This window comes from Mesorhizobium sp. M0870, from assembly GCF_040319775.1.
In the GTDB taxonomy this organism is placed as follows: domain Bacteria; phylum Pseudomonadota; class Alphaproteobacteria; order Rhizobiales; family Rhizobiaceae; genus Mesorhizobium.
This window is the reverse complement of record NZ_JAMYOI010000017.1, coordinates 10,001-122,787: the sequence shown is the minus strand read 5'-3', so window position 1 is coordinate 122,787 and position 112,787 is coordinate 10,001. Positions and strand designations below refer to the sequence as shown.

Annotated in this window: 107 protein-coding genes, 1 tRNA gene, 5 pseudogenes and 1 riboswitch (2 of these 114 running past the window's edge); of the genes and pseudogenes, 57 read left to right on the top strand and 56 right to left on the bottom strand. The window is 63.0% G+C overall.

Annotation, left to right across the window (positions count from 1 at the left end):
* The 3 genes in view from cobS to NKH97_RS21020 are tightly spaced (at most 11 nt apart) and all read left to right on the top strand, a layout consistent with a single transcriptional unit that may run on beyond the window.
* Positions 1 to 468 carry the 3' portion of a cobaltochelatase subunit CobS gene (cobS, locus tag NKH97_RS21030; protein WP_023811073.1) on the top strand. It extends 519 nt beyond the left edge of the window, so the window shows 468 of its 987 coding nt (coding positions 520-987); its start codon lies beyond the left edge, outside the window; its stop codon occupies positions 466 to 468.
* An 11-nt stretch (positions 469 to 479) separates the two neighbouring features.
* Positions 480 to 2,381: a cobaltochelatase subunit CobT gene (gene cobT, locus NKH97_RS21025; protein WP_352441752.1), complete on the top strand. Its 1,902-nt coding sequence runs from the start codon at positions 480 to 482 to the stop codon at positions 2,379 to 2,381.
* Positions 2,378 to 3,439, top strand: coding sequence for an esterase-like activity of phytase family protein (locus NKH97_RS21020; RefSeq protein ID WP_352798708.1), 1,062 nt, complete (start codon positions 2,378 to 2,380; stop codon positions 3,437 to 3,439). Before cobT ends, NKH97_RS21020 begins: the two co-directional genes overlap by 4 nt.
* Here the strand turns inward: NKH97_RS21020 and NKH97_RS21015 are convergent.
* From NKH97_RS21015 to rpmB, 3 genes are all read right to left on the bottom strand, one after another.
* Positions 3,414 to 4,085 (bottom strand): spermidine synthase family protein, encoded by a 672-nt coding sequence (locus NKH97_RS21015; protein WP_352441750.1) that lies wholly within the window; start codon positions 4,083 to 4,085, stop codon positions 3,414 to 3,416. The two genes, NKH97_RS21020 and NKH97_RS21015, sit on opposite strands and share 26 nt — an antisense overlap.
* Positions 4,086 to 4,144: 59 nt before the next feature.
* Positions 4,145 to 4,825 (bottom strand): queuosine precursor transporter, encoded by a 681-nt coding sequence (locus NKH97_RS21010; RefSeq protein ID WP_352441749.1) that lies wholly within the window; start codon positions 4,823 to 4,825, stop codon positions 4,145 to 4,147.
* Between the two features lie 183 nt (positions 4,826 to 5,008).
* Positions 5,009 to 5,305 (bottom strand): 50S ribosomal protein L28, encoded by a 297-nt coding sequence (gene rpmB / locus NKH97_RS21005; RefSeq protein WP_013529373.1) that lies wholly within the window; start codon positions 5,303 to 5,305, stop codon positions 5,009 to 5,011.
* A 272-nt stretch (positions 5,306 to 5,577) separates the two neighbouring features.
* Here rpmB and NKH97_RS21000 point away from each other — a divergent pair, with 272 nt between their 5' ends.
* The 3 genes from NKH97_RS21000 to NKH97_RS20990 are packed head-to-tail and all read left to right on the top strand — an operon-like array spanning position 5,578 to position 8,049.
* Positions 5,578 to 6,366, top strand: coding sequence for a DUF3108 domain-containing protein (locus tag NKH97_RS21000; RefSeq protein WP_023811078.1), 789 nt, complete (start codon positions 5,578 to 5,580; stop codon positions 6,364 to 6,366).
* 34 nt (positions 6,367 to 6,400) lie between these two features.
* Positions 6,401 to 7,378 (top strand): aromatic amino acid exporter YddG, encoded by a 978-nt coding sequence (gene yddG / locus NKH97_RS20995; RefSeq protein WP_352798706.1) that lies wholly within the window; start codon positions 6,401 to 6,403, stop codon positions 7,376 to 7,378.
* On the top strand, positions 7,375 to 8,049 hold the full coding sequence (locus NKH97_RS20990; protein WP_128304673.1) for a lysoplasmalogenase family protein: 675 nt from the start codon (positions 7,375 to 7,377) through the stop codon (positions 8,047 to 8,049). Before yddG ends, NKH97_RS20990 begins: the two co-directional genes overlap by 4 nt.
* Before the next feature lie 13 nt (positions 8,050 to 8,062).
* Here NKH97_RS20990 and NKH97_RS20985 read toward each other — a convergent pair whose 3' ends face one another.
* Both NKH97_RS20985 and gloB read right to left on the bottom strand, forming a co-directional pair.
* Complete coding sequence (locus NKH97_RS20985; RefSeq protein ID WP_128304672.1) at positions 8,063 to 8,503, bottom strand: cupin domain-containing protein; 441 nt, start codon at positions 8,501 to 8,503, stop codon at positions 8,063 to 8,065.
* Between the two features lie 19 nt (positions 8,504 to 8,522).
* Complete coding sequence (gene gloB, locus NKH97_RS20980; RefSeq protein WP_128304700.1) at positions 8,523 to 9,290, bottom strand: hydroxyacylglutathione hydrolase; 768 nt, start codon at positions 9,288 to 9,290, stop codon at positions 8,523 to 8,525.
* Between the two features lie 195 nt (positions 9,291 to 9,485).
* Between gloB and NKH97_RS20975 the strand changes: the two genes are divergently transcribed.
* The 3 genes and pseudogenes from NKH97_RS20975 to NKH97_RS20965 all read left to right on the top strand — a co-directional run bounded on the left by NKH97_RS20975 (position 9,486) and on the right by NKH97_RS20965 (position 13,119).
* Positions 9,486 to 10,268: a class I SAM-dependent methyltransferase gene (locus tag NKH97_RS20975; protein WP_352441747.1), complete on the top strand. Its 783-nt coding sequence runs from the start codon at positions 9,486 to 9,488 to the stop codon at positions 10,266 to 10,268.
* Positions 10,269 to 10,400: 132 nt separating this feature from the next.
* Positions 10,401 to 12,229 (top strand): annotated as a pseudogene (locus NKH97_RS20970) (ABC transporter ATP-binding protein/permease).
* An 86-nt stretch (positions 12,230 to 12,315) separates the two neighbouring features.
* A complete protein-coding gene (locus NKH97_RS20965) occupies positions 12,316 to 13,119 on the top strand; it encodes a DUF1194 domain-containing protein (protein ID WP_352441745.1) in 804 nt (267 codons plus the stop codon).
* Between the two features lie 70 nt (positions 13,120 to 13,189).
* Here NKH97_RS20965 and NKH97_RS20960 read toward each other — a convergent pair whose 3' ends face one another.
* Positions 13,190 to 14,122 (bottom strand): glycosyltransferase family 2 protein, encoded by a 933-nt coding sequence (locus tag NKH97_RS20960; RefSeq protein ID WP_352441744.1) that lies wholly within the window; start codon positions 14,120 to 14,122, stop codon positions 13,190 to 13,192.
* A gap of 368 nt (positions 14,123 to 14,490) precedes the next feature.
* Here NKH97_RS20960 and NKH97_RS20955 point away from each other — a divergent pair.
* Positions 14,491 to 14,840 (top strand): annotated as a pseudogene (locus tag NKH97_RS20955) (DUF1330 domain-containing protein).
* A 30-nt stretch (positions 14,841 to 14,870) separates the two neighbouring features.
* Here NKH97_RS20955 and NKH97_RS20950 read toward each other — a convergent pair.
* The 4 genes from NKH97_RS20950 to metX form a co-directional block, all read right to left on the bottom strand.
* Complete coding sequence (locus NKH97_RS20950) at positions 14,871 to 15,878, bottom strand: glycosyltransferase family 2 protein (RefSeq protein WP_245273210.1); 1,008 nt, start codon at positions 15,876 to 15,878, stop codon at positions 14,871 to 14,873.
* 163 nt (positions 15,879 to 16,041) lie between these two features.
* A complete protein-coding gene (locus NKH97_RS20945) occupies positions 16,042 to 16,896 on the bottom strand; it encodes a Stf0 family sulfotransferase (RefSeq protein WP_352774798.1) in 855 nt (284 codons plus the stop codon).
* A complete protein-coding gene (gene metW / locus NKH97_RS20940) occupies positions 16,845 to 17,459 on the bottom strand; it encodes a methionine biosynthesis protein MetW (protein WP_023811089.1) in 615 nt (204 codons plus the stop codon). The genes NKH97_RS20945 and metW overlap by 52 nt, the downstream gene beginning before the upstream one ends.
* Positions 17,460 to 17,517: 58 nt before the next feature.
* Positions 17,518 to 18,687 (bottom strand): homoserine O-acetyltransferase MetX, encoded by a 1,170-nt coding sequence (gene metX, locus NKH97_RS20935; RefSeq protein ID WP_023811090.1) that lies wholly within the window; start codon positions 18,685 to 18,687, stop codon positions 17,518 to 17,520.
* Between the two features lie 114 nt (positions 18,688 to 18,801).
* Positions 18,802 to 18,879, bottom strand: a riboswitch (SAM riboswitch).
* Between the two features lie 136 nt (positions 18,880 to 19,015).
* Here metX and hisC point away from each other — a divergent pair.
* Both hisC and NKH97_RS20925 read left to right on the top strand, forming a co-directional pair.
* Positions 19,016 to 20,125 (top strand): histidinol-phosphate transaminase, encoded by a 1,110-nt coding sequence (gene hisC / locus NKH97_RS20930; protein WP_023811091.1) that lies wholly within the window; start codon positions 19,016 to 19,018, stop codon positions 20,123 to 20,125.
* 6 nt (positions 20,126 to 20,131) lie between these two features.
* On the top strand, positions 20,132 to 21,067 hold the full coding sequence (locus NKH97_RS20925) for a prephenate/arogenate dehydrogenase family protein (RefSeq protein WP_023811092.1): 936 nt from the start codon (positions 20,132 to 20,134) through the stop codon (positions 21,065 to 21,067).
* 7 nt (positions 21,068 to 21,074) lie between these two features.
* Here the strand turns inward: NKH97_RS20925 and NKH97_RS20920 are convergent, their stop codons facing one another.
* Positions 21,075 to 21,998, bottom strand: a complete 924-nt coding sequence (locus tag NKH97_RS20920; protein WP_023811093.1) for a sugar kinase — start codon at positions 21,996 to 21,998, stop codon at positions 21,075 to 21,077.
* Positions 21,999 to 22,005: 7 nt separating this feature from the next.
* Positions 22,006 to 23,004 (bottom strand): DUF2125 domain-containing protein, encoded by a 999-nt coding sequence (locus NKH97_RS20915; RefSeq protein WP_023811094.1) that lies wholly within the window; start codon positions 23,002 to 23,004, stop codon positions 22,006 to 22,008.
* Positions 23,005 to 23,145: 141 nt separating this feature from the next.
* Between NKH97_RS20915 and NKH97_RS20910 the strand changes: the two genes are divergently transcribed.
* The 3 genes from NKH97_RS20910 to NKH97_RS20900 all read left to right on the top strand — a co-directional run bounded on the left by NKH97_RS20910 (position 23,146) and on the right by NKH97_RS20900 (position 25,453).
* On the top strand, positions 23,146 to 23,667 hold the full coding sequence (locus tag NKH97_RS20910; RefSeq protein WP_127295979.1) for a gamma-glutamylcyclotransferase: 522 nt from the start codon (positions 23,146 to 23,148) through the stop codon (positions 23,665 to 23,667).
* A 121-nt stretch (positions 23,668 to 23,788) separates the two neighbouring features.
* Positions 23,789 to 24,736, top strand: coding sequence for an aldo/keto reductase (locus tag NKH97_RS20905; protein ID WP_352723186.1), 948 nt, complete (start codon positions 23,789 to 23,791; stop codon positions 24,734 to 24,736).
* 90 nt (positions 24,737 to 24,826) lie between these two features.
* Positions 24,827 to 25,453: a LysE family translocator gene (locus NKH97_RS20900; protein ID WP_128304661.1), complete on the top strand. Its 627-nt coding sequence runs from the start codon at positions 24,827 to 24,829 to the stop codon at positions 25,451 to 25,453.
* Between the two features lie 25 nt (positions 25,454 to 25,478).
* On the opposite strand, the gene NKH97_RS20895 is transcribed toward NKH97_RS20900, so the two are convergent.
* A complete protein-coding gene (locus NKH97_RS20895) occupies positions 25,479 to 26,279 on the bottom strand; it encodes a lysophospholipid acyltransferase family protein (RefSeq protein WP_023811098.1) in 801 nt (266 codons plus the stop codon).
* Between the two features lie 119 nt (positions 26,280 to 26,398).
* On the bottom strand, positions 26,399 to 27,301 hold the full coding sequence (locus NKH97_RS20890; protein ID WP_352723182.1) for a LysR family transcriptional regulator: 903 nt from the start codon (positions 27,299 to 27,301) through the stop codon (positions 26,399 to 26,401).
* A 116-nt stretch (positions 27,302 to 27,417) separates the two neighbouring features.
* On the opposite strand from NKH97_RS20890, the gene NKH97_RS20885 reads away from it, so the two are divergent.
* Together NKH97_RS20885 and NKH97_RS20880 are read left to right on the top strand one after the other, a co-directional pair.
* Positions 27,418 to 27,888 (top strand): nuclear transport factor 2 family protein, encoded by a 471-nt coding sequence (locus NKH97_RS20885; RefSeq protein WP_352631955.1) that lies wholly within the window; start codon positions 27,418 to 27,420, stop codon positions 27,886 to 27,888.
* Between the two features lie 21 nt (positions 27,889 to 27,909).
* Positions 27,910 to 28,541 (top strand): annotated as a pseudogene (locus NKH97_RS20880) (pyridoxamine 5'-phosphate oxidase family protein).
* Here NKH97_RS20880 and NKH97_RS20875 read toward each other — a convergent pair.
* The 3 genes from NKH97_RS20875 to ftsE form a co-directional block, all read right to left on the bottom strand.
* A complete protein-coding gene (locus NKH97_RS20875) occupies positions 28,542 to 29,267 on the bottom strand; it encodes a YdcF family protein (protein ID WP_352798697.1) in 726 nt (241 codons plus the stop codon).
* A 133-nt stretch (positions 29,268 to 29,400) separates the two neighbouring features.
* Positions 29,401 to 30,396: a cell division protein FtsX gene (locus NKH97_RS20870; protein WP_027038121.1), complete on the bottom strand. Its 996-nt coding sequence runs from the start codon at positions 30,394 to 30,396 to the stop codon at positions 29,401 to 29,403.
* On the bottom strand, positions 30,389 to 31,048 hold the full coding sequence (gene ftsE / locus NKH97_RS20865) for a cell division ATP-binding protein FtsE (RefSeq protein ID WP_010911739.1): 660 nt from the start codon (positions 31,046 to 31,048) through the stop codon (positions 30,389 to 30,391). The genes NKH97_RS20870 and ftsE overlap by 8 nt, the downstream gene beginning before the upstream one ends.
* A gap of 192 nt (positions 31,049 to 31,240) precedes the next feature.
* Between ftsE and NKH97_RS20860 the strand changes: the two genes are divergently transcribed.
* From NKH97_RS20860 to NKH97_RS20850, 3 genes are all read left to right on the top strand, one after another.
* Positions 31,241 to 31,885, top strand: a complete 645-nt coding sequence (locus tag NKH97_RS20860) for a hypothetical protein (protein ID WP_352612750.1) — start codon at positions 31,241 to 31,243, stop codon at positions 31,883 to 31,885.
* Positions 31,886 to 31,908: 23 nt separating this feature from the next.
* Positions 31,909 to 32,451 (top strand): hypoxanthine phosphoribosyltransferase, encoded by a 543-nt coding sequence (hpt, locus tag NKH97_RS20855; protein WP_352441732.1) that lies wholly within the window; start codon positions 31,909 to 31,911, stop codon positions 32,449 to 32,451.
* A gap of 198 nt (positions 32,452 to 32,649) precedes the next feature.
* Positions 32,650 to 33,021 (top strand): response regulator, encoded by a 372-nt coding sequence (locus NKH97_RS20850; protein ID WP_352441731.1) that lies wholly within the window; start codon positions 32,650 to 32,652, stop codon positions 33,019 to 33,021.
* On the opposite strand, the gene NKH97_RS20845 is transcribed toward NKH97_RS20850, so the two are convergent.
* Entirely contained in the window at positions 33,022 to 33,969 is a 948-nt protein-coding gene (locus NKH97_RS20845) for a DMT family transporter (protein ID WP_352441784.1), read from the bottom strand.
* Between the two features lie 222 nt (positions 33,970 to 34,191).
* On the opposite strand from NKH97_RS20845, the gene NKH97_RS20840 reads away from it, so the two are divergent.
* Positions 34,192 to 35,073, top strand: a complete 882-nt coding sequence (locus NKH97_RS20840; protein WP_023811107.1) for a LysR family transcriptional regulator — start codon at positions 34,192 to 34,194, stop codon at positions 35,071 to 35,073.
* Here the strand turns inward: NKH97_RS20840 and NKH97_RS20835 are convergent.
* The 6 genes from NKH97_RS20835 to argH all read right to left on the bottom strand — a co-directional run bounded on the left by NKH97_RS20835 (position 35,052) and on the right by argH (position 42,401).
* Positions 35,052 to 35,423, bottom strand: coding sequence for a glyoxalase superfamily protein (locus NKH97_RS20835; RefSeq protein WP_352441730.1), 372 nt, complete (start codon positions 35,421 to 35,423; stop codon positions 35,052 to 35,054). The two genes, NKH97_RS20840 and NKH97_RS20835, sit on opposite strands and share 22 nt — an antisense overlap.
* A gap of 109 nt (positions 35,424 to 35,532) precedes the next feature.
* Entirely contained in the window at positions 35,533 to 38,121 is a 2,589-nt protein-coding gene (locus NKH97_RS20830; RefSeq protein ID WP_352798692.1) for a TIGR02302 family protein, read from the bottom strand.
* A 240-nt stretch (positions 38,122 to 38,361) separates the two neighbouring features.
* Entirely contained in the window at positions 38,362 to 39,303 is a 942-nt protein-coding gene (locus NKH97_RS20825) for a threonine/serine dehydratase (protein WP_352441728.1), read from the bottom strand.
* A gap of 40 nt (positions 39,304 to 39,343) precedes the next feature.
* Complete coding sequence (lysA, locus tag NKH97_RS20820) at positions 39,344 to 40,612, bottom strand: diaminopimelate decarboxylase (RefSeq protein WP_352441727.1); 1,269 nt, start codon at positions 40,610 to 40,612, stop codon at positions 39,344 to 39,346.
* A gap of 63 nt (positions 40,613 to 40,675) precedes the next feature.
* A complete protein-coding gene (gene lptM / locus NKH97_RS20815; protein WP_023811112.1) occupies positions 40,676 to 40,882 on the bottom strand; it encodes an LPS translocon maturation chaperone LptM in 207 nt (68 codons plus the stop codon).
* Positions 40,883 to 41,000: 118 nt separating this feature from the next.
* Positions 41,001 to 42,401 (bottom strand): argininosuccinate lyase, encoded by a 1,401-nt coding sequence (gene argH / locus NKH97_RS20810; protein WP_352441726.1) that lies wholly within the window; start codon positions 42,399 to 42,401, stop codon positions 41,001 to 41,003.
* A 35-nt stretch (positions 42,402 to 42,436) separates the two neighbouring features.
* Between argH and tlpA the strand changes: the two genes are divergently transcribed.
* Positions 42,437 to 43,126, top strand: coding sequence for a thiol:disulfide interchange protein TlpA (tlpA, locus tag NKH97_RS20805; RefSeq protein ID WP_352441725.1), 690 nt, complete (start codon positions 42,437 to 42,439; stop codon positions 43,124 to 43,126).
* On the opposite strand, the gene NKH97_RS20800 is transcribed toward tlpA, so the two are convergent.
* Positions 43,123 to 45,555 carry an EAL domain-containing protein gene (locus NKH97_RS20800; RefSeq protein WP_352441724.1) on the bottom strand — a complete coding sequence of 811 codons (2,433 nt, stop codon included), beginning with the start codon at positions 45,553 to 45,555 and terminating at the stop codon, positions 43,123 to 43,125. The two genes, tlpA and NKH97_RS20800, sit on opposite strands and share 4 nt — an antisense overlap.
* Before the next feature lie 360 nt (positions 45,556 to 45,915).
* On the opposite strand from NKH97_RS20800, the gene ugpB reads away from it, so the two are divergent.
* From ugpB to NKH97_RS20780, 4 genes are all read left to right on the top strand, one after another.
* Positions 45,916 to 47,226, top strand: a complete 1,311-nt coding sequence (gene ugpB / locus NKH97_RS20795; protein ID WP_352798688.1) for a sn-glycerol-3-phosphate ABC transporter substrate-binding protein UgpB — start codon at positions 45,916 to 45,918, stop codon at positions 47,224 to 47,226.
* 194 nt (positions 47,227 to 47,420) lie between these two features.
* Positions 47,421 to 48,305, top strand: a complete 885-nt coding sequence (gene ugpA, locus NKH97_RS20790) for a sn-glycerol-3-phosphate ABC transporter permease UgpA (protein ID WP_352441723.1) — start codon at positions 47,421 to 47,423, stop codon at positions 48,303 to 48,305.
* A gap of 9 nt (positions 48,306 to 48,314) precedes the next feature.
* Positions 48,315 to 49,163 carry a sn-glycerol-3-phosphate ABC transporter permease UgpE gene (gene ugpE, locus NKH97_RS20785; protein ID WP_128304646.1) on the top strand — a complete coding sequence of 283 codons (849 nt, stop codon included), beginning with the start codon at positions 48,315 to 48,317 and terminating at the stop codon, positions 49,161 to 49,163.
* Positions 49,164 to 49,170: 7 nt separating this feature from the next.
* Positions 49,171 to 50,238, top strand: a complete 1,068-nt coding sequence (locus tag NKH97_RS20780) for a sn-glycerol-3-phosphate import ATP-binding protein UgpC (RefSeq protein ID WP_023811120.1) — start codon at positions 49,171 to 49,173, stop codon at positions 50,236 to 50,238.
* A 13-nt stretch (positions 50,239 to 50,251) separates the two neighbouring features.
* Here the strand turns inward: NKH97_RS20780 and NKH97_RS20775 are convergent, their stop codons facing one another.
* The 5 genes from NKH97_RS20775 to NKH97_RS20755 all read right to left on the bottom strand — a co-directional run bounded on the left by NKH97_RS20775 (position 50,252) and on the right by NKH97_RS20755 (position 56,128).
* Entirely contained in the window at positions 50,252 to 51,334 is a 1,083-nt protein-coding gene (locus NKH97_RS20775; protein WP_352441722.1) for an ABC transporter ATP-binding protein, read from the bottom strand.
* The gene (locus NKH97_RS20770; RefSeq protein WP_023811122.1) at positions 51,331 to 52,911 is read right to left on the bottom strand and encodes an ABC transporter permease; all 1,581 of its coding nucleotides are present in this window, start codon (positions 52,909 to 52,911) and stop codon (positions 51,331 to 51,333) included. Before NKH97_RS20770 ends, NKH97_RS20775 begins: the two co-directional genes overlap by 4 nt.
* A 174-nt stretch (positions 52,912 to 53,085) precedes the next feature.
* Positions 53,086 to 54,093 carry an iron ABC transporter substrate-binding protein gene (locus tag NKH97_RS20765; RefSeq protein WP_023811123.1) on the bottom strand — a complete coding sequence of 336 codons (1,008 nt, stop codon included), beginning with the start codon at positions 54,091 to 54,093 and terminating at the stop codon, positions 53,086 to 53,088.
* A 158-nt stretch (positions 54,094 to 54,251) separates the two neighbouring features.
* Positions 54,252 to 55,478, bottom strand: a complete 1,227-nt coding sequence (locus NKH97_RS20760; protein ID WP_352441721.1) for a cytochrome P450 — start codon at positions 55,476 to 55,478, stop codon at positions 54,252 to 54,254.
* Positions 55,475 to 56,128 (bottom strand): hypothetical protein, encoded by a 654-nt coding sequence (locus NKH97_RS20755; protein ID WP_352441720.1) that lies wholly within the window; start codon positions 56,126 to 56,128, stop codon positions 55,475 to 55,477. The genes NKH97_RS20760 and NKH97_RS20755 overlap by 4 nt, the downstream gene beginning before the upstream one ends.
* 90 nt (positions 56,129 to 56,218) lie before the next feature.
* On the opposite strand from NKH97_RS20755, the gene NKH97_RS20750 reads away from it, so the two are divergent.
* From NKH97_RS20750 to NKH97_RS20735, 4 genes are all read left to right on the top strand, one after another.
* A complete protein-coding gene (locus NKH97_RS20750; protein ID WP_352441719.1) occupies positions 56,219 to 57,238 on the top strand; it encodes a hypothetical protein in 1,020 nt (339 codons plus the stop codon).
* A 156-nt stretch (positions 57,239 to 57,394) separates the two neighbouring features.
* A complete protein-coding gene (locus NKH97_RS20745) occupies positions 57,395 to 57,946 on the top strand; it encodes a sigma-70 family RNA polymerase sigma factor (RefSeq protein WP_127379999.1) in 552 nt (183 codons plus the stop codon).
* 1 nt (position 57,947) lies between these two features.
* Positions 57,948 to 58,586 (top strand): NrsF family protein, encoded by a 639-nt coding sequence (locus tag NKH97_RS20740; RefSeq protein WP_352798682.1) that lies wholly within the window; start codon positions 57,948 to 57,950, stop codon positions 58,584 to 58,586.
* A gap of 210 nt (positions 58,587 to 58,796) precedes the next feature.
* Entirely contained in the window at positions 58,797 to 60,758 is a 1,962-nt protein-coding gene (locus NKH97_RS20735) for a PAS domain S-box protein (protein ID WP_352441717.1), read from the top strand.
* Positions 60,759 to 60,810: 52 nt separating this feature from the next.
* Here NKH97_RS20735 and NKH97_RS20730 read toward each other — a convergent pair whose 3' ends face one another.
* The 7 genes from NKH97_RS20730 to NKH97_RS20700 form a co-directional block, all read right to left on the bottom strand.
* On the bottom strand, positions 60,811 to 61,689 hold the full coding sequence (locus NKH97_RS20730) for a 3-hydroxybutyryl-CoA dehydrogenase (RefSeq protein ID WP_013529423.1): 879 nt from the start codon (positions 61,687 to 61,689) through the stop codon (positions 60,811 to 60,813).
* Between the two features lie 232 nt (positions 61,690 to 61,921).
* A complete protein-coding gene (locus NKH97_RS20725) occupies positions 61,922 to 62,851 on the bottom strand; it encodes an electron transfer flavoprotein subunit alpha/FixB family protein (protein ID WP_128304638.1) in 930 nt (309 codons plus the stop codon).
* A 24-nt stretch (positions 62,852 to 62,875) separates the two neighbouring features.
* Positions 62,876 to 63,625, bottom strand: a complete 750-nt coding sequence (locus NKH97_RS20720; protein ID WP_023811130.1) for an electron transfer flavoprotein subunit beta/FixA family protein — start codon at positions 63,623 to 63,625, stop codon at positions 62,876 to 62,878.
* 213 nt (positions 63,626 to 63,838) lie between these two features.
* A complete protein-coding gene (locus NKH97_RS20715) occupies positions 63,839 to 64,639 on the bottom strand; it encodes a rhomboid family intramembrane serine protease (protein WP_023811131.1) in 801 nt (266 codons plus the stop codon).
* Positions 64,640 to 64,668: 29 nt separating this feature from the next.
* Complete coding sequence (locus NKH97_RS20710) at positions 64,669 to 65,250, bottom strand: cob(I)yrinic acid a,c-diamide adenosyltransferase (protein WP_023811132.1); 582 nt, start codon at positions 65,248 to 65,250, stop codon at positions 64,669 to 64,671.
* A gap of 25 nt (positions 65,251 to 65,275) precedes the next feature.
* On the bottom strand, positions 65,276 to 65,467 hold the full coding sequence (locus NKH97_RS20705; protein WP_013529428.1) for a twin transmembrane helix small protein: 192 nt from the start codon (positions 65,465 to 65,467) through the stop codon (positions 65,276 to 65,278).
* Positions 65,468 to 65,491: 24 nt separating this feature from the next.
* Positions 65,492 to 66,358, bottom strand: a complete 867-nt coding sequence (locus tag NKH97_RS20700) for an SDR family oxidoreductase (RefSeq protein WP_081734841.1) — start codon at positions 66,356 to 66,358, stop codon at positions 65,492 to 65,494.
* Between the two features lie 55 nt (positions 66,359 to 66,413).
* Between NKH97_RS20700 and NKH97_RS20695 the strand changes: the two genes are divergently transcribed.
* Positions 66,414 to 67,265, top strand: a complete 852-nt coding sequence (locus NKH97_RS20695; protein WP_013529430.1) for a YihY/virulence factor BrkB family protein — start codon at positions 66,414 to 66,416, stop codon at positions 67,263 to 67,265.
* Positions 67,266 to 67,432: 167 nt separating this feature from the next.
* On the opposite strand, the gene NKH97_RS20690 is transcribed toward NKH97_RS20695, so the two are convergent.
* Together NKH97_RS20690 and gluQRS are read right to left on the bottom strand one after the other, a co-directional pair.
* A complete protein-coding gene (locus tag NKH97_RS20690; RefSeq protein ID WP_352798677.1) occupies positions 67,433 to 68,326 on the bottom strand; it encodes a DMT family transporter in 894 nt (297 codons plus the stop codon).
* Between the two features lie 149 nt (positions 68,327 to 68,475).
* Positions 68,476 to 69,351, bottom strand: a complete 876-nt coding sequence (gene gluQRS / locus NKH97_RS20685) for a tRNA glutamyl-Q(34) synthetase GluQRS (protein WP_352798675.1) — start codon at positions 69,349 to 69,351, stop codon at positions 68,476 to 68,478.
* A gap of 73 nt (positions 69,352 to 69,424) precedes the next feature.
* On the opposite strand from gluQRS, the gene NKH97_RS20680 reads away from it, so the two are divergent.
* Both NKH97_RS20680 and NKH97_RS20675 read left to right on the top strand, forming a co-directional pair.
* Positions 69,425 to 70,066 (top strand): DNA-3-methyladenine glycosylase family protein, encoded by a 642-nt coding sequence (locus tag NKH97_RS20680; protein WP_023811137.1) that lies wholly within the window; start codon positions 69,425 to 69,427, stop codon positions 70,064 to 70,066.
* 128 nt (positions 70,067 to 70,194) lie between these two features.
* Complete coding sequence (locus NKH97_RS20675; RefSeq protein WP_006328497.1) at positions 70,195 to 70,752, top strand: HNH endonuclease; 558 nt, start codon at positions 70,195 to 70,197, stop codon at positions 70,750 to 70,752.
* 162 nt (positions 70,753 to 70,914) lie between these two features.
* On the opposite strand, the gene NKH97_RS20670 is transcribed toward NKH97_RS20675, so the two are convergent.
* Together NKH97_RS20670 and NKH97_RS20665 are read right to left on the bottom strand one after the other, a co-directional pair.
* Positions 70,915 to 71,433 (bottom strand): disulfide bond formation protein B, encoded by a 519-nt coding sequence (locus NKH97_RS20670; RefSeq protein WP_063173147.1) that lies wholly within the window; start codon positions 71,431 to 71,433, stop codon positions 70,915 to 70,917.
* Between the two features lie 34 nt (positions 71,434 to 71,467).
* Positions 71,468 to 72,055, bottom strand: a complete 588-nt coding sequence (locus NKH97_RS20665) for a YqaA family protein (RefSeq protein ID WP_023811139.1) — start codon at positions 72,053 to 72,055, stop codon at positions 71,468 to 71,470.
* A 276-nt stretch (positions 72,056 to 72,331) separates the two neighbouring features.
* Between NKH97_RS20665 and NKH97_RS20660 the strand changes: the two genes are divergently transcribed.
* Positions 72,332 to 72,416, top strand: a tRNA-Leu gene (locus NKH97_RS20660).
* A 42-nt stretch (positions 72,417 to 72,458) separates the two neighbouring features.
* Here the strand turns inward: NKH97_RS20660 and NKH97_RS20655 are convergent.
* The 5 genes and pseudogenes from NKH97_RS20655 to NKH97_RS20635 form a co-directional block, all read right to left on the bottom strand.
* Positions 72,459 to 73,574: a coiled-coil domain-containing protein gene (locus NKH97_RS20655; RefSeq protein WP_352798672.1), complete on the bottom strand. Its 1,116-nt coding sequence runs from the start codon at positions 73,572 to 73,574 to the stop codon at positions 72,459 to 72,461.
* A 386-nt stretch (positions 73,575 to 73,960) separates the two neighbouring features.
* Complete coding sequence (locus NKH97_RS20650) at positions 73,961 to 75,241, bottom strand: GNAT family N-acetyltransferase (protein ID WP_023811141.1); 1,281 nt, start codon at positions 75,239 to 75,241, stop codon at positions 73,961 to 73,963.
* Positions 75,241 to 76,641, bottom strand: coding sequence for a lipopolysaccharide biosynthesis protein (locus tag NKH97_RS20645; protein ID WP_352798669.1), 1,401 nt, complete (start codon positions 76,639 to 76,641; stop codon positions 75,241 to 75,243). Before NKH97_RS20645 ends, NKH97_RS20650 begins: the two co-directional genes overlap by 1 nt.
* A 756-nt stretch (positions 76,642 to 77,397) precedes the next feature.
* Positions 77,398 to 78,246: a hypothetical protein gene (locus NKH97_RS20640; protein WP_352798667.1), complete on the bottom strand. Its 849-nt coding sequence runs from the start codon at positions 78,244 to 78,246 to the stop codon at positions 77,398 to 77,400.
* Between the two features lie 45 nt (positions 78,247 to 78,291).
* Positions 78,292 to 78,695, bottom strand: a pseudogene (locus tag NKH97_RS20635) (transposase); the annotation flags it as partial.
* Between NKH97_RS20635 and NKH97_RS33330 the strand changes: the two are divergent.
* The gene (locus tag NKH97_RS33330; RefSeq protein WP_502897085.1) at positions 78,669 to 78,791 is read left to right on the top strand and encodes a DUF6471 domain-containing protein; all 123 of its coding nucleotides are present in this window, start codon (positions 78,669 to 78,671) and stop codon (positions 78,789 to 78,791) included. The pseudogene NKH97_RS20635 and the gene NKH97_RS33330 sit on opposite strands and share 27 nt — an antisense overlap.
* A gap of 1,035 nt (positions 78,792 to 79,826) precedes the next feature.
* On the top strand, positions 79,827 to 80,111 hold the full coding sequence (locus NKH97_RS20625) for a hypothetical protein (protein WP_352798663.1): 285 nt from the start codon (positions 79,827 to 79,829) through the stop codon (positions 80,109 to 80,111).
* A 145-nt stretch (positions 80,112 to 80,256) separates the two neighbouring features.
* On the opposite strand, the gene secA is transcribed toward NKH97_RS20625, so the two are convergent.
* Positions 80,257 to 82,989, bottom strand: a complete 2,733-nt coding sequence (gene secA, locus NKH97_RS20620) for a preprotein translocase subunit SecA (RefSeq protein ID WP_352798661.1) — start codon at positions 82,987 to 82,989, stop codon at positions 80,257 to 80,259.
* Between the two features lie 268 nt (positions 82,990 to 83,257).
* On the opposite strand from secA, the gene NKH97_RS20615 reads away from it, so the two are divergent.
* On the top strand, positions 83,258 to 84,175 hold the full coding sequence (locus NKH97_RS20615) for a peptidylprolyl isomerase (protein ID WP_352798659.1): 918 nt from the start codon (positions 83,258 to 83,260) through the stop codon (positions 84,173 to 84,175).
* A 66-nt stretch (positions 84,176 to 84,241) separates the two neighbouring features.
* On the opposite strand, the gene NKH97_RS20610 is transcribed toward NKH97_RS20615, so the two are convergent.
* Positions 84,242 to 84,841: a TetR/AcrR family transcriptional regulator gene (locus NKH97_RS20610; RefSeq protein WP_352441706.1), complete on the bottom strand. Its 600-nt coding sequence runs from the start codon at positions 84,839 to 84,841 to the stop codon at positions 84,242 to 84,244.
* A gap of 303 nt (positions 84,842 to 85,144) precedes the next feature.
* Positions 85,145 to 86,374 carry a caspase family protein gene (locus NKH97_RS20605; RefSeq protein WP_023811148.1) on the bottom strand — a complete coding sequence of 410 codons (1,230 nt, stop codon included), beginning with the start codon at positions 86,372 to 86,374 and terminating at the stop codon, positions 85,145 to 85,147.
* Positions 86,375 to 86,543: 169 nt separating this feature from the next.
* Between NKH97_RS20605 and argJ the strand changes: the two genes are divergently transcribed.
* The 5 genes from argJ (at position 86,544) to NKH97_RS20580 (ending at position 89,720) form a co-directional block, all read left to right on the top strand.
* Positions 86,544 to 87,785, top strand: coding sequence for a bifunctional glutamate N-acetyltransferase/amino-acid acetyltransferase ArgJ (argJ, locus tag NKH97_RS20600; protein ID WP_352613265.1), 1,242 nt, complete (start codon positions 86,544 to 86,546; stop codon positions 87,783 to 87,785).
* Between the two features lie 29 nt (positions 87,786 to 87,814).
* A complete protein-coding gene (locus tag NKH97_RS20595; RefSeq protein ID WP_352613267.1) occupies positions 87,815 to 88,567 on the top strand; it encodes a GNAT family N-acetyltransferase in 753 nt (250 codons plus the stop codon).
* Positions 88,560 to 88,982 (top strand): (deoxy)nucleoside triphosphate pyrophosphohydrolase, encoded by a 423-nt coding sequence (locus NKH97_RS20590; RefSeq protein WP_023811151.1) that lies wholly within the window; start codon positions 88,560 to 88,562, stop codon positions 88,980 to 88,982. The genes NKH97_RS20595 and NKH97_RS20590 overlap by 8 nt, the downstream gene beginning before the upstream one ends.
* A 128-nt stretch (positions 88,983 to 89,110) precedes the next feature.
* Positions 89,111 to 89,425, top strand: a complete 315-nt coding sequence (locus tag NKH97_RS20585; RefSeq protein ID WP_352585067.1) for a hypothetical protein — start codon at positions 89,111 to 89,113, stop codon at positions 89,423 to 89,425.
* A 109-nt stretch (positions 89,426 to 89,534) separates the two neighbouring features.
* Positions 89,535 to 89,720, top strand: coding sequence for a Flp family type IVb pilin (locus NKH97_RS20580; protein WP_352441702.1), 186 nt, complete (start codon positions 89,535 to 89,537; stop codon positions 89,718 to 89,720).
* A 28-nt stretch (positions 89,721 to 89,748) separates the two neighbouring features.
* Here NKH97_RS20580 and NKH97_RS20575 read toward each other — a convergent pair whose 3' ends face one another.
* A complete protein-coding gene (locus NKH97_RS20575) occupies positions 89,749 to 90,624 on the bottom strand; it encodes a class I SAM-dependent methyltransferase (RefSeq protein WP_352585065.1) in 876 nt (291 codons plus the stop codon).
* 65 nt (positions 90,625 to 90,689) lie between these two features.
* Between NKH97_RS20575 and NKH97_RS20570 the strand changes: the two genes are divergently transcribed.
* Genes NKH97_RS20570 through NKH97_RS20555 form a run of 4 tightly spaced genes read left to right on the top strand, consistent with a single transcriptional unit; the run spans position 90,690 to position 93,086 of the window.
* Positions 90,690 to 91,490, top strand: a complete 801-nt coding sequence (locus NKH97_RS20570) for a ComF family protein (protein WP_023811155.1) — start codon at positions 90,690 to 90,692, stop codon at positions 91,488 to 91,490.
* Positions 91,491 to 91,517: 27 nt separating this feature from the next.
* A complete protein-coding gene (gene grxC / locus NKH97_RS20565) occupies positions 91,518 to 91,787 on the top strand; it encodes a glutaredoxin 3 (protein WP_023811156.1) in 270 nt (89 codons plus the stop codon).
* A gap of 10 nt (positions 91,788 to 91,797) precedes the next feature.
* Complete coding sequence (locus NKH97_RS20560; RefSeq protein WP_023811157.1) at positions 91,798 to 92,664, top strand: carbon-nitrogen hydrolase family protein; 867 nt, start codon at positions 91,798 to 91,800, stop codon at positions 92,662 to 92,664.
* On the top strand, positions 92,661 to 93,086 hold the full coding sequence (locus NKH97_RS20555; protein WP_023811158.1) for a DUF1178 family protein: 426 nt from the start codon (positions 92,661 to 92,663) through the stop codon (positions 93,084 to 93,086). Before NKH97_RS20560 ends, NKH97_RS20555 begins: the two co-directional genes overlap by 4 nt.
* A 4-nt stretch (positions 93,087 to 93,090) precedes the next feature.
* Here NKH97_RS20555 and NKH97_RS20550 read toward each other — a convergent pair whose 3' ends face one another.
* Positions 93,091 to 93,576, bottom strand: coding sequence for a MarR family winged helix-turn-helix transcriptional regulator (locus NKH97_RS20550; RefSeq protein WP_023811159.1), 486 nt, complete (start codon positions 93,574 to 93,576; stop codon positions 93,091 to 93,093).
* Positions 93,577 to 93,675: 99 nt separating this feature from the next.
* On the opposite strand from NKH97_RS20550, the gene NKH97_RS20545 reads away from it, so the two are divergent.
* Complete coding sequence (locus NKH97_RS20545; RefSeq protein ID WP_023811160.1) at positions 93,676 to 94,602, top strand: DMT family transporter; 927 nt, start codon at positions 93,676 to 93,678, stop codon at positions 94,600 to 94,602.
* Here the strand turns inward: NKH97_RS20545 and NKH97_RS20540 are convergent.
* Both NKH97_RS20540 and ubiG read right to left on the bottom strand, forming a co-directional pair.
* A pseudogene (locus NKH97_RS20540) lies at positions 94,599 to 94,939 on the bottom strand (MmcQ/YjbR family DNA-binding protein). The gene NKH97_RS20545 and the pseudogene NKH97_RS20540 sit on opposite strands and share 4 nt — an antisense overlap.
* 26 nt (positions 94,940 to 94,965) lie before the next feature.
* Positions 94,966 to 95,715: a bifunctional 2-polyprenyl-6-hydroxyphenol methylase/3-demethylubiquinol 3-O-methyltransferase UbiG gene (gene ubiG, locus NKH97_RS20535; protein WP_023811162.1), complete on the bottom strand. Its 750-nt coding sequence runs from the start codon at positions 95,713 to 95,715 to the stop codon at positions 94,966 to 94,968.
* 279 nt (positions 95,716 to 95,994) lie between these two features.
* Between ubiG and NKH97_RS20530 the strand changes: the two genes are divergently transcribed.
* Positions 95,995 to 96,567: a putative glycolipid-binding domain-containing protein gene (locus tag NKH97_RS20530; protein WP_348629846.1), complete on the top strand. Its 573-nt coding sequence runs from the start codon at positions 95,995 to 95,997 to the stop codon at positions 96,565 to 96,567.
* 11 nt (positions 96,568 to 96,578) lie between these two features.
* Here the strand turns inward: NKH97_RS20530 and NKH97_RS20525 are convergent, their stop codons facing one another.
* Positions 96,579 to 96,923 carry a response regulator gene (locus NKH97_RS20525; protein WP_352798651.1) on the bottom strand — a complete coding sequence of 115 codons (345 nt, stop codon included), beginning with the start codon at positions 96,921 to 96,923 and terminating at the stop codon, positions 96,579 to 96,581.
* Positions 96,920 to 98,434 carry a CHASE3 domain-containing protein gene (locus tag NKH97_RS20520; protein ID WP_352798649.1) on the bottom strand — a complete coding sequence of 505 codons (1,515 nt, stop codon included), beginning with the start codon at positions 98,432 to 98,434 and terminating at the stop codon, positions 96,920 to 96,922. The genes NKH97_RS20525 and NKH97_RS20520 overlap by 4 nt, the downstream gene beginning before the upstream one ends.
* 257 nt (positions 98,435 to 98,691) lie before the next feature.
* Between NKH97_RS20520 and NKH97_RS20515 the strand changes: the two genes are divergently transcribed.
* The 9 genes from NKH97_RS20515 (at position 98,692) to NKH97_RS20475 (ending at position 112,222) form a co-directional block, all read left to right on the top strand.
* Positions 98,692 to 99,945, top strand: coding sequence for an aspartate kinase (locus NKH97_RS20515; RefSeq protein ID WP_013529459.1), 1,254 nt, complete (start codon positions 98,692 to 98,694; stop codon positions 99,943 to 99,945).
* Positions 99,946 to 100,028: 83 nt separating this feature from the next.
* Positions 100,029 to 102,299, top strand: a complete 2,271-nt coding sequence (gene ptsP / locus NKH97_RS20510; RefSeq protein ID WP_013529460.1) for a phosphoenolpyruvate--protein phosphotransferase — start codon at positions 100,029 to 100,031, stop codon at positions 102,297 to 102,299.
* Positions 102,300 to 102,309: 10 nt separating this feature from the next.
* Positions 102,310 to 103,389 carry a peptide chain release factor 1 gene (gene prfA / locus NKH97_RS20505; RefSeq protein WP_352613274.1) on the top strand — a complete coding sequence of 360 codons (1,080 nt, stop codon included), beginning with the start codon at positions 102,310 to 102,312 and terminating at the stop codon, positions 103,387 to 103,389.
* Complete coding sequence (prmC, locus tag NKH97_RS20500; protein WP_352798646.1) at positions 103,382 to 104,254, top strand: peptide chain release factor N(5)-glutamine methyltransferase; 873 nt, start codon at positions 103,382 to 103,384, stop codon at positions 104,252 to 104,254. The genes prfA and prmC overlap by 8 nt, the downstream gene beginning before the upstream one ends.
* 303 nt (positions 104,255 to 104,557) lie before the next feature.
* Complete coding sequence (locus NKH97_RS20495; protein ID WP_352798644.1) at positions 104,558 to 105,481, top strand: DUF4167 domain-containing protein; 924 nt, start codon at positions 104,558 to 104,560, stop codon at positions 105,479 to 105,481.
* A 219-nt stretch (positions 105,482 to 105,700) separates the two neighbouring features.
* Complete coding sequence (clpB, locus tag NKH97_RS20490; protein WP_352798642.1) at positions 105,701 to 108,307, top strand: ATP-dependent chaperone ClpB; 2,607 nt, start codon at positions 105,701 to 105,703, stop codon at positions 108,305 to 108,307.
* A 114-nt stretch (positions 108,308 to 108,421) separates the two neighbouring features.
* Entirely contained in the window at positions 108,422 to 108,787 is a 366-nt protein-coding gene (locus NKH97_RS20485) for an MmcQ/YjbR family DNA-binding protein (protein WP_352798640.1), read from the top strand.
* Between the two features lie 148 nt (positions 108,788 to 108,935).
* A complete protein-coding gene (locus NKH97_RS20480; protein ID WP_352798716.1) occupies positions 108,936 to 110,441 on the top strand; it encodes a L,D-transpeptidase family protein in 1,506 nt (501 codons plus the stop codon).
* Positions 110,442 to 110,662: 221 nt separating this feature from the next.
* On the top strand, positions 110,663 to 112,222 hold the full coding sequence (locus tag NKH97_RS20475) for an MFS transporter (RefSeq protein ID WP_352774856.1): 1,560 nt from the start codon (positions 110,663 to 110,665) through the stop codon (positions 112,220 to 112,222).
* A gap of 6 nt (positions 112,223 to 112,228) precedes the next feature.
* On the opposite strand, the gene NKH97_RS20470 is transcribed toward NKH97_RS20475, so the two are convergent.
* Positions 112,229 to 112,787, bottom strand: partial view of a M23 family metallopeptidase gene (locus NKH97_RS20470; RefSeq protein ID WP_164892966.1) — the 3' portion only. 1,409 nt of this gene lie beyond the right edge of the window; 559 of the gene's 1,968 nt are visible here — the last part of the coding sequence; the start codon falls outside the window, past its right edge; the stop codon is at positions 112,229 to 112,231.

The following is a 112,787-nucleotide window of genomic DNA, read 5'->3' as shown; positions in this document are numbered from 1 at the left end:
CGCCCGCATCCGGCCTTCCGGTTGTTCTCGACCGCCAACACGGTCGGCCTCGGCGACACCACTGGCCTCTATCACGGCACCCAGCAGATCAACCAGGCGCAGATGGACCGCTGGTCGATCGTCACCACGCTGAACTATTTGCCGCACGACAACGAAGTCGCCATCGTGCTGGCCAAGGCCAAGCACTATCGCGACAGCAAGGGCAAGGACATCGTCAACAAGATGGTGCGCGTCGCCGACATGACGCGTTCGGCCTTCATCAACGGCGATCTGTCGACCGTGATGAGCCCGCGCACCGTGATCACCTGGGCCGAGAATGCCGAGATATTCGGCAATATCGGCATGGCGTTCCGGCTGACCTTCCTCAACAAGTGCGATGAACTGGAACGCTCGGTGGTGGCCGAGTTCTACCAGCGCGCCTTTGGCGAGGATCTGCCCGAGAGCGCCGCCAACGTGGTGCTGGGCTAAGCAGAGTCTCGATGGCGGGTCCGGGCGACAACACGCGCAACAAGTCGAAGACGGGTTCTGAAGCCGACAGCTTCAAGCGCGCCGTCACCGTCTGCATGCGCGCCATCGCCGGCGACAAGGAGCTGGAGGTCGGCTTCGCCAAGGACCGGCCGGCGCTCGCCGGCAGCCGTGCGCGTCTGCCAGAATTGCCGAAGAAGGCGTCGAAGACCGATATCGCGATCACCCGAGGCCTCGGCGATTCCATGGCGCTGAAGCGCGCCTGCCACGATGTGCGCATCCACACCAAGCTGGCGCCGGAAGGCAAGGCGGCCCGCGCCATCTATGACGCGGTCGAACAGGCTCGCGTCGAGGCGATAGGCTCACGCGCCATGCAGGGCGTCGCCGACAATATCGGCTCGATGCTGGAGGACAAATACGCCAAGGCCAACCTCGTCGACGTCAAGGACAAGGCCGACGCGCCGATCGAGGAAGCACTCGCCCTGATGGTGCGCGAGAAGCTCACCGGCCGTCCGATCCCGAAAAGCGGCGAGCGGCTGGTCGAACTCTGGCGCCCCTGGGTCGAGGAAAAGGCCAAGGCCGATCTCGACGGGTTGTCGGCCAAGCTCGGCGACCAGCAGGCGTTCGCCCGGGTCGTGCGCGAGATGCTCGCCTCCATGGAAATGGCCGAGGAGCTCGGCGACGACCAGGAGACGGAAGATTCCGAGGACAATGACGACAACCAGCCGCAAGGCGAGGAGCAGAGCGAGGAGGGCGGCGAAGAGGATTCCGGCTCCGAGCAGTCGCAGTCCGAGGACGCCGAAGCTTCGGCCGATGACGAACAGTCGGCCGAGACCGAAGCCTCCGACGCCACCGCGGACGACCTGTCCGACGACGACGACGCCGATGCCGAAACACCCGGCGAGGCGCGCCGCAACGACAATCCCTTCACCAATCTGCCGAAGGAGATCGACTACAAGGTCTTCACCACGGCTTTCGACGAGACGGTCGGCGCCGAGGAGCTGTGCGAAGAAGAAGAGCTCGACCGGCTGCGCGCCTTCCTCGACAAGCAGCTGGCCAATCTGTCCGGCGTCGTCGGGCGGTTGGCCAACCGGCTGCAGCGTCGCCTGATGGCACAACAGAACCGCTCCTGGGATTTCGACCTGGAAGAAGGTTACCTCGACCCGGCAAGGCTGGTGCGGGTCGTCATCGACCCGATGCAGCCGCTGTCGTTCAAGCAGGAGCGCGACACCAAATTCCGCGACACGGTGGTGACGCTGGTGCTCGACAATTCCGGCTCGATGCGCGGCCGGCCGATCACGGTCGCGGCAACCTGCGCCGACATATTGGCGCGCACGCTGGAGCGTTGCGGCGTCTCGGTCGAGATCCTCGGTTTCACCACGCGGGCCTGGAAGGGCGGGCAGGCGCGCGAGAAATGGCTGAAGGACGGCAAGCCGCCGAATCCTGGCCGGCTCAACGATCTGCGCCACATCATCTACAAGTCCGCCGACCATCCGTGGCGGCGGGCACGGCGCAATCTCGGCCTGATGATGCGCGAAGGCCTGCTCAAGGAAAATATCGACGGCGAGGCGCTGCTGTGGGCGCACAACCGGCTGATCGCCCGGCCCGAGCAGCGCAAGATCCTGATGATGATCTCGGACGGGGCGCCGGTCGACGATTCGACGCTGTCGGTCAATCCGGGCAATTATCTCGAGCGCCATCTGCGCGCCGTCATCGAGCTGATCGAGACGCGTTCGCCGGTGGAACTGCTGGCCATCGGCATCGGCCACGACGTCACGCGCTACTACCGCCGGGCTGTCACCATCGTCGATGCCGAGGAACTGGCCGGCGCCATGACCGAGCAGCTGGCTTCGCTGTTCGCCGAGGAAAGCGCGAAGGATACGCGACGCGGCGGTGGTATGCGGCGCGCCGGATGATTTTTTCGCGCGGCGTTCAACAGACGCTTTTCGCCGCGATCGCCCTGTTTTCCGGCGTGGCTTCGGCGGCAGCCGGTTCGGCTGATTCCACCTCGGTTGAACCGGTCGAGGTCTCGGCCCGCCCGATCACCGAATTCCATATTGGACATGCCGACAAGCAGTTCGGCCCGCTCGAATTCGTCGGCGGGCTGGAGATGACCTCGCCGACACGCGATTTCGGCGCGCTGTCGGCCTTCCGCTTCCTGAAAGCCGGCGGTGACTTCATCGGCGTTGCCGACACCGGCTTCTGGTTCTTCGGCACGGTGGTCCGCGACGCGGAAAAGCGACCCTCCGGCATCCAGAATTTCCGCATGCAGCAGATGGTCGACCAGACCGGCCGGCCGATCGACAGGAAATGGGAGGTCGATGCGGAAGGTCTCGCGGTCAAGGACGGCATCGCCACCGTCGGCTTCGAGCGCAGCCACCGCGTCGCCCAGTTCAAGATCGACTCCAACGACATGAAGGCACCCTTCAAGCCGCTGGATTTCGCCGTTCCGGCCCGCGAGCTGCGTCAGAATCGCGGCTTCGAGACCGTCACCCACGCCAATGCCAACGGCCAGCATGAGGGCGGCCTAGTCGTGGTCTCCGAGAAGAGCCTGGACAAGGCCGGCAACATCTATGCCGCCATCATCGAAGGACCGCACAAGGGCGTCTTTATCGTCAAGCGCAATGGCGATTTCGACATTACCGACGGGGCCTTCCTGCCGGATGGCGACCTATTGCTTCTGGAGCGCAGTTTCTCGATGGCCAGCGGCGTCAAGATGCGGCTGCGGCGCATCTATGGCGAAAGCGTCGAGAAGGGCGCGGTCGCCGACGGGCCGGTGCTGCTGGAGGCCGACATGGGCTACCAGATCGACAATATGGAAGGGCTCGACGTCTGGACCCGCGGCGACGGCGCGCTGATGGTGTCGCTGATCTCCGACGACAACCACTCGATCCTGCAGCGCAACCTCTATCTGGAATTCATTCTCCACCAGGATGAGCCCGCCGGCTTTACGTCCTGGTGGCGATCCAGATGACATGGCGGGCGCCACGCTTGCCGTTGGCGCGCGTACTGACCTCTTCGACCCCGAAGCCTGCCTGCTTCAGCCGCCGCGTGAAGCCGATGTCGGGGCCTTGCGACCACACTGCCAGCACGCCGCCGGGTTTCAGGGCGCTGCGTGCGGCTGCGAGGCCGTGCACGCTGTAAAGTGCGTCGTTGGATTTGTGGACGATGCCTTCCGGGCCGTTGTCGACATCGAGCAGAATGGCGTCCCAGGCCGCGGGCCGCGACCGGATCAACTGCCCGACATCGGTTTCCTGGATGGTGACGCGAGGATCGTCGAGACAGCCGTCAAAGATTTCGGCCATCGGGCCACGTGCCCAGGCGACGACGGCGGGCACCAGTTCGGCGACGACTATTCCGGCATCATTGGCCAATTCTGTGAGTGCGGCGCGCAAGGTAAAACCCATGCCAAGCCCACCGATCAGGATTGTGGGCCGGCTCTGGCCGGCAATCCGCTCGCAGGACAGTTTTGCCAGCGCTTCCTCGGAACCGCTGAGGCGGCTGTTCATCAGTTCGTTGGTGCCCAGCATGATCGAGAATTCGGTGCCGCGCCGCTTGAGGCGAAGTTCTTGTGCGCCATCCGGGATCTTGGCCGAATCGAGCTGGACCCACGGGATCATGATCTTTGTCCGACCATGATCTTTTCCGAAAACCGGGTCCCACTTTTCGGGATCATGGTTTAAGCCGCTACCGCCGGCTGGCTCCAACGGGCCGCGAGCAGACGGTAGGGGATCAACGCCACCACGGCGATGATCAGCTTCACGCTGAGGTCGCCCAGCGCCCAGGAGATCCAACGCATCGCGTCGACATGGAAGATGCCCATCAAGGGTGCGTTTTCCAACGCAAAGCCGTCGTTGGGACCAGCGAAGGCGAAGGCGGCCGAGAACGCGACGGTGAAAAACACGGCGGTGTCGAACACCGACCCGACCAGCGTGCCGATGATCGGCGCGCGCCACCAGCTCTGCCGGCGCAGCCGGTTGAAGACGGTGACATCGAGCAGTTGCGCGCTGAGGAACGCCGCTCCGGACGCGGCCGCGATACGCACCAGCCGGTCGGCGGCGGTCTCGAGTTCGATCAGGCCGTGGCGGAACAGGAAGGGCGGGACAAGGATCGAGCAGATCACCGCCGTCATGAAGCCGACAAAGACGATCCGGCGCGCCGCAGTGGGTCCGTAGCGGCGGTTGGCGAGGTCGGTGACCAGGAACGAGAAGGGATAGGTGAAGGCCCCCCAGGTCAGAAGATCGGCCAGCGAGAGGCCGCCGATCTGACCCTGCATCGGGAATTGCACGAGAATGTTCGATGCCACGACGACAAGCGCCATGGCGGCCACGAATGGCAAATACCGCGAGAAGGAAGTCATTTTTTTATCCTGGGTAATGGAACCAGCCAAGCACCATGCCCATGCGGGCGATGCTTGCCTTCGTATGTGGGCACCGGATTGCCAAAACCTTGCGGCTTCGATCCGATGCTCAGGCCAACAAGATGTTGGCCAGAGGCCAACAAGAGGTCGGCCAGGGCGGTCGTCCCCCGCCTTTGAACTGTTTTAAGCGGCAGCCTGCTCGGCGGTCTTCTTGGCGATCTGCTTTTTCAGCAAACGGGCGCGCTGCGACAATTCCTTGACGTCTGCCTTGGCCAGGAAGGCGTCGAGGCCGCCGCGATGTTCGACCGAACGCAGCGCGTTGGCCGAAATGCGCAGGCGCACGTTCTGGTTCAGCGCTTCCGAAATCAGCGTCACATTGACGAGGTTCGGCAGGAAGCGACGCTTGGTCTTGTTGTTGGCGTGGCTCACATTGTTGCCGGACATGACTGCCTTGGCAGTGAGTTCGCAGGTGCGGGACATTGTTCTAACCTTCAGTTCTCGGGTCTGCCAAACACTCAAGCCCACGCCGGGTGGCGCGCGGTTCTGGTCAGGCGGCCTTATGGAAAAAGTTGGCGTTCCATAGTTGCATTTCGCCGAGGCGTCAAGCTCCGGCTTGCCCAGCCCCTGCATTGCCCACGGCGCGCCCGGCATTTTCATATTAAGGCCGGAATTCATCCTATAAGCGGTTCCATAGGGACATGCCAGACCGGAGTTGCCCGCCTCCGGCCCAAAATCAAGGACCCGATCCCGCCATGCTTCGTTCGCCACATGCCCTTGTTGCCATGCTTGCCATAGCTTTGCCGTCCGCCGCGTCTGCTGCCTCGCCGCAGTCGTTCAAGGGCGAGTACACGGTGTCGTTTCTTGGTCTTTCGATAGCGAAATCAACGTTTTCCAGCCGCTATGAGAACGGCGCCTACGCGATCCAAGGCAGTGTCACCGCGGCCGGTCTCGCCAAGCTGTTCGACGACACGCGCGGCACGATCTCGTCCAAAGGCACGATTGCGGGCAAAAAGATGGTGCCGCAGGCATTCCGCGCCGACTACACCTCCGGCAAGAAGGCATCGGTGGTCGATATCCGCTTTGCCAATGGCAGGGTCACTTCGACGAAGGTCGTACCGGCACCAGGCAAACGCGACCCCAAGAACTGGGTACCGCTCGGTGCCGGCGACCTGGCATCGGTGCTCGATCCCATGGCCGCCACCGTCATTCATGCCGACAGTCTCGACCAGGTCTGCGGCCGCACGGTGAAGTTCTATGACGGCGAGATGCGTGCCGACCTGACGTTGACCTACGCGTCGAAAGGCACGATCTCGGTCCCGGGCTACAAGGGCGACACCGTCACCTGCCAGATGGGCTTCGAGCCGGTGGCGGGTTATCGCAAGGGCCGCAAGGCGCTCAACTATCTCAAGAACAAAAGCCGCATGATGGTGACGTTTGCACCGCTCGGCCAAACCGGCGTATATGCGCCGATCCGTGCCACGGTTGGCACGCAGATCGGCACCTTGACCATCAGCGCCGGGCGTTTCGAAGCCGTACAATAGCCAGGCGCGGAATTGGCGCGCCACTGGAGACAGAATGGGGCGCGCAACACTGATCGGCTTTTCGGCGGTCGCCATGTGGGCGTTGCTCGCACTGCTCACCGATGCGTCGGGCCAGGTGCCGCCGTTCTTGCTGTCGGCGATCACCTTCTCGATCGGCACCGGCGTCGGGCTGGTCGCGCGGCTGTTCATGCCGGCACCCGACAAGAGCCAGAAGATACCGCCGCAGGTGTGGCTGATCGGCATTGCCGGCCTGTTCGGCTATCACTTTTTCTATTTCACCGCGCTGCGCAATGCGCCGGCGGTGGAGGCGAGCCTGATCGCCTATCTGTGGCCGCTGCTGATCGTGCTCGGCTCGGCGCTGATGCCGGGCGAAAAACTGGCCTGGAACCATGTCGTCGGTGCGCTGCTCGGCCTTGCCGGCACCGTGCTGATCGTCACCAAGGGCGGTGGGCTGGCCTTCGACGCCCGCTATTCCTTCGGCTATGCCATGGCTGCCGTCTGCGCCGTCCTGTGGTCGGCCTACTCGTTGTTGTCGCGGCGTTTCCCGTCGGTGCCGACCAGCATCGTCACCTGGTTCTGCGCGGCGACCGCGGTGCTGTCGCTCGCCTGCCACCTGGCGCTGGAACAGACGATTCTGCCTGACGGTGTCGGCCAGTGGCTGGCCGTGCTCGGCCTTGGCCTGATGCCGGTGGGTGCCGCCTTCTATGCCTGGGACATCGGCGTCAAGCGCGGCAACATCCAGGTGCTGGGTGCTGCAAGCTATGCGGCGCCGCTGTTGTCGACGCTGGTGCTGATCGCGGCCGGCGTCGCCGAGCCGTCGCTGCGCATCCTCGCCGCCTGCGTGCTCATCACCGGCGGCGCGGTGCTCGCCGCAAAATCCCTGTTCCTGCGCAAGCCGGCTGCGGTCGAGAGCGGAGCCGAGGCATCCGAAAGCGGAGCCGGGGCATCCGAAGACGGAGCCCGGGCATCCGAAGACGGAGCCCGGGCATCCGAAGGCGGAGCCAAGGCATGACGATGCCGTTTGCGGGCGGCATCGACGCCAATGCCAATGCGACACTGATTTTTTCGCTGGCGGCGGCGGTCATCTACGCCTTCACGCTTGGCATGCCGCCGACGCTGGCCCGCTCGGCCGCAAAGACGCTTGCCGTAGCGATGCTTGCCGTGCTGGCGGGGCTGCAAGGCGGCCCGCTGCTGCTGGTCGCCGCGCTCGCACTCAGCGCCGTTGGCGACGCCTTCCTGTCACGCGACGGCGAAAAGGCCTTTCTCGGCGGGCTGGCCAGTTTTCTTGTCGCTCACATCGTCTATGTCGCGCTGTTCCTGCGCAGCGGTGGCGGGTTGGGAGTGCTTGGCGCCGAGCCGTGGCGCGGAGCGATCGCGCTCGCCATGGCGGTGTTCGTGGTCATCGTGCTGGCGGCGCTGTGGCGTCGTGTCGGTCCCAGCCTGCGTATCCCGATCACCGTCTATATCGCCGCGATCCTGGCAATGGGCATCTCGGCGCTGACAACAAGCAATATGTGGGTGATCGGTGGCGCCGTGCTGTTCATGGCATCGGACGGGCTGCTCGCCACGGAGAAATTCCTGGTCGCCGCCATCTCGCCCCACCGCGCCTGGATGCGCTTCGCCGTCTGGGCGCTGTACTACGCCGCCCAGCTCGCGACCACGCTAGGCTTCCTGCTAAATTAGGGCTCTTGCCAAGTTAGGATTGTCCAGGCTGCCAGCCGGGTGCCGCCAGTTCAAAGGCCGCAAACTCGAAGCCCGGCGCGACGGTGCAGCCGACCAGCGTCCATTCGCCCAGGCTGCGCGCCGATTGCCACCAGCCTGCGGGCACGACGATCTGCGGCCGCTCACCGGCTGCGAGATCGATACCGAGGACTTGTTCTATGACCTGATCAACCTTCGGGCTGCCTTCTTCCCACATCGACAGCGCCAGCGGGGCGCCGGCATGGAAATGCCAGACCTCGGCGGCATCCTTGACCCGGTGCCAGGCCGAAACCTGATGCTCCTCAAGCAGGAAATAGATGGCAGTCGAATGGCCGCGCGCGCCGCCGGTGCCATCGCGAAAGGTCTCGGCATACCAGCCGCCTTCCGGATGCGGCTTCAGCCCGAGCGTCGCGATAATTTCTGCGGAGCTGGTCATGGCGACGATACCACCGGGCCTAGAAATTGTCCTTGCGCTTGCGGATTTCGGCAAAGACCTCGGCGTCCGAAGCTTTCTCCAGCCCCAGATGCTTGCGGATCGCCGGATCGTGCCAGCGCAGGAAGGGATTGGTCGACAGCTCCTCGCCGATCGTCGTCGGCAGCGTCGGCTTATTGTCGGCGCGCAGCTTTTCGATCTTGGCGGCGCGTTCCTTCAATGCCGAATTCGTCGGGTCGACGGTCAGCGCGAAACGGGCGTTGGCGAGCGTGTATTCATGACCGCAATAAATAATCGTTTCGGCCGGAAGCGCGGCCAGCTTCTTCAGCGAATCGTACATCACCGGCGGCTTGCATTCGAACAGCCGTCCGCAACCCAGCGCAAACAGCGTGTCGGCGGTGAACGCCACACCCGAAGCCGGCAAATAGTAGGAAACGTGGCCGGCGGTGTGGCCGGGCGTGGCGATGACTTCGATCTTTTCATCGCCAAGATGGAGGACCGAGCCGTCTTCGACGGTTTCGTCGATGCCGGGGATATTGGCCTTTTCCGCTTCCGGGCCGACGATGCGCAGCTTGAAGCGCTCCTTCAACGCAAGATTGGCCTCGACGTGATCCATGTGATGATGCGTGGTCAGGATCATCGTCGGCGTCCAGCCGGTGCGCTTTATCGCGGCCAGGATAGGCGCTTCCTCGGGCGCGTCGATGATCGCGGTCTGGCCGCTTTTGGGATCATGCACCAGCACGCCGAAATTGTCGCTGCGGCACATGAACTGTTCGATTTCGACCGGCATCGCATCTCTCCGTTTATGGCCGCAGACATAGGGCGCCGGCGCGTGGATGTCATCCTGGATGTTGAAGACATCCTGGATGTGAGCAACATTCCGGGACGTTGAACAACATCCCGCAATGTCTAGTGACATTCCCGGAATGCCAGGTCGTCGCGGCCTGTTGTTGAAACCCGCCGATATCGCGGCTACATCCCTGCCATGCATTCCGACATCGTCGATCTTCGCTCCTTCTATTCGACAACACTCGGCCGTTTCGCCGAGCGTTCGATCACCATGGCGTTGTCGTCGATATGGGCGGTCGTGCCCAACGAGCGGCTGGTTGGTCTGGGCTACACCTTGCCGTGGTTGGAGCGGTTCGGCACCGACGCCGAGCGGGTCTTCGCCTTCATGCCGGCGACGCAGGGCGCGGTGGTGTGGCCGGCGACAGGGCCGACGGCGACGGCACTGGTCTTCGACGAGGAACTGCCGCTGGTCGATTCCTGCATCGACCGCATGCTGCTCGTCCATTCGCTCGAACATGTCGAGAACCCACGTGAGACGCTGAACGAGATCTGGCGCGTGCTGTCGCCGGCTGGCCGGGTCGTCATCGTCGTGCCCAACCGGCGCGGTGTCTGGGCGCGCTTCGAGCACACCCCATTCGGCAATGGCCGGCCCTTTTCGCGCGGCCAGCTAACCGAATTGCTGCGCGAGGCGAATTTTACGCCCGCCGCCTGGTCCGATGCGCTGTTCTTTCCGCCGTCGAGGCGCCGTTTCATGATGCGCTTCCACAATGTGCTGGAGCGCGCCGGCCGGCGGCTGTGGCCGATCTTTTCCGGCGTCATCGTCGTCGAGGCGCAGAAACGGCTCTATCAAGGCGTGCCCGTCGTCCAGCGCGCCTCGCGCCGCGTCTTCGTGCCGGTGCTGTCGCCGCATGGCGCCACCCGGCTTGGCCGTCACAAAGCCGGTGCCGAGCCCTCGGCTGCGCGGGTGACGGCTTCGTGATCACGGCAAGCGTGCCTGACGTCGTTTCCCTGCCTATCTGTCGCAAGCGGACCGACAGCCCATCCGGCAGCCCATACGAACGCCTGTCAAGTTTCTCCATCCGGTTTCAGCACTGACGCAAGGACCTCGGCCATGGCTGATCAACCGGACAATGCCGCCGCCGTTCAGCCGGTTGCCGTGGCGGTCGAAGCCAGCAGCCTGCGCGATCAGGTGATGACGATCCGGCGGGCGCTGGCGGGATCGCCGGTTCGCAAATGGTTGCAGTGGACATCGGTCGGCATCATGGCCGTGATCATTGCAACGTCGATCGGCCAGGTTCTGCTCAACCGCTGGAACCAGCCTTTCTACGATGCGCTTGCGCGCCGCGACATGGCGGCCTTCCTGCACCAGCTCCTCGTCTTCGCGATGATCGCCGGCGGGCTGCTGGTGCTCAATATCGGCCAGACCTGGCTCAACCAGATGATCAGGCTCAAACTGCGCGAGGCGCTGACGCTGGATCTGATCGATCAGTGGATGCGGCCGGCGCGCGCCTTCCGGTTGGCCAATGCCGGCGCCATCGGCGTCAATCCCGACCAGCGCATGCAGCAGGACGCCGCGCATCTGTCCGACCTGTCAACCGATCTCGGCGTCGGCCTGCTGCAGTCGTGCATCCTGCTGGTGTCCTTCGTCGGGGTGCTGTGGGAGCTGTCCTCGGGCTTCGTGTTCCACATCGGCGGGACCTCGCTGGCCATACCGGGCTACATGGTCTGGGCCGCCATCCTTTACGCCGGCATCGCCTCCTGGCTGAGCTGGCTGGTCGGGCGCCCGCTCATCCGCCTGAACAGCGACCGCTATACACGCGAAGCCGAGCTGCGCTCCTCGATGGTGCGCGTCAACGAGAATGTCGATGCCATTGCGTTGTATCATGGCGAGGCCGACGCCAGGCGGCGGCTCGAACTCGATCTCGGCACGGTGCTGGGCGCCATGCGGCGCATCTACACCGCCCAGATCAACCTGTCCTGGGTGACCGATACCTATGGCTGGATCACCGTCGTGGCGCCCATACTGGTCGCTTCGCCGGTCTATTTCTCAGGTGATATCAGCTTTGGCGGGCTGATGATGGCGGTCGGCGCCTTCAACCAGGTCCACTCCTCCTTGCGCTGGTTCATCAACAACATCGGCAGTATCGCCGATTGGCGCGCCACGCTGATGCGCGTGGCCGATTTCCGCATCGCGCTCGATGAAACCGATGCGCTGCACGACACCGAAAAGCGCATCGCCTTCGGCCAAAACGTCAATGGCAGCCTGACTTTCGAGAAGCTCGAAGTGACCTCGCCGGAGGGTTGCACCAGACTCGCCGACCCGCATGTCGAAATCCGCCCCGGCGAGCGCGTCATGATCACCGGCGACCCCGGTGCGGGCAAGACGCTGTTCTTTCGTGCCATTGCCGGCCTGTGGCCATGGGGAAGCGGCCGGATCGGCCTGCCGGCGGGAGAAACCCCCATATTCGTGCCGCGCGTGCCTTATTTTCCGGTCGGCACGTTGCGCGAAGTCCTCGATCACCCGAACGGGCCCGCGCCGGCGAACGATGCCGACATTTCGGCGGTGCTGGCCGAGGTCGGCCTGGGACGGCTATCCTCGTCGCTCGACCGCGCCGGGCGTTGGGACCATGAGTTGGGCGATGACGAACAACGCTCGCTGGCCTTCGCCAGGCTCACGTTGCGGCAGCCGAAATGGGTGATCATCGATGAGGCGCGCTGGATGCGTTCGACGGCCCATCGCTAAGACGCGTGCTGTCGATGCTCGAGAAGCGTTTGCCGGGGACAGCGATCCTCAACATCGGGCGCGGCCAGCACAACAACCACTTCTTCCCCCGCGCGTTGACGATCGTCAAGGATTCCGGTGCGCCAGCCCTGAAGCCCGCCCGCGTCAGGGCCGGCGCGATCGAACCGCCGCCAGCCGCCGCTCGTCGCAAGAAATGAGCTGATTTCCGGGCGAGGGAAGCAGAGCTTTATTTTGCCGCGATCGCGAGGGAAGCTCCTCGGGAGAAACAATCTTGGCGACGGCCATGCTTGATGCTCTGCGCCTGCTTGCCTGTCTTGCCTGCGCCCAGGCTGCCCCGGCCGCCTCGCCGCCGGATGCGCTCGCCGTCGACGTCGAGCTGGTGCTGGCGGTCGACATCTCGCTGTCGATGGACGAGAAGGAGTTCGCCCTGCAGCGGGCCGGTTATGTCGAGGCGCTGCGGCATCCCGACTTCATCAAGGCTGTCCGCGCCGGCGCCAAGGGCCGCATAGCGCTGACCTATTTCGAATGGGCCGGCACGGTGCGCGACGACGCGGTTATCGGCTGGCAGATTATCGATAGTGCCGAGAGCGCGAACAGCTTTGCCGACAAGGTCGCGGCTCGTCCGTTCCGCAGCTTTCGCGGCACTTCGATTTCCGGCGCGCTGGCCTTCGGCACCGAGCTTTTCGACCGCACGTCTTTCCAGGGCGAACGCAGCGTCATCGACATTTCGGGCGACGGACCGAACAATATCGGGCCGCCGGTCACCGCGACGCGTGATGCGGCGACTGCCAAAGGCATCATCGTCAACGGCCTGCCGATCCTGATCAGCCCGTCGCCCACCTTCAGCCATCTCGACCAGTATTATGCGCAGTGCGTGATCGGCGGACCCGGTTCCTTCGTGCTGCCTATCTATGCCGCCGCCGAGTTTTCGACAGCCATCCGGCGGAAGCTGCTCCTGGAAGTGAGCGGCATTCAGGACGAGGTGAGAAGTGTCCCCGTCGACGCGGCGACGCCGATAGACTGCCTGCAAGGCGAACGGGACAGGCGGTTTCTATCGGATCCGTATTTTCCCGAACTTGACCGTTGAGCTCTCGACAGAGGGGTTAACGCGATCCGGAGGAAAAACCATTCCACAATTTCCCGGAATCCCTATCGGTTTAAGCGGGCCGGGCACCAAATTGATTGCGAAACTCGTTGGAGAGATCGCGGCGCCAGCGCCGGCCATGGACATAGCCTTGCATCAATTCCGGCAGCGAATAGCCAAGCGTTTTGGATGAACGGTTGGCCATGTAGCCCTGAAATGCCTCCGGTATCCTGCCTCGCAGGATGTCGGCGATGAGCTGCCGCGAGATCATGTAAGGCGGAATGTGCGGGTAGGCATGGGCAATATGCGGATGTTTGCCCATCAGGTTCGCATAGGCCTCGACATAGCCGTCACGGCGGCCGGAAATCGAGTTCTCCGAATTGTATTTCGTCCAGTCCAGATCCCTGGACAACTGCGCACCGAAGCGCCGGGCAAGGCGCAGCAGCAATTCGCGATCCTGCATGCGGGTGATGTCGCTGTCGTAGCCGCCGATGGCCAGCAAGGCTTCGCGGCGAGCGGTGATCGCGGAGCCGGCAATGAAGATGGTCTGCCCAACCAGCGTCCGCTCCAGCATTGCGGGGCTCACGAACGCCTCGGGGTTGACGCAGTTTGTGATGCGATTGCCTTTCAGGGACACGAACGAACTGATCAGCACTTGCAGTGCAGGATTCTCATCGAACCAGGTCAGGGTTCGTTCAAGCCGGTGCGGCATGTAGATGTCGTCGGAATCGAGGAACGTCACCAACGGTGCCCGCGCGCGCTCGATGCCGGCATTCCTGGCAGCGTTGGCGCCTCGCCATTTCGCCCCGACATAGATCAGCCGCGGGTCCTGGATACGGGCCAGCGCCGCTTCGGTTCCATCAGCCGAACCATCGTCGACGACAATGTGCTCAAGCCTCGACATGCTCTGGGAGAGTACGCTTTCCACGGCGCGCAACACCGTTTCGCGTCGGTTGTGGGTCGGCGTAATGACCGTGATGAGAGGTGTTGGTTGGATCCCGGCCATGTCTGTCAGCTGTTTCCTGCGCAGGGTTGCGCGTCTGTCCAGGACTTTTCGATTTTCAGAACGGTCGAATGGATTGGACTTCCCTTCCTCTACACCGCATCACAGTCGGCGCGACGCTACAAAAAACGACTGCCCCTGTCACCCACCGTGCCGGTACTCAATCCGCGCGAGACAACGAATCCCCGCTGCTAGCGTTCCAATTGCAACAGCACCGCCGCACATAGCATTGCGAATCACCATGGAAGCAACCCATCATGACAGGTAGCATACATCTCATTACCTCAGACGTAATCGCTTAGCGCTCGGCGTTTGGTCAGATTGCCCATGCGAGGCCGGCAACTCGGCTTCGATGACAAGGGAGTCCAGTCATGGCCGCTTACGCCGTCGCCCATATGCGCCAAGCCGCAATGGGTCCGCAGATCGTCGAATATCTGCACAAGATCGATGCCACGCTGGAACCTTTCGGCGGCCGTTTTCTGGTTCATGGCGGCGATGTGGAGGTGATCGAGAACGACTGGCCTGGCCATCTGATCATCATAGAATTCCCGACAGGCAGCATGTGCGTGGCTGGTACAATTCGCCCGCCTACCGGGCGATACTGGCGCTGCGCACGGACAATTCGGAGGCGGATGTCGTGTTCGTCGACGGCGTCGAACATCCGCACAAGGCCACGGATGTTCTGGAACAATCGACGGGTCAAGGATCAATTGGACGCTGAACCGCGGTTCAAGGAAGGGCGGTAAAGCGTCTAGCTGTGCCCAACATAGTCGGGCACAGTTTCAATTTTGTCACGAACCATGCCAGTCGCAAAACTGAACTGGCCCCAAAACGCCAAACCATAAAATGCCTGACCGACAATCAGAGAAAAGGGAACCTGCCAAAGCGGCATCCCCGTTTCCCGGGCATGGCCTACGATCCGTCGTGTCGTGCGCCATGACATGGTGAGCCACCGGCTGAAAGACTTGACTATCCGTCGCGCGCGGCTCGGCGAATTGAGCGCAACGAACTTCCGGTCGGCGTCGCGACCTGTAACCAGGGCGCGCCAGTAAAAGAACCGCCAGCCCCGCGGCGAATAGTGATAAACGCGTGCGTCGACATTATGAATTTTGTGGCCCTCCCGCAGCAGTTCGCGCATCAGCAAAGTGCAGGAAACCTTGAAGCCGTTATGTTTTGGAAAAGGATGGCTGACGATCCACTCGCGTCGAAACGCTACATTGTTAGCGTTGATCGCTCGCTTCGAGGCAAATCGCCCGTCTCCACGGGCCATCGGGAAAAACCAGATCAACGCAAACGTTCTTGAAAAGAAATCGTCGTATGAGAGGTATGTATATCCGTTTGCGCAGATAACTTCAGAGTTTTCAAAGGGCTCAAGCAGTCCTGGTAGCCATCCTGGTTCCGCGACCACGTCGGAATCCATAAAGATGACGATATCTCCGTCCGATGCCAGCATGCCGTTGTTCTTCAGGTCGTAATATCGGCCGCCAGGGAAAGCCGTGAAGACGAGTTCGGCAACCTGACCGAGCTGCGGGGCCTCATTCGAAATCTCACGACGCAACGCATCCTCGTCCGACTCTGCTCCCCCGTGAGAAATAACGATCCTTGGTCGCACTAAACCGGTTGCTGAAACCGATGTGATTTCCCGAGCCAAGGCCTTCATCCCAACGCCGATCTCGTCCCAGTCGATCGATTTTGCATTCTCCATTTCGACGACGAGTGAATACGTTGGACGCTCTTGAGCCATATCTGAACCGATCAAGTTATTAGTGCCGATGTGGCTATAACGCTCTCGGCGGGCTGTCAAACCAGCGTGCAATAAGAATTTGTGCTCGTGATCGCCATGGACGGCGATGCGCTTTGATCAATAACATCGCATCTCTGGCGCCCCTGGATGCTTCGTGTTCTCGTACAATGCCGTTCGATCAGATCGAGAACCTTGAGCTCCTCTTTTTAAGAAAACCGCGACGGCAATTGTTGGCATGGAAGTTCGACGTGTCAGAATATTCCGCCAAGAACCGCTCTCTCCACTCCTCATTGATGGTGTCTCGTTGAATATCGAGGCCCGAATCGAGATCAGACCCGGGTTTCAAGACAAGCTTGGCGTCGACCAGAGATGCAGCCCTTTCAAGGCAGGTCCGTGGATGTTCAAGGAGTTCTTCGTATGTCAGTGATAGGAAGGACAATCCGTTTTTTGCAAACCAGACATCCCAGGCCAGATTTTCCAGGATGATTTTTTCAAGCGAGTCCGCGATTGCTTTGCCGTCGTAGCATGGTCTCTTCTGATCGGCCTCGGTAGAGCGGAACCGACCACTCTGACGAGCGCGGGTCCACGAAACTGCTTGACCAACGAGGTCCCCACGCGTCAACCGCATATAGCGCAGCTTTGGAAGGCTTGCGGGGAGATCCACGGTTTTGGCAACCTGTGAAAACTGGCTGGCAAACAGTTTGACCGCGTAAATCCCGGAGGGAGACCGCCCGTCCTTCAGTGCATGCAAAACCTGGGCACGGGGGTCGCGGGGATAGTTCGGCATTTCTAGAACACGACGGCCCCCGAACCACTCGAGTGGGTTGCCAAGCCCGGTGGCTGCCATCAATCCGGCTAGGTGGTTGCTGCCACTGCGCGGTGAGGTGCAGATGAGAATTCCGGCTTTCAACCCAGCCCGCATGTCCGGTGGGATTTCAACTGGCAGAGGGCGCCTACGAAAGAGATACATGGCGATCAATATTACCGTTTCAGCAAGAACACTGCCTGCTGGCCGAAGAAGTTCCAGAACCACCACGGCATCGACAGGCCGATCTTCTGGCCGGCGGCGTCGAGAGCGGTTGCCTTCTCGACGGTCGCGCCGAGCTCGTCGCACAGATTGACGAAGTCGCGGATGGTGCAGAAATGGATGTTGGGCGTGTCGTACCAGGAATAGGGCAGGTCCTTGGTCACCGGCATGCGGCCCTGGATGAACAGCGACAGGCGCACCCGCCAGTGGCCGAAATTGGGGAAGGACACGATGGCGCGGTTGCCGATCCTGAGCAGTTCGTCGAGCACCAGCTTCGGGTTGCGGGTGGCCTGCAGGGTCTGCGACAGGACGACGAAGTCAAAGCCCTTGTCGGGATAGAATTCGAGATCCTTGTCGGCATCGCCCTGGATGACCGAGAGGCCTCGCGCCACGCATTCATTGACGCCGCGCTGCGACAGCTCAAGTCCACGGCCGTCGACCTGCTTGGTGTCCTGCAGCAATTCGAGCAGCGAGCCGTCGCCCGAACCGACATCGAGCACGCGCGACTGTGGCGGGATGAGGTTGGCGACGACTTCTAGGTCGACGCGCTGGTCGCGGTTGACGCTCATGGCTTCGCCTCCTGCCTGGCGCATGATCTCGATCCGAAAAGCCTGCAATTTTTCGGGGTCATGCGCTGAGCCCTCTCGCCCGGGCCGCCGAGCCGATGAAGCCGTTTATGGCGGCAAACAGTTCCGGCTCGTCGAGCAGGAATGCGTCGTGGCCGCGGTCGGTTTCGATCTCGACGAAGGATACCGATGCGCCGGCGGCGTTGAGCGCATGCACGATCGAGCGGCTCTCCTCGGTCGGAAACAGCCAGTCCGAGGTGAAAGACACCAGGCAGAAGCGGGTTTTCGTTCCGGCGAAGGCATCGGCCAACCGGCCGCCATGGTCGGCGGCAAGGTCGAAATAGTCCATCGACCGCGTCATGTAGAGGTAGGAGTTGGCGTCGAAGCGATCGACGAAGGTCATGCCCTGATGGCGCAGATAGCTTTCGATCTGGAAGTCGGCGTCGAAGCCGAAGGTCAGCGCTTCGCGATCCTGCAAATTGCGGCCGAATTTCCGGTGCAGCGCGGCTTCCGACAGATAGGTGATGTGGGCGGCCATGCGTGCCACCGCCAAGCCCTTTTCCGGGCGTTTGCCGTGCTCGAAATATTTGCCGCCATGCCAGTCCGGATCGGCCATGACAGCCTGCCGGCCGACCTCATGAAAGGCGATGTTCTGCGAGGAATGGCGCGCGCCGGTGGCGATCGGCAGCGCCGAGAAGACGCGCTCCGGATAGCTCGATGCCCATTCCAGCACCTGCATGCCGCCCATAGAGCCGCCGAGCACGCAGAACAGCTTTTCGATGCCGAAATGGTCAATCAGCATCTGCTGCGCCCGCACCATGTCGCGGATGGTGATAATGGGCAGGTCAAGCCCATAGGGCTTGTCGGTGGCGGGATTGGTCGAGGCCGGACCGGTGGACCCAAGGCAACCACCGATGACGTTGGAGCAGATGACGAAGAAGCGATTGGTGTCGATGATCTTGCCGGGGCCGATCAACACTTCCCACCAGCCAGGCTTGCCGGTCACCGGATTGGTGCTGGCGACGTGCTGGTCTCCGGTCAGTGCATGGCAGACGAGGATGGCGTTGGAGCGGGCATCGTTCAGCGTGCCGTAGGTCTGGTAGGCGATCTGGAACGGTGACAGCAGCGTGCCGGCGTCCAGCTTGAGCGGCTTGTCGGATCCAAAACGCAAAACCGGGCTCGACGGTTGGTCGACCTCGTTGTTGGTTTTGCGGGCACGCAGAACGGCCATGACATCCATCTCACACTTTGAGCCCACGCATCGCGCTTGTCGAAAGTCGATGCCGATCCGGGTGTCCGGCCGGCGCGGACAACAAAAAACCGGCATTGCGGTTGCAAAGCCGGTTACAGGATGCAAACGGCCCTTTAGCAAGTTGTTTAACGTGGCTGCAAGCCGACCGGCCAAATCACCACGGAAGTCCGCTCCCCTTCTAGGGCTGTGGCGCGCCGGCGTCAACGGCCAGCCTTGGGCGGTGGCTGTCGCCTCTCGACATTGCAGGCCACGGCTTGTATTTCCGCTGCGGCTTCCCTCAGGAAGCGTTCTCGACGGATTTTGCGACATGAGCCAGACACCGGACCAGGCACGTCCAACCCCGCGCGCGGGCATCATGGACATAGACGCCTATGTGCCGGGCAAGAGCACGGCGCCCGCGGGCGTCGCCAAGGTTCACAAGCTGTCCTCGAACGAGAATCCGCTAGGGCCCTCGCCGAAAGCGATCGAAGCCGCGCGCGAGATTGCCGGAAAGCTCGACGTCTATCCAGATGGCACCGCCAGGCGGCTGCGCGAAGCGATCGCCGAGGTGCATGGTCTCAACCCGCAGAACATCATTTGCTCCAACGGCTCCGACGAGATCCTCGGCCTGCTGGCGCAGACTTATCTGGCGCCCGGCGACGAGGCTGTCATCACCGAACACGCCTTCATGGTCTACAAGATCTACATCCAGTCGGCAGGTGCCGTTCCGGTGACGATCAAGGAAAGAGACGAGCGCGCCGATATCGACGCCATCCTCGCAGCCGTCACGCCGCGCACCAAGATCGTGTTCCTGGCCAATCCCAACAATCCGACCGGCACCTATGTGCCTTTCCAGGAGGTGCGCCGCCTGCATGCCGGCCTGCCCAGGCACGTGCTTCTGGTGCTAGACGCGGCCTATGCCGAATATGTCCGCCGCAACGACTATGAGGCCGGCATCGAGCTGGTCGGTGCTGCCCAGAACGTGGTGATGACCCGTACCTTCTCCAAGATCGGCCTCGGCGGAGCGCGGATCGGCTGGATGTATGCGCCGATGCATATCGTCGACGCCATCAACCGCGTGCGGGGTCCCTTCAACGTCAATGCGACGGCGATCGAGGCCGGTATCGCAGCCATCCGCGACCGCGCCCATGTCGAGCGCAGCGTGGCGCACAACGAGACCTGGCTGGCCTGGCTGAGCGAGGAATTCACAAAGCTCGGGCTGCGGGTAACGCCGAGCGTCGGCAATTTCGTCCTCGTTCATTTTCCTGACGATCAGAAGCATTCGGCGGCGGCGGCGGACGACTATCTGACGGCGCGCGGCTATATATTGCGGCGCGTTTCGGGCTATGGCTTTCCCAACGCGTTGCGCATGACCGTCGGCACCGAAGAAGCCAATCGCGGCGTTGTCGCCGCTCTCACGACATTTCTGAAAAGCTAGAACGCCATGACATCACCGATGTTTGAAAAGATCGCGCTGGTCGGCATCGGCCTGATCGGCTCGTCGCTGGCCCGCGTCATCCGCCGCGAGGGGCTGGCCCGTCACGTGGCCATATCAACGCGCAGTGCGGCGACGCTGGCGCGAGCCGAGGAACTCGGGCTCGGCGATAGCTATACCACCGATGCGAAAGAGGCGGTCCGCGATGCCGACCTAGTCGTCATTTCGGTGCCGGTCGGCTCATCCGGCGCGGTGGCCGAGGAAATCGCGCCGGCGCTGAAGAAGGGCGCGATCCTCACCGATGTCGGCTCGACCAAGGCGTCTGTCATCGCGCAGATGCAGCCTTATGTCCCTGAAGGCGTCCATTTCATTCCCGGCCACCCGCTGGCGGGCACGGAAAAATCCGGCCCCGACGCCGGCTTCGCCGACCTGTTCGACAATCGCTGGTGCATCTTCACGCCGCTGCCCGATACCGACGCGGACGCGCTGGAGCGGCTGTCGGAGTTCTGGCGCCGCTGCGGCGCCAACATCGATACCATGGACCCGCAGCATCACGACATGACGCTGGCCATCGTCTCGCACCTGCCGCACATCATCGCCTACAACATCGTCGGCACCGCCGACGATCTGCAGTCGGTGACCAAGTCCGAAGTGATCAAATATTCGGCTTCCGGCTTCCGCGACTTCACGCGTCTTGCCGCTTCCGATCCGACCATGTGGCGGGATGTGTGCCTGCACAACAAGGACGCCATCCTCGAAATGCTGGCGCGGTTCTCGGAAGATCTGGCGTCCCTGCAACGCGCGATCCGCTGGGGGGACGGCGAAAAACTCTTCGACCTGTTCACCCGCACCCGCGCTGTGCGCCGCTCGATCATCGAGGCCGGCCAGGACATCGACGTGCCCGATTTCGGTCGCCAGGCCGTCGAGCATCCCGCGAAGGGCTAAGTCAGTTTCAGGCTGGCCAGGTCTGCGCAACCATGGCCAGCGTCTCGGCCCGGTTCGGCGCACCAAGCCTGCCGCCGAAGCGCAGGCATTTGAGCGCGGCGGCCGCACTGGCAAAGCGCAAAGCCTGCTCGACCGGCATGGCTTCCGCCAGCCCGACGGCGAAGGCGCCGTGAAAGACATCGCCGGCGGCCAATGTGTCGATCGCCTTGATCTTCGGTGCCGCGACATGGCGCACGCAGCCTGCGCGACGGTCGTGCCACCAACTGCCCGCCGCGCCGCCTGTCACTGCGACAAAAGCGTCGGTGCGGCTGGCGAGATCGGCGCAAGCCGTTTCCGGATCGAGCGCCTGGCCGCAGACAATGCGCGCCGCCGTTTCCGAAGCGACGATGTGCGTGGCGAGCGGCAACAGCTGTTCCAGGATCTGCAACGGTGCGGTATCGGCATCGAGGATTGCCGGCCGGCCGAGGGCGCGCGCCGCTCTCAGGGCAAGGGCTGCCGCACCTGGCCAGCGGACATCGACCAGTACGGCGTCGAATGCCGTGAGGTCGGCGACCGGCAAGGCTTCGGGATCGGCCTGGGCAAGCCCGTCATAGAACGGCACGATGATGCGCTCGCCATACGCGTCGACCAGGATCGAGGCCAGCGCCGAGCGGGCGCCTCTGACGCGGCGCACAAAGGTGCAATCGACGCCTTCGGCCTCGATGCCGGCGATGAGCTGGTCGGCGACGGCATCGTCACCCGCGCTCGCCCACAGCGATACCTCGGCCCCCAGGCGATGCGCGGCGCAGGCAGCACTCGTGGCCATGCCCGAGGCGATCTGGACGCCGTCGGAGGCAATGAACTTGCCTTGATGCACGGGCAGCGTCTCGACGCGCAGGATGGTGTCCAGCGTCAAAGCGCCAACGCTCAGCAGCTTCACGGGTCTTGCCATCGCAGCGCTATTCCACCGGCTTGATCTTGCCCAGCGGAATGAAGCCGAGCGAGGCCTTGCCCCTGACCACCTTCAGCGGCATCGACGGTTCGTTGCCGAGCACCGCCAGGGCAGCAAAGCCCTGCTCGATCTGGCTTTTCTGCTCGGGTATGGCGGCGCCGAGAATGGCCGCCACCGCCTTCGGGTCCTTCAGCCTGATCATCAGATCGGCGTTGATCAGGCCCTCGGCATCGACCGAGAGCGGTCCCGAAACGGTGACGCGCGCCGTCCCCGACGACAGGTCGAGGTTGCGGATTTCGATCGCCTGGCCACGAAGGCTCTTCACCTGCGTGCCGATCAACGCGACACCGTTCTTCAGCGTGACGTCGCCACTGGCATCGAGCGCCGGAAGCACGCGCCCGCCAATTGCGTCGGGGTCGATCTCGAGATCGCCGAAACTGCCGAGATAGTCGATATCCTCACCGTTGGGCTGCAACTGACCCGATGCCTTGCCGGCGCTGAACAGTTGCACCGGATCGGTGTCGTCGGCCGGGTCGGTCTGGCCGGAAAGGCCCTCTGCCTCCAGCGAAATCCGCTGCGGCAGCGGCCACCACAATTTGAAATTGGCCTGCAGATTGTCCCAGTCTATCCACAGCGGCACCATGTCCGGAACGGAGGTCCTGAGCGGGCCGCGCAGATTGGCAACCGGCGACAGAGGCTGGATGATCTGGGCGGCTGCGTTGAAACTGCCGGCTGAAGCCGCAATGTTCTTGGCATCGTCCTCATAGGCGAGGTTGTCGCAGGAGACGGTAAAGCTCAAGGGATAGCCGCTGACCTGGAGATTGCCGCAGCCGGCCTCGACGCCATTCTTGTTGAGCGTGGCAACCGCCTTGTCGGCTTCGCTCCTGACGCGGTCAGCCAGATAGAACCAGCCGCCGCTGTAGAGGGCGAACAGCACGACGATGAATGCTGCAAGCCAGACCACACGGCGACGTTTGTTCGGCTGGCGTTCGTCACTTGACGTCATGCTTTGGCTCTCGTTAACGCATGGGTGTTGCGGACGGGTAGGCGATTCCGCCAGGTAGACAGACGAATAGTTAGACGGGACGGGCGGAAAAAACACCGGTCCGGTTCGGTGTTGGCATCTTTTGCAATCAGGCGCGGCGATATGGGCGATTTTTGGGTGTTTGGCTATGGCTCGCTGATCTGGCGGCCGGGATTCGCGCATGTCGAAACACAGCGTGCCCGCCTGCATGGCTACCGGCGCTCGCTCTGCGTCTATTCCTTCGTGCATCGCGGAACGCGCGAGCGGCCGGGGCTGGTGCTCGGCCTCGACCGTGGCGGGTCCTGCGTCGGCCTCGCATTCCGCGTTCCCGGCGACTTGCACGACGAGGTCATGGCCTATCTTCGCGAGCGCGAACTGGTCACCAATGTCTATCTGGAGCGCATGCTCAAGATTCGCCTCGACGGGGGCGGTACGGTCGACGCGGTGGTCTACATTGTCGACCGCCACCACGAGCAATATGCCGGAGCGCTCGACGCGGCGGATGCGGCGGCCGTGGTGCGCGGCGCGGTCGGCCAGTCCGGCAACAACGAGGACTATGTGCTGAGCACGCTTGAGCATCTCGAGGCGTTGGGCATCCGCGACCACTGGCTGGAGGATGTCGCCAGGCAGGTCGCGCCTTTGTGAAGCTGGCTCTGCGGAAAAAGGCGGCCAGGCCTTTGACCTCGTTCAGGCAAGACCTAGGTTAGGCTCCGACTCTCAGCCCGCGGGCGCCATTTGCCCGCCCCAATCATCCCGGAGATACGCCTTGCAGAAACGTCGTCTCGGTCGCACCGACCTGTCCATCGCGCCGCTGGTTCTGGGCGGCAACGTCTTCGGCTGGACCGCCGACGAGAAAACCTCGTTCGACCTGCTCGACCGCTTCGTCGGCGCCGGCCTCAACGCCATCGATACGGCGGATGCCTATTCGCGCTGGGTTCCCGGCCACAAAGGCGGTGAATCGGAAAACATCATCGGCAAATGGATGAAAGACCGTGGCAATCGCGACAAGGTCGTGGTGATCACCAAGGTCGGTTCGGATATGGGGCAGGGGCACAAGGACCTGTCCGCCGCATACATCGAAAAGGCCGTCGATGCATCGCTGAAGCGGCTGCAGACCGAGTTTATCGATCTCTATCTGTCGCATTGGCCGGACCCTGCAACGCCCTATGAAGAAACGCTTGGCGCCTACGAGAAGCTGCTCGCCAAGGGCAAAATCCGCTATGCCGGCTGTTCGAATCTCGACGCCGGCCAGTTGCGTGCCGCACTCGATGTGGCGAGCTTGCGCAGCCTGCCGCGCTACGAGGTGCTGCAGCCGGAATACAATCTTTACGATCGCTCGTCCTTCGATGGGCCGTTGCGCGATCTATCCGTGGCCGAGGACATCGGCGTCATCACCTATTTCAGCCTGGCCAAGGGTTTCCTCAGCGGCAAATACCGCAGCGAAGCCGATCTCGGTCAAAGCCCGCGTGGCGGCGGGGTGAAGGACTATCTCAATGCGCGCGGCATGCGCATCCTTGCGGCACTCGACGCGGTTTCATCAAGGCATTCGGCCAAGCAGGCGGAAGTGGCGCTTGCCTGGGTTATCGCTCGGCCGGGCGTCACCGCGCCGATCGCCAGCGCCACCAAGCCTGAACAGATGGACAGCCTGATCAGGGCAGCGTCGCTGAAACTGACCGCCGACGACATGGCCGAACTCGACAGAGCGAGCGGCTGAAGCTCAGTCGCGACGCCTCGCACGAACGTCCAAGACGCCCCTCTGGTCCTGCCATACCGTCTCTTCGCGCAAGGCAGGACAGAGGATAAAATGGCTGAGCCGCTTCTTTCGCAGCCGGATTTTTGGGGACAACTTCTCGCGCTGATGCTTGCCGCCCTGGTGATCATGGGCAGCCCGGGACCGGCGACGATAAGCGTTACCGCCGTTGGCGCTGCCTTCGGTTTGCGCCGCTCGCTGGGTTATGCCTGGGGAATCATACTGGGCACGATCGCCGTGCTTCTGGTTGTCGCGACCGGGGTCGTGGCGGTGCTCACCGCGATGCCGAGGCTGGCGCCGTTGCTGGCTTTCGCTTCCGCGGCCTACATCCTCTATCTCGCCTTCAAGATCGCCACGGCGCCGCCCATGGCAGCACGCGGCGCCGAGGCTTCGTGTCCAACATGGCTGGCTGGATTCCTTCTCGCGGTCGCCAATCCAAAGGCCTATGTGGCGATCGCCGCCGTGTTCGCCGGTGCTTCGTCCAAACAGGGCGCCACTGAGCTTGGTCCATGGCTGAAGCTGACGGCTCTCGCCCTGATGATCGTTGCCATCCATGCTCTGTGGCTTGTCGTGGGAGCATCGTTCGCGCGCTTCCTGCGCCGGCCGGCGGCCTCGCGGATCATCAATCTGGTCTTTGCCGCGACGCTGGTGTTGACCACCACGCCGGCCGTGTTCGGTTGAGAACTGTCGGCCGGAGACTTCCGATTCAGGCTTTGGTTCTTTCAGCCGCGTCCAGCTCTTGCAGCCTTTTCACCGCTGTCGGAGGCAAGGCAGGCGGGCTCGGACCGCGCGCCACATCAATCAGGAATTGGTCGCAGGCAGCCTCGGTCTCGCCGATCAGCCGGGCCATGAATTCGTCCTTGCTCAAGCCGGGCGGGATCGGCGGCAGGAAGCGTGCCTTGATGGTGCCGGGGTAGCGCAGGAATTTCCGGCGCGGCCAGTACAGGCCGGCGACATGGGCAACCGGCACCACCGGAACGCCAAGCTGCGCATAGATTTCGACGATGCCGTATTTGTAGGCCGGTTCGTCGCCCGGTGCCCGGCGTGTGCCCTCGGGATAGATGATCAGCTGGCGAGGGTTGCGCGCCATCTCCTCCTTGGTCGCGGCGACCACGGCCTTCAGCGCCTTCGAGCGGCTGCCGCGGTGAACCGGGATCATCCGCATCTTCATGATGTACCAGCCGAAGAACGGGATCCAGGTCAGCTCTCGTTTCAAGATGTAGAGCGGGTCCTGGAGGAAGGGGAAGAAGGCGATCGCGTCCCAGAACGACTGGTGCTTGGGCGCCAGGATGAACGAGCCTGCTGGCAGGTTTTCCTGGCCAGTGATGTCGCTCTTCGTTCCAGCGATCTTGTCGAAGAGCCACATCGAGGTGCGCGACCAGAATTTCGGCACGAACCAGGCGCGGTGACGGGGCGACAGGAAATAATAGGGGGTCCAGAGGATCATCTGGACGATCAGGTTGACGTAGAAGACGAAATTGAACGTCAGCGATCTGGCATAGAGCATGGGGGAGGCCCGGTGAGGAGGTGAGCGTTGGTTACACCAAGCGCGGGGAAAAAGGAAATGGCCGCAGGGCGCCTTGACCGACGAAGAAAGCGGTCGCCGATTGGGGAGACCCGGTTCCGCTACTTCAGCCGCGCCAGCCGCTCCTTCAGGCGCGGGCCGGCAAAATCGAGGAAGGCACGCAGCTTCACCGGCAGCAGGCCATGGCCCGCATGCACCAGGCTTACCGGCCATGGATTTGGCTCGAACTCCTCCAGCAGGACGCGCAGCATGCCGGACCGCAGCGCGGCCTCGATCTGGTAGGAGAGCACTTTTGTGAGCCCGACGCCGGCAATCGCCGCATCGATGGCCGCTTCGGCGGTGTTGACCTGAAGCCGTGAATGGACCTGAACCGGGATTTCTGCCTTGCCCTTGATGAAGCTCCAGGTGGCGGCGGAAGCAAGTCCCTCAAAGGTGATGCAATCGTGTGTTTCCAGATCTTCCGGGGTGATCGGCGTGCCGTGTTCAGCCAGATAGGCGGGGCTGGCGCAAACGACGCGGCGGATCGCGCCGACGCCCATGGCGACCAGGCTCGAATCGGGCAACCGGCCGATGCGGATGGCGAGGTCGAAATGGTCCTCGACCAGCTGGGTTATGCGGTCTGCCAATATCAGGCGGATGTCCACGTCGGGATAGGCTGCGAGAAAGCCGGTGACGACCGGCAGCACGTGCAGGCGGCCAAAGACGACCGGCGCGGTGATGGCCAGTTCGCCGGTCGGAGCACTGTATTCGCCGGCTGCCGTGCGTTCGGCCTCGCCGACGTCGTCGAGGATGCGGCGGCAGGCGGCAAGATAGGTCTGGCCGGCATCGGTCGGTGTCAGCCGTCGCGTCGAGCGATTCAGGAGACGTGTGTTCAGATGGCGCTCGAGATCGGAAATCTTGCGGCTGACCGTCGCCAGCGGAATGCCGAAACGGCGGCTGGCCGCGGAAAGGCTGCCGGCCTCCACCGCGGCGACAAAGAGCGACATGGCTTCGAGACGATCCATAACTTCTTCCGGAAAATGGAAGGATGAGTTGCAAATATGCCATCTGCATTGGAAGGATGGAAGGCTTTATATTGGGTATCGGCCTGCCTGCAGCATGGCCTCGCAAAGGAGTTGCCATGTCCGAAGCCCGGCCGCCACTGCCGCCCTTCACCGCAGAGACATCAGCGCAAAAGGCGCGCATGGCCGAGGACGCCTGGAACTCCCGTGATCCGGCACGGGTCGCGCTTGCCTACACAATGGACAGTCGCTGGCGCAACCGGGCCGAATTCCTGCAAGGGCGCGATGCCATCCAGGCGTTCCTGACACGCAAATGGAGCCGCGAGCTTGACTATCGTCTGATCAAGGAGGTCTGGGCCTTCCACGGCAACCGCATCGCCGTGCGCTTCGCCTATGAATGGCACGACGACAGCGGTTCATGGTTCCGCAGCTACGGCAACGAGAACTGGGAATTCGACGAACATGGACTGATGCGCCTGCGCATCGCCAGCATCAACGACCTGCCGATCGGCGAGGCTGACCGCAAATATCACTGGCCGCTCGGCCGGCGGCCGGACGATCACCCAACACTGTCGGAACTCGGGCTTTAGAGCAATTCCAGGAGGCTTTCGATGAACGCGCATGCTTTCACCAGCGACGTCGCCTTCACGCCGACCGTCAAGGCGATCCAGGCACGCAAGGGCTCGCGTCAGTCCTATGCCCGCGTCGAGGAGCGTGGCGGCTGGCAAGCTGTCATCACCCCTGACCTTGCCGCCTTCATCGAGATGCAGACCAGCGTTTTCCTGTCGACGGCCAATGGCGATGGCCAGCCCTACATCCAGCATCGCGGCGGACCCGCCGGCTTCCTCAAGGTGCTGGATGAACACACGATCGGCTTCGCGGATTTTGCCGGCAACCGGCAGTTCATCACGCAGGGCAATCTGGCCGACAATCCAAGGGCGTTCCTGTTCCTGATCGACTATATGCACCGCCAGCGCATCAAGATCTGGGGCACGGCGCGGGTCTCGAGAGTGACGCCGAGTTGATGGCGAAACTGATGCCGCAAGACTACAAGGCGCGCCCCGAGCAGGTCATCCTGTTCACGGTCTCGGCCTGGGATGCCAATTGCCCGCAGCATATCCCGCAACGGTTCGAGGCGGCCGACGTGGCGGCGGCACTCGAAGAGCGGGACAAGCGTATCGAACGCCTTGAGCAGGAGATCGCACGGCTCAGGGGAAATTCGGGCGCGGCCGCAGGGGAATAATCAGCCGCCGGCCGCGGTTTCGGCCAGTGCGATGCCGTTAGGCGTCGGCTTGACCGGCACGATGCCGCGCGCCAGCGCCAGCAGATATTTGTTGTATTCGGTGAACAGCACGCGCAATGCCCGCGGCTTGGTCAGCCAGCCGCCATTGTCGAGGTTGGAATTGACCACCGGATAGGGCTCGAGCTTGGCGCCATGCAGCAGCCTGCCCATTTCCAGCAGGCTGCGGGGCATGTGATAATTGTTGGTGACGAGGATCACCGTGCCATAGGCGTGGCTCTCGACCCATTTGGCGCTTTCCTCCGCATTGCCGATCGTATCGAGCGCGGCGCGGTCGATGTCGACGCAACAGGAAAACAGCTTCTTGTCGCCGCCGGTCGCTGACTGCAGCTGGCGACGGCTGGCCGAAGGGTGCACGCCGCTGATCAGCAGCCGTTCGCCCTTGCCGGACGCCAGCAGATCCATCGCCGCATCGAGGCGGGATTGGCCGCCGGTCAAGACAATGATCGCGTCCGCCCTGGCCGGATTGGCGGGCGTCGTCAGATGGCTTACCTTGTTGGCGAACCAGCCGAAACCGCCGGCAAACAACGTAGCGAGGATGAGCAGAGACAGAGCCGAGAGGCGCAACGCGGCTCTTAGACGGCTCACAGCGCGGCGGTCATGCGAACGGGCAACCACCACTGGCATCTGCCCAGCCGTACCGGTCGAATCCCGCGCGTCCATCGCCATATGGTTAATCCTGAAATGCGGCTTTGGGTAGGTAAAAGACGCACTTTGCGTTACGTGAATTCTCCATCCGTGATCACCCTGTTTTATCCATGGCGTTGTCCCAAAACCGGTTCCCACTTTTGGGCGACATGAATTAGCCTGCATCCGGTTGGCGGACATCGATGTCGCTGAGATAGGCAACCACGGTGGCGTGGGACGTGGCAGCCGTCAGTCCGCCGATCACCAGCACCATCAACACGACACCGAGATAGCCTGCCGAACCGATGGCGAAATTGCCGAACAGGGCGGTCGCCTGGTCGGCCTGCGGCGTCGCCATATTGCGCGACGACCACCAGGAAAAGACGATGAACACGAGCACTGCGGCGGCACCGCCAGCCGCTGCTCCCTTCATGCCGGTGACCAGGAAATGCCGGCGGAATTCGCGCGCGATGAAGCGTGCCTCGGCGCCGACGAAATGCAGCACCTCGATGATGTGACCGTTGCCGGCCATGGCTCCGCGCGTCGCGAACACCACGGTCAGCACGGTCGCCGACAGCATCAGCGCCAGCACGGCAATGCCGATGGTCACCGTCGTGCGGGCCATCGCCACCAGCCGGTCGACCCAGGTGCGGTGATCGTCGAGCGATGCGCTCGGCAGTTTCGGCGTGATCGCGGCGCGCATGGCGGCGAAATCGGGCGGGCTGTTCTCGTCGATGGTGACGATAATCAGGCGCGGCACGGGTAATTCGTCGATGTTGAGCCCCGAGCCCAGCCAGGGCTCAAGGAGCCTCGCGGTCGCCTCGCGGTCGATGATCCGGGTCGTCTTGACGCCAGGGAATTCACCGGCGATCTGGGAGGCCTGGGTAAGGGCTGCTTCCATGTCGAGCCCGTCGACCGGCTTGATCTGGATGGTCGCCTCGCGCGAAATCTGGTTCTCCCAGACGGACGCTGTGTCGCGCACCAGCGTCACCGCGCCGAAAGTCAGGCAGGACAGGAAGGTCATGATGGCGATGACCAGGACCAGTGCCCGGCCAGCGATGTTCTGCGCCGGCACGATCGGCGCCATCCTGCGCTGGGCGCGGGGCTTTGCCTCGGTCGCCTCGGCGTCCTGCTCCCGTTCCACAAAATGTTCGGCGGACAGTTCAGTCATAGATGTCCAGCCTTCCGCCGGCCAGGATCATGCGGCGCGCGTCGACCTGTTCCATCAGGCCAAGGTCGTGGGTGGCGATCACCACCGCGGTGCCGAGCCGGTTGAGCTCGATGAACAGCCGCAGCAGGCGTCGCGCCAGCGGCGGATCGACATTGCCGGTCGGTTCGTCGGCGAGCAGGATTTCCGGCTGCTCGATCAGCGCCCGCGCGATCGCCGCGCGCTGCTTCTCGCCGCCGGACAGAACCGGCGGCAGCACGTGCATGCGCTCGCCCAGCCCGACCCACTTCAACAACTCGGTGACATCGGTGCGGTAGCTCGCCTCCTCGCGCCCGCGCACGCGCAGCGGCAGCGCGACGTTCTCGTAGGTGGTCATGTGGTCGAGCAGGCGAAAATCCTGGAACACCACGCCGATGCGGCGGCGCAGATGCGGCAATTCGGTGCGCGAGATGCGCGAACGGTCCTTGCCAAAGATGGTGATCAGCCCGCGCGTCGGCTTCAGCGACATGAACAGCAGGCGCAGCAAGGTCGTCTTGCCGGCGCCCGAAGGCCCGCTCAGGAACTGGAAGGAGCGCTCCGGTATGTGCAGGGAGATGTCGCGGAGGATTTCCGGACCCATGCCATAGCGGAGGCCGACATTTTCGAAACGAATCAATTTCGACGACCTGAATTTCGGCACGGCGGCGAGCCGGCCTGTTCTAGATAAAGACCATCGGCCGGCATGGTTAACCGGCGGTTAATTTCTGGGCTGTTTCGGCTCGTCACGAGGGCTCCGGTGGGGAAGCGTTAACCATTTGTGTTTACGCAAAAGAAACGAAAAGCGAACACGTGCTGCAATGCTGGGGCCATGATGGCTGACGATCGAACCGCGCGCCCGGTTTCCGGCGAAATCATGACCGATCCGGCGGCAATTGCCGCAGCGGACAGGTTCATGCGTGGTTCGGCCGCCGACATCGTCGATGCCGACTACGTGGTGATGCCGCGCCTTGCGCCTGCGGTGGAAAGCGTTTCGCCGCTGCCGCGCGCGATCGTCACGCCGCCCATCGAAGGCATGGACATGCTGCGCAAGCCCGAAGCCTCACCGGAGCGGCTACCGGCCTCGCGCGGCGGACCGATCTTCTGGGTCGCTGGTATCGGCGCTGCCTTGGCCGCGTTCTGGGTCTCCGGCGGGCACGCGCTGGTGCGCCAGGCGCCGTTCCTGTCCAGCGCGCAGGCGTCGGCGCTCAGCATTTCGGGCGTCACGTCACGCGTCGACGCTACCGGGCCGAACGCCGCACTGTTCGTCGATGGCGAGGCCGTCAATGACGGTGCGAAACCGACGCAGTTGCCGCCGCTTGAAATCCGGGTGACTGGCAATGACGGGCAGACCACCCGCTATACGTTGGGGACATCCGGCCGCTCGCTGGCCTCTGGCGAAAGATTCGGCTTTGCCAGCCGGCTCGACGTGCCTAGAAACGGTGTGAAGACCGTGTCGGTCACTTTCGCCGAATAGGCGATCACCGGGGAAGACCATCAATGCCCATCGTACGCGGCAAGGACATCGAGGTTCTGTTTTCAGCATCGGCGATCGCGCGGCGCAATCTGGAACTCGCCAAGGAGATTGCCGGCCACGACTATCACGATCTGCTGGTGATCTCGGTCCTGAAGGGCTCGTTCATCTTCGCCGCAGATCTCATCCGCGCCATGCATGATGTCGGCCTGTCGCCGGAGGTCGAATTCATCTTCATCTCCAGCTATGGCGCCGGCACCAGCAGCGGCGAGGTGAGGGTGCTGCGCGAAATCGACAATGAGGTCGCCGGCCGCGACGTGCTGCTGATCGACGACATTCTCGAATCGGGGAAGACGCTGAGCTTTACCCGCGAGCTGATGTTGTCGCGGGGCGCCAAGAGCTGTTCGATCGCCGTGCTGCTCGACAAGCGCATGCGCCGCCAGACCGAGCTCAATGCCGACTATGTCGGCTTCGACTGCCCCGACTATTTCGTTGTCGGCTACGGCATGGATGTCGCGCATGCTTTTCGCGAGTTGCCGTTTGTCGGTGTCGTCAAAGGGGATGTCTGAGCGGCATCAAAAAGGTTTGCTGATGCTTAGAGCGGTTCGCCGCTTCACGAAAACGCCGAACCGCTCTAGTTTTTTGTTTTGACGCAATTCCCAAGGGAAAGCGCTATGCGCTTTTCCCGGAAAACCGTCTCACACTTTTCCTGAATTGCTCGGGGGCTTTCAGGAAAAGTCAACTTTTCGCGGCCAAATATGCCGGCCATGGCAAAGCTTCTGATCGTCGAGGACGATGAGTCCGTCCGCACCCTGGCCGCCCGCGCGCTTGAACGCGCCGGGCACACAATCGATATCGCGGCGGACGGCGCGCAGGGGCTTGCGCAGATCAAGGCAGCGCGTGGCGGCTACGATCTGGTCGTCTCCGATATCCGCATGCCGGAGATGGACGGCATCGAGATGGCGATCGCGGCGGCAGCATTGTTTCCGGCGATGAAGATCGTGCTGATGACCGGCTATGCCGACCAGCGCGAGCGCGCCGAGGAGTTGAACGGCATCATCCTCGATGTCGTGCAGAAGCCCTTCACGCTGGCCGAAATCCGCTCGCGCGTCGAACGGGCGCTGATCTGCTTCGCCTGATCAGGCTGGATCGGTGGCAGCGAGCACGGGTGGGGGGCTTTTACGCCGTTCGGTGTTGAGCGCCAGCAGGCCGGCGCCGATGATCAAGGCGGCACCGATGACGGTCGTCGACCGCGGCACCTCGGCGAAGAACAGGAAACCCCACAGCGGCGACCACAGGATGCCGGTGTATTCGAAAGTGGCAACGCGGTTGGCCTGCGCCATCCGGTAGGCCTGCGACAGCAGGATCATGCCGGCGGAGGCGACGAAACCGCAGGCCGCCATCTTGAGAAAATCGGGCAGCGTCGGCCACAGCCAGGGCCGTACCAGGAATTCCAGGCTCGGGTGGACGGCGTGGGTGATGCCGGCCAGGTGAAATGCCCCGGCAACCACGGCGGCGCCGACCAGATAGGCGCCGTTCTGATAGAAGGCCATGACGGTGGACGATTCAGTATCGCCGATCTTGCGGGCCATCAGCTGCGAAAAACCATAGAGCGCCGCCGAGCCCAGCGACAGCAGCGCTGCCCAGTCGAACAGCCCTGCGCCGGGACGCAGCATCACGAGGACGCCGAACAAGCCGATCAGCACGGTTGCCAGTGTCTGCCAGGAGACGCGCTCGCCAAGGTACGGCCCGGCCAGCACCATGATGAACAGCGGCGCCATGAAATAGAGCGCCACCGCATCGGCAAGCGGCAAGGCGGCGATGGCCAGGTAGTACATCGTATAGGAGGTGAACTGGATGAAGGCGCGCACCGTCAGCATGCCGAATCGCTTCGACTGGATCGCCCGCAGGCCGACGTCGGCATGGACCAGAACGATCAGGATCGGCAGGGCGACGATCGAGCGGATCGCCATCACCTCGGTCACTGGATAGCCGCTCGACACGGCTTTGACGAGCGGATCCTGCAGCGAAAAGATCAGCACGCCGAGGCACAGGCTCAGGATGCCGCCCACCATCCGATTCTGCATCTGCATCCAGGCTCCTGCGCGTACGGTCCGAAGCTGTCGCCTGCGGCGTAAAAAGAACCCGCCACCGTTTCGGGCAGCGGGCACGAGTGAGGACTCTTGATTGGTCCGCGGCTGATTTCGCAGCCGCATATCCAATGGGTGAGGCGACTATCGTCCGCCATTTGACATGTTGCAAACGAATTGGAATGATGCCAGCAATCAAATTCCCTTATGGCGGATTTCATGCGGCCGACCCTCGACAGCGATCTCCTGCGCACCTTCGTGGCGATTGCCGAGACCGGCAATTTCACCAAGGCGGCGGAGCAGGCCGGCCGCACCCAGTCCGCGGTGTCGATGCAGATGAAGAAGCTCGAAGAGCTGATCGGCGCCAGCCTGTTCGAGCGCGGTTCGCGCGGCGTCGCGTTGACGCGGCGCGGCGGCGAACTCATCGTCAACGCCCGCCGCATTGTCTCGCTGCTCGACGAGACGTCGGCATCGATGGCGGCAGCGCCGCTTGGCGGGCCGGTCCGCATCGGCATTCCGGAGGAATATGGCCACGCCATCCTGTCGCGCGCGCTCGGCGCTTTTTCGAAGCGTCATACGCAGGTCGAGGTCACCGTGCGCTATGCCCATTCCGGGGCGCAGATGGCGGCGCTCGCTGCCGGCGAGCTCGATCTGTGCGTGGTGTTCGAATGGCAGGATCCTGCCGGCGGCGAAGTGCTGATGCAGGACCCGACCGTGTGGGTGACGTCGACCCTGCACCATATGCATGAGGAACAGCCGGTGCCGATCGCGCTCTACAACCGGGCCGGCTGGTGCAAGGACTTTGCCATCAAATCACTGGAGCAGCGCGATCTTGCCTATCGTGTCGCCTATACCAGCGACACCACCGGCGGCCTCAAGCTCGCCGTCACCTCCGGACTGGCGATCGCGCCGATTTCGCGCAGCAACATTCCGGACGGCTGTCGTGAACTGACCACGGCAGACGGATTCGGCGCCATCGATTCCTCGAACGTGGTGATGCACCGCAACCCGAATGCGTCAGGCGAGGCGATCGACGGCATGCAGGATGCTATCCGCGAAGCCTTCGTCAACAGGCTCAGTCAGCCGGCGGCATCCTCGTAGAAATGCAGCCTGTTGCCGAACGGATCGGCGACCGATATCTCGCGGGTCTTCCAAGGCGTCTCTTCCACGCCCGGCCTGGCGAAGCGGTAGTTTTTGCCAATCAGTTCGCCATGAAGAGCCGTGATGTCCTCGACCTCGATGCGCACGGCGATGCCGGGTGCACCGTCGCCGTGATGTTCGCTGAGATGCAGAACACAGCCGTCGCGGCCGACCGCCATGTAAAGCGGCGCGTCGTCGGCGAAGCGATGTTCCCACTGCACCTCGAAGCCGAGGAAGCCGACGTAGAATTCACGTGCCTTGGCAATGTCGAAGATGCGCAGGATGGGTGTGACGGCGCCAAGTCTGGGCATGGTGGTGCAACCGTGCGAGAGGGTTTTCAGGTGGGATGGCGGACGGCAATCCCTTTGTTTTATAGCAATTCCGGACGGAAAACCGCTTCATAATTTTCGTGGAATTGCTCTATTTCAGCTCGAGCAGCCGTTCCAGATAGCTGCGTTCAATGTCAGGGCTGAGCGCATTGCCGAGCCGCTTGCGGATCGCTTCCAGTATCTGGCGGGCACGCTGCACGTCGATCTCGTCGGGCACCTTCACCGAATCGCCGAAGTCGGGACCCGTGCTGGCGCGTGGCCGGCCGAGCGGATCACGATCGGCGTTCTGCTGGCGGCCGCCTTCCTCGCCGCCGCCCTGGTCGCCTTGCATGGCCTGCATCTGCTTCATCATGTCCTTGGCGCCCTTGCGCAGCGCTTCCAGCGCCCGGCCCTGATGACCGACGGCCGCATCGCCTTCGCCCTCGCCGAGTGCCTGTTCGGCATTGCCCATGGACTTGCCGGCCTCGCCAAATCCTTCATTGGGCTCCATACCCATGCCTTCGAGGCCTTTCTTCAGCTGCTCGAGGTCGCTTTGCAGTTGGCCCTGGCCCTGCTGCAGCTGTTTCAGCGCATCGGCGAATTCCTGGGGTGTCATCGGCTTTTGCCGGGCGAGCGGATCGCGGTCTTCGCCGACGCCGGGTCTGTCCTCATCCTGGCCGCCTTCGCCGAGCTGCTCGTCACGGTTCTGCCCGCGCTGGCGCTCGCCACGCTGCATCTGATCCATGCGGAAGGTTTCGTTCATCATCTCCTGCTGACGTCGCAGGATCTCGCCCAGCTTGTCCATCTGCTGGCGCATCTCGCTGTCCTGCTGGCCGCCTTGCTGCTGACGGCCGGCTTGCAGATTGTTCATCATGTCCTGCAGTTGCGACAGCAGTTGCTGGGCCTTGTCGCGATCTCCGGACTTCGCCAGGTTTTCGATCTGGTCCATCATGCGATCGATGTCGCTCTGGCGTAGTTCCTGGCCGTTCTGCTGCATCTGCGGGGCGTTGGGATTCTGCTTGGCGCGCTCCGCGAATTCCTGCAGGAACTGGTTCATCGCCTCGCGCAGTTCCTTCATCGCCTTTTCGATTTCAGCGTCGCTGGCGCCATTCTTGATGGCGTCCTGCAGCGCCTGTTGCGCTTGGCGCAGCCGCTTTTCGGCGGCCGAAAGATTGCCTTCCTCGATGCCGAGCGCGATTTCCCAGAGATAGGAGACCTCGCTGCGCAATTGATCGTCGCTCTCGGCCATCTTCAGCCGGGTGCGGGCACTCATAATGGCGAGGTAGTGGGACATATTGTCGAACGTGTCTTCCGGCCGCAGCGTGATGGCGTCCATCAGGTCGAGCACGCGCGGCTTGGCGTTGGCGTCGAGCGCCAGCAGGCGGCGCTGTTCGATCACGGCGCGTGCCAGCGGATTGGCGAAAGGCCGCTCCGGCATCAGCAGCGTCTTGGTTTGGCTCGATGCGGTGTGCCCGGCATCGTCGGTGGCGACCAGCGTCAGCTTAATGCTGCTGCCGGCCCAGACATGCTCGGTCAGGTCCTTGGAGGTCCTGGCGGCGTTCGACTTGCCGCCGCGGCGCGGCAGCGTCAGCGGCATTTCAGGTGCACCGTACAGCGGACGCGCATTCGGCGCCTGCGGATCGGCGAGCGCGAACACCGCCTTGGCGGTGGCGGCGCCATAGTCGTCGTCGATTTGGTAGTTTAGCTCGAAGGCGCCATTGGCGGCGCGCTTGGGCTCGCCGACGAAGCGGATCTGCGGCGGCTTGTCCGATATGACCGCGAAGGCCCAGCGGCCGAGCTGTTCCTCGCCCGACGTCAGCGTCAGCGTGCCGTCGCCGGTCAGCTTGCTGGTGAACTGGCGCACCTTGGACGGCGTCGCCGGGCTTGCAGCCGGCTTGGCGGCGGTCTGCGGCGCAGCGGGGTCGATGACGCGGGCGTTGCCATTCTTGTCGGCATAGCCGAGCGTTTCCTCGCCCGAGCCGCCCGTCACGCGCAGCGAAACGTCGCTGCCTTCGGGAACCGTAAAGGTCGGGATCGCCTGGTTTGCGTCGGCGGTCAAGAAGATCGGCGGCTTGCCGGTATAGGCCGGTGGCGTCACCCATGCATCGATGCGCGGCGGCACGATATCGCGCGTCCCATGGGCATTGAAGCCGTCGCTGATCCTGCCGCCCGTCAGTCCGAAGGAGAAGGCGAAGGCGGTAACGAGCAAAAGGGCCGCCACCGCGCGCAGCCCCCAGGGGTCGCGCTCCGGCACGCGTGTGCGCGGCAGGTCGGCGCCAAGGTTGTCGAGCTTTCCAGCCATGCGCTTCTGGTGTTCGCGCCACAGCGCCTGCGAGAAGCTGCTTTCCCTGCCGCTGGGCCGGTCGGTCTGCACCAGCACCGGGCTGTGCAACAGTTGATTGGCGGCCTCGATGCGGCGGTCAATTTCGGCGGCGCCCGGCAGGCGGAAGAAGCGCAGCGGATAGAGCGCGGCCAGTGCCGCTATGGCAAAAGCAGCGATCAGGCCGATGCGCGCCATATCCGGCAGCCGGGAGAACAGCCCGAGCCAGGAGATGCTGAGGAACAGGCTGGCGACTATGACGAGCGGAAGCAGCAACGGCCAGCCGCGCTCGACCATCATCGAGACCCGCGTCGCCAGCCGGCTCATGGCCAGGCGCCCGGCGAGGCCGCGATCGCTGCTGAGGGTGGGTCGTTGCGTCATCGGCCCTTCCTTGAGCCTATTGCATCCCGAAAACCGGGATGCGGCCCTATCCCTTTGAGCATGATCTGTTCCGAAAGGGATTTCACTTTTCGGGATCATGCTGTGGAGCGGGCAGGATAGCCCGACGCCTCACGACTCAAAGAATACCAGCAAACACGGCAAAGGCGAGGCAGTTCGGAAAAACGTGAAGTGGCCGCTATCGTTCCATCCTGCATACCCTTCAGAAGTTGGTGGGCCCCTTTAGAAGGTAGCGGGGTCTGCATTCGCCCCGCAGACCAGTACGGCGACCCGTTCGCCCGCCGCCGGCGCATAGCGGCCGGACAGGACCGCGGCAAAGGCGGCCGCACCTCCCGGCTCGGAGATGATGCGAGCCCGGTTCCACAGCGCCTTCTGCGCGGCGATGATGTCGTCGTCACTGACCAGGATCGAGCGTTCGACAAAGGCCTCGGCGATCGGGAACATCATTTCGCCGACGCGCTTTGGCGCCAGCGAATCGGCGGCGATGCCCTCGGCCGGTGCGTCGACGGGGTGTCCGGCCTCGAAGGCGCGATGCAGCGTCGGCGCTCCTTCCGGCTCGACGGCGATGATGCGGATGCGGCCGGCAAACCAGGCAGCGATGCCGCCGATCAGGCCGCCGCCGCCGACAGCGACCAGCAGCGTGTCGATCTTAGGCAAATCGCTCTCGATTTCGAGCCCGAGCGTGCCTTGGCCGACGAGCGTTTCCTCCTGGTTGAAGGCATGAATCTGCAAGGCGCCGGTTTTCTCGGCGAAACGTTCGCTGGCCGCCAACGCCTCGGCATAGCGGGCGCCGCCGACGATCAGCTCGGCGCCGTAGCTGCGGATCCGTTCCAGCTTGGCCGCCGGGCTCACCTCGGGAACGAAGATGGTCGCCTTATGGCCCAGCCGCATGGCGGCATAGGCGACGGCCGCGCCATGGTTGCCGCCCGATGCCGCGACGACACCGGCGTCGGGAACCGGCCGCTCCAGGAGATTGGTGAAAGCGCCGCGCGCCTTGAACGAGCCGGAATGCTGCAGGCATTCGAGCTTCAGGTCGACGGCCAGCGGCGGCCGGTCGAAGTCGGCCATGTCGACGCGCAGCACCGGCGTGTGCCTGATATAGGGGCGGATGCGCGGTTCCATCGCGGCAATGCGCTCGCGTGTGACGGTGATGCCGTTCGTCATGATTCGCTCCCTGTGACGGGTAGGTGTGTTTCCGGCGCTTCTATGCAAGCCAGTCGGGCATGGAATCCAACCCAATCAGGTCGTCATAGGTCGGGCGTGGGCGCACGACGTGGAACCGGTCGCCGTCGACCAGCACCTCCGGCACCAGCAGGCGGGTGTTGTAGGTGCCGGCCTGCACCGCGCCATAGGCGCCCGCGGTGGAGACGGCAATCAGATCGCCGGCCTTCAGCCTGGGCAGATCGCGGTCCAGGCCGATATAGTCGCCGGTCTCGCAGACCGGGCCGACCACGTCGACCATCATGCGCGGCGTATCGGCCGGCGGCTGCACGACCGGACGAATGTCGTGGAAGGCATCGTAGAGCGTCGGCCGGATGAGATCGTTCATTGCGGCGTCGACGACGAGGAAGTTCTTGGCGTCGCCTTCCTTTACGAAGATCACTTCCGAGACGAGGATGCCGGCATTGCCTGATATCAGCCGGCCAGGCTCGAACATCACCTTCAGCCCGAGCTTGGTGACATGCTTCCTGACGATCTGGGCATAGGCGTCGGGCAGCGGCGGCGGGTTGTTGTCGATGCGGTAGGGAATGCCGAGCCCGCCGCCGACATCGATATGCTCGATGGCATGGCCGTCCGCCCGCAGCGCGCCGACGAGATCGACAAGCAGGGCGAAGGCATCGTCGAAGGGCTGCAGCTCGGTGATCTGGCTGCCGATATGGGTATCGATGCCGGTGATCCTGATGCCGGGAAGCTTTGCCGCGCGGGCATAAACCTGCCGCGCCCGCTGCCACGGGATGCCGAACTTGTTCTCGGCCTTGCCGGTGGAGATCTTCTTGTGGGTCTTGGCGTCGACGTCGGGATTGATGCGCAGCGAGATCGGCGCCACCTTGCCAAGGGCAGTGGCCCGCGCCGACAACAGCTCGAGTTCAGGCTCGGACTCGACGTTGAAGCAGAGGATGCCGGCGGCAAGGGCAAAGTCCATTTCGCGCGCGGTCTTGCCGACGCCCGAAAACAGGATCTTGCCGGCCGGAATGCCGGCGGCCAGCGCCCGGCGCAATTCACCTTCCGAAACCACGTCGGCGCCGGCGCCGAGCTTGGCCAGCGTCCGCAGGACGGCCTGGTTGGAATTGGCCTTCATGGCGTAGCAGACAAGCGTGTCGAGCCCGGCAAAGGACTGGGCAAACACTCGGTAGTGCCTGGTCAGGGTGGCCGTCGAATAGCAGTAGAATGGCGTGCCGATCTGTGCTGCGATATCTGGTATCGCCACGTCCTCGGCATGGAGCACGCCGTCGCGGTAGTCGAAATGGTTCACGAGAGTGGTTCCGGAAGTTGGGGCGCGATGAGATCGGGTTGGAAGGCCCGGCTCTCGTCGGCTCTAGATCAGCGGGTCGAGGATGAATTTCTTGTCCTTGACCGGTTTTTCCGGCTCCGGCGGCACGGGCTGGTGGGCCTTCGAGGCATCCTTGCGCGCCTGTACGGCCGCCTCATAGGGCGTGTCGAGAGCGCCCCTCCTGCCGCAGGCCGAAACGGCCGCGATCGCAACCAGCAGCGTCAGCGTCACCAAAATCCTGCTTCCGGTCATCGATCCATCCGTCCGAAACGTTTGTCAGCCGCCGCTTTTAGCCGAGTTCTCGGCGCATTGCACCCCGAGATATTGCCCGTCGCAATATCCGGGATATTACTGCTCGCAATATCCGGCATTACGCTTTCGCCAGCCGCTTTTTCCAGGCGCGGATCTGCTTCCTCACTTCCGACGGCGCGGTGCCGCCGAAACTGATGCGGCTCTTGACCGAGTTCTGCACCGCCAGCACCGAAAATATGTCGGCCGTTATGCCGGAATTGATCGACTGCAAATCCTCCAGTGAAAGCCTCTCCAGCCCCACCTTCTTGTCTTCGGCCAGCGCCACCGCCCGGCCGGTGACATGATGCGCTTCGCGGAACGGCAGGCCGAGCGTGCGCACCAGCCAGTCGGCAAGGTCGGTTGCTGTCGCGTGGCCGGAGCCGGCGGCCTTCTTCATCGCGGCAGCGTTGACCGTCATGTCCGAGACCATGCCGGTCATCGCCGCCAGCATCAGATCGAGCGTCTCGGCGGCGTCGAACACCGATTCCTTGTCTTCCTGCATGTCCTTGCCATAGGTCAAAGGCATGCCCTTCATCACCGTCAGCAGGCCGACCAGATGACCGGTGACGCGGCCGGTCTTGCCGCGCACCAGTTCGGCTGCATCGGGGTTCTTCTTCTGCGGCATGATCGATGAGCCGGTGGAAAACGAGTCCGACAGCCTGACAAAGCCGAATTGCGGCGTCGACCAGATGATGATCTCTTCAGCCAGCCGTGACAGATGCGTGGCGCAGATCGCGGCAAGAGCGAGGAACTCGAGCGCGAAATCGCGATCCGAGACGCTGTCCAGCGAATTGCGCATCGGCTCGCGGAAGCCGAGCGCCTTGGCGGTCCGGTGACGGTCGATCGGGAAGCTGGTGCCGGCGAGGGCTGCGGCACCGAGCGGGCTTTCGTCCATCCGTTCGATCGCATCGCGCGCGCGCGACAGGTCGCGAGAAAACATCTCGACATAGGCCATGCAATGATGGCCGAAGGTCACCGGCTGGGCCGCCTGCATATGGGTGAAGCCCGGCATCACGGTCGCCGCATGCTCCTCGGCCCGCTCCAGCAGCGCCTCGATCAACCCCTTCAACGCCCCGGCGACGCGAAAGCACTCCTCCTTGACCCACAGCCTCAGATCGACCGCGACCTGGTCGTTGCGCGAGCGTGCGGTGTGCAGGCGGCCGGCCGCCGGGCCAATCAGATCGGCAAGGCGCGCTTCGATGTTCATGTGGATGTCTTCGAGCCGTGGCGAGAACTCGAAGCTGCCGGCCTCGATCTCTTTCAGGATCGTGTTCAGCCCGTCTGCGATTTTTTCTTGGTCGGCCGCCGAAATAATGCCCGTTTGCGCCAGCATCTCGCTATGGGCGATCGAGCCTTTGATGTCCTGCGCATAAAGCTTGCGGTCGAAGGAGATAGACGCGTTGATCGCTTCCATGATCGCGGCCGGACCCGAGGCAAAACGTCCGCCCCACATCTGGTTGCTGGTTTTCTTGTCGCTCATGGCTATAACCCGTGCTTCGGAGCAGTTTTGAGAAAATGGCAGACGGTAGTAGATTCTTCCCGGCCCCGCGCCTGATCCTCGCCGCCTTGGTGGCGGGCGCGCTGGCGGGCGCGGTCGCGGTATATGTCAGCGAGAGCCGGTCTGGCAACAATGCACCGGCACAAGCTGCCGTGGATGAGAGCAAGGACGATGTCGGCTGCGCGGCCAAGAGCGACCGCGCCAAGAAAATCGCGGCGTCGGCCACCGGTGAGGTTGCGGCACTTTTGCCGGCCGATCCGCCACAATCCCTGAAGAGCCTTGCCTTCAATGGCCCGGACGGCAAGCCGATGACGCTTGCCGATCATGCCGGCAAGACGGTGCTGCTCAATCTGTGGGCGACATGGTGCGCGCCGTGCCGTGCCGAAATGCCGGCGCTCGATGCGCTGCAGAAGGAAAAGGGCAGCGACTCCTTTGAAGTGGTCGCCGTCAATGTCGATGCCGGCGACGATGTGAAGCCGAAGAAGTTCCTCAGCGATACCGGCGTCACGACGCTCGATTATTACCGGGATTCGACGATGGCGCTGTTCAACGACCTCAAGAAGCGCGGCCTGGCGCTAGGCCTTCCCGTTACCATGCTGATCGACGGCGAAGGCTGCCTGATCGCCCATATGAACGGCCCGGCCGAATGGTCGGGGCCGGACGCCAGGCGGCTGATCGAGACGGCACTCAAGCCCGAGAGTTTTTAAGCCCTATTGAGGACAGGCGCGGGTGCGAAGGCCAGAACGCTTCTGTCGCGCAAGGTGGCGGGTTTGCTGCCGACAGCGGGTGCGACGACACCGGTCAGCTCGCCGAATTCCTCGATGAGAGCTGGCCTGCCGATGTAATAGCCCTGGCCGATCTCGCAGGCTTCGGCGTCCAGGAATTTCAGTTCGCCGAGCGTCTCGACACCTTCCGCCAGAACCGGCAGGCCGAGACCGCGTCCAAGTCCCAGGACGGCGCGCACGATCGCCGCGACCTGGCCGTTCTTGTCGACGGACTTGATGAAGGAGCCATCGATCTTGATCTTGTCGAAGGGGAAGGCGCGAAGGTTGGAGAGCGAGGAATAGCCTGTTCCAAAATCGTCCATGGCGACCCGCACGCCCAGCGCCTTGACCTGCCGCAAGGTGGCCAGTGCCCGCGGCATGTCCTTAACAAGCGCCGTCTCGGTGATCTCAAGCTCGAGCCTGCCGGGCGCCAGGCCGGAATTCAGCAAGGTTTCGTGGACCTTGCGGCTGAAATTCGTGTTGTGGAGCTGCACCGCCGAAACGTTGACGGCCACCGTCAGCGGATTTTCCCAGCGGGCGGCTTCCTCGCAGGCGGCCGTCAGCACCCATTCGCCAATCTGGCCAATGGCGCCGCTGTCTTCGGCGATCGGGATGAATATGCTCGGCGACACGTCGCCGCGCGTCGGATGCCGCCACCGGACCAGCGCTTCGAAACCGACCATCTTTCCGCTGCTGATCTCTTTCTGCGGCTGGTAGACGAGGTAGAACTCCTGGCGTGCGACCGCCTGGCGCAGCTCGTGCTCCATCACGCGCTTGTCGCGGGCCTCGGCCCCCATCGAAGCTTCGAAATAACGGTAGGTGTCCTTGCCTTCGGTCTTGGCCCGGTAGAGTGCCGTATCGGCGTGGCTTATCAGGCTGGCCTGGTTCTCGGCATCCGATGGATACAGCGCTATGCCGATGCTGGCCGACACAAGGCCGCCGCCGACAGAAAGCCGGTTTTCCTCGCGCATGGCGGTCAGCACCGCGTCGGCGATACGGCCCGCCTCCAACGGGTCGGTCAGGTTCGGCGCGATGATGGCGAACTCATCGCCGCCCAGTCGCGCCACCATCTGTCCTTGGCGAAGAATGCCGGTAACGCAATGCGCAACCTTCTGCAGCATGGCGTCGCCCGCGCCGTGCCCATACAGGTCGTTGACCTCCTTGAACCGGTCGAGATCGAGCAGCAGAAGCGCAAGCTGGCCGCCTTTCCTGGTCCGGCCCATCGCAGCAATTTCCGTCTCCAGCCGGCCGGAAAAGCTGCGGCGATTGGCCAGTCCGGTCAATGGATCGAAATGGGCAAGCCGCAGGATCTCCTGTTCCGCCTTCTTGCGCTCGCGAATGTCGCGGACCGCGACCACGTTGTGCGGTTTGCCACAGTAGTCGATGCTCCTGGCGATCAGCTCGACAGGAATGCTCGTGCCATCGCGGCCGCTCAATTCGGCCTCCTGCGGCTGTTCGCCGAAGCCTGACATGTCGGATCCGAAGAGATCGCCAAGCTGCATTCCGTTCAGCGTCGCTGTTGCGATGCCCGTCAATGTCGCCATGCTGTCATTGGCACTGATGATGCGGTTGCCGTCGCAGACGATCAGCCCCTCCACGGCGGCATTGGCCAGGCCGTGCATGCGGTCGACCTCGAGCTTCTGGCGACGGAAGCGCAGATCGATATACAGCGCCGATGCCGACAGGACCAGAATCACCAATGTGGCGGCGGCGGCGGCGAAAGCCTGCGAGGTCGGCTCGATCGTGTATTCGGATATGACGATCGAGGGATCGGGGAAGATCGAGACGGCACCCATGCCGATGAAATGCAGGGTGCAGATTGCCAGCGTCAGCAGCACCGCGCCGCCGGATGTCGCCTTCAGGGAGGGGCGGCGCTGCACGACACGCAGCGCCAGCGCCGCGAGCGTTACGCCGGCCAGAAGGGAAACGGCGACAAGCAACAGGTTCCACTCGATGCGGCCCTGAACCTCGAACGCCGCCATACCAATGTAGTGCATGGCCGCGATACCGCCGCCCAGCACGGCGCCGCCGACGAGATGATAATCGAACTCATTCCGCAAGGTGGCGATCCACATGCCGGCTGCCGTCAGAGTGACCGAAGCAGCGAGCGAAAGCACGGAGAGTGCGGGATCGTAAGCACTGGGTATGCCCGGTGTGAATGCGAGCATGGCGATGAAGTGCGTTGCCCAGATGCCGAAGCCGGTCGAAGTGGCCGCGATCATCAGCCAGGCAAGCCGGTTCCGATCGGTGGAGCGGCTTATGTGATGAAGCAGGTTGACGGCAGAGAAACAGGAAATTCCGCAGATCAGCGCGGCAAGTGCGACCAGTCTCAGATCGTGTTCGTTGACGATACAATTGTAGACCGTCAGCATTTTATTTCACCTGATCTTTGGAAATAAACAGGGCAGCAGGATTGAGTAGCGCGTTGCCGTTGAGGGATCGATAAAGTCGCCTGCAACCTTGGCGTGTCTCTTCGGGTTGCGGCGGCTGCAATCAGGGCTGACACGCCGAAGCCAGCTTGGCAGTTCCGATGGTAGTTCCTGGTGCGCTTGTCGTCGCGCTAAGCCGGCTAACCGTGTGGCTTTCCATGTCTCAAAGCGGAGGCGAGGGTGGCGTGAGGTAAAGGGTGAAGTTCGTCGATCTGCAACAAAACCGTTGTCTGATTGTCACGAGCGACACATATTGCCTTTGCGGGAGTGCCCCTTTCGCCAATGACAAACGGGAGATGAAACATGAAGTCCTTCGGCTTCGCGGCCGGTGTTGCCGCCACCTTTATGCTGCTTTCCTCAACCTCCGCTTTTGCTGTCACGCAGATCAGTTGGTGGCACGCCATGACTGGCGCCAATGCCGAAGTTGTCGACAAGATCTCCAAAGATTTCAATGCCAGCCAGAGCGACTATGAACTCGTTCCGGTGTTCAAAGGCACGTATCCCGAGACGCTGAATGCCGGCATCGCCGCCTACCGCGCGGGCCAGGCGCCCGATATCATGCAGGTGTTCGACGTCGGCACCGGCGTGATGATGGCAGCCGAAGGCGCAATCAAGCCGGCAGCCGATGTGTTGACCAGCGCTGGAATGACCTTCGACAAGAGCCAGTATCTGCCAGGCATAGTCGGCTATTATTCGAAGCCGGACGGCACCATGCTCTCCTTCCCCTACAACTCCTCCTCGCCGATCCTTTATTACAACAAGGATATCTTCAAGAAGGCTGGTCTCGACGTCGACAGCCCACCCAAGACCTGGAATGAGGTGTGGGAAGACGCCAAGAAGATCAAGGCGAGCGGCGCGGCCGCCTGCGGCTACACCTCGACCTGGCTGACCTGGATCCATCTGGAGAATTTCGCGGCCTGGAATGACGTGTCATGGGCCACCCAGCAGAACGGTCTGGCCGGCGGCGATGTCGAGCTCAAGATCAATGCGCCGATTTTCGTCAACCATTTCCAAGCGCTCGCGGACCTCGCCAAGGACGGCACCTTCAAATATGGCGGCCGCACCTCGGAAGCCAAGCAGATATTCCTTGCGGGCGAATGCGGGATCATGACCGAATCCTCCGGCGGACTTGGCGATATCGTCAAGTCCGGCATGAATTACGGCATCGGCCAATTGCCCTATGACAGCGACGCCAAGGGCGCGCCGCAGAACACGACGCCGGGTGGCGCCAGCCTGTGGGTTTTCGCTGATAAATCCGACGAGGAATACAAGGGCGTCGCGGCCTTCTTCGCCTACCTGTCGAAGACCGAGGTGCAAGAATACCTGCACCATAAGTCGGGTTATCTGCCGGTGACGCTGGCGGCTTATGAAGCGACCAAGAAGTCCGGTTTCTATGACAAGAACGTCGGTCGCGAGACCCCGATCCTGCAGATGACGGGTAAGGCGCCGACCGACAATTCCAAGGGCGTACGTCTGCCGAACCTGCCGCAGGTGCGCGATATCCAGAACGAGGAGTTCGAGAAGATGCTCGCCGGCCAGCAAACCGCGCAGCAGGCGCTCGACAACGCGGTTACGCGTGGCAATGCGGCGATCAAGGAAGCGCTGGGGAATTAGAGCGAGCGCAGGTCCTTGCTCTACGGCGCACCCACCTGTCCTGCCAGGCGTCTCCCCTCGGCGAGGGGAGTTTTGCCGTCCCTTGCGATTTCGCCAATGGTCGATGATGCCAACGCCGAAACGCTCGTCAAAGCCATCTTGGCGAAGAGGGGTGCCACATCGTGCCGCCCGCCCCATCACCTCGGAGTGGCTCCATGACCCCTCGCGTCGTGTTTCCCAACAAGATCCTTCCCTACCTGCTGGTGGCGCCGCAACTGGCCATCACGCTCGTGTTTTTCTACTGGCCGGCCGGTCAGGCGTTCTACCAATCCATGCTCAGGCAGGACCCGTTCGGACTGAGGACCAAGTTCGTCTGGTTCGCCAATTTCAGGAAAGTGCTTGCCGATCCGGCCTACCTGAACTCGATCAAGGTCACGGTGGTGTTTTCCCTTGCGACCGCTATCGTCGCCATGTGCGTGGCGCTCCTGCTTGCGGTCATGGCAGAGAAGGTGGTGCGCGGCAAAGGTCTTTACCGCACGCTCCTGATCTGGCCCTACGCAGTGGCGCCGGCGATCGCCGGTATGCTGTGGCTGTTCCTCTTCAACCCGTCGATCGGGTCGCTGGCCTACATGCTGAGGAGTCTCGGCATCGCCTGGGATCCACTGCTCAACGGCACCCACGCCATGATCCTGCTGGTGTCCGCCGCTGCCTGGAAGCAGATCAGCTACAATTTCCTGTTCTTCGTCGCCGGCCTGCAGGCGGTGCCGAAAGCCTTGATCGAGGCGGCGGCCATGGACGGCGCCGGCGAGACCAAGCGATTCTGGACCATCGTCTTCCCGCTGCTTGCGCCGACGACCTTCTTCCTGCTGGTCGTCAACACCGTCTATGCCCTGTTCGACACCTTCGGCATCGTCCATGCCGTCACCGGGGGCGGTCCGGGCAAGACGACTGAGACGCTGGTCTACAAGGTCTACAATGACGGCTTCGTCAATCTGATCCTCGGTGACTCGGCGGCGCAGTCGGTCATCCTGATGGTCATCGTCATCTCGCTCACGGCCATCCAGTTCCGCTACGTGGAACGCAAAGTCCATTACGGCTGAGGGCGAGCGATGATCGGCCAGTCACCGCTCCGCACCGTCATCGCCCACGTCGTGCTGATCCTCGGCATACTGATCGTCGCCTTCCCGATCTACTACACATTCGTTGCCTCGACGCAGACGCTGCAAACGATCCTCAGGCCGCCATTGCCGCTCCTGCCCGGCGATCAGTTCTGGAACAATTACGCCGAAGCGCTGTTCGGCGGTGTCGGTCGCATCGGCGGCGTCAGCGTCGGTCGATTGCTGCTCAACACCACGGTCATGGCGCTCGGCATCGCGGTGGGGAAGATTTTCATCTCGATCCTGTCGGCCTATGCGATCGTGTTCTTCCGTTTTCCGCTGCGCATGGTCTTCTTCTGGCTGATCTTCATCACCCTGATGCTTCCCGTCGAGGTGCGCATCCTGCCGACCTACAAGGTGATGGTCGATCTCGGCATGATCGACACCTATGCCGGCTTGATCATCCCGCTGATCGCCTCGGCCACCGCCACATTGCTGTTTCGACAGTTTTTCATGACCATTCCAGGTGAGCTGGTGGAGGCGGCGCGTGTCGACGGTGCGGGGCCGTGGCGCTTCTTCTTCGATATCCTGTTGCCGTTGTCGCGGACAAATATCGCGGCGCTGTTCGTCATCCTCTTCATTTATGGCTGGACGCAGTATCTATGGCCGTTGCTCGTCACCAACAGCAGCAACATGAACACGATCGTCATCGCGCTCAGAAAGATGGTCTCCTTCGCCGATGCCGATACGCAATGGAACCTGGTCATGGTCACAGCGATGCTGGCCATCGTGCCGCCGATCCTGGTCGTGGTGCTGATGCAACGCTGGTTCGTTCGCGGCCTGGTCGATTCCGAAAAGTGAGAAGCTGATGGCGACCGTCGATCTGAAGGATGTGAAGAAGGTCTACCCCAGCGGTTTCGAGGCCGTGAAGGGCGTTTCAATCGCAGTTCCCGACAAGGAGCTTTGCGTGCTGGTCGGCCCATCGGGCTGCGGCAAGTCCACGCTGCTCAGAATGATCGCCGGGCTCGAAACCATCTCCTCGGGAACAGTTGCGATCGATGGCAAGATCGTAAACTCAGTCGGTCCGACCGAGCGTGACATCGCCATGGTGTTCCAGAACTATGCGCTCTATCCGCATATGAAAGTCTACGACAATATGGCCTATGGGCTGCGCAACCGCGGCACGCCGAAGGACGAGATCGACAGCCGGGTTCGCGCGACGGCGAAAATACTGGAACTTTCGGCGCTGCTCGACCGCCGCCCGCGGGAGCTTTCCGGCGGCCAGCGCCAGCGTGTCGCCATGGGTCGTGCCATTGTGCGCAACCCGAGGGTTTTCCTGTTCGACGAGCCGCTCTCCAATCTCGATGCCAAATTGCGTGGCCAGATGCGGGTCGAGATAAAGAACCTGCAACGCTCGCTTGGCGTCACGTCGGTCTATGTCACGCATGACCAGCTCGAGGCGATGACGTTGGCCGACATTCTCGTCGTCATGAATGCCGGACTGGTCGAGCAGATGGGGGCGCCGCTCGACGTCTACGAAAGACCGGCCTCGACCTTCGTCGCTTCCTTCATCGGCGCGCCGCCGATGAATCTCCTGGCACTGACCGAAGGCGCCTCGGGCGCGGTGCTCGCAGACGGCACGGCGATCGCTTTCGCGCCTCGGGAGGCAAGAGCTGCGACCCTCGGTTTTCGGCCCGAGGATGCCGACGTCACCTTCAATGCGGAGGCGCCGTCCGGCGCGCTCGTTCTGCCGGCGCTGGTCGAGGCAGTCGAACCGGTAGGCGCCGAAAGTTTCCTTCACTGTGCGGCAGGCGGCAACCGCATCGTCGTGCGTGTCGCGGGTCGCGCCACCGCCACGGTTGGCAACCAATTGCGCGTGGTTGCCAAGGCAGAAAAGCTGCACTGGTTCGATCAGGCAGGAAAGCGCGTCGGTTAACCGCATACGGCGTTCAGGCGAAGACATGCGCCTTTCCCGATACGGTCAGCCGGACGATCTCGCCGACCGCCGGCGCGTCCATGCCCGGTTTGCGCAGGACCAGCGGCGTGTTGCCGATCGCTGCCGCATCGGGCGGATCGGCATTGTTCAAGAGCCGCACCGCGACCGTGCACATCGAGCCGGCGAATTCCGATTCCGTCACTTCGCCGAACAGCATGTCCGAGGTGCCGGACATGCCCTCGCGCGACGTTCTCTTCAGCGCGATCTGCTCCGGGCGAAGCATGATGCGGGCGATATCGCGGCTGTCATTGGTGTCGACCGCGATGCGGCCGAGCGGCGAGTTGGCGAAGCCATTCGATATCTTGGCCGGCAGGATGATGGCGTCGCCCAGGAATTCGGCGATCATCCTGTCCTTCGGCTTGAGATAGAGCTCGCGCGGCGTGCCGATTTGCGAGAACTTGCCGTCGCGCATCACCGCGACCTGGCTGGCGAAGGACAGCGCCTCGGCCTGGTCGTGCGTCACCAGGATGGTGGTGATGCCGGCGGCTTCCAGCAGCTCGGCTACCGCCTTGCGCATCGAGGCGCGCAGGCCGGTATCGAGCGCCGAGAACGGCTCGTCCAGAAGCATCAGCCTGGGCTTCATCGCCATGGCGCGGGCCAATGCCACACGCTGCTGCTGGCCGCCGGAGAGTTCGTGCGGGCGGCGTTTGAGGATCGCCTTGTCGAGGCCGACGATATAGGCGAGCTCGACGATGCGCTCAGTGCGCTTGTCCTCGCCGCGACCCATGCCGAAACCGATATTGTCGCCAATGGTCAGATGCGGAAACAGGGCACCATCCTGCGCCACCACGCCGATGCCGCGGCGATGCGCTGGTACCGCCGCGCCGCCATTGGCCAGCACCTCGCCATCGAGCGTGATGCGGCCCTGGTCCGGGGCCTCGAAGCCGGCGATCAGCCGCAGCAAGGTCGTCTTGCCGCAGCCGGACGGACCGACAATCGCCGTGCGGCTACCACTGGCGACGCTCAGGTCGACGCCGGCAAGAGCGGCCACCGGACCGTAGTGCTTGTGCAGGCCGCTGATTTCGAGAAAGCTCATCGTCCGGCCATCCGTTTCGACTGGACATAGAGCAGCCAGGTCAAGGGCAGCGACATCGCCACCATGATGAAGGCGTAAGGTGCCGCGGAGGCATAATCAATCTCGCCGCTGTAGGACCAGAACGCCATGGCCAGCGTGCGGGTGCCGTTGGGCGCCAGCATCTGGGTGGCGGTCAGTTCGTTCATGATGCCGAGCGCCACCAGCGCCATCCCGGCCGCGGCACCCGGCGCCGACAGGCGGATCGTCGTCGACCACAGCGCCTGCAGCGGCGGCCGGCCGAGGCTGGAAGCGGCGCGTTCGAGCTCGACCGGCGCCTGCGCGATCGACGCCCGCAGGCTGACCAGCGCGCGCGGCAGGAACATCAGCGCATAGGCCACCAGGATGGTGAACAGGGTCTGGTAGAGCGGCAGCGCGATGCGCACCGTGATGGTGACCAGCGCCAGCGCAATGACAACCCCCGGCAACGAGCCGACAATATAGTTGCAGCCCTCCAGCAGGCGCTGCAACGGCCCCGGCGCGCGGATCGAGATCCAGGCCATCGGCATGGCGGCGACCGTGGCCAGCAAGGCGCCGGCGAGCGCCAGGAACAGCGTCTGGCCAAGCGCCAGGCCGATCTCGTTCAGGCGCCAGACAGCGGCGCCGCCGGCGGCAAGCCAGCCACCGATGGTGACGAACGGCACGCCGAGCGCCAAAAGCGTGGTGACGACAAGCAAGAGCAGGCTCGGGATGGTGGCGCGTCCGAGGCTCGTGCGTTGCTGATGGCGCGCCGCACCTGAGCCGACGCGGGCATAGCGCTCCTCGCCGCGCACCAGCACTTCGAGGCCGAGCAGCACGAAGCAGCAACTGACCAGCACGCCGGCCAGCATGTTGGCGGCCGGTCCGTTGAAGGTCGACTGGAATTGGTCGACGATCGCCGTGGTGAAGGTGTCGAAGCGGATGAAGACATAGAGGCCGTACTCGGCCAGCAGATGCAGGCCGACCAGCAGCGAGCCGCCGCAGATGGCGAGCCGCAATTGCGGCAGCACGACCCGCCAGAACACGCGCCGGGGTCCAAGGCCGAGTGCGGCGGCAGCGTCCTCGAGGGCGGGATCGAGACGGCGCAATGCCGCCGACACCGGCAGATACAGGAACGGGAAATAGGCGATCACGGAAACCAGCACGCCGGCCCACAGGCCGTGCAGTCCCGGCACCATGGTGACCCAGGCATAGCTGTGCACGAAAGCCGGGATGGCAAGCGGCGCCACGCAGAGCCAGGCCCAGAGCCGGGCGCCCGGCAGGTCGCTGCGCTCGGTCAGCCAGGCCAGCGCAACCGACAGCACGATGGTGATCGGCACGGAGAGCGCGACCAGCAGGACAGTGTTGACCAGAAGCTCGCCGACACGCGGCCGGAAGACCAGCGCCGAGACGGTTTCCCAGCCGGTCTGCACCGCGATCCAGATGATGAAGGCGAGCGGCACCAGCGCCAGCAGCGCAACGAAGATGGCGGCAATGACCAGCCAAAGCGGGGCTCGGCGCCGGGCCCTTCGGCCTGTGCCCGAAGGCAGGCCCGAGCGCGCGAGATCAACCGCGGACTGCATCAGGTCAGACGCCGTGCCGCTGCCGTCCAGCGGCAGCAATTGAAAGACCGCGATCACGGTCGGGAACACAGCGTGTCGTCATCGACGAATGCCATCTCGAAAAACAAAATCACTCCCGCGGAAGGCGAATTCCCGCGGGAGCGTGGTCGGGTGTCCTTTTAGGACGAATGGCAACTAAAGCAAGCCGGCTGCCGTCATCAGGTCGGTGACCTTCTTGGAGTTCAGCGTCGTGGCGTCGACCTTTGGTGCCTGCAGATCGACGAGCGGCACCAGCTTCGGGTTGGACTCCGCACCCTTGCCGACCGCGTATTCGAAGGAATCGCCGGTCTTCAGCACGTCCTGGCCGCCCTTGCCTGTCAGCCATTTCAGGAAGGCCTGGGCTTCCTTCGGATGCTTGCTCGAGGCCAGCACACCGCCGCCGGAGATCGAGACGAACGCGCCCGGATCCTGGTTCTTGAAATAGTGCAGCTCGACATTCTTGCTGTTTTCGCCGGTCTTGGCCTGATCGCCGAAGTAGTAATAGTGATAGATCACGCCGCCTTCGATCTCGCCGGCATTGACCGCCTTCATCACCGTGCTGTTGCCCTTATAGGCGGTGAAGTTGGTTTTCATCGCCTTCAGCCAGTCGGCGGTAGCGGCTTCGCCCTTGAGCTGGAGCAGGGCACTGACGATGGCCTGGAAATCGGCGCCTGACGGGGAGGCGGCCCAACGGCCCTTCCAGCTCGGATCGGCGAGGTCGAGCATCGACTTGGGCAACTGGTCGGCGGTCAGCTTGGTCTTGTTATAGGCAAAGACCGTGCTGCGCGCTGCGACGCCGACCCATTTGCCGCTGGCCGGCTGATAGTCCTGGGGAACCTGTGCCAACGTGTCGGCGTCGACCGGCGCGAACAGGCCGGCCGTCTCGACCAGCACCATGGCCGGCGAGTTTTCCGTCAGGAACACGTCGGCCGGCGAAGCAGTGCCCTCAGCGACGATCTGGTTGGAGAAGTCGCTGTCGCCGCCATTGCGCACGGTGACCTTGATGCCGGTCTCCTTGGTGAAGCCTTCGGCCCACGCCTTGGTCAGGCTTTCGTGCTGGGCGTTGTAGACAATGATGCCATCATCTTCCGCCATCGACGGGCTGGCGATCAGCATGATTGCCAGCGCGGTGGCGCCGGCGAGGGTGGAAAGAGCGTATTTCATGTCATTGTCCTAAAGTTCGGTTGGCACCGGCTCACCTACCGATACCTGACAGCCTTAGTCAACATTGGTGATCTGCTTCAATCGGCCGCTGAAGCACAAACGCTTGATATCGGGCTCACAATTCCAAGTGATGAAGTGACGCGAATGGCGTGCCGAATTCAACCCGATGGTTGATAGGCCGACCGGATGAATGGGGCGGCTTGCAGACCGTGGAAAAGCACCGAATGCCGCCTGACGACCCTGGGAAGATCCAAGCACCAGCCTTTGGCCTGCGTGAACAAGGCCTCCAGCAGTACAGCCATTTCTAACCGGGCGACGTGTTGACCCAGACAGGCATGCAGTCCGGTGCCAAAGGCAAGGGCCGACGAAATGCCGGAACCCAAATCCAACCGGTCGCCCGCCGGAAAAACAGAAATGTCTCGATTGGCGCTCGCCAGCACGGGTACGACGGCCTGCCCGGCTTTTATGGTTGCGCCACCAAACTGCAAATCTTCCGCGGCGATACGCGCTCCGGCATAGTGAACCGGAGCGCAAAAACGGAGCAGCTCTTCGGCTGCTGAAAACCAACTGACTTTCCCATCTTCAAGCAGCGAAAGCTGTTCTGGGAAGCGTGCAAGCGCGACCAGCGCATTGCCGAAGGTATCGACGACTGTCGCCTGCCCGGCAAAGAGCAGGAATACGATGTTTGCAATGACATCGTCTCTCAGCCAGCGGCCAGCCTCGACTTCGGCAAGCATCTGAGCTGAAATACCGTTTGGGCGCACAGTACCGTGTTCTATCACGCTGGATACCCATGCCTCCAATCGGCGGCAGGCATCGTTTGCGTCTTCGTCTACGCCGCCGGCCCTTATTTCCAGGGCGTTGGCCATAAGCTGTGCGTCGGCGCCAATCCGCCAGGGATCGTCCATGTCGATACCAAGGATCTGTTCCAGGCCTGAAAACGATAGCGGCAGGCCTATATCACGAACCGCGTCGAACTCCGGTTTTTGTACAGCTGCCTGCGTAAGTTCCGACGCTTTGGCCGCAAGCCGGTCGAACAGCCCGTTGCTGGAGGAAAAGCTTAGCGAACCAGCCAATGGGCGGCGCAGGCGCATGTGCCGCGGCGGGTCGGACAGCAGCATGGAACGGGTCAACAGGTCCAGGGCCGGATTGGCGCTGATCTTTTGCCTGACCTCCTGATAGGCGCCCGGCGGTGCCTGCAGCAACAGCGGGTGTTTCAAGGCCTGGGAAACAAGCGCATGGCTGAACACGTAGAAGGCTTCACCGACCTCGGGATAAGGAGGTTTGCCCCAACTGGCGCCTCCTGAACTCCGACGACGGGCGAATTCGGGAAACGCATCGCTGCCATGGGCAATGGGGTCAAATAGATCAGCTTGATCTGTCATCGGGCAAGATCGACAGCAAAGATAACGCGAAATCCGCCGGAACTCATGTCTTCAGGTAGAAAATCGGACGCGAGATGTAGAAATTCGCACCGGAGAACACGGTTATAGAACCGCAGTAGCGGATCCCTCGTTATGGATTCCACCGAAGGCATGACACCGGTCCGGTGCCAATCGTCGATGGTCCGACGAAATTCCGGATCCGGCCGAACCTTGTCGGGCAACTCGTCCTGTGCTCCCGCGTAGGACGGGCAACGTCCGTCGCCGACCAACCAACGCGCACCGACCTGCCGGCCATGGTCAGACATTTGCGACAACAGGCGGCGTGCCATGTCGGTGCCGCGGAATTCGGGTCGCACACCAAGATTGTAAACGTAGAGTGACCGTGCAGGTTGGCTCCTGACAAGCGAAGAGTAGGCGGAGAAGGTCTTGGGGAACCTTCCCGTATCGTGCGGATCTTGGCTGGTTTCCACGAAGCAGATCGCGCCGGCAACAAGGTTCTCAACCATGGCCAGGATCATTGTATGCCCGAGCGAAAGCCGGTGGTGAATTGTTTTTTCGCTGGCACCGAGTCGTCCCCAGGCTGCGGCCTCCATCGCGGCCATGCCCGGAACGTCGTCTGCCACAAGTTGTTGAACTACGATCATCTTCATCGTCGAAAGGCCGCTCGTAGTTGCGATATCGAATCGATAATTTTCTGATACCAGCTGTTGATGGGTGCATGAGTAGGGGCGGGTTGTCTCATGATCTTCTATGTTTGCCATCGCTTGCATGCCTATACCCTGGCAAGCCTGCTACTCTATTTTCGAACTGATTTGCAGGATTCTGTGCGCTTTGTCCCCTATGACGAACGGGCGCATCTGCTTGAGATTTCCAGAGGCACCGTTCTTTGGACGGATTTGGACCGACTGAGCGAAGCAGAGATTGAAGCATGCTCCAATCTCAGCCAGCGAATGGAGTCGCAGCAGCCTGATCTGTTTCAACTCAACCATCCGCGAAAAAGCCTTCAGCGTTTCGATCTATTGCGTATGCTGTTCGCGGACGGCATCAATGATTTCAATGTATACAGACCCGAAATTCTGCCGGCGGGAATGCGTTTTCCTGTGTTTCTGCGTGACGAGACGGGCGCCGCTTATAAAGTGCCGCCGCTGTTGCAATCGCCGGCGGAACTCGGCGAGGCGCTCTCGAACCTGGGTACGATGAATTTTGTTCGCCCCATGGTGGTGGAGTTTGGAGCAAAGGCTGGTGCCGATGGCAGCTACCGAAAATACTCGGCATATCGGATCGGCGAGCGCAGTTATGCGCAACACTGCTTCGCCAGCAAGGAGTGGTTCATAAAGGTACAGGGAGGCGGTATGTCGGGGCAACATCGGGTCGAGCATACCGCCTTTGTGCGCGACAATCCGCATGCGGTAGAGCTGATGCCGATTTTCGAGAAGGCGGGGATCTCATATGGCAGGATCGACTACACCATTGTCGATGGTCGCATCCAGGTTTTCGAGATCAACACCAATCCCACTGTATTGAACGACCCTCCCACACCCTTCGACAGATATGATTCGTTGCCTTACGCCAACATGCATGCAGATGCCTTGGCACAGCTGCCATATGCTAACGATCCCCTATCCACTCCGGATATCGATGAGACACATCTCCAGATCTTGGGCCGCCTGAGAAACAAGTACCGTCGCAGACGAATGAAGCTGACCGTTCGAAAGGGCTTCAGGTCTTTCCGGGATGCCATGTTCGGCGCCAAGCCTTGAGTTCAAGAACAAGAGCGCGGGGCAATATCGCACTGGCGATCGGCGCGCAGTGTGCAGCAAACTTTCGTGATTTGCCGACAGTTTGGCTTGGACATTATTTCGCCGGCCACGTAACAAATCAGCGCCGAGACGCGAAATTCGGGGGAGTGAACTCTTGTGAGCGGCAAGGACGAGGCCGAACTTTCCCGGCTGATGCGGGCCGCGATCGCAGGAGATGAAAGGGCTTACGCCGACTTTCTGCACCGGATTGCCGCGCTGGTTCGCGGTTTTGCCAGGCGCAAGATCGTGCAGGGCGGGGTCGATCCCGAGGATGTCGTGCAGGAAACCTTGCTGGCCATTCATGTAAAACGACATACTTGGCGCCAGGATGCGCCGGTGTTGCCGTGGATCTACGCGATCGCCCGCTTCAAGCTGATCGATGCGTTCCGGCGGCGCGGACGGCGCATCGAGATCGATGTCGACGATATCGCCGAGACGTTCGCCGAGCCGGAAACCGAGACCGTCAGCGAGCGAGACATCAACCGGGCATTGGACAGCCTGTCGCCGGCACAGCGCTCCGTGGTCTCGGCCGTGTCGGTGGAAGGGCGGTCCATCGGTGAGACGGCGGCGAAGTTCGGCATCAGCGAGACGGCGGTGCGTGTGTCGCTGCATCGCGGACTTGCCGCGATAGCCAAGCGATTCGGGCAGGGGCGGTTCGGGCGGGAATGACATGAGGACGGACGATCTCATCAGGGCGCTGGACGCCGATGCAAGCAGCAAGGCGATGCCGCTGCAATCGGCCTGGTGGCTGGCCGCCGGTGCGGGGGCGGTGATCGCGGCCATCGTTTTCCTGCTGACCATCGGCCCGCGCCCAGACTTCATGGCGGCCGCGCACACGATGCGCTTCCTCTCCAAATTCGTCTTCACCATCGTGCTTGCCGTCAGCGCCTTCGCCCTGATCCGCGCCTTGTCGACACCGGGTGCCTCGACGGGCCGGGCAATGGCCTGGATGGCCGCGGCGCCAGTGCTGGTAGCCGTGGCGGTGCTTCTGGAGCTTTTCATGGTGCCGGAGGCGCTGTGGGGTACACGGATGGTCGGCAACAACATGATGCTCTGCATGGGCTTCATCCCGCTGATCGGTATTGGCCCGCTTGCCGTCTTCCTGTGGATGCTGCGCTATGGCGCGCCGACACGGCCGGTGCTTGCCGGTGCGGTGGCGGGCCTGCTCGCCGGCGGGCTGGCGGCAACCTTCTATGCCGCGCACTGCTTCGACGACTCGCCGCTTTTCGTCGCCCCCTGGTACACGATAGCGATCGCAGCGCTCGCATTGCTCGGTGCGCTCGGCGGACGGTTTTTCATACGCTGGTAGCGTTTCGTAACGATCGCGGACCCGTGCACCGATCCTTAATCATGCCGGCAATTGTTTGCCGGTTGGCGACCACGCCGGCATGCCGGACGCAACCTTTCCTTAAAAACGATCCGCCAAGGTTGATGCGAGAACATGCGTTTGCGCACGGGGGTGGCACGTATCGTGATGTGGCGAGGATTGACCAGCCGAGAATCTCTTGGGCATGCAGGGTTGGCGTTGCTCGTCGCCGGCTTGGGCGTGCTGGCGACCTCGATCCTGCTTTCGCGCCTGGACCTCGGCACCGAAGCGTTGAAGCTCTGCCTGCAGATCGCGGTGGCGATGGCGGTGGGCGCGCTGTTCCTCGCCGCCCTGTCCATACGCAGGATCAGCAGGCATCGCCAGCAGATTGCCGAGAGCGAACTGCGCTTCCGCCGCGCCATGGAGGATTCGGCGATCGGCATCGTGGTTGTCGGTCTCGACGGTCGCATCCGCCAGACCAATCCGGCCTTCGCCGCCATGCTTGGCTACACAAGCGAAGAGATCGAGGCGCTGACTTTCTTCCAGATCACGCATCCCGACGATCTGCAGATCGGGCGGGAGACGATGGACGATCTGAAGGCGGGCACGGTCAATTCCTTCCACTTCGAGAAGCGCTATCTCAGGAAGGACGGAACGCCCGTCTGGGCCCATCTTGCCGGCTCGGTCATTCGCGATGAGACCAGCGGCCGTCCGCTCTATCTCGTCTCCCAAATCGAGAACATCGACGCGCGCAAGCAGGCCGAGGCGCGCATTGCCGAAGCGGAAACGCGTTGGAATTTTGCTCTGGCTGGTGCCGGCCAAGGCGTCTGGGACCTCGACATGCGCAAGGGCGGCACGACCTATTCCTCGACCTGGGTCAAGATGCTGGGCTATGCGGATGGCGAGCTCGATGGCGACACCGACAGCTGGCTGACGATGATTCATCCCGACGATCGCGAGACTGTCGCCGAAGCGGATCGCGCTCATCTCGAGGGCAAGACACCGTTCTTTGAGGCCGAATTCAGGATGCGCCACAAGGATGGCCACTGGATGTGGATACTCGACCGCGGCAAGGCTATCGAACGCGACGAGGATGGACGGCTGATCAGGGCCATTGGCAGCCTGACCGACATCACCCGTCGCAAGGAGGCCGAAGAGCGCCTCACTGTGTCGGCGGCAATGCTTGCCGATGAAAAGGAGCGGCTGAGGGTGACGCTGCAATCGATCGGCGATGCCGTCATCTGCACCGATGCCGCAAACCGCGTCACCTTCATGAACCCGGTCGCCGAAAAGCTGACCGGGATTGCCGGCGGCGAGGCTCTCGGCAAGATGCTTGGCCATGTCTACTGGGCGGTCGACGAGGAGACGGGGCACAGGATCGGCGTCACCCGGCCCGCGATTGGCGTTCATGCGCCCGCCGACCAGAACAGCCGCGCCGTCCTGATCCGGCGCGACGACACGCGCTGCAGCATCCGCCAGGTCGTGTCGCCGATCATCAACGAACGGAACGAATTCTGCGGGCTGGTCATCGTCTTCCAGGACTTTACCGATGCGCGCGCGCTGCAGCGCCAACTGGCGCACGCCGCGGCACACGACGCGCTGACCGGCCTTGCCAATCGCTCGAGCTTCATCCGCGCCATGGAGGGCCTGGTCGGTCAGGCCCGCAAGGACGGCACCGCCGACACGAGGAAGTCGACCGGCGACACGACAGAGTCGGTCGGAGCCAGCGGACATCAGTTCATGTTCATCGATCTCGACCACTTCAAACTGGTCAACGACACGGGCGGCCACGCGGCGGGAGACGCGCTGCTGAAGCGGGTTGCCGTGGCGATTCGTGGCGTGCTTGGTCCAGACGATATCGTCGCTCGCCTCGGCGGCGACGAATTCGCGGTCATTCTGAAATCGGGTTCAGCAGCCGGTGCCAAGATCGCGGCGCGCTCCATCATCGATGCGATCGGCGGCCTGGACTTCACCTGGGACGGCCGTCCTCACGTGATCGGCGCCAGCATCGGACTGGCTGCGATCAATGCCAATTGCGGCGAGGTCGACGAGATCATCGCGAGAGCCGATGCGGCCTGCTATGCGGCCAAGGCGGCCGGCCGTGGCTGTGTCTCCGTGGCGCCCGACGCACGGATCGTGGATGGCCGGACAGAGCCGCTGGCCGCGGCCTCCTGATCGAGCCTGTCACCGCCGAAAGGCTTGCCCCTGATTTGCGCCGACGATGCGCTCAGCGCGTCGGAACGGGATGCTCGCCGCGATAATCGTAAAAACCGCGCCCGGTTTTGCGGCCGAGCCAGCCGGCCTCGACATATTTCACCAGCAGCGGGCAAGGACGGTACTTCGAGTCCGACAGGCCGTCATGCAGCACCTGCATGATCGACAGGCAGGTATCGAGCCCGATGAAATCGGCCAGCTGCAGCGGCCCCATCGGATGGTTGGCGCCGAGCCGCATGGCGGTGTCGATGGCGTCGACCGAGCCGACACCCTCATAGAGGGTGTAGATCGCCTCGTTGATCATCGGCAGCAGGATGCGGTTGACGATGAAGGCCGGAAAATCCTCCGAGACCGTAATCGTCTTGTCGAGTTGCTTCACATAGGTCTTTGCCGCCTCGAAGGTCTGGTCCTCGGTGGCGATGCCGCGCACCAGTTCGACCAGCTTCATCAGCGGCACCGGGTTCATGAAATGTATGCCGATGAACCGCTCCGGCCGGTCGGTCTGCGCGGCAAGCCGCGTGATCGAGATCGACGAGGTGTTGGTCGCCAGGATGGCTTCGGGATTGAGCTGCGGACAGAGCTGGGCGTAGATCTTGCGCTTGACCGTCTCGTCCTCGGTCGCCGCTTCGATCACCAGATCCGCGCCGGCAAGATCGGCCATCGCGGGCGCGGCCGAAATGCGGCCCATCGCGTCGTTGCGCACCTTCTCGTCGAGCTTGCCGGACCCCACCTGGCGGGCCATGTTGCCGCTGATTGTGGCGATGCCTTTCTCGATGCGGTCGGGCGAAATATCATAGATCAGCACCTTGTAGCCCGAAAGCGCGGAGACATGGGCGATGCCGCCGCCCATCTGGCCCGCGCCGATGATGCCGATCGTCTCGATCTTGCTCATTACACCGATCCCGTCCTGAGCCCTTCCGCTTGAACTGCGAAAGCGCTCCACCTTTTTATTTTACCGCAATTCCCTAGGGAAAGCGCTACGCGCTTTTCCCGGGAAAACCGCTGCGCACTTTTGCTGGATTGCTTTTCGCCTTTGCGGCCTGCTTTTTGTGCGGTGCAAACTAAAAGGGCGGGGCGACTTCGTCTACCCCACCCTCACCATTTAATACCTTTGGCAGAAAGCGTCAAAGCGCCTTTTGCAGCTCCGGCAGAATGACAAAGAGATCGCCGACGAGGCCGTAGTCGGCAACCTGGAAAATCGGCGCCTCCTCGTCCTTGTTGATGGCGACGATGACCTTCGAATCCTTCATGCCGGCGAGATGCTGGATGGCGCCGGAGATGCCGACCGCGATGTAAAGATCGGGGGCAACCACCTTGCCGGTCTGGCCGACCTGCCAGTCGTTCGGCGCATAGCCGGCATCGACCGCGGCGCGGGAGGCGCCGACGGCTGCACCGAGCTTGTCGGCGACCGGCAGGATGACCTCCTGGAACTTCTCCGCCGAACCCAGCGCACGACCACCCGAGATGATGATCTTGGCCGAGGTCAGCTCCGGACGGTCGGTCTCGGAAAGCTTGTTCTCGACGAAGGTGGAGAGGCCGGGATTGGCCGCGGCCTTGACGGTCTCGACCGCCGCCGAGCCGCCCTCGGGGGCTGCCTGGAACGAGGCTGTGCGAACCGTGATCACCTTCTTGGCGTCGCTCGACTGCACCGTCTGGATAGCGTTGCCGGCATAGATCGGGCGCTTGAAGGTGTCGGCCGATACGACTTCGATGATCTCGGACACCTGCGCGACATCGAGGAGCGCAGCCACGCGCGGCGCGACATTCTTGCCCGACGAGGTCGCCGGCGCGATGATGGTGTCGTAAGCGCCCGCCAGCGACACAACCAGTGCTGCCGTCGGCTCGGCGAGGCGCTCGGCGAGTTCGTCGGCTTCGGCCAGCAGCACCTTGCTCACGCCCTTGAGCTTGGCGGCAGCGTCCGCTGCCGGCTTGGCGCCCTTGCCGGCAACCAGCACATGCACGTCCGAGCCGATCTGCAGGGCGGCCGACAGCGCCTTGGCGGTCTGGTCGGAAAGCGTTGCGTTGTCGTGTTCTGCGATGAGGAGAATAGCCATTTTTCTTGTTCCTTTCCCGATCGCTTACAGCACGCCGGCTTCGTTCTTGAGCTTGTCGATCAGTTCGGCGACGCTCTTGACCTTGACGCCTGCCTTGCGGCCACTCGGCTCCTCGGTCTTGATGACCTTCAGCCGCGGCTTGACGTCGGCGCCGTAGTCGGCCGGGGTCTTCTCGTCGAGCTGCTTCTTCTTGGCCTTCATGATGTTGGGCAACGAGGCATAGCGCGGCTGGTTGAGGCGAAGGTCGGCGGTGACGATCACCGGCATCTTCAGTTCCACGGTCTGCAGGCCGCCGTCGACCTCGCGCGTCACCTTGGCGTTGTCGCCGTCGAGCACGATCTTGGAGGCGAAGGTGCCCTGCGCCCAGCCCAGCAGTGCCGCCAGCATCTGGCCGGTCTGGTTGGAATCGTCGTCGATAGCCTGCTTGCCGAGGATGACGAGGCCGGGCTGCTCGGCGTCGACGACGCCTTTCAGCACCTTGGCGACGCCGAGCGGCTCGGTCTGTTCGTCGGTCTTGACCAGGATGGCGCGGTCGGCGCCCATGGCGAGCGCGGTGCGCAGTGTTTCCTGCGCCTGCTGCGGGCCGATCGAGACGACGATGATTTCTTCGGCCTTGCCGGCTTCCTTCAGCCGGATTGCTTCTTCCACCGCGATTTCGTCAAACGGGTTCATCGCCATCTTGACGTTGGCGAGCTCCACCGCCGAACCATCAGCCTTCACGCGAACCTTGACGTTCGCATCCACAACCCGCTTCACGGGTACAAGGATCTTCATTTGCCTGTCACCTCTTCACGCTAGTTGGGCGCGCTATAACAGCCTGCGCCCTTTCCGAGTTGTCGAAAGCCGACATTCCTGACTGAATTTTGGCCGGATGGAATTCTGGCCGGATGGAAATTCTGGTCTTTGCCCGCCTTAGGTTGCGGCGGTGACGTTTCCGTAGTTGCGGCAACCCTGCACGTCAATACGCTGCAAGCTGCTCAAATCGGTTCAGTCCGAACTGGAAGCGTTTCCTCGCCCCCAGCGCGGTGTCGCGGCGGGCGGGTCGGGGATCAGCGGTTCCGTGGCAACCGGGGGTTGGTCGGGAGCGGTGGGCGCGACGTCCTCGTCGGCGCCGGCAAACAGCGGCACGCCGCGGCTGCGCAAGACGAGCACAAGAACGGCTCCGGCAATGATGCCGCCGATATGGCAGGCCCACGAAATCTGGTCCTCGCCGCCGGCGGCAAACATCACCACCTGGAACAGCACCCACAAGATGAGCGGGATGAAGGCCGGAATCCGCAGCGGGATGCGGGCAAAGGCCAGCACCCAGACCTTCACCCTGGGATAAAGGATCAGATAGGCGACGACCACGCCGGCGATGGCGCCGGAGGCACCGATCAGCGGCACTTGCGAATCCCAGGCGACGAGGCCCTGGAAAGCGGCGCCGGCGATCGCGCACAACAGGTAGAAGATGAGGTAGCGGATGTGGCCGAGCGCATCCTCGACATTGTCGCCGAACACCCACAGGAACAGCATGTTGCCGCCGAGATGGAAGATGTCTGCATGCAGGAAGGAATAGGTGAGATAGCTCAGGCTTTCGGGGATGACGATGAAACGGGGATCGAGCTCGGCGGTGTCATGGACGACCGACGGGATGAAGCCGAGACCAAGCACGGCGGCATTGGAGAAACTCTCGCCGCCGAGCGCGGTGGCAAGGTAGACCAGGGCATTGACCACGATCAGCCCGATGGTCACATATTGCAGGCGGATGTGCCGCAGCCTGTTGGTGTCGTAAAGCGGGATGAACATTGCCCCAGGCCCTCTTCCGCTTTCGACAATCAGCGGTTCTTGCCGGGAACCCATAGCACGTCGGCGTTTCCGTTGTCATTGACCGCCCGGGCGGCGACAAACAGGAAATCCGAGACGCGGTTGATGTATTTCAGTCCGTCGCGGTTGACGTGCTCGTTCGGGTCCTGGGCAAGGGCCACGATCAGCCTTTCGGCCCGCCGCGCCACGGTGCGGGCAAGGTGAAGTGCCGCCGCTGCCGGCGTGCCGCCATTGAGCACGAAGGATTTGAGCGGCTGAAGCTCCTTGTTGAGAAGGTCGATGTCCTTCTCGACCCGGTCGGTCTGCACGGCGACGATGCGAAGCGGCTCGTAGCCGAGTGGCTTGCCGTCGTCGGGCACGGCGAGATCGGCGCCGAGATCGAACAGATCGTTCTGGATGCGGGAAAGCATGGCATCGATCGCGGGATGGGTCGCGGCCGTGTGGACCCGGGCGATGCCGATGCAGGCATTGGCCTCGTCGACGGTGCCGTAAGCGTCTACCCGCAGGTCGGATTTCAGCCGCCTTTCGCCGGTGCCGAGACCCGTGGTGCCATCATCGCCGGTGCGGGTGTAGATCTTGTTGAGCTTGACCATTTCGCCTCCCCGGCTGCCGATATCCTCACTTGCGGGTGAAATACACCGCAAGCAGGATCAGCACCAGCGCCACGGCCTGCAGCATGACGCGTGCCTGCATCAGCTTGTTCGAGGTGACGCCGGAACCGCCGCGCATCATGTTGATGAGGCCACGAACAAGCACGACCGCAACGGCGACCATGACCAGAATGGCGAGAATGTTGAAGACGGTTGCCATTGTTGCGTTCCAGTTGTTTGGCGTTCAGGCGCGTTTGGCCATCAGGCGGTAGAGCATCGATGCCGGCAGGATGCGTTTGAGCACCGCACCGATCCTGGCCGGCACTGTTACCACATAGTGCGGGCGCGGGCGCCGCGATAGAAGTGCATGGCGCAGCGCCGCATGAACGACTTCCGGCCCTGGCTTCAAGGCCGATTGGCTGCCGCCGGCCCGCAACCGCTCGAGTTGCGCCGCATAGTCCACGCGGTGCACGGAATTTTCGTGGTCGATGCTGCTGAGAAACCAAATGAGGCCATTGCTGGCGATCTTCGACTTCACCGGCCCCGGCTCGATCAGCGAAACGTGGACGCCGCTGCCGGCCAGTTCCTGGCGCTGGCAGAGCATCAAGGCCTCCAGTGCATGCTTCGACGCGGAATAGGCGCCGCGGAAGCGCACCGGCACCAGGCCAAGGATCGACGAGCAGTGGACGATGCGGCCCTGACCCTGGCGGCGCATCACCGGCACCAGTCGGCGGGTCAAATCATGCCAGCCGAAGAAATTCGCCTCGAACTGCTGCTTGAGCGCCGCAACGGGCAGATCCTCGACGGCGCCCGGCTGCGCATAGGCGCCGTTGTTGAACAGGGCGTCGAGCCGGCCGCCGGTGCGGTCGAGCACCGCCGTCACCAGCGCGGCGATGGAGTCCGGCTCGCAATAATCGAGATAGAAGGCCTCGATGCCGTCGGCTTCGAGCGCGGCGATGTCCTGCGGCTTGCGCGCCGTTGCGAACACCCGCCAGCCTTCCGCCTTCAACGCGCGGGCGCAGTACGCGCCTATTCCCGAAGACGCACCGGTGATGATAATCGAGCGCACCTTCTGCGCCGGACTGTTCGTGGTTTCGCCAAGGGTTGCCATTTGCCGCAATCCCTTCCCATATTCCCGGCGTGGAGACAATTGGAGGGCGCGGTTCTTGTTGCGGAAGATCGTAGCCCTCAAGCGGGTTCTCTACGACGCGCTTGGCCATTTCAACACCGATGACGGCTGGGCCATGGCCAGCCATCTGGCGATCACATCGCTGATGGCGCTGTTCCCGTTCCTGATCTTCGCGACGACGCTGGCGAGCTTCCTGGGCGCACAGGCGTTCTCCGACACGGCCGTGCATCTGGTCTTCGACACCTGGCCCGAACAGATCGCCAAGCCGATCGCGCGCGAAGTGCTCAATGTGCTGACCGTCCGGCGCACCGACCTTTTGACCTATGGTGTGGTGCTTGCTGCCTATTTTGCGTCGAACGGCATCGAGGCGCTGCGCACGTCGCTCAACCGCGCCTACCGCGTTTCGGAAACGCGCGGCATCATCTACCGCCGGGTGCAGAGCATCATCTTCGTTCTCATCGCCACGGCCGGTTTCCTGGCGATCAGCGTGCTCCTGGTGTTCGCGCCGCTGCTGGCGCGGCTCGCCGAAGCCCATATCGACTGGATCAAGCCCTATATGGGCACCATCACCCTGTGGCGTTACGTCATCGCTTCGGCGGTCATCGTCGGCGGATTGTTTGCCGTGCATTTCTGGCTGCCGGCGGGCAAGCGCCGCTTCGTCTCGCTGGTGCCGGGCATCGTCTTCACGCTGGCGGCATGGCTTATCGGCTCGACCATCTTCGCCACCTATCTCGACCACTTCTCGTCCTACGTGACGACCTATGCCGGCCTGGCCTCGATCATGATCGCCGTGGTCTTCCTCTACATGGTCTCGGCGATCTTCATCCTCGGCGGCGAGCTCAACGCCGCGATCAGTCGCTATCTGGAGGCGCGTGCGCGGGTGGGATGACAGGTCGAATTGGGGAACTGGGGAATGGGAGAATTGAAGAATTGAAGAATTGACGTAGCACCCAGCGCCAGATGGCCCCCATCTTCCTCAATTCCTCAATTCCTCAATTCCTCAATTCCTCAATTCCTCAATTCCTCAATTCCTCAATTCCTCAATTCCTCAATTCTTCAGTTCTTCAATTCCCCAACTCCCTTGGCCTGCCGAGCCGTTGCCAGGCCAACGCCGAAGGTCGTGATCGCCATGCCGGCGATCTGCAGCGCATTGAGCTGTTCGTCGAACAGGGCCCAGGCGATGATCGCCGTCACCGCGGGCACCAGGTAGAACAGCGAGGCAACTTTCGACATCTCGCCGTCGCGGATCATCACCATCAGCAGGAAGATGGCGCCCAGCGACAGCACCAGCACCAGCCAGGCCATGGCGAAGATCAGCTCGCCATTGATGATGATCGTGTGGGTTTCGAAAGCGAGCGAGGCGAGGAGCATCAGCGAACCGCCGCCGACATATTGCCACATGGTCGCCGCGACCAGGTCGCCGCCGGAGGCGAAGCGCTTCTGCCAGATGGTGCCGGCGCTCATGCCGAGTACCGAGACCAGCGAGGCGGTCAATGTCGCAACTGTTACGCCGCCGCCCAGCGCGCCGAGCTTCGGCCACAGCACGATGACGATGCCGATGAGGCCGATACCAAGGCCAAGCCAGTGGCGCGGCAGGATCGCCTCGCCGAGAAACTTACCGGCAAGCACCGCCGTGATCAGCGGCTGCAGGCCGACGATGAGGGCCGAAAATCCGGCCGGCATGCCCCTGTGGATGGCCCAGAAGACGGCGCCGAGATAGACGCCATGCATCAGGATGCCGGCGCCGGTGGCATGCAGCGCCTCCTCGCGGGTGGCTCTTTTCGAGCCCAGCACAAGCATCAGGACGGCCAGCAGGATGGCGGCGATGACGAAACGCGCGGCGAGGAAGGTGAACGGTTCCGCCCACGGCATGGCGTAGCGCGCGCCGATAAAGCCGGTCGCCCACAGGACGACGAAGGTGGCGGGGATGAACCGCTTGATGCTGTGCATGTTCCGGAGACCGCCGCGCTGGAGGGAGTTGACCGTGGCGCTGCTCTACTGCGCTTCAACCCGGCGCGCAAAACGAAACCGTTGATCCATGCATCACCGGAATTCAACGGGCGGCGCATTTGGCAGGTGGTTTGTCTGACCTCGCCGGCTCAAAGCCCGACTATCCGCCGGATGCCGTCAGGTGATGCGCCCGCATGGCGCAAGGCGGCAAGGCTGGTGTCGCCGAGGCTTTTGGACAGCTTTCGTCCGTCGGGTCCCAGGATGAGACGATGATGGAAATAGGCCGGTTGCGGCAGTCCGAGGAGTTGCTGCAGCAGGCGCTGCACGCCAGTGGCGGAAAACAGATCCTGGCCGCGCACGACGTGGCTGACGTCTTGCAGCGCATCGTCCATGACGACGGCGAGGTGGTAACTGGTCGGAATGTCTCGGCGCGCCAAGATCACGTCGCCCCAGTCCCGCGGGCGGGCTTCGACGGAGCGCGTCGCGGAAAGCGTCTCATCGACGAACTCGGTCCATGAAAGGTGTTTGCCGACACGCGCCATGGCGGCATCGACATCCAGCCGCCAGGCGAAGGGCGCATTCTCGGCGATCCGCCGCTTGCGTTCCTTGACCGGCAGCGCCTTGTCGGCGGCGGGATAGAGCGGCACGCCGTCGGGATCGCGCGGCCAGTCGCGCCCGCGCTTTTCACTGTCGGTGATGAAGGCGCGGATTTCGCCACGGCTCATGAAGGCGGGATAGACGAGTTCGTCCGCGATCAACCGCTCGAGCACCGCCTGGTATTCGGCGAAATGCTCGGACTGGCGGCGCACCGGCTCTTCCCAGCCGAGCCCAAGCCATTTCAGATCGGCAAGCACGCCTGCCTCGAATTGCGGCGTGCAACGCGTCGTGTCGATATCCTCGATGCGCAGCAGCAGGCGGCCGCCTGCTTGTGCCGCCAGTTTCTGGTTGAGCAGCGCCGAATAGGCGTGGCCGAGATGCAGGTCGCCGTTGGGGCTGGGGGCGAAGCGGAATGTCAGGAGTGTCATCTCTCAGGCGGCAATCATGTTTTGCGGCGCTTCGCCAATTGCTACCCTGTCGACGGTCGAGGAACAAGAAAGCATGCGCCGTATCGTGACATCAGACGACATTGCCCGGGGGCTCGATGCGCTTTGCGTGATCGACCCGCGCCTGGAAAAGGTGCGCGGCATGGCCGGCGAGGTGCCGCTGCGGCTGTCCGAGCCGGGGTTTCGAAGCCTGGCGTCGATCGTCGTCTCGCAGCAAGTGTCCCGCGCCAGTGCCGATGCGATCTTCGGCCGGCTGACCAAACTCGTCGATCCGCTGACGCCGCAGGCGATCCTTGCCGCCGGTGAGGACATGTTTCGCGAGGCCGGTCTGTCGCGGCCCAAGCAGCGCGGCCTGATCGCAATTGCCCAGGCGGTGGCCGACGGCCTCGACCTGCATCACCTCTGTTCGCTCGATGCCCAGGAGGCGATCACGACGATGACGGCGGTGTCCGGCATCGGCCCGTGGACGGCGGAAGTGTATCTCTTATTCGCCGCCGGGCATCCCGACATCTTCCCCGCGCGCGACGTCGCGCTGCAGAGCGCGGTCGGCCACGCGCTCGGCATCGAGCCGCGTCCGCCGGAGAAAACCCTGATCGCACTGGCCGAATCATGGAGCCCGTGGCGAGGTGTCGCATCGCGGCTTTTCTGGTCCTATTATCGTGAAACCAGAGGGCGGGACGCCGCGCCGCCGGCCTGAATCCGCAAAAAATCATAAAAATCACGCATTTTTGGCGCTTAGGCCACGCGACAATCCGCTTCACATCCCTGTCATGTCGGGCTTACAGTATCCGCGCCGTTCGGGTCTAGAACCAAGGAGGTGAACACGTGACGGTTGCCGTATCTCCGGATGGGCTTCCAGCACTGGTGCTGAATGCGGATTACCGTCCGCTCAGCTATTATCCCTTGTCGCTCTGGTCGTGGCAGGATGCCATCAAAGCGGTGTTCCTCGACCGGGTGAACATCGTCGCCGAATACGAGCACGCCGTCTCCTCGCCGACCTTCTCGATGAAGCTGCCGAGCGTGGTCAGCCTGAAGGCCTATGTGAAGCCCTCCAGGCACCCGGCCTTCACCCGCTTCAACGTCTTCCTGCGCGACCGTTTCCAGTGCCAGTATTGCGGCACGCCGGAGGACTTGACCTTCGATCACGTCATTCCCCGCCACCGTGGCGGCGCGACGACATGGGAGAATGTCGTTGCCGCCTGTTCGCCCTGCAACCTCAGGAAGGGCGGCATGATGCCGGCGCATGCCAAGATGTGGCCGCTGCAGAAGCCTTTCCAGCCGACGGTGCACGATCTGCACAACAACGGCCGCCTGTTCCCGCCCAACCATCTGCATGAGAGCTGGATGGATTATCTGTACTGGGATGTCGAACTGGAGCCCTGAGATCGTTCGAGAATTCGGGAGGCTGGCCGTCTGGAGCGATTGTCTGCGCTTCCGATGCTCACGGACCAAATGTCCGCTCCGCTTCGGTTCTCGAGAATCACTCCATACGACTCAGCCTGCCGAATTCTTTGAACGATCTCGCGTCGGCGCCATCGCGCCAAATCAGTCGCGGGTGAGGGCGCCGCGGAAGGCTACGGCGGCGAGGATCAGGCTGGCGATGGCGTTCCAGCCGGCCAGCGACAGGCCGAGGATGCGTAAGGCGGCCTTGTCACAGGACGGCGGCACGAATTTGTCGAGCGCGTCGAGCACGCCCTTGCCGCCGGTGTCGACCGGCCCGGCGCCTGCGGTACAATCGGTCGGGCCGGCCCACCACTGCCATTCGACGCCGGAGTGGTAGACGCCGAGATAGAGGCCGTAGAGCATCAGGATGCCGCCGACGGCCAGCAGGCCGCGCGTTAGCCATGCCGGTGCGTGCAGCATCGACGCAATCACCGCCAGCACCATCAGCGGCACGCCGATATAGTAGGGCGTGCGCTGTTCGAGGCAGAGGTGGCAGGGGATGTAGCCGCCGAGATACTGGAAGCCGAGCGCCGAGCCGACGGTGGCGGCCATGGCGACGGCGAGGAACAAGGCGGTTAGCGTGCGCTGGCGTCCGGTGTCGGCATTCATGGTCGCTGTCATTTCAATCGGTCCGTCCGGCTCGCAATGGTTCTGTTCAGAACGCGTATTTGACCAGGATATAGAGCAAAATCAGGGCAGCCGCGCCGGCGCCGGCGATGAGGCCGAGGCGCTTCTCGATGAATTCGCGGATCGGTTCGCCATAATGGCGCAGCAGCCAGGCGAGCAGCAGGAAACGGCCACCGCGGGCCACGATCGCCAGCACCACGAACAACAGCAAATTGACGCCGATGACGCCGGACAGGATCGTCACCACCTTGATCGGCGGCAGGTGGGCAGCGCCCGATGTGATCAGCATCAGGACGATGAAGCCGACGCCTGCCCCCGCGCGCAGCGCTTCGAACTCGTCGTACTTGCCGTAGAATTCGAGGATCGGCCGCGCCACCGCGTCATAGGCGTAGTGGCCGATGAACCAGCCGGCGATGCCGCCCAGCACCGAGGCGACGGTGGCGATCAGCGCATAGCGGTAGGCGCGATCCGGCCGCGACAGCGCCATCGGCAGATAGAGCACGTCGGCCGGCACCAGGAACACCGAGCTCTCGACGAAAGCGATGAAGGCCAGCCACCATTCGGCGGATTTGCGGGCCGCCAGCGACAAGGTCCAGTCGTAAAGTCCGCGAAGCATCGGCACTCCTAATGCGTGTCGTTCAATTGCGCAGGCAGGTTGGGGTGTAACGGCATGCACAGAACAAAGACCCAGAGCACGCCATCCGTCCCCGCAGACGTGCCGCGCTTTGATGCGCCGCCTGTCTAGAAAGATTTTCCGCGCTGCACAATGGCAGCCCCGTCACGAAATCGAAAGGCGCAGTTTGGTCGCATCTTGAGAGCGCCGGAGAATTGGCCAGTTGACGAACAGCCCTCCAACCGTATAGTCCCGCGCCATCCAGGCCGCCCGGCCTGAGCCCCTATGGCGGAATTGGTAGACGCGCTCGACTCAAAATCGAGTTCCGCAAGGAGTGCTGGTTCGATTCCGGCTAGGGGCACCACCCTTCACTCTTCGAGCTTTGGGTGGCAAATCCCCAACGCGATCAAGACGCCTTGCGCGTCGCGGTGGGATCGCCGTCATTGGCCGCGCCAAGCTCGCCAGCCGCCAGCAATTCGTCGAATGTCCGTTCGAGATCGGCATTGTCATCCGCTGCCGGTCCGTTGGGCGGATCCTGGCGTGTCAGCGTTTCCAGCCTGTGGTGAAGCTGGCGGTTCTCATCGCGGCAACGGGCATGCCCGAGCTCGTCGGTCATGTCGCGCAAGCGGAGATCGGCGAGTTGAACCTTCACCGCGCCATAGTCTCGGCGCGCCGCGTCGCGCTCCTGGCGCAACGTCGCAATCTCGGTTTCCGAGGTTTGGCGCCGATGCTCGGCCACGTCCTCGGCGGGCTGTCCCACGCTCGGCGTTGCGCGGACCACGCTTTGATCGGCGGCGCTGCGCTGGAGCGAGCGCAACCTCTTTTCAAGTTCGACGGCCCGTACCTGCGCGGTGGCGGCGCAATCGCCGAGAACGCCGCGCTGATGCTCGACCGTGGACAGCCGCACCTGCAGGTCCTGCTGCACCAGCATCTGCGCAGACAGTTTGCCGGTCAGTCTTTCGTTGTGGAGCTGGTAATCCGCGACTTTGGAACGAAGCAGCATGGCGGCCTGTTGCAAGCTGGCGAGCCGCGATGCAACGTCCTCACGCGCCTGCTCGGCGGCTTGCCTGGCGATGATCTCGTCGCGAAGTTGCCCCGACACGCGCGCCAGGTTCCGGCCCAGACGCTCAACCTCGACATTCGCTTCGAGGAACCGCGTTGCCCGCTGGCCGGCATGCCTGTCCGCTTGCGCAATGGTCTGCCGTGCCTTGTTGAGTTGGACCTCCAGGTCGGCGATTGTCTTGCTCGCGATCGATAGCTCGCGCGATTTTCGCCCAAGCTCTTTCGAGGTGCGATCCTGCAAGCGCTGCAGCTTCGCCACCTCTTCCTGCAATTCCCATTTGTCGGTATCGGGAGCGTCGGCATCGTGGTCAACCAACGACCACGCCAAGTCGTCATCGGCACGTGGATCCAGCCTATCGTTGGACAAGAGCGAGGAGCCGCGCATGGCGCGGGCCTGGCTCGAGCCCGTCCGGGCCGAAGTCGAGCCGAGGGAGGCGGCCAGCGTGTCTGACTGGGCCAATCCGGTCACAGGCTCCTCTTCGAAGAGAGGCAAAGCTTGATGCGTTGCGGCTCGAATGCTTCGAATCAGTTCTTCGAAGTCTTCGTCGGCCCTTCGGACAACGGCGCTGTCCTCCGCACTGATGTGCCGGGCGCCGTTGGCCTCATGATTCAGCGACATTTCTCTCTCATCGCGACCGAATCACTAGATTATCGTGAATTAAGAACAAGAATGCGAGTAGGTCTTATCGGCTTTCACTGGAAATTTCTGCGAGAAATCTCGTTTTTTTATAAGCAGAGATCAATATTCGCGTTGCCTGCTGGCAACCGAAGTAAATTCCCGGTCACCCACCCGTCAAATATTGCAGCGAAGATGTGCCATTCTCCAGAACCGCACCCTGCCTTTTCTTACCGCCGCCCCAGCAAGCTCTTCATGCGGTTGCGCAGCAGGCGGGCCATGTTGCGGGTTTCGCGGTAGAGGTGCAGTTGCGAGGCGGCCTGGCGGGTGAGGCGGTCGGCGTCAGGCGCCAGGCCGATCACCAGGGTGCCCATCGGCTTGCGCTCGGCCCATAGCCGGCTCATCACCGGATGGTCGGGCACCGCGCAGGAATCGGTCATCATGATGTTGGGATCGTCGAGATGCTGCCTGGTCACCTCGATCATGAGCAGCGTGCCGGGCGAATAGCTGGCCAGCGTCTCGTCATAGGCCGTCTTCCAGGTGTAGGCGATGCCGGCTTCGACGAAGACGATCAGGCAGGCGATGGTGCGGCCGTCGAGCGTCAGCGAGTGGATGCGGCACATGTCCTGTTCGGCCAGCCGGTGCACGGCTTCGCGGGCGAAGGCGGCGCGGAAGCGGTCGATCGCCATGGCGGTGCGTTCGCGGCCTTTCCAGCCGGCCGCTTCCAGCGACAGGAAGCCTTCGATGGCATGGCGGATGTCTTCGGGGCCGCGCGCCACGACATGCTCAAGCTTGCCAAGGTCGCCAAGGCGCCGCTTCAGGCGGCGGAACTCGCGATAATGGTGCGAGCGCAGCGAGGCCTTCAGATAATCGTCTCCATCGAGCTCGCTCTCCAGCGCCGGGCGCTGGCTCTGGCCGGTGGTGACCAGCGTCAGGCCGCGCGCCTCGGCCACGGTGGCGAGCAGGCTCGCCACCGGGCCATCGAGCCGGATGTCGGGCAGGACGAACACTTTCGGCAGCTTGAGATGCGGGCGCGACAGCATCGCGAAGAAGTCCTCGACGACGCCGACCGGGTCGTCGCGGTCGACCAGCGGCGTGCCGAGCGGACCGAACGGGCTCGACCATGTGCGCATGACCGGCACGCCGAGCGGCACCACCGGCCGCTCAACCGAGAACGGCACCAGAAGGCGCAGCCGGTTGCGGTATTCGTCGCCGTCGCGGATGACCGCCAGCCGCACCTCGCGATCCTCCAGCCGCGGCATGGCGGGCGCTAGGAAGCGCGGGTTGAAGAACACGTTGGACTCGACCGTGCGGGCGCAGAGATAGTCCAGCTCCTCGACCAGGTCGAAACCGGCCGATGCCGGGTAGATGGCGAGCTTGCGCTCGGGCCGGTTGTTGGCGAGGATCTCGATATGGGCGGGGTCGGCATCGCGGGTCAGCCCGGCAAGCCCCGACACCATGGCGCCGGCGGTGCCGCCGCTGGTTTCCTCAAGCAACGGGATGGCAGCCATCACGCGGCTCCTTTCGCAGGCACGAAGATAAGCATGACGATGCCGAGCTTGCGCCACACCGTGAAGGAGAGCGCGCCGGCTTCGAAGATCATGGCAAAGGCGGTGGCCATTGCCGCGCCCCACAGGCCGAACATCGGGATGAGCACCACATTGAGGGCGATGTTGAAGGCCAGCGTCATGGCATAGACGGCGGCGCAGATGTTCTGGTTGCCGCTCATCGTCAGCAGGCTTTCGCAGGGGCCGACGGCGGCCCGCGCCACGACGCCGAAGACGAGCAGAAACAGCAGCGGATAGCCTGATGTGAATTCAGGGCCGAACAGCACCAGCATCGGCTCGCCGAGCGCCAGCACCAGCAGCGCCATTAAGAGCGATGGCCAGAACGTCCACGACACCGTCTCGCGGGCAAAGGCGGCAAGCCTTTGCGGGTCGCCATGGGTGAACTGGGCGTAGCGCTGGGCAACGCCGGCCTTGACGGCGAAATAGACGAAATGCACCAGCGCCAGCGTCTTCACGGTGGCGAAATAGACGGCGACGTCGTTGGGATCCATGTAGGCGCCGACCATCAGCACGTCGGCATTGGTCAGCAGGAAGAAGAAGCTTTCGACCAGGAAAATCGGCAGCGAGACGATGAACCATTGCGCGAAATGCACCTTCATCGGCCCGGCCGGGATCTTCTTTTCCATGCGCTGGGTGACACCGATGAGCTGACCAAGCGTGGTGGCGTAGGTGGCGGCGATCGAGGCGAAGATGGCGGTCTTTGCGTCAGGGGCGTAGCCCGCCAGCAGCATCAGGGCCATGAACAGCAGGATCAGCACCGGTCGCACGAGATAGGTCGGCGACAGGGCAAACAGCGCCCAGCTGTTGGCGCGTGCCAGGCCCGACAAAAGGTCGGACATGGCGATCATCGGCAGGCAGATGACGCCGAGGATGAACGGGATCACATAGTAGTTCTCGATCCAGGGTGCCGCCAGCCAGACGCCGAGCGCACCGAGCCCGGCAATCAGCGTGGAGGCGATCAGCACGAACAGACGGCTGGCCAGTACGATGCCGCGCAGCTCATCCATCAAGCCGCGCTCGCGATATTCGGGAATGTAGCGGATGACGGAGGTGTGGAAGCCCAGGCAGGCGAGGTTGCCGACGATGACCATCGTCACCCAGACGAGGACGAAGATGCCATATTCGAACGAGCCCATCCAGCGTGCCATCAGCACCTGGCTGACGAAGGCGATGACGGCGCTGACGATGCGGACCGAGAAGGCGATGACCGACATGCGGCTCGCCTCGCCGCGCTCGTCGGCGGTGAACAGCACGGCATCGATGCGGCCAAGCAACGGCCCCATGCGCAGCGCCCAACGCTGCGGCAAGAACCGCCCGGCAGTCGTGGCCGCGGAAAAGCGCACCCCGATTTCTCTCCGTTTTCCGCTTCTTTTCAGGGTTGGGTGTAGCGGAGACACATTAAGAAACGGTTGGGTGGGGGGGGGCGGGTGCGCAGCGGACGAAAAGCAAACGATTTGGCTTTTCGAGTGGCGAACGGTGAAGACCCGGTCCGCCTTCGGGCGGATCAAAAAGGTCCAGTGGACTTCGCGGTATTATGTAGCAAAAGCACCAGCTTCCTACACGACCTAAAGGGTGGGTTCCCATAAAGTCCGGGGCATGCCGAGAGTTGCCCCCCATCGTCCGTTCGACCCGATACGAACACGCCATCAATACGCTGGTGGCGAAGCGGTCGGAGATATCCGGGGCGATCCTGTACAATGGGGCGAACCTGGCTCACCAGCTACCGCACGTTGACGCGGTGCTGTTGATCCTTGGCTACAGGGGCGAGCCCCTTCGAGATCATGCCGCTACGGCGTACCCCAAGCCGATTTCGCAAAGGCGAGCTTTACCGGCTGATCTTGAAGCACGAGGCGGAAGGGAGCGCATCAAGCCGCGAAACCGCAACACGCATCGTAAAGGCAAACGGATGGGATGCCGCGCTCGTGAAGCCGCTCATGAACAACATCAAGACGGCCAAAGGGTGGCGTCGGCGGAAGGCAGCGCAAGCTACGCGCTTGCGGGCGGGATGAGTTTAGACGTTAGCGCCCGCTTTACGCGCGGCTACAATGCGCGGGTTGACCTTGTGGCCACGCCCAGCGCGGATTTTAAGCGCAGAATCGCTATTCGCCTTTAGCTGCTGCCGCAGCGAGGCGACTTCTGAGTCGTTGAAATGGGCTGGCCCCATCGGAGCTTGGGTTTCTTTTTGGCCAGTCGGCCAAAAATGTTCCTTCACTCTCTGTAAGACACCGAATGTCATGGCCAATTTCCTCTATCCAGAGGGACGAAATGTCCACAGAATAAGTCGACTTAAGCACATCAACCGTATTCCCAGCAATGGGAAAACGACAGTTTAGGCCGTCATTGGTTGATAAAGCCGTAACTGCTGCGATTGTTCCACCCTTGGAAAGGATGTAGGTTCGAAGCGTCGCCAACGTGCCGCCAAGAGTACAATTGTCGTCGGCTAAGACATAGGCGCAATCTTGTCGCACCTCTCCCGTAAAGGCCGGCTGCCACAAAAACCGTGGGAACCGCTTCAATTTCGTGCGGCCCGGACGCGCCGTTTCGATGATCTGGTCATCGATTGGGCAGTCCATTTCTTGGGCGAGATACGCGGCGTAGGCAAATGGAAGCGCATTTGTCGGGCGAAGGGAATTTCCTCCTTCGTCCATATCGTGAGGGTCATATTCCGGGTGAGGAATCACTATCCGAACTGGTTTTTTCGTGGCGAGAACAAGATCAACGATCTGCTCAACCACAGTCTGACGAACGCATTGGTCGATCAAATCAGCAGCGGCGCTTTCGTCAAAATGCTTCTTGGCGCGCTCGTATATCTCTGTTCCCCTAGCCGCTTCCTTTGCGGATTTCTTATAGGTCCCCTTCAACTCACCCCATCGACAGTGCGAAAGGATGAGCTGCGGGTCATCTGCCTGCCAAGGTAGACGTGGATGCCGGCCAATTTTGCTATTCACGCGGGCACATTCAACAGAATCTCAACAATCGCCCCTTCTGCAATACTATTCCGCTCTTTGCCAGTACCCAGCCCATATGCGGCTAACAGAATGATTGAGCGCGCCGCCAAGGAGGGCGAAGGCATTGCCGCCATTTGACCGGCGACGGTGATCTTCCAATCATGCGGCGTGGTTGGCGTACTGGTAGAGGTATCAGTGCGAAACGTGGTAGTGCTGACCGGCGACCATCCGGCGAAGGCGGCTGAAATAGCTTTCCACCAGTTGGTATGCTTGCCGTGACCGTCGCTGTAGCTTTCCGAGTGGTTGATACGGGTCGAAGCGTAATCGGCTTCCAAGGCGTCCCAATGGTTCGCTTCGTCCGCGAACAGCTTGGAACCGGCCAGCATGCGAGCGCGGGCGATTTCGACGCCTTCGGCTTCGCGATGACGGACGAACGTCAAGGTGCGCCCAGCAACATCAGCCGTGGGGGGGTTACCGCTGCTTTTCTTCTGCAATGTCTGGCGGCAATAGGAACGGCAACGGTTCCCCTTTCGGCAACAGACTGATCGGACCGCCCCACCGGCTGGGCTTTTGCGGCCTATACAGCTTACCGTATTTCGATTCACGTTTGACTTGGTCATATTCACTAACGAGCGTGTTGTGCGCCTCGCGCCACTCTTCCCACGCTTCACGAACTGACTGATCTTCCAGCAAATTTTTCTCTGAAGATCCCGCCAACTCAACCGTCTGGCGACAAAATGCCTTATAACCTTTTTCGATCTGGTCGACGCAATCCACCAGCTCTTGAAATGGGACATACTCCATCGGGCTTCCAGCTAGGCGGCCAGACAGTTCGGAAAATCCGTCGCGAAACTGGTTTCGTTCATAAGAATATTGATACAGCAGACCACGCGCGGCGTAGTCTTGTAGAATGGCATTGTCCGTTAGTTTTTCGATGATGGTCCGCTGCAACAGTTCTTGCGCATATCCCGCAGGGATAACCTTTTCGACGGCGAAGTTCGTGAGGCTCTCATGGGCGGCGTGATCAAAGAAATAGTTTGGATAAGACCCGTCTTCGTTATAATGGCGTGACGTTGGCTCCGTAGCCGGTTGATTGCCATTCCCTTTCTCTGTTCCTGCGGTCGGGGCTGCACGCGGCCACGAAACCCACATCAACCACATGGTCGAGATAAGTGCGAAGCCCCATGGTACGCCCCACGGCAGGCCGATAATCCAAGCAAGGATTTGATCTAACCTGGTCATCGCCACGCCAACGTCATCCGGAGCAGTTGACCAGCCAACCAAATCAAGGGCAGTCCGAACGCCAAGGAGCATCCATCCGCCAGCCGCGACGACAAAACTCGCAAGTCGTTTTAAGATGATGCTCCCCATAGGTGGCAGGTAAGCAGGAATCCTTCTGGTTGTGGAGTCGCCACTTCTCCCGCAAGATGAATGCCTGTGCATTCTGGGGGGATTGCGACGCGGGTTTTACCTGTCGCGCTGTTCATGGTGAGGAATGGGGATAAGCGCTCACGGGTGGTCGCTGCACTAAACAAGACGAGGCATAATTCGAGTCAGATCGAATCCGTGCGTCCGTGGACATGGCAAGAAACCAACTCGACCTTTTTGGCGCCGAAGAACAGTCGGAGCTCTTCGACGAAGATGCGCCGACCGTTTATTATCATGGCGATCCGGACAGGGTACGCGCGCGATTGCACAGGCTTATCGCCGAGGCACGCAGTGCGGAAACGTTGCCTTGGGATCAGGACAGCACCCGGCTCTATCGCAAAATCGTGCCCCAGATGGTGCTTTGGCTGCCGGAGGAAGAAGCCGCGCAGTTGAAGTTCGAGTTCGAGGCTGAAATGGTTCGGCTGAAGGCGGCTTAGCCGGCGCTAAGCGCCCCCCTCTGGCCTGCCGGCCATCTCCCCCACGGGTGGGGAGATTGGCTAATCGCGAACGCCGCCGCCGCCCCTCATCCGCCCTTCGGGCACCTTCTCCCCGTGAACGGGGAGAAGGGAAGAGGCGCCTTCCTTACGCGAACGCCCCATGGCAATGCTTGTACTTCTTCCCCGAGCCGCAGGGGCAGGCTTCGTTGCGGCCGACCTTGCCCCAGGTGGCAGGGTTGTTGGGGTCGCGATCTTCGGGAGCGACGATGGCGGTTGTCTCCGGGCGGACCAGAAGCGCCGTCTCGCCGCCTTCGAAGTCGTTCTCGCCGGTGGTGCCGTCGATATGGGTGCCGAACATGTCGGGGGCCTCGGGCGGCGGTGCGTCGGCGGCCTGGCGGACCAGTTCGACGCGCATCAGCTGCGCGGTGACGGCCTGGCGCAGATTGCCCAGCATGGCCTGGAACAGCTCGAACGCCTCGCCCTTGTATTCCTGCAGCGGATCGCGCTGGGCGTAGCCGCGGAAGCCGACGACCGAACGCAGATGGTCGAGATTGACGATGTGCTCGCGCCACAGATGGTCGAGCGTCTGCAACACCACCGAACGCTCGACATAGTTCATCACCTCGGGACCGAAGCGCTCGGCGCGCTCCTTGGCGGCGGCTTCGGCGGCCTGCCCGATGCGCTCGCGGATGTCGTCCTCGGCGATGCCCTCTTCCTTGGCCCAGTCCTCGACCGGCAGGTCGAGGTTCAGGAACTCGGCGATCTCGGCCTTCAGCCCGGCAACGTTCCACTGCTCGGCATAGGCGTTTTCGGGAATGGCCTTGGCGACGATCTCGTCGATGACGCCTTCGCGCATCTCGGCGATCGTTTCGGAGAGGCCCTCGCCGTCCATCAGCTCGATGCGCTGCTCGAACACCACCTTGCGCTGGTCGTTGGAGACGTCGTCATATTTCAGAAGGTTCTTGCGGATGTCGAAGTTGCGCGCCTCGACCTTCTTCTGCGCCTTCTCCAGCGCCTTGTTGATCCACGGATGGATGATCGCCTCGTCTTCCTTGAGGCCGAGCTTCTGCAGCATGCCGTCCATGCGCTCGGAGCCGAAGATGCGCATCAGATCGTCCTGCAGCGACAGGAAGAATTTCGAGCGGCCGGGGTCGCCCTGACGGCCGGAACGGCCGCGCAACTGGTTGTCGATGCGGCGCGATTCGTGGCGTTCGGTGGCCAGTACGTAGAGGCCGCCGGCGGCCAGCGCCTTTTCCTTCAGCCGCTCGATGTCGGCAATAATTTCCTTTTCCCGCGCTTCGCGCTCGGGTCCGGCCGGCATGTCGCCGAGTTCGTCTTCAATGCGCATCTCGGCATTGCCGCCGAGCTTGATGTCGGTGCCGCGGCCGGCCATGTTGGTGGCGATGGTGATAGCGCCTGGCTTGCCGGCCTGGGCGACGATCGCCGCCTCGCGCTCGTGATGACGGGCGTTCAGCACTTCGAAATCGGTAAAACCTTCCTTGCGCAGGCGCTCGGCCAGTTGCTCGGACTTTTCGATGGAAGTGGTGCCGACCAGCGTCGGCTGGCCCTTGGCGCTGGCTTCGCGGATCTCCCTGACGATCGCCTTGTATTTCTCCTCGACAGTCCGGTAGACCTCGTCGTCCTCGTCGATGCGCACGACCGGCAGATTGGTCGGGATCTCGGTGACTTCCAGGCCGTAGATGTTGCCGAATTCCTCAGCCTCGGTCAGCGCCGTGCCGGTCATGCCGGAGAGCTTCTTGTAGAGGCGGAAATAGTTCTGGAAGGTGACGGAGGCCAGCGTCTGGTTCTCCGGCTGGATCGCCACATGCTCCTTGGCTTCGAGCGCCTGGTGCAGGCCTTCCGAATAGCGGCGGCCCGGCATCATGCGGCCGGTGAACTCGTCGATGATGACGATCTCGCCATTGCGGACGATATAGTCCTTGTCCTTCTGGAACAGCCGGTGCGCCTTCAGCGCATTGTTGACGTGGTGGACGATGGCGACGTTCTCGACGTCGTAGAGCGACTCGCCCTTGAGCAGGCCGGCGTCGCGCAAAAGGTTCTCGAGCTTCTCGGTGCCTTCCTCGGTGAAGATCGAGGTCTTCTGTTTCTCGTCGATCTCATAATCCTGCGGCTGCAGCTGGATGATGAAGGTGTCGATGGTGTTGTACATTTCCGAACGGTCCTCGAGCGGACCGGAAATGATCAGCGGCGTGCGCGCCTCGTCGACCAGGATGGAATCGACTTCGTCGACGATCGCGTAATTGTGACCGCGCTGCACCATCTGGGCGCGCTCGTATTTCATGTTGTCGCGCAGATAGTCGAAGCCAAGCTCGTTGTTGGTGGCGTAGGTGACATCGGCGGCGTAGGCGGCGCTGCGCTCCTCGTCGGAAAGGCCGTGGACGATGACCCCAACCGAGAGGCCGAGGAACTTGTAGACGCGGCCCATCCATTCGGAGTCGCGGGTGGCCAGGTAATCGTTGACGGTGACGACGTGGACGCCCTTGCCGGCGAGCGCATTGAGGTAGACCGGCAGCGTCGCGACCAGGGTCTTGCCCTCGCCGGTGCGCATCTCGGCAATGCCGCCATTGTGCAGCACCATGCCGCCGATCAGCTGGACATCGAAGGGGCGCATGCCGAGCACGCGGCGCGCTGCCTCGCGGGCGGTAGCGAAGGCCGGGATCAACAGGTCGTCGAGCGTGGCGCCATTGGCGATGTCCTGGCGGAATTTCGCGGTGCGGCCGACCAACTCCTCGTCGGAAAGCGCCCGCATCTCGTTTTCCATGGCGTTGATCGCCTCGACACGAGGCCGGGTCGATTTGACCCGACGGTCATTGGAGGAACCGAAAACCTTACGGGCGAGACCGCCGAGACTGACCATCCAATGGTCCTTTCGATAGAATTCTCAATCTTGAGATGAGCGCCGGCCGGCCCCATCAATTCCACGTGAACACTGGCAAACACATTAGTGAACACTGGCAAACACAAAAAGCGCCCGGAAAACGGTTCTGGACGCAAAGTCGTTGGACAGATAAGAGGGGGCTCAACTGATGTCAACGCCGCGCCGGCCCTCCTGGCTGCGCCAAATTCCGCCACAATCTGGCCGATCTGGAAGCACCCCTCTTAACAATCCCCACCGGAGTCGCCCTATGTCCCTGTTGTTCCGCCGCGCGTCGCTCGCCAGCCTTGGCTTGGCCGTCGGCCTGTCGGCCCTTTCGCTCTCGCCTGTGATGGCGCAGCAAACCGCTCCCGCTCCGGCGGATGCAGCAGCGCCGGCCGCGGCACCGGTCGATCCGAATAAGGTTATCGCCACGGTCAACGGCCAGCCCCTGACCGAAGCAGATCTGGTGCTTGCCGAAGGGGAATTGTCGCAGCAGTTCGCGCAATTGCCGCCCGAGCAGCGCCGTGCCGCCGCCCTTTCGGCTGCCATCGAGATCCGCGTCATGGCCGCCGAGGCGGTCACCACAGGGCTCGACAAGGATCCCGACTTCCAGCGCCGCATGGCTTTCCTGCAGCAGCGCGCGCTGCATGGCGAGATGGTCGAGAAGGGCGTCGTCGACAAGGTCACCGACGCCGAGGTCCGCGCCCGTTACGACCAGGAAATCGCCAACACGCCGCCCACCAACGAGCTGCATGCCCGTCACATCCTCGTGAAGACGAAGGAGGAGGCCGAGGCGATCATCAAGCAGCTCGACGGCGGCGCCGACTTCCAGAAGCTCGCCAACGAGCACACCAGCGATCCCTCGGGCAAGACCAGCGGCGGCGATCTCGGCTGGTTCGGACCTGGCCAGATGGTGCCGGAGTTCGACAAGGCGGCCTCCGCGCTTGAGGTCGGCAAATACACCGAGCAGCCGGTGCAAACGCAGTTCGGCTGGCATGTCATCAAGCTCGAGGACAAGCGCACCAAGCAGCCGCCGGCCTTCGAGGACGTCAAGGACCAGGCCAAGCAGGCGGTCATCCGCGACAAGTATTTCGCACTGGTCAAGTCGCTGCGCGCCGGCGCCAAGATCGAGATCCCCGACGCGAACCTGAAGAAGACGGTCGATACGCTGGAAAGCGCCAAGTAAGACTGATAGCTCCTTGAAAAAGGGCGCGGCAGCCAGGGGTTGCCGCGCCCTTTCTCATTGCCATCTTTACGGGGCGGGCGCCGCTATGCCTCGCATCACGTAGTTGACCGCCTTGCCGATGGTCGCTTCGTCCTCGTCGAGCCGGTTGGTCAACAGATGTCTCCAGGCGAAGGAGGCGATGAGGTCTGCGACAACAGCTGAATCGATTTCGGCCGGGATTTCGCCCCTTGCCTTGGCGCGTTCGATGATCTGGCCGGTATGGGACCGTCGGCCCAGCGAGTAGTCGGCAAGGGCTGCGGCAGCGGTCTCGTCGGACTGGGCCTCGGCGATCAGCGACCGGAACACGCTTCCCGACGATGTCTCGCGCCAGTGGGTGAACAGGTTTTTCAGGAAGCCGACGAGATCCTCCTCCAGCCGCCCGGTATCGGGAACATCGACGCGCTTCTGGCGCTGGTAGACTTCGAGCAGCAACGCCGCCTTGCTCGGCCACCAGCGATAGATGGTGGGTTTGCCGGCGCGGGCCCGCCGCGCCACCGCTTCGATGGAAAAACCGGCATAACCGGCTTCGACCAGCACGGCCTCGGCGGCTTCGAGAATGGCATCGGCGCTGTCGGGGTTGCGCCGCGCACCGATCGATCTGCGCGCCGGATCGGCGTCCTCGGCCATCTCTGTCTCCTCGCCAACACTATCGCCGGCAATATAGGCGACCCGACGCTCAAACGAAACGGCGCGTTTTCAAGCTTCAGGAACGGATGGTAGCGGCAGGGGTTAAGTTTATTCTCTGGAAGTCTACCGGCGTGTCGGTTGGCGAAGCTCCAAAGGCAAAAACCCGCCGGGCGGCGGGTCACTGGCGCAAATCAGCACCATGGGCAAAAATGTAGCATAGCTGCCCTCACCGAGTCAAGAAAAAATTCCTATCGCTATGAGACGCTGCCGGCTTAAATTGCCCGGCTGGCCGTGGGATCACGCCTACTGCATCGCCTGCGATGTCTCGGATTCGATACGCCAGCCGCCGCCGGCCTTGACCAGCCCAAGCGTGACGCGCGCCTTGCCGGTCAGGCGTGCCGCCGACGTGTCCTTTGGAAGATAGTCGTAGCGCATCGCAAAGACTGCCTCGGCGCGATCTTCGCCCTGCGGAGCGACTTCCAGGCTGCCGGCCTCCATGCTTAGCGACCAGGAGGCCCACTGCGCGAACCAGTCGGCCTTGACCTTGACGATGGCGTCGGCGTCGTAGCGGGTTCCGAAGATGATGGCGGATGGGCCGTAGAGCCGTTTGACGGTCTCGCTCATCGCCCTGGTGTCCGGCGTCAGATAGTCCTGGCGCAGGAATTTCTCGATCGATCCCTTGTCGTCGCCGACAGAGCGTTCAAGTGCGGCGACTTCCGTCGAAGGCGCCGGCGCCGCGGCCGGCCTTTGTGGCTCTGCGGGTTGTCCGTCCGAGACGAATTCGAAGCGTTCGAGCAGCGATCCCTGCTCCCAGGGGCGCTGGGTTTCGCGGGTTTGCGAAACCACGTCGCGGCGCACCGCGATCATCATGTCGTTGATGCTCTGGCCGGGCTCGGCGATGTGGCGCAGCAGGGCGGCGGCGAAGGGCGAGTTGCGTCCGCTGCCGTCCATGGCGACAGCGCCAGGTGCCGTCGAGAAGGCGATGAACGAGCCGCGCGTCGAATCGAATTGCGCCAGCCCGGCCAGCGCCTTCGCCGAGCGCGTGGTGGCGGTGCGGCTGAGACTGCGGGCAAATGGATTGTTGCGGCAGGCATCGAGAAACACCAGGCTGACCTTGGTCTGCTGTTCCATGATGTCGAGGACTTCGTCGATCGGCACGGCCTCGAGCTGCAGCTTGACCGGTACGTCCAGCCTGGCGTCGACCGGCACGATGTAGTTGCGCCCGTCGACCTGCAGGCCGTGGCCGGCATAATAGAAAAGCCCGACGCCGGCGCCCTGGAGCGCATCGGAAAACGCGCCGATGCTGCGTTCGAGTTCACGCTTGCCGAGATCATTGCCCTCGATGACCTCGAAGCCGATCGAGCGCAGCTTGTCGGCGATGTCGAGGGCGTCGTTCACAGGATTGGCCAGCGTGCCGGCTTCGGCGTAAGTGCCGTTGCCGATGACAAGCGCTACCCGCCGTTGCGGCTGCGCATCCGCGCTCAGCAGCAAAAGTCCCAGAAATGCCCATGCAAGGATCGCAAGCCTGCCCATGGGGCAGATCATAACGCCATCGGCCCCGGCGACGCCATCGGATTTGAAATGCAGGCCTAACCACGAGCGGGTTCGAGCTCCCGGGCAAGAGCGACGAAAACGCCTTGCGCCCGCGCGGTCTATCGGGCAAACCGGCCTTCCCCTGCGATTTTTCCCGCCCGAGGCCTCCATGTCCACGACGATTTCGCCGCTCGCGCCGAAGAAATACCCCAAAATGCCGGAAATCGAAGGGGTGCGCATCGCCACCGCCGAGGCAGGGATAAAGTACAAAAACCGCACCGATCTTTTGACCATGGTCTTCGATGAAGGCACCGCGATCGCCGGCGTGTTCACGAAATCGAAATGCCCTTCGGCGCCGGTCGACTTCTGCCGGCAGAATCTCGGCGCGGGCAAGGCCCGGGTGCTGGTCGTCAATTCCGGCAACGCCAACGCCTTCACCGGCAAGAGAGGCCGCGAGTCGACCGCGCTGACCGGCGAGGCGGCCGCGAAGGCGGCCGGCTGCACGGCAGCGGAGGTTTTCCTGGCCTCGACCGGCGTCATCGGCGAGCCGCTCGATACCAGCAAATTCAGCCATCTGCTCGCGGGACTGGTCAGCAACGGCAAGCCTGAGCTGTGGACCGAAGCGGCAAAGGCGATCATGACCACGGATACCTATCCGAAACTGGCGACCGCGACCGTCAAGCTCGGCGATACCGACGTCACCATCAACGGCATCTCCAAGGGCGCCGGCATGATCGCGCCCGACATGGCAACGATGCTCTCCTTCATCGCCACCGACGCGCCGATCGCCGCCCCTGTTCTGCAGGACCTGTTGTCGCGCGGCACGGCCAAGACCTTCAACGCGGTCACCGTCGACAGCGACACCTCGACCAGCGATACGCTGCTGATCTTCGCCACCGGCAAGGCTGCCAAGCGTGGCGCGCCAGAGATAACCGACCCCAAGGATGCCCGTCTCGGCGCGTTCCGCCGGGCACTCGGCAAGGTGTTGAAATCGCTGGCGCTGCAAGTGGTGCGCGACGGCGAGGGCGCCCGCAAGCAGGTCGAAGTCACCGTCACCGGCGCCAAATCGGCGCGCTCGGCCAAGCGCATCGCGCTGTCGATCGCCAATTCGCCGCTGGTCAAGACGGCGGTCGCCGGCGAGGATGCCAATTGGGGCCGCGTCGTCATGGCCGTCGGCAAGGCCGGCGAGCCCGCCGATCGCGACCGGCTGTCGATCTGGTTCGGCGACAACAGGCTGGCGCATGAAGGCGAGCGCGATCCTGGCTATTCCGAGCAGGCGACGTCGGCCTATATGAAGCGCGACGACATCCGTATCCGCGCCGATATCGGCATCGGCCGCGGCAAGGCGACGGTGTGGACTTGCGATCTCACCAAGGAATATGTCGCCATCAATGGCGATTATCGGAGCTGATGGTTTTGGGTTCCAGGCATCCGGCAAGCATGCTCGCGATCGTGCGCCGCTACGAGGCGGCCGGCTTTCGCGCCTGGCCGGCAGCCGCCATCCATTATGACGGCACCTGGGTGGTGCGGCTGACCGCCGGCCATCCGGCCAAGCGGCTGAACTCGGTCAATCCGCTCGATCCAGGCGATACCCAGCACATTGCCGACCGTATCGGCCGGGCCAGCCGCCGTTTCGATGCCTATGGAAGGCCGCTGACGTTCCGCATGTCGCCGCTGTCGGGCCCAGATCTCGCCAGCCATCTCGACCGCGAGGGCTGGAGCCGGTTCGACGAGTCGCTGGTCATGCGGCTGCCGCTGGCCGGCGCGCAGCTCGACGCCGCCATGGACCAGATTCCGCTCAAGGACATCAGCCGCTTCATCGGCGCGTCGCTCAAGGTCAGCGGTTCGGATGTTTCGCTGCGGCCCGGCCTGTCGGAGATCATCGGCGCCATCCAGCCCGAAGCCGGGCTGTTCGCGCTCGAAGATGGAGCCGAGGCGCTGGCGACGCTTATCTGCGTGCATGACGGCGATCTCGCCGGCCTGTTCGAGGTCGCCACCGACAAGTCGGCACGCAACAGGGGCCATGGCCGCAACCTGATCCTGTCGGCGCTCAAATGGGCGCGACTGCGGGGCGCGCGGGAAGCCTGGCTGCAGGTCGAGGCCAACAATGTGCCGGCGCTGGCGCTCTACCATTCGCTCGGCTTCGAGGAAGTCTATCGCTACCACTATCGCCGGCCCCCGGGTCATGAATGATGTCGTGACCGCCGGCAAACGCCTGCTCCTGGTCGCCGCCTGCGCGCTGGTCGATGCCGACGGCCGGGTGCTTCTGGCGCAGCGGCCTCAGGGCAAGCAACTTGCCGGGTTGTGGGAATTTCCCGGCGGCAAGGTCGAGCCCGGCGAGACGCCCGAACAATGCATCATTCGCGAACTGCATGAGGAAATCGGCATCGAAACCGACATCCCGTGCCTGGCGCCGCTTACTTTCGCCAGTCATTCCTACGACGATTTCCACCTGCTGATGCCGCTGTTCGTCTGCCGCCGCTTTCGCGGCATAGCCCAGCCCAGGGAAGGGCAGACGCTGAAATGGGTGCGGCCGAAGCAGATGCGCGACTATCCGATGCCGCCGGCCGATGCGCCGCTGATCCCGTTCCTCATCGATCTTCTCTGAGGCTCGCGTTCGGTCGGTTCCTGGCCGAGGCGTGTATCAGCCAGCGTTAATGGAAGATTTATCTCGTCGTGAAAAATTGAGGCATGGCCGTTCGCGGCCGAGCCGTCGATTTGCCGGGGAGCGATAGCATGAGCCTAGACAGGGATTGGGATTCGATCCGGCCCGAGCGCGGCTTTCGCGCCGCCGATGCGGGCATGGGCATATTGCGCATCACGCTGCTGTTCGGTTCGGCCGCGGTGGCGCTGGCGCTGATTGTAACCCCTTTCCTCGACAGCCAGACACGCTCGCTGTCGGCCCGTGATGGTTTCGGCGGGCTTGACATGGCGGCGACAGGCTCGATCGGCCATCGCGAAACCTACACGCTGCGCCGCAGCGTGCTGCAGCCGCAGCCGAGCTCGGTCTGCATCATCAGGTCCAATGGCAGGAGCAGCGGCGACTGCTGACATGGTTAAGAGATTTCGGAAAGGCGGCGGTTTCATCGCCTGTTAAGCCTTTGCCGTTAACCTTTCTTAACAGGTCGGCTGTAGGGTCCCGGACAGAGGGGTTGAGGCCATGAAAGCAGTCCTGCTGGGTTTTTTGAACGACGAGACCGGCGCCACGGCCGTCGAATATGGCGTGATCATCGCCGTGCTGTCGCTGGCCATCATCGGCGGTATCGGTGAGGTCCGTGACGGGATCGTCTGGCTGTTCAGCGACAACAACAGCAAGCTTGCGAACGCTTTCGCACCCACTCCCTGATCCAACTTTTCCGCGCCTGCGGGCAGGATCATTGCCCGTCGGGCGCCTCCAGGATTGTTTTCAGCGAGACCTTGGCCGACCCTGGCTTCAGCGGTTTTTGCTGCGATGCGTCGGGCGCCCAGCCGGACATCCAGACAATCGAGAAACTTGCCCTGACACGGCCATCGGGGTCGGAAAACCGCTCGGCGTAGATTTCCGCCGCGCGGGCAAACAGCTTGCGCGAGCCCGGCCGCCGGCTGCGATCGGTGAGCGCATTGGTTTCGCCCATGGCCCGCAGATCCGCCATCAGGTTGAACAGGCTGGCATAGCGCACGGTCACCGTCTCGACGTCGGCGACCGGCAGAGCGAGACCGGCGCGCTGCAGCAGCGCACCGGCATCGCGCACGTCGGTGAACGGGGCGACACGCGGGCTGGCGCCGCCGTAAAGCTCGGTCTCGGCCGAAAGCAGGCTTTCGCGCAATTCGAAAAGCGTACCGGCGCCGGCAAAGGCGCCGAGGAAAAGCCCATCCGGCCGCAACGCACGGCGGATCTGGATCAGCATGCCGGGGATGTCGTTCATGGCCTGCAGCGACAGAAGCGACACCGCCAGATCGAGGCTTTCGGGTTCGAACGGCACGGTTTCGAGCGGTGCGATCAAGCCGGCGCCGCCACCGCTCAGGAAGGCCGTGTCCGCCTCGACGCGGACAATGTCGGCGACCTTGCTGCTTTCGGCGAGCGTTTCGGCCGCCGCCGGCGTCTGGCAAAACAGCACAGCCGCCTTGCCGAACCTGCGCTCGACGGCGCCCAGCCGGTCGGCAAGGTCCTCGGCCGTGCGGCGCATGAGAAAGTCCGCACCGTCGACCGGATGGGCAAGCGCGCGCCGCTTGTGCGCCAGCCACAGAGAGGTATCCATTATCGGCTGCAACGGGCAGATCCTTTGTTTGTCCACGCTCCGAGATCGTTGATATAGTGGCGTGCAGGAGCAACCACCTGGCCGATCCGATGCCCAAGATCAAGTCCATCGGAATAACGAACCTGGCCCGGTCGGTTGTCGGCTGGCCGGCGCGGATGCTGTTTCCGCCGGTCTGCGCCGGTTGCCGCCGGCATGTCTCGCAGCCAGGCGTGCTGTGCGGCGCCTGCTGGCCGAAGCTCAGGCTGCTGGAGCGGCCATGGTGCCCGGTCATGGGCACGCCGTTCACCCACCATATGGGCGAAGGCTTTCTGTCGGCCGAGGCGATTGCCGATCCGCCGCCTTTCGAGCGGGCGCGGGCGGCGGTCGCCTATTCCGGCGTTGCCCGACAGATGGTGCAGGGGCTGAAATACCAGGATCGCACCGATCTGGCACCATGGATGGCGCGCTGGATGGTTCGCGCCGGTGCCGATCTCATCGCCGACGCGGATGTGGTGGTGCCGGTGCCGCTGCACTGGCGGCGCTTTTTCAGGCGGCGCTTCAACCAATCTGCGGAACTGGCGAGGGCCGTCTCGACGCTCAGTGAATTGCCCTTCGCCCCCTCGGCGGTGCGGCGCGTGAAACTCACCCGCCAGCAGGTCGGGCTGGAGCGCGGGGAACGCGAGGAAAATGTGCGGGCCGCCTTTCGGGTACCCGCCGAGGCGGAAATCGAGATCGCCGGCCGCAGGGTGCTTTTGATCGACGATGTCTACACCACCGGCGCCACGGTGCGCTCCGCCACCAAGGCGCTGAAAAGGGGAGGTGCGGCCGCCGTCGACGTGCTGACCTTTGCCCGTGTGTTGCCGGGGGACTTCCGGGCGGACGAGTCCGCGACTATATAAGTCGGCAACGAACAGCGGAAATTCGTCATGGTCGATGTCACGATCTACACCCGCATGATGTGCGGCTATTGCACGGCAGCCAAGCGGCTGCTCGAGCGCAAGGGCATAGCCTTTACCGAGCACGATGCCTCCTTCTCGCCGGAACTGCGCCAGGAGATGATCTCCCGGGCGCATGGCCGCTCGACCTTTCCGCAGATTTTTATCGGCGATACGCATGTCGGTGGCTGTGACGATCTCCACGAGCTGGAGGCCGAAGGCCGGCTCGACAAACTGCTCGCTGACGGCGCGACGAATTAAGGGAATGACGATGGGTGTTTTCAAAGCCGCTGCGATCCAGATGCGTTCAGGCGAGAGCCCCGAGCGCAACGCCGTCGATCTCGAACGGCTGGTGCGTGAAGCAGCTGGCCAAGGTGCCGCCTACATCCAGACGCCGGAAATGACCGGCGCGCTGATCCGCGACAAGGAAGCTCGCGCCGCCTCCTTCACCTCCGAGGACAAGGATATCGTCGTTTCGACCGCGCGCAAGCTGGCCAAGGAACTCGGCGTCTTCCTGCATATCGGCTCGACAGCCATTTTACGCGCCGACGGCAAGCTCGCCAACCGGGCGCTGCTGTTCGGGCCGGACGGCGCCACGCTCGCGACATACGACAAGATCCACATGTTCGACGTCGATCTCGACAATGGCGAGAGCTGGCGCGAATCCGCCGCCTATGAGCCGGGCACCGAGGCCGTCGTCACCGAGATCGAGGGTGCAAAGCTCGGCTTCGCCGTTTGCTACGATCTGCGCTTTCCGCAACTCTTCCGCGCCGAGGCACTGGCCGGCGCCGACCTGCTTTCCGTACCTGCCGCCTTCACCCGGCAGACGGGTGAGGCGCACTGGCATGTGCTGCTCAGGGCCCGCGCCATCGAGAATGGCGCCTATGTCGTCGCCGCCGCGCAGGGCGGCTTGCATGAGGATGGCCGCGAGACCTACGGTCATTCGCTGATCGTCGATCCGTGGGGCCGTATCATCGCGGAAGCCGCGCATGACGAGCCGGCGGTGATCATCGCCGAGATCGACCCGGCGCAGTCGCTTGCCGCGCGCAAGAAGATCCCCAATCTCAGGAATGCGCGGGATTTCGCCGTCAATGCTGGCTTGGGCGAGGCGCCGCGGCTCAGGGGTGCAGCCTCTTGATCCGTTTTGCCCTGATCTGTGAGCACGAGCACGAATTCGAAGGCTGGTTCCGCAGCAACGACGATTTCGACACCCAGAAGAAGCGCGGCTTTGTCGATTGCCCCACCTGCGGTTCGCACAAGGTGCAGAAAGCGCTGATGGCGCCGGCTGTCTCCACGGCGCGCAAGCAGGAAACCATAGCGCTCGCCATGGGCGAGGCGCAGAAGCAGGCTCTGGCGCAGCTGAAGGCGATGGCCGAGAAGGTGCGCGAGAATGCCGACTATGTCGGCGACAAGTTCGCCGAGGAAGCGCGAAAGATCCATTTCGGCGAGAGCGACCCGCGCGGCATCTATGGCGAGGCGACGCTGGACGAGGCCAAGAGCCTGGCCGAGGATGGCGTCGAGTTCATGCCTATCCCGGTATTCCCGGACGATCGCAACTGACCGGCTAGCTGACGCTACCGATCAATTTCTCAAGCAGCCGAGAGAGCGTTTCGCGTTCCGCCTGCGTCAAGCCCGAGAGAACCGCGTGCTCGTTGGCCACGTGGGCGGTAACGGCCTCGTCGACCAGCGCCAAGCCCTTTTCGGTCAGCCTCACGACAATGCCGCGTCTATCGTTGGGATGAGGCCCACGCAGGATCAATCCGGACGTTTCGAGCCGGTCGAGCCGGTTGGTCATGGCGCCCGATGTGACCATCGTCGCTTCATAGAGAGCGGTCGGCGTCAGCGCATAGGGTGAGCCAGCGCGGCGCAGCGTCGCCAGCACGTCGAACTCGCCCGACTGCAATCCATAGCGGGCAAACAACGGCGCCAGGCGCTCGCGGGCGATCAGCGAGGAGGCCTCGTTCAGCCGTCCGAGCACGGCCATCGGCGAGACATCCAGATCGGGCCGCTCCCGCTTCCATTGCTCGATCGCTCTTGCTGCCCTGTCCAACTGTCTCACCATTATTTATCTTGACGTTAAGAATCTTGCCATTATCTTATCGTAACATGCAATGCCGGCCAAGAGCCGCCGCGCTACAGGATTCGGTCAATGAAACTTCTCTGGGATTCGGCGCTCGGCCTGCTGGTCGTCACCGGCGGCCTGCTCGGCCTGACGCTGCCCTTCGGCAAGCTCGCCACGGCTGCCGGCGTGCCGGCCATGGTCTGGGCCTTCGTCATCTCGCTCGGCGCCGGCGGGGTCTTGCTGTGCGTGCTCTTGGCTCGCGGCAAGCGGGTCCGGCTCACCGCGCACAAACTGCGCTATTTCTTCGTCACCGCCGCGGTGTCCTATGCTGTCCCCAACCTCCTGATGTTCTCGGCCATCCCGCATCTGGGCGCCGGCTACACCGGCATCATGTTCACCCTGTCGCCTGTCATCACACTGGTGTTCTCGATCCTGTTGCGTGTCCGGCGCCCCAACATGCTGGGCATTGTCGGCATCGCCGTCGGCTTCGTCGGCGCTGTCATGGTGGCGGTGACGCGCGGCGAGGCCGGCCAGCCGGCCGATTTGTTCTGGGTGGCGATGGGGTTGCTCATTCCGGTCAGCCTTGCCGTCGGCAACATCTACCGCACGGTCGACTGGCCGGACGGCACCGGCCCGATCGAGCTTGCCGTCGGCAGCCATCTGGCGTCAGCGGCGATGCTGCTTGCCGGCATTCTTCTCCTGTTCGGCGGCGAGGCTTTCGTGCCACTCGGCGGCGTGCCGCTGGTGGTGGTCGCGCAGGTCGCGTCGGCGTCGGCGATGTTTGCCTTCTTCTTCAGGCTGCAGGCGGTTGGCGGTCCGGTCTATCTCAGCCAGATCGGTTATGTGGCGGCCGCCGTCGGCCTGTTTGCCGGAACCATCTTCCTCGGCGAGCACTATCAGTTGCTGACCTGGGCAGGCGCGCTCATCATCACTGCCGGCGTGTTCATCACCACCAGGGCACAAAGCCAGAAGGGTCGAGTTCCTGCAGCCGGAGCCGCCTTGCCGATCCGTTAGGCCTGGCTCGCGTCAAAGATTTTCCTGAGAGCCGGCGGGGCAACATTTCGCCATGACATCCGTATTGCGCTGCGAAATGTCTTTCATCGCATGCGTCAAGAATGATCGACGTCCAGCCCTTTCGTCCCCATCCACCAGGCACTGGCTTGAAAACCAGCGGTTCGGCTGCAGTCGTCATCTCTTGCTGGCCGATGTCGAGCTTTATGACGGCGCGATCGTTTTCGGGCAGCGACATGAAGATGCGATTGCGTACCCGGAAGTCGGCCTTGCCGAAATGCGATTTCTCGGCCGCTTCGGGAAGCTCAAGCGCCAATTGTCGGGCTCTCACACTGTCCACGGTCCGACAAATCTCCAGATCAGCCTTCAGACCGAGCCTTTTTCCGCCAGGACCATGTAGTTGACGTCCATGTCCTTCGACCGCGCCCAGCGGTCGGCCAGCGGGTTGTAGGTGACGCCGGTGCGGTCGATGATGGTCAGGCCGGCGCCGCCAAGCGCCTTTTCGAGCTCTTCCGGGCGCACCAGCTTGCCGAACTGGTGGGTGCCGCGCGGCAGCCAGCGCAGCACATATTCGGCCCCGATGATGGCTAAGCCCAGCGCCTTCAGCGTGCGGTTGATGGTGGCCACGAACATGATGCCGCCGGGCCGCACCATCTCGCCGCATTTGGCGACGAACAGGTCGATGTCGGCGACATGCTCGACCACTTCCATGTTGAGGATGACGTCGAATTTCTCGCCGGCGTCGGCAAGGTCCTCGGCCGTCGTGGCGCGATAGTCGACGCTGACATTGCCCTCGGCGGCGTGCAGCTTGGCCACTTCGATGTTGGTTTCGGAGGCATCTGCGCCCACAACCTCGGCGCCAAGCCGCGCCATCGGCTCGCACAGAAGTCCGCCGCCGCAGCCGATGTCGAGGATGCGCAGGCCCTCGAAAGGCCTTGCAGCGCGCGGGTCACGGCCGAAGCGCGTCGCTATCTGGTCGCGGATATAGGCCAGCCGGACCGGATTGAATTTGTGCAGGGGACGGAATTTGCCGTTCGGGTTCCACCATTCGGCGGCAAGGGCGGAAAAGCGTTCCACTTCTCCGGCATCGATCGTCGATCGTCGGGGCTCTGGCATCGGTTGGTCTCCTCGACACTACAGCGCCGCGCGTCCTCTTGGACGCGCAAAGGACGCTGTAGCACTTTAAATTCTGCGTATGATCCTTTCCGAAATCGACTTCGATTTCGGGGTCATGCGCTAGGAAGTCGGGCGTGAGGCCGCGAATGTCAAGGCAGCATTTTCCTCGGCCTGCCAGGCAACAGGCTCTGTCAGGGCATGTCACCTGTCACGCGCCTGCATCGAAACACAATTGATCCGCCGGGCGAAAAGGAGACAGGATTTGAATTGGAGGAAACCATGATGAAACAGGAAACGGCTTCGATCCTTTGGCACCGCCTCGACGTGGAGGGTCACGACGCCTGCCTGTTGTCACAGACCAATGTCGGGCACAGTCTCGAGGGACAGGCCATCTTCATCCAGGACGGCAAGCCGTGCTGCCTTGGCTATGAGGTGATCTGCGATGTCGGCTGGCGCACGCGTTCAGCGCGGATCGACGGCTTTCTCGGCACCCGCAAGCTGCATTATGCGATCGAACGCGATTCGGACGGCCAGTGGACGCTGAATGGCGAAGTCCAGCAGGGCGTCGACGGCCTTGTCGATGTCGATCTTGGCTTCACACCGGCATCGAACCTGCTGGCGATCCGCCGGTATGACCTCGGCATCGGCGAGGCGACGCCTGCTCCGGCCGCCTACCTGACTTTCCCTGAACTGAGCCTGGTGCGCCTCGATCAGACCTATCGGCGTCTCGACACGGTTCGCTACGCCTATGCCGCGCCGGTGTTCGGCTATGATGAGACCCTCAACATCTCGCCGCACGGCTTCGTTGTCGACTATCCTGGCCTGTGGAGAAGCGCGGCTGCGTCAGACTGAAGCGATTGTAATCAATCCGCTGCGCCCTGCGTCGTGCCGAGCACGTCACGCAGTTTCGCCGCCAGTTGCTCGATGGTGAAGGGCTTGGCGAGGAAATGCACGTCGTGGTCGAGCACGCCGTTGTGGACCACCGCGTTCCTGGTGAAGCCGGTGGTGAAGATCACCTTCAGCTGCGGCATGCGGGCAACGGCCTCTTCCGCCAGCTTGCGGCCGTTCATGACGGGCATGACGATGTCGGTGAACAGAAGGCCGACGTTCGGGCGCTCCGCCAGTTTCTGCAACGCTTCCTCGCCGCTCGCGGCATGAATGACGGTGTATCCGAGTTCGCGTATGGCCTCGGTGGTGGAGACCCTCACGCGGGCATCATCCTCGACGACAAGATCGTTTCGGTGACCGGTGCGGCGGGGTTGTCGCCTCGCCCGGTGGGCACGGCCGGCTCATCGGCGCCGAAATACCGCGGCAAGTAGATCTTGATCGTCGTGCCTTCGCCGGGTTCGGAATAGATATTGACGTGGCCGCCCGACTGTTTGACGAAGCCGAACACCTGGCTCAATCCCAGGCCGGTGCCCTTATTGACCGGCTTGGTGGTGAAGAAGGGTTCAAAGGCCTTGGCGATGACATCGGGGGTCATGCCCGAACCGGTGTCGCTGACGGCGATCATCACATACTGGCCGGCCGCGACTTCGGCATGGGCGGCGGCGTAGCTCTCATCGAGATGGCTGTTGGCGGTCTCGATGGTCAGCTTGCCATCATCGCCCATGGCGTCGCGCGCGTTGACGGCCAGGTTGAGAACGGCGTTCTCGATCTGGCTCGGGTCGGCATGGGTTTTCCACAAGCCTCCCGCCAGCACCGTTTCGATGCGGATGGTTTCGCCGAGTGCCCGACGGATCAGGTCGGACATGCCGGTCAGCAGACGGTTGGCGTCGACGATCTGCGGCGCCAGCGGCTGCTGGCGCGAGAAGGCGAGCAGCCGGGCCGTCAGATTGGCGGCACGGGTCGCGGCATCGATCGCCGCATCGACGAATTGTGCGATGTCGTGCTCGCCGCGCGCCAGCTTGCGCTGGGCGAGGTTCATGGCGCTGATGATCACCGCCAGCATGTTGTTGAAGTCGTGGGCGATGCCGCCTGTAAGCTGGCCGACAGCCTCCATCTTGTGCATCTGGCGGATCTGGGATTCGGCCTTTTCGCGTGTCTCGATCTCCTTGCCGAGGGCGACGTTCTTGCGCACCAACTCATCCTGGGCAACGGCAACCTCACGGAAGCGGCGGCGCGATTCCCTGATCGCGTAGCCGGCAAGCAGGAAGATCGCCAGCAGCGCCGCCACCGAACCGATGCGTAACCAGGCCTCGACCTGGTCGGTATGCGCATCGCGCGCGGCGACGGCTGCGGCGCTGATGCGTCGGACCGTATCCATGCTGGTCCGGATTTCCTCCATGACGGCCTTGCCCTGGCCGCTGCGAACCAGATCCAGCGCATTCGTCGCATTGCCCTGGTTGTACAGGGCAATCGTCTCGGCCAGTTCAGCCTGCTTTTGCGAAAGCGCGTCCTTCATATGGCTGATCTGCTGGACGAGCTGGTCGTCAGGGGCAGTCAAGCTGTCGATGCGGGCAAGTTGCCCCGGAATGGCGCCGACAGCGCGCTGATAGGGATCGAGATAGGATTCCTCGCCGGTCAGCAGATAGCCGCGTTGGCCGCTCTCTGCATCTTGCGCCAGCGAAAGCAGTCCCGAAAGCAATTGCTGATATTCGATTGCCTCGCGCGCGGCGGCGCGGTTGGCCCGCTGTTCCTCGACCAGCATGGCACGGCTGCCGACAATCAGCGCCAGCACGGCAAAGCCGGCGACAAGCGGGAGCGATTGCCATCGCATGGCGCGTCGAAGACGAGCAATCATCATCTGTTATGCCGAACCAAAAGAATTCCCCGCAGGCAGCATTTCGTAGGCGGCGGCGGGGCGGAAGGCAATATGCCGGCTTCTGGAACCGGCAATCGGCCGCCAGCCTTGCGAAACCTTCATCATTTGGCTAAGGAGGCCGCGCATTCAGCGGCCGGCGTCAGCCGGCCTTCCGCTTTTCGGGATTCCGGCTTTTGGCCGGGTCCGGCTTCAGGCAAAGGCATTTCGCTCCCATGGCGCGCATCGTGATGAAATTCGGCGGAACCTCGGTCGCCGACATCGCCCGCATCCGCAACGTGGCGCGTCACGTCAAACGCGAGGTCGACGCCGGCCACGAGGTGGCGGTGGTCGTTTCGGCGATGGCTGGAAAAACCAATGAACTGGTCGGCTGGACGCGTGAGGCCTCGCCGATGCACGATGCACGCGAATATGACGCGGTCGTCGCTTCCGGCGAACAGGTCACGGCCGGCCTTCTGGCCATCACCTTGCAGAATATGGGCGTGCATGCACGTTCCTGGCAGGGCTGGCAGATCCCGATCAAGACCGACAATGCGCATGGCGCGGCGCGCATCCTCGACATCGACGGCGCGTTCCTGATCAAGCGCTTCGGCGAGGGCCAGGTGGCGGTGATCGCCGGTTTCCAAGGCATCGGCCCGGACAATCGCATCGCCACGCTCGGCCGCGGCGGCTCCGACACTAGTGCTGTCGCCATCGCCGCGGCGGTCAAGGCCGATCGCTGCGACATCTACACCGATGTCGACGGGGTCTACACCACCGATCCGCGCATCGAGCCCAAGGCGCGGCGGCTGGCCAAGATCTCGTTCGAGGAAATGCTTGAAATGGCTTCGCTCGGCGCCAAGGTTCTGCAGGTGCGTTCGGTCGAGCTTGCCATGGTGCACAGGGTGCGTACCTTCGTGCGGTCGTCCTTCGACGATCCCGACGCGCCCGGAATGGGGGATTTGCTCAATCCGCCCGGAACGCTCATTTGCGACGAGGAAGAGATCGTGGAACAGCAGGTCGTCACCGGAATTGCCTACGCCAAGGACGAAGCGCAGATTTCGCTGCGCCGGGTCGGCGACCGGCCGGGCGTTGCCGCCGGCATCTTCGGGCCGCTGGCCGAGGCCAACATCAATGTCGACATGATCGTCCAGAACATTTCCGAGGACGGCAAGTTCACCGACATGACCTTCACCGTGCCGTCGGGCGATGTCGACAAGGCGCTGGCCGTGCTTGAACGCCTCAAGGCCTCGATCGGCTACGATGTCGTGCAGTCGGAAGCCGGCATGTCGAAGGTTTCGGTCATCGGCATCGGCATGAGGAGCCATGCCGGCGTCGCCGCCACCGCTTTCAAGGCGCTGGCCGACAAATCGATCAACATCCGCGCCATCACGACCTCCGAGATCAAGATTTCGATCCTGATCGACGGTCCATATACGGAACTTGCGGTTCGTACTTTGCATTCCGTCTACGGTCTGGATAAGCAGTAGCGAGAACGATTTGAGTTGTTGCGTGTGCGCCGGTCGCGGTGGAAACTGCGGCGGGCAGAATGCCCATTGGAGAACAAGCCGCGATGCGTGATCAGGCCAGTGGCCCGCGCGTTTTGCTCAAACGGCTCCGCGAGCTCATGCAGGAGCCGCTGGAGCCGCAGGAGCGGCTTGACCGGATTGTGCGCGACATCGCCTCCAACATGGTCGCGGAAGTCTGCTCGCTCTATGTGCTGCGCGCCGATTCGGTGCTCGAACTCTACGCCACCGAAGGTCTGAACCCGAACGCCGTCCATTTGGCGCAGTTGCGGCTGGGCCAAGGTCTGGTCGGCACGATCGCAGCCAGCGCGCGGCCGCTCAACCTGTCCAATGCGCAGGAACACCCTGCCTTCGCCTATCTGCCGGAGACCGGGGAAGAGATCTACAACTCGTTCCTCGGCGTGCCGGTGCTGCGGGCAGGGCGCACGCTGGGCGTGCTGGTGGTGCAAAACAAGACCATGCGCCACTACCGCGACGACGAGGTCGAGGCGCTGGAAACCACCGCGATGGTGATCGCCGAGATGATCGCCACCGGCGATCTGGCGCGGCTGACCCGGCCCGGCCTCGAACTCGATCTGCGCCGTCCTGTCAGCTTCACCGGCCTGTCCTTCAATGAAGGCGTCGGGCTCGGCCATGTCGTGCTGCACGAGCCGCGCATCGTCGTCACCAATCTTTTCAACGAAGACAGCGAGGAAGAGGTCCGCCGGCTCGAGACCTCACTCAGCTCGCTCAGGCTGTCCATCGACGACATGCTGGAACGCCGCGACGTCGCCTTCGAAGGCGAGCATCGCCAGGTGCTGGAAGCCTATCGCATGTTCGCCAACGATCGCGGCTGGGTGCGGCGGCTGGAAGAGGCCATCCGCAACGGCCTGACGGCCGAAGCGGCGGTGGAAAAGGTGCAGAGCGACATGCGCGCCCGCATGCTGCACATGACCGATCCCTATCTGCGCGAGCGGATGAGCGATTTCGACGACCTCGCCAACCGCCTGCTGCGCCAGCTGATGGGGCGCGGGCCGGAAGATGTCGCCGCATCGCTGCCGAAGGATGCCATCATCGTTGCCCGTTCGATGGGGGCCGCCGAGCTGCTCGATTATCCCCGCGACAAGATGCGCGGGCTGGTGCTCGAGGATGGTGCCGCGACCAGTCACGTCGTCATCGTCGCGCGTGCCATGGGCATCCCCGTCGCCGGCCAAATGAAGGGCGCCGTTTCCATGGCGGAAAACGGCGATGCCATCATCGTCGACGGCGAAGAGGGCGTGATCCATTTGCGGCCGCAGCCAGATCTCGAGGCCGCCTACGCCGAAAAGGTGCGTTTCAGGGCGCGCCGGCAAGAGGTCTACCGCGAGCTGCGCAAGAAGCCGTCGACGACCAGAGATGGTGTCCAGGTCGATTTGCTGATGAATGCCGGTCTTGCCGTCGACCTGCCGCAGCTTGCCGAAGCGGGTGCGGCCGGCATCGGCCTGTTCCGCACCGAACTTCAGTTCATGGTCGCCTCGACATTTCCCCGGGCCGAAGCCCAGGAAAAGCTCTACCGCGACGTGCTCGAGGCGGCGCGCGGCAAGCCGGTCACCTTCCGCACCATCGATATTGGCGGCGACAAGGTGCTGCCCTATTTCAAGGGCGCGATCCAGGAAGAGAACCCGGCGCTTGGCTGGCGGGCGATCCGCCTGACGCTCGACCGGCCAGGGTTGTTGCGCACCCAGATCCGCGCTTTGCTCAAGGCCAGCGGCGGCCGCGAATTGAAGCTGATGCTGCCGATGGTGACCGAGCTGGGCGAGATCGCCCAGGCACGCGAGATCATCGACCGCGAGGTGCGGCATTTGTCGCGCTTTGCCCATCATTTGCCGACCAGCCTGAAGCTGGGGGCGATGTTGGAAGTGCCGTCGCTATTGTTCCAGCTTGATGAATTGATGAAGGCGGTCGATTTCGTCTCGGTCGGTTCGAACGACCTGTTCCAGTTCGTCATGGCCGTTGACCGCGGCAACACGCAACTGGCCAACCGCTTCGACACGCTGTCGGCGCCGTTCCTGCGCGTGCTCAAGCAGATCGCCGATGCCGGCGTCCGCAACCATACGCCGGTGACGCTGTGCGGCGAACTCGCAGGCAAGCCGATCTCGGCGATGGCGCTGATCGGTCTCGGCTTCCGTTCGATCTCGATGTCGCCGGCCTCGATCGGTCCGGTCAAGGCGATGCTGACGGAACTGCCGCTGGACGAGTTGAAGGCGTTTTTCGACGACAATCTGATGGCTCCGGCACAGGGCTTGCCGATGCGGGCGCTGCTGCAGGCCTTTGCCGACGACCGTTCGATCCCGTTATAGCAGCTTCATCATGGTCAATTTGCCCCGCGATCGTATGGATCAAGTCGTCAAGCGTTTCGAGATGCTCGAAGCGCAGATGTCGGCCGGCCCGGCGCCGGATGCCTATGTGCGGATGGCGTCTGAATATGCGGAAATCCAGGACATGGTGGCCAAGGTCAGGGCGCTGCGCCTAGCCGAGCATGAGCAGGCCGACCTCGAAGCCATGCTTGCCGACAAGGGCACCGATGCCGAGATGCGGGCGCTCGCCGAGGCCGAGCTGCCGGAGGTCGAGGACCGTATCGAGGCGCTGCAGAAGGACATCCAGATCCTGCTGTTGCCCAAGGATGCCGCCGACGACAAGAACGCCATTCTCGAAATCCGCGCCGGCACCGGCGGTGACGAGGCCGCGCTATTCGCCGGTGACCTGTTTCGCATGTATGAGCGCTACGCCGCCGAACGCGGCTGGCGTTTCGAGACGGCCTCGGCCAGCGATGGTGACGCCGGCGGCTACAAGGAAATCATCGCCACCGTGTCCGGCAAGGGCGTCTTTGCGCACCTGAAGTTCGAATCCGGCGTGCACCGCGTGCAGCGCGTGCCGGCAACCGAGGCGAGCGGGCGCATCCACACCTCGGCGGCAACCGTCGCGGTGCTGCCAGAAGCCGAAGAGGTCGACATCGACATCAGGGCCGAAGACATCCGCATCGACACGATGCGCGCCTCGGGTTCGGGCGGCCAGCACGTCAACACCACCGATTCGGCCGTCCGCATCACCCATCTGCCGACCGGCATCATGGTCGTGCAGGCGGAGAAATCGCAGCATCAGAACCGCGCCAAGGCCATGCAGATCCTGCGGGCCCGGCTCTATGATCTGGAGCGCGGCAAGGCTGACGAGGAGCGTTCCGAATCGCGCAAGTCGCAGGTCGGTTCCGGTGACCGCTCGGAACGCATCCGCACCTATAATTTCCCGCAAGGCCGCGTCACCGACCACCGCATCAATTTGACGCTGTACAAGCTCGACCGGGTAATGATGGGCGAACTCGATGAGATCATCAACGCGCTGATCGCCGATCACCAGTCGAAATTGCTCGCCGACATCGGCATCGATGACTGACCTGCCCGATGCACTCGGGCCGCTGCTGCGGGAAGCGCGGGCTCGGCTCGGCGCTACCGTCGACGACCCGGCGCTCGATGCGCGGCTGATCGTCGAGCATTTTTCGGGCACGACGCGCACGCAAGCCATTGCGGACCCCGAACGCAGGCTCGGCGCCGGCGTTGTTGCCGAAATCGATGCCGCCTTGAGACGTCGCGCTAGCGGCGAACCGGTGCATCGCATCCTCGGCTATCGTGAATTCTACGGTTTGCGCCTGTCGCTGTCGCCGGAAACGCTGGAGCCGCGGCCGGATACCGAAACGCTGGTCGAGGCGATATTGCCCTTCGTCAAGGCAGTTGCGGCGCGGGAAGGCGGGTGCCGCATCCTCGATCTTGGCACCGGCACCGGCGCCATTGCGCTGGCGCTGCTCAGTGTCGTGCCGACGGCTAACGCCACGGGCGTCGACCTGTCCGCGGGTGCGCTGGTGACGGCGGCGCGCAATGCCGGGCAACTGGGTCTTGCAGGCCGGTTCACGACGCTGCAGTCGGACTGGTTCGAAAAAGTTTCCGGCCGGTACCATGTAATTGTCGCAAACCCTCCCTATATAACCACGGAAGACATTGGAAATCTGCAGGACGAAGTCCGCAATTTCGACCCGCGCCTGGCCCTGGATGGCGGCGCGGACGGTCTGAACCCCTACAGAACCATCGCTGCGGAAGCGGCAAGGTTTTTGGAAACTGAAGGCAGGATTGCGGTCGAGATCGGCCAAACGCAACGCAACGAGGTCTGCGAGATATTCGCTGCAGCCGGCTATGGGCCGGGCGGTGCTTTTCGTGACCTCGGTGGAAACGACAGGGTTGTTGTCTTTGAAAGGATAAAGCCTTGACGCAGTGCAAAAAAGCGCTTGGCAATGCCGGGGAATGCGGCTAGGGTCGCCTTAACCGGATGAGACGAAGCAGGCAGTGCTCTTAGCGATTCGGTTTTCCTTGGAAATAGCTGCCTTCTTGCGCAAACGATGCCCAAGCTTCGTGCGGGAATCGTCCGGCAAGTGATGTAACCGGAACAGGATGGCACGTGGCGCCAACGCAATCGATGCGGGCGAACGCCGGTGAAGAGACGAAACGGCTGGCTGCATGAGCGCCTCCGTTCGTGAAGAGTTTTTCGAAAATTTCAAAATGAAGAGAGTTTGATGAGGCCACAACAGCAGAACAGGCGCATGCGCGGTCGCAACAATAGTGGCGGCGGCGGTGGTAACAATAACAACAACAATAACAACAACAACCGCAAGGGGCCTAATCCCCTGACGCGCAACTACGAGAGCAATGGCCCGGATGTGAAGATCCGCGGTTCGGCTCAGCAGATCGCCGAAAAATACGCCACCCTTGCCCGCGATTCTCACAGCTCCGGCGACCGGGTCATGGCGGAGAACTATCTCCAGCACGCCGAGCACTACAATCGCATCATCGCGGCCGCACAGGCGCAGATGCCGATCCAGAACGCGCAGCAGAATCGCGATGATTTCGACGATGACGGCGACGAGGATCGCGACGATTTCGACAATGGCGGCAACAACAACAGCAACACTGTTTCCGACGTCCAGGTCCCGGTGATCAACCATGGCGCCGGCCCGCAGCCGGTCATCGAAGGGACGCCTGCCGAGGTTGCGCTCAACCGGGAAGGTGGCCGCGAGGCCCGCGATAACAATGGCGGGCGTAACAATGGTGGCCGCGACAACAATGGCGGGCGCCATCGCGATCGTCGCCCCAATGGCGGTTATGGCCAGAACGGCCAGCGCGACTTTGGTTCACCCGTGGAACAAGGTGGTCAGCCCCAGGGCAACGAGACCCCGGTTCAGGGCGAAGCCGTTTCGCCGACCGAATCTGTAGCGCCGGCCGAACCGGCTCCGTCGTTCGAGAATCTTTCCCCGGCAGGTCTTGCCGCCCAGGCCGAACTCAACGAGGCGGCCGCCGAAAGCGGGGCTGCCCGTCGTCCGCGTCGTCCGCGCCGCCCGCGCGTCAACGCCGATCAGGTTGATGGCGGTGGCGAAAGTGCCGAGGCGGCCCCGGTCGAAAGCGGCAATGCCCAGCCGGTCAATGTCGATATCGACAACTGATCAAACGGCACCTCAAGACATGGAACGGCGGGGAGAAATCTCCGCCGTTTTCGTTTGGGCGGCCGTGCAATATTATGAAGTTGCCGATATCGAGACGTCTTGAGGGTTCGGAACTTGTGCACCATATCAGCCTCAACTGGGCCCGGCTCGAATGGGCGGGTCCGTCACCGCAATCGGATCCGGTGCCGCAAAGCGGGCCGGTGATGGAAGGAGACAGATATGAACCTCGAGAAATACTCAGAGCGCGTGCGCGGCTTTATCCAGTCCGCGCAGACTATGGCGCTTTCCCGCAACCATCAGCAATTCACTCCTGAACATATCCTGAAAGTGCTCGTCGACGACGATGAGGGCCTGGCCGCGTCGCTGATCGAACGCGCCGGCGGCAACGTCCGCGACGTCAAGCTTGGCGTCGAGGCGGCGCTCGAAGCGATGCCCAAGGTCGAGGGCGGCAATGGCCAGCTCTATCTGGCGCAGCCGCTGGCAAAAGTGTTTTCGACCGCCGAGGAACTGGCCAAGAAAGCCGGCGACAGCTTTGTCACGGTGGAGCGGCTCTTGCAGGCGCTCGCCATGGAGAAATCGGCCAAGACCGCCGACATACTGGCCAAGGCCGGCGTCACCGCGCAGGCGCTCAATCAGGTCATCAACGATGTCCGCAAGGGCCGCACCGCCGATTCGGCGAGTGCCGAACAGGGCTACGACGCGCTGAAGAAATACGCGCGCGACCTGACCGCGGATGCCCGTGCCGGCAAGCTGGACCCCGTGATCGGCCGTGACGACGAGATCCGCCGCACCATCCAGGTGCTGTCGCGCCGCACCAAGAACAATCCCGTGCTGATCGGCGAACCCGGCGTCGGCAAGACGGCGATCGCCGAGGGCCTGGCGCTGCGCATCGTCAATGGCGACGTACCGGAATCGCTGAAGGACAAGCAGCTGATGGCGCTCGACATGGGCGCGCTGATTGCCGGCGCCAAATATCGCGGCGAGTTCGAGGAGCGGCTGAAGGCAGTGCTCTCCGAAGTCACCTCGGCCAACGGCAACATCATCCTGTTCATCGACGAGATGCACACGCTGGTCGGCGCCGGCAAGGCGGATGGCGCCATGGATGCGTCGAACCTGTTGAAGCCGGCTTTGGCGCGGGGCGAGTTGCACTGCGTCGGCGCCACTACGCTCGATGAGTATCGCAAGCATGTCGAGAAGGATGCAGCGCTTGCCCGCCGCTTCCAGCCGGTGTTCGTCGACGAGCCGACGGTGGAAGACACCGTCTCGATCCTGCGCGGCCTGAAGGAGAAGTACGAGCAGCACCATAAGGTGCGTATTTCGGATTCGGCGCTGGTGGCGGCGGCGACGCTGTCCAACCGCTACATCGCCGACCGCTTCCTGCCGGACAAGGCGATCGACCTGGTCGACGAAGCCGCATCGCGGCTGCGCATGCAGGTCGATTCCAAGCCCGAGGCGCTGGACGAGATCGATCGCCGCATCATGCAGCTCAAGATCGAACGCGAGGCGCTGAAGGTCGAGACGGACGGCGCCTCGAAGGATCGGCTTGCCCGCCTGGAAAAGGAACTCGTCGGCCTTGAGGAGGAATCGACCGAGATCACCGCCAAATGGCAGGCGGAGAAGCAGAAGCTCGGGCTGGCCGCCGATCTGAAGAAGCAGCTCGACGAGGCGCGCAACGACCTTGCCATTGCCCAGCGCAAGGGTGAATTCCAGCGCGCCGGCGAGCTTGCCTATGGCAAGATCCCGGAGCTGGAAAAGAAGCTGAAGGAGGCCGAGGCCCAGGACGGCAAGGTCGGCATGGTCGAAGAGGTGGTCACCCCCGACCACGTCGCCCATATCGTCTCGCGCTGGACCGGCATTCCGGTCGACAAGATGCTGCAGGGCGAGCGCGACAAGCTGCTGCGCATGGAGGACGAGATCGGCAAGCGCGTCGTCGGCCAGGGCGAGGCGGTGCAAGCTGTCTCGAAGGCTGTGCGGCGCGCCCGCGCGGGCTTGCAGGATCCGAACCGGCCGATCGGCTCGTTCATGTTCCTCGGGCCGACGGGTGTCGGCAAGACCGAGTTGACCAAGGCGCTGGCGAGCTTCCTGTTCGACGACGACAGCGCGATGGTGCGCATCGACATGTCGGAGTTCATGGAAAAGCACTCGGTCGCCCGGCTGATCGGCGCACCTCCCGGCTATGTCGGCTATGAGGAAGGCGGCGCGCTGACCGAAGCGGTGCGGCGCCGGCCTTATCAGGTCGTGCTGTTCGACGAGATCGAGAAGGCGCATCCCGATGTGTTCAACGTGCTGTTGCAGGTGCTCGACGATGGCCGCCTGACCGATGGCCAGGGCCGCACGGTCGACTTCCGCAACACGCTGATCATCATGACGTCGAACCTCGGCGCCGAATCTCTCGTCAATCTCGGCGAGGATCAGGACGTCGATCTGGTTCGCGACGAGGTGATGGGTGTCGTCAGGGCGTCGTTCCGGCCGGAGTTCCTCAACCGCGTCGACGAGGTGATCCTGTTCCACCGGCTGCGCCGGCAGGATATGGGCCGCATCGTCGAGATCCAGCTCAAGCGGCTGGAGAGCCTGCTTGTCGATCGCAAGATCACACTTTCGCTGGACCAGGAGGCGATCAATTGGCTGGCGGCCAAGGGCTACGACCCTGCCTATGGCGCGCGACCGCTGAAGCGAGTGATGCAGAAGGAATTGCAGGACCCGCTGGCGGAGAAGATCCTGCTCGGCGACATCCTCGACGGCTCGACCGTCAAGGTGACAGCCGGTTCCGACCGGCTGAACTTCCGCTCGAAACCGACGATTGTGGCGGCGGAAGTGGCAGCCTGATCCAAGCCGCGCGTCCATCCCGGACGCGCGGCTTTTGAGGTCTTTGTCATATGCATGTCGTTCTCCCAAAATCGGGGCCACTTTTGGGCGACATGCGCAAAAAAGCGGGCGCGGATGACACTGGACGATTACAACAGCTTCTGCGCCTCGCTGCCCGCGACGAGCCATGTCGTCCAGTGGGGCGGCGCCCATGTCTGGAAAATCGGGGCCAAGGTCTACGCGATCGGCGGCTGGGACCAGGGCCAGCAGCTCTTCGTCACCTTCAAATGCTCCGATATCGCCTATGACGTGCTCAAGGAGCAGCCGGGCCTGCGGCCCGCGCCCTATCTTGCCTCGCGCGGCATGACATGGATCCAGCGTCGGACAAGCCAGAGCATGGATGATGCCGCGCTGAAGGACTATTTGCGCGAGAGCCATCGCCTTGTAGCCCTGAAACTGGCCAGGCAGGCGCGCAAGGAATTAGGACTTGCCGCAAGCTAGTCTATATTCCTCGAGGCGCCGGAAAACCGCCATCTTCATGCCCGGTTCATGTTGGAACCATATGGTGGGTAACTGGTTTGCTGGCGAGGGGCTTCGCCAGAGAACAATGCCGGGCGGCGGCAATTACGGACCGGAGAGTTTCGCCACTATGCTGCGTACGATCTTCACCCTTTCGGTACTTGCCGGCGGGCTTTTGTCTGCCAATGCAATCGCTGCCCCAACGCAGGACAGCGCACCACCGATTGTCCGTGCCGCCGATACCGGGGGCATCCTTATCGCCCAGGACGGCAATCTCGACATCTACTACGACGCTAGAGGCAACCGCGTCATCGTCGATGCCGATACCGGCAAGGTCATCGCCATCCAGCCGCCGCAGACCCGGCTCGACCGTCGTGCCCTGCGCCGTGAGACACGACTGCGCGAATTGGGCCGCGCCCCCGACGGCGACGACCGCTACTATCTCGACGATCCGGAAGACATGGCGCGGTTCCGCCGCCAGCAGTTGGAAGAGGAAGGCCGCGTTATCCCGCCGCCGGCGGACGAGTACGAACCCTATGGGGACAATTCCGTCGAAGCCTATCCTCCCCCACCGCAGGACGATGGCAGCTACGACGACAATTATCCCGACGCGCCGCAGCCGGCGAAGCCGGGCACCATCAAGCGCCAGCCGCTGAACGAGGCCTCGATAGACCCTGCCCAGCCGGCGATACCCGCCGATCAGGCGGCTCTGCCACCAAAGGCTGGCGACAAGACCACTGTTGCCCCGGCACTTTCGCTGGGAGCGCGCCAGGATGTCGCCGCCCTTCAGGTGCTGCTCGACCGGGGTGGCGCTTCGCCTGGCGTCATCGACGGGCGTTTCGGTTCGAATGTCGACAAGGCGCTCGCTGCCTACAACCAGATCACCGGCGCCAATCTGCGATCGACCGACGCGGTCGCCATCCAGGCGGCACTTGCGCAATCCGGCGGCGATGCCTTCGCCAACTACACGATCACAGCGGAGGATGCGGCCGGTCCCTATGTCGCGTCGATCCCGGAAGACTACAGCCAGAAGGCGCAACTCGACCGCATGGGTTACACGTCGGTGACCGAGGCGCTCGCGGAGCGCTTCCACATGGACGAGAATTATCTCAAAGCGCTCAACCCGGACGTCGATTTCAATCGTCCCGGCACGACCATCAAGGTCGCCAATTTCGGAAAACTGGTTTCGACGCCGGTGGCCCGCATCGTCGCGGACAAGGACAAGAAAGAGGTTTTCGCCTATGATGCCGGCGGCAGACTGGTCGCGGCCTATCCCGCAACCATCGGCTCATCGGACACGCCGTCACCGTCCGGCATACACACGGTGTCGCGCGTCGCGCTCGATCCGAACTACACCTACAACCCCAGCATCAATTTCAAGCAGGGCCAAAACGACAAGGTCCTGACCATTCCGCCGGGCCCGAACGGTCCCGTCGGCTCGGTCTGGATCGCCCTGGACAAGCCGACCTATGGCATCCACGGCACGCCGGATCCGTCGAAGATAGGCAAGACCGAAAGCCATGGCTGCGTACGCCTGACCAACTGGGATGCGCGGGAGTTGGCCAAGCTGGTTTCGCCGGGTGTCACGGTGGAGTTTGTGGGCGGACCTTCAGCCGATAGCCTTGCGCAGCAGTGAGCTGTGAAGTGCGGCGGCATAGACCAGCTGCACGATCGGGATGAAACCGAGCTTTCAAGTGGTCGCCTTATCGAAATCCCCGCCGGCTGCACGTAACGGGGCTGGCATGACTGTGCCATTTGCACCCTGACATGGTGCAACCCTGGCCAAACGGCTGTTTTCAGCGACTGCAAGCCACTGGCCGGTTGTTGCTGGTGCGCTAGGGGTTTAAGCAAGGTTTCATGCATTCACCGAGTAAAGCTGCCGCCGTCCCGCTGACCAGCCCGGTCATGAATGGGACGTTCTGTCCGCAGTCGCAGCGGCGATTTGTGCTGATCGCGGCAATCCTGGCCTCGGCGCTTGGCTTCATAGACGGCTCGATCCTGGCCATCGCCACGCCGGCGATCCGCGTCAACCTTGGCGCCAGCCTTGCCGAGGCGCAGTGGATTTCCAATGCCTATGCGTTGACGCTCTCGGCGCTGATCCTGGCCGGGGGTGCCGCTGGCGACCGATTCGGCCTACGCCGCGCCTTCGTGGCCGGCATTGCGCTGTTCATCGTCGCTTCGCTTGCCTGTGCGCTGGCGCCGAATGCCATTGTGCTGATCGCATTTCGTGCCGTCCAGGGCATTGGCGCAGCGATCATGGTGCCCGGCAGCCTCGCCATCATCGCCAAGGCCTACCCGAAGAAAGAACGCGGCCGCGCTATCGGCATCTGGGCGGCGGCTTCGGCGCTGACCACGGCACTTGGCCCGGTGCTCGGCGGCTTCGTGCTGTCGGCCTTCGGCGACGGCATCTGGCGGGCGATCTTCGCCATCAACCTGCCGCTCGGGCTTATTTCGATCTGGCTGCTGCTGGCCAAGGTTCCAGCCGATACGCCGACGGAGAAACGCAGCCTGGATCTCGGCGGTGCAGCGCTCGCGACATTGGCCTTCGGCGCGCTTGCCTATGGGCTGACCTCGATGAGCGCGAGCGGCGAGGGCCTCATGGCAGGGCCGAGCATTGCCGCAGGCGTCGTATTGCTGGCTGCCTTCATCGTCTTCGAGCTTCGGCAGCGTGAGCCGATGATCGACCTCAGCCTGTTTCGTGTCGGTGCTTTCGCCGGTGCCAATGTGGCGACGTTCTTCCTCTATTTCGCGCTATCGGCCAACCTTTTCTATCTGCCGATGCTGCTGATCGCCGGCTGGGGACTGAGCACGGCCGAGGTCGGCTTCATCTTCCTGCCCTTGTCAGCAGCGATCGCGCTTTTGTCGGGACCTGTCGGCAAGCTGTCGGACCGGATCGGACCGCGTTTTCCGATCGCCTGCGGCAGCCTGGTCGTGGCTTTTGCGTTTGCCGGGTTGGCCTTGCTCACCTACGCCGGTATCCATAATTTCTGGACCGGAACATTCCCGCTGATGGGGCTGATGGGGCTCGGCATGGCTCTGGTCGTATCGCCTTTGTCGACCGCGATCATGACGGCGGTGGAAAACAAGGACACGGGGGCGGCCTCCGGCATCAACAATGCCGTCTCACGCATCGGCGGTTTGATCGCGGTGGCGGCGATGGGCTCGCTTGCCGCATGGGTTTACGCGAATGCGCTGGACGCGAGCGCAACGCCGGGCATCCCAGGATTTGGTGAACCGGCGCCAGCCGGGCTTGCGCCGGCCATCGATGCGGCGAGGCTCGCCGCCAGCGACGCCGCTTTTGCCGCGGTCTCTTCGGTGACCGCGCTGCTTTGCCTGTTTGCGGCTGTCATCGCCTGGACGACCATTCCCGGTGAGCGATTGCCATGGCCGCGACAGGCCGAAGATCAGCAAGGCTGAAGCGGGTCAACCGTCGATCTTGGCGCTCGCAACCTTCAGCGAATCGCTGTCTTCCTGCTTCAGCAGTTCGTCGATGCGCTCGCGCTCGCGCTTGAAGGCAACGAGGTCATCGCCCTTCAGCACCTTGCCGACCGGCAGGCGGACACGCATCGGATCAACCTTGGTGCCGTTGACGATCAGTTCGTAGTGAAGATGCGGGCCGGTGGCGAGGCCGGTCTGGCCGAGGAAGCCGATGGTCTGGCCCTGGCGGACGTGCACGCCCGGTTCGATGCCTTTGGCAAAAGCGCTCTGGTGATTGTATGATGTCTCATAGCCATTGGCATGGCGGATGATGATCTGCTTGCCGTAACCGCCGGCCCAGCCGACCTTCTCGACCGTGCCGTTGCCGGCGGCGATGATCGGCGTGCCGATCGGCGCGGACCAGTCGACGCCGGTGTGCATGCGGACATAGCCGAGGATGGGATGCCTGCGGGCGCCGAAACCGGAGCGGAATTTCCCGGCGGGCAGGGGATTGCGCAACAGGAACTGCTCGGCGCTCGAGCCGTCCTCATCGAAATAGTCGGTG

Coding starts and splice junctions, on each gene's coding strand:
- NKH97_RS20990 (WP_128304673.1), top strand. CDS start 7,375: ATGACGATGCCGTTTGCGGGCGGCATCGACGCCAATGCCAATGCGACA.
- NKH97_RS21020 (WP_352798708.1), top strand. CDS start 2,378: ATGATTTTTTCGCGCGGCGTTCAACAGACGCTTTTCGCCGCGATCGCC.
- cobT (WP_352441752.1), top strand. CDS start 480: ATGGCGGGTCCGGGCGACAACACGCGCAACAAGTCGAAGACGGGTTCT.
- NKH97_RS20985 (WP_128304672.1), bottom strand. CDS start 8,503: ATGACCAGCTCCGCAGAAATTATCGCGACGCTCGGGCTGAAGCCGCAT.
- NKH97_RS20840 (WP_023811107.1), top strand. CDS start 34,192: ATGCGGCCGACCCTCGACAGCGATCTCCTGCGCACCTTCGTGGCGATT.
- clpB (WP_352798642.1), top strand. CDS start 105,701: ATGAACCTCGAGAAATACTCAGAGCGCGTGCGCGGCTTTATCCAGTCC.
- NKH97_RS20860 (WP_352612750.1), top strand. CDS start 31,241: ATGATGGCTGACGATCGAACCGCGCGCCCGGTTTCCGGCGAAATCATG.
- NKH97_RS20690 (WP_352798677.1), bottom strand. CDS start 68,326: ATGCACAGCATCAAGCGGTTCATCCCCGCCACCTTCGTCGTCCTGTGG.
- NKH97_RS20975 (WP_352441747.1), top strand. CDS start 9,486: ATGCATTCCGACATCGTCGATCTTCGCTCCTTCTATTCGACAACACTC.
- NKH97_RS20770 (WP_023811122.1), bottom strand. CDS start 52,911: ATGCAGTCCGCGGTTGATCTCGCGCGCTCGGGCCTGCCTTCGGGCACA.
- NKH97_RS20715 (WP_023811131.1), bottom strand. CDS start 64,639: ATGTTCATCCCGCTTTACGACACCAACAGGCTGCGGCACATCCGCCTG.
- hisC (WP_023811091.1), top strand. CDS start 19,016: ATGAGCCAGACACCGGACCAGGCACGTCCAACCCCGCGCGCGGGCATC.
- NKH97_RS20710 (WP_023811132.1), bottom strand. CDS start 65,250: ATGGTCAAGCTCAACAAGATCTACACCCGCACCGGCGATGATGGCACC.
- ugpA (WP_352441723.1), top strand. CDS start 47,421: ATGACCCCTCGCGTCGTGTTTCCCAACAAGATCCTTCCCTACCTGCTG.
- NKH97_RS20580 (WP_352441702.1), top strand. CDS start 89,535: ATGAAAGCAGTCCTGCTGGGTTTTTTGAACGACGAGACCGGCGCCACG.
- grxC (WP_023811156.1), top strand. CDS start 91,518: ATGGTCGATGTCACGATCTACACCCGCATGATGTGCGGCTATTGCACG.
- rpmB (WP_013529373.1), bottom strand. CDS start 5,305: ATGTCCCGCACCTGCGAACTCACTGCCAAGGCAGTCATGTCCGGCAAC.
- NKH97_RS20680 (WP_023811137.1), top strand. CDS start 69,425: ATGCGCCGTATCGTGACATCAGACGACATTGCCCGGGGGCTCGATGCG.
- NKH97_RS20590 (WP_023811151.1), top strand. CDS start 88,560: ATGAATGATGTCGTGACCGCCGGCAAACGCCTGCTCCTGGTCGCCGCC.
- NKH97_RS21010 (WP_352441749.1), bottom strand. CDS start 4,825: ATGACTTCCTTCTCGCGGTATTTGCCATTCGTGGCCGCCATGGCGCTT.
- tlpA (WP_352441725.1), top strand. CDS start 42,437: ATGGCAGACGGTAGTAGATTCTTCCCGGCCCCGCGCCTGATCCTCGCC.
- NKH97_RS20925 (WP_023811092.1), top strand. CDS start 20,132: ATGACATCACCGATGTTTGAAAAGATCGCGCTGGTCGGCATCGGCCTG.
- yddG (WP_352798706.1), top strand. CDS start 6,401: ATGGGGCGCGCAACACTGATCGGCTTTTCGGCGGTCGCCATGTGGGCG.
- NKH97_RS20830 (WP_352798692.1), bottom strand. CDS start 38,121: ATGACGCAACGACCCACCCTCAGCAGCGATCGCGGCCTCGCCGGGCGC.
- NKH97_RS20845 (WP_352441784.1), bottom strand. CDS start 33,969: ATGCAGAATCGGATGGTGGGCGGCATCCTGAGCCTGTGCCTCGGCGTG.
- NKH97_RS20915 (WP_023811094.1), bottom strand. CDS start 23,004: ATGACGTCAAGTGACGAACGCCAGCCGAACAAACGTCGCCGTGTGGTC.
- NKH97_RS20800 (WP_352441724.1), bottom strand. CDS start 45,555: ATGCTGACGGTCTACAATTGTATCGTCAACGAACACGATCTGAGACTG.
- metW (WP_023811089.1), bottom strand. CDS start 17,459: ATGAGCGTCAACCGCGACCAGCGCGTCGACCTAGAAGTCGTCGCCAAC.
- NKH97_RS20755 (WP_352441720.1), bottom strand. CDS start 56,128: ATGAAGATGATCGTAGTTCAACAACTTGTGGCAGACGACGTTCCGGGC.
- NKH97_RS20515 (WP_013529459.1), top strand. CDS start 98,692: ATGGCGCGCATCGTGATGAAATTCGGCGGAACCTCGGTCGCCGACATC.
- NKH97_RS20605 (WP_023811148.1), bottom strand. CDS start 86,374: ATGGGCAGGCTTGCGATCCTTGCATGGGCATTTCTGGGACTTTTGCTG.
- prfA (WP_352613274.1), top strand. CDS start 102,310: ATGGTCAATTTGCCCCGCGATCGTATGGATCAAGTCGTCAAGCGTTTC.
- NKH97_RS20825 (WP_352441728.1), bottom strand. CDS start 39,303: ATGACGAACGGCATCACCGTCACACGCGAGCGCATTGCCGCGATGGAA.
- NKH97_RS33330 (WP_502897085.1), top strand. CDS start 78,669: ATGACGGACGAACGTCAAGGTGCGCCCAGCAACATCAGCCGTGGGGGG.
- NKH97_RS20740 (WP_352798682.1), top strand. CDS start 57,948: ATGAGGACGGACGATCTCATCAGGGCGCTGGACGCCGATGCAAGCAGC.
- lptM (WP_023811112.1), bottom strand. CDS start 40,882: ATGACCGGAAGCAGGATTTTGGTGACGCTGACGCTGCTGGTTGCGATC.
- NKH97_RS20595 (WP_352613267.1), top strand. CDS start 87,815: ATGCTCGCGATCGTGCGCCGCTACGAGGCGGCCGGCTTTCGCGCCTGG.
- NKH97_RS20920 (WP_023811093.1), bottom strand. CDS start 21,998: ATGGCAAGACCCGTGAAGCTGCTGAGCGTTGGCGCTTTGACGCTGGAC.
- hpt (WP_352441732.1), top strand. CDS start 31,909: ATGCCCATCGTACGCGGCAAGGACATCGAGGTTCTGTTTTCAGCATCG.
- NKH97_RS20650 (WP_023811141.1), bottom strand. CDS start 75,241: ATGGCTGCCATCCCGTTGCTTGAGGAAACCAGCGGCGGCACCGCCGGC.
- NKH97_RS20670 (WP_063173147.1), bottom strand. CDS start 71,433: ATGACAGCGACCATGAATGCCGACACCGGACGCCAGCGCACGCTAACC.
- NKH97_RS20835 (WP_352441730.1), bottom strand. CDS start 35,423: ATGCCCAGACTTGGCGCCGTCACACCCATCCTGCGCATCTTCGACATT.
- NKH97_RS20700 (WP_081734841.1), bottom strand. CDS start 66,358: ATGGCAACCCTTGGCGAAACCACGAACAGTCCGGCGCAGAAGGTGCGC.
- NKH97_RS20850 (WP_352441731.1), top strand. CDS start 32,650: ATGGCAAAGCTTCTGATCGTCGAGGACGATGAGTCCGTCCGCACCCTG.
- NKH97_RS20495 (WP_352798644.1), top strand. CDS start 104,558: ATGAGGCCACAACAGCAGAACAGGCGCATGCGCGGTCGCAACAATAGT.
- ptsP (WP_013529460.1), top strand. CDS start 100,029: ATGCGTGATCAGGCCAGTGGCCCGCGCGTTTTGCTCAAACGGCTCCGC.
- NKH97_RS20875 (WP_352798697.1), bottom strand. CDS start 29,267: ATGGCGATGGACGCGCGGGATTCGACCGGTACGGCTGGGCAGATGCCA.
- NKH97_RS20485 (WP_352798640.1), top strand. CDS start 108,422: ATGACACTGGACGATTACAACAGCTTCTGCGCCTCGCTGCCCGCGACG.
- NKH97_RS20705 (WP_013529428.1), bottom strand. CDS start 65,467: ATGGCAACCGTCTTCAACATTCTCGCCATTCTGGTCATGGTCGCCGTT.
- NKH97_RS20725 (WP_128304638.1), bottom strand. CDS start 62,851: ATGGCTATTCTCCTCATCGCAGAACACGACAACGCAACGCTTTCCGAC.
- NKH97_RS20885 (WP_352631955.1), top strand. CDS start 27,418: ATGTCCGAAGCCCGGCCGCCACTGCCGCCCTTCACCGCAGAGACATCA.
- NKH97_RS20560 (WP_023811157.1), top strand. CDS start 91,798: ATGGGTGTTTTCAAAGCCGCTGCGATCCAGATGCGTTCAGGCGAGAGC.
- NKH97_RS20910 (WP_127295979.1), top strand. CDS start 23,146: ATGGGCGATTTTTGGGTGTTTGGCTATGGCTCGCTGATCTGGCGGCCG.
- NKH97_RS21000 (WP_023811078.1), top strand. CDS start 5,578: ATGCTTCGTTCGCCACATGCCCTTGTTGCCATGCTTGCCATAGCTTTG.
- NKH97_RS20475 (WP_352774856.1), top strand. CDS start 110,663: ATGCATTCACCGAGTAAAGCTGCCGCCGTCCCGCTGACCAGCCCGGTC.
- NKH97_RS20760 (WP_352441721.1), bottom strand. CDS start 55,478: ATGACAGATCAAGCTGATCTATTTGACCCCATTGCCCATGGCAGCGAT.
- NKH97_RS20900 (WP_128304661.1), top strand. CDS start 24,827: ATGGCTGAGCCGCTTCTTTCGCAGCCGGATTTTTGGGGACAACTTCTC.
- NKH97_RS20480 (WP_352798716.1), top strand. CDS start 108,936: ATGCTGCGTACGATCTTCACCCTTTCGGTACTTGCCGGCGGGCTTTTG.
- NKH97_RS20720 (WP_023811130.1), bottom strand. CDS start 63,625: ATGAAGATCCTTGTACCCGTGAAGCGGGTTGTGGATGCGAACGTCAAG.
- NKH97_RS20765 (WP_023811123.1), bottom strand. CDS start 54,093: ATGAAATACGCTCTTTCCACCCTCGCCGGCGCCACCGCGCTGGCAATC.
- gloB (WP_128304700.1), bottom strand. CDS start 9,290: ATGCCGGTCGAAATCGAACAGTTCATGTGCCGCAGCGACAATTTCGGC.
- ugpE (WP_128304646.1), top strand. CDS start 48,315: ATGATCGGCCAGTCACCGCTCCGCACCGTCATCGCCCACGTCGTGCTG.
- NKH97_RS20665 (WP_023811139.1), bottom strand. CDS start 72,055: ATGCTTCGCGGACTTTACGACTGGACCTTGTCGCTGGCGGCCCGCAAA.
- NKH97_RS20775 (WP_352441722.1), bottom strand. CDS start 51,334: ATGAGCTTTCTCGAAATCAGCGGCCTGCACAAGCACTACGGTCCGGTG.
- NKH97_RS20625 (WP_352798663.1), top strand. CDS start 79,827: ATGGCAAGAAACCAACTCGACCTTTTTGGCGCCGAAGAACAGTCGGAG.
- argH (WP_352441726.1), bottom strand. CDS start 42,401: ATGAGCGACAAGAAAACCAGCAACCAGATGTGGGGCGGACGTTTTGCC.
- argJ (WP_352613265.1), top strand. CDS start 86,544: ATGTCCACGACGATTTCGCCGCTCGCGCCGAAGAAATACCCCAAAATG.
- NKH97_RS20960 (WP_352441744.1), bottom strand. CDS start 14,122: ATGGCCGGGATCCAACCAACACCTCTCATCACGGTCATTACGCCGACC.
- ugpB (WP_352798688.1), top strand. CDS start 45,916: ATGAAGTCCTTCGGCTTCGCGGCCGGTGTTGCCGCCACCTTTATGCTG.
- metX (WP_023811090.1), bottom strand. CDS start 18,687: ATGGCCGTTCTGCGTGCCCGCAAAACCAACAACGAGGTCGACCAACCG.
- prmC (WP_352798646.1), top strand. CDS start 103,382: ATGACTGACCTGCCCGATGCACTCGGGCCGCTGCTGCGGGAAGCGCGG.
- NKH97_RS20750 (WP_352441719.1), top strand. CDS start 56,219: ATGATCTTCTATGTTTGCCATCGCTTGCATGCCTATACCCTGGCAAGC.
- NKH97_RS20890 (WP_352723182.1), bottom strand. CDS start 27,301: ATGGATCGTCTCGAAGCCATGTCGCTCTTTGTCGCCGCGGTGGAGGCC.
- NKH97_RS20870 (WP_027038121.1), bottom strand. CDS start 30,396: ATGACTGAACTGTCCGCCGAACATTTTGTGGAACGGGAGCAGGACGCC.
- NKH97_RS20780 (WP_023811120.1), top strand. CDS start 49,171: ATGGCGACCGTCGATCTGAAGGATGTGAAGAAGGTCTACCCCAGCGGT.
- gluQRS (WP_352798675.1), bottom strand. CDS start 69,351: ATGACACTCCTGACATTCCGCTTCGCCCCCAGCCCCAACGGCGACCTG.
- NKH97_RS20530 (WP_348629846.1), top strand. CDS start 95,995: ATGATGAAACAGGAAACGGCTTCGATCCTTTGGCACCGCCTCGACGTG.
- NKH97_RS20895 (WP_023811098.1), bottom strand. CDS start 26,279: ATGCTCTATGCCAGATCGCTGACGTTCAATTTCGTCTTCTACGTCAAC.
- secA (WP_352798661.1), bottom strand. CDS start 82,989: ATGGTCAGTCTCGGCGGTCTCGCCCGTAAGGTTTTCGGTTCCTCCAAT.
- ubiG (WP_023811162.1), bottom strand. CDS start 95,715: ATGCCAGAGCCCCGACGATCGACGATCGATGCCGGAGAAGTGGAACGC.
- NKH97_RS20520 (WP_352798649.1), bottom strand. CDS start 98,434: ATGCGATGGCAATCGCTCCCGCTTGTCGCCGGCTTTGCCGTGCTGGCG.
- NKH97_RS21015 (WP_352441750.1), bottom strand. CDS start 4,085: ATGATCCCGTGGGTCCAGCTCGATTCGGCCAAGATCCCGGATGGCGCA.
- NKH97_RS20545 (WP_023811160.1), top strand. CDS start 93,676: ATGAAACTTCTCTGGGATTCGGCGCTCGGCCTGCTGGTCGTCACCGGC.
- NKH97_RS20615 (WP_352798659.1), top strand. CDS start 83,258: ATGTCCCTGTTGTTCCGCCGCGCGTCGCTCGCCAGCCTTGGCTTGGCC.
- NKH97_RS20730 (WP_013529423.1), bottom strand. CDS start 61,689: ATGAGCAAGATCGAGACGATCGGCATCATCGGCGCGGGCCAGATGGGC.
- NKH97_RS20610 (WP_352441706.1), bottom strand. CDS start 84,841: ATGGCCGAGGACGCCGATCCGGCGCGCAGATCGATCGGTGCGCGGCGC.
- NKH97_RS20585 (WP_352585067.1), top strand. CDS start 89,111: ATGAGCCTAGACAGGGATTGGGATTCGATCCGGCCCGAGCGCGGCTTT.
- NKH97_RS20965 (WP_352441745.1), top strand. CDS start 12,316: ATGCTTGATGCTCTGCGCCTGCTTGCCTGTCTTGCCTGCGCCCAGGCT.